The following is a 111,441-nucleotide window of genomic DNA, read 5'->3' as shown; positions in this document are numbered from 1 at the left end:
CCGTGAGCAGTCCAACGGAGGGCTGGGCTTCGGGGGCGCCGAGCGCGTCTTCGTCGGCCTCGACAACTACGTCCGCGCGGTGTCGGACCGCGGCTTCCGGTCCGGCTTCGCCAACCTGGCGATCTACTGCGTGATCTACATTCCGCTGATGCTGGGCGGCGCGCTGGCGCTGGCGCTGCTGCTGGACACGGCGCTGGTGAGGGCCAGGCGCTTCTTCCAGCTGGCGTTGTTCCTCCCGCACGCCGTGCCCGGCCTGATCGCCGCCATCATCTGGCTCTACCTCTACACCCCGGGCCTCAGCCCCATCGTCGACCTGCTCGCCGACGGCGGCCTGGCGTGGAACTTCTTCGACCCCGACACGGTCGTGATCTCGGTGGTCAACATGGCCGCCTGGCAGTGGACGGGCTACAACGTGATCATCTTCTACGCCGCGCTCCAGGCCGTGCCGCGCGAGGTGCTGGAGGCCTCCGCCATCGACGGCGCCGGAAGCGTGACCACCGCGCTGCGCGTCAAGGTCCCGATGATCCGGTCCGCGGTGGTGCTCACCACGCTGTTCACCGTCGTCGGCAGCATCCAGCTGTTCACCGAGCCGCGCGTGGTGCAGCTGAAGGCGCAGGGCATGGACAGCGCCTGGTCGCCGGTCCTCTACATCTACCGCGCCGCGTTCACCGAGCACGACTACGGGCTCGCGGCGGCCGCCTCGCTCCTGCTCGCGGGACTGGCGGGCGGGCTGTCCTACGCCGTCACGAAATTCGGCAACCGTACCCGGAAGGGGGCCTTGGCATGAGCGTCCGCACCGCACCCGCCACGCCGTCCGCGCCCGCCGCGCGCCCGGCAGGGCCGCGACGGCTGCCCGGACGCCCTGGACGGCGGCCCGGACGCGACAGACGGCGGTCCGGAGGGCGGCCGCGCACCCCGCTGCTGAGCCGGGCGGTCGCCAACTCCCTGCTGATCGTCGTGACGTTCTACATGGTCGCCCCGATCACCTGGCTGGTGGTGGCCGGGACCAAGTCGACCGAGGATCTGTTCGGTCGGCCGGGCTTCGAGTTCGGCGAGTTCAACCTGTTCGGCAACATCGCCGCCGTCTGGCAGTGGGACGGCGGCGCCTACCCGCGCTGGTACCTCAACAGCGTCGTGTACTCGCTGTTCGGCTCCCTCGCCGGCACCTTCATCTCGATGCTCGCCGGGTACGCGTTCGACAAGTACGACTTCCGGGGCAAGGAGAAGCTGTTCGGGTTCGTGCTGGCCGGAGTGCTGCTCCCGGCCACCGTGATGGCGCTTCCCATGTACCTGCTGTTCTCCAAGGTCGGGCTGGTCAACACCTACTGGGCGGTGCTGATCCCCGGTCTCGCGCACCCGTTCGGCGTCTACCTCGCCCGCGTGTTCTCCCAGGGGTACGTGCCCGCCGAGGTACTGGAGGCCGCCCGGATGGACGGGGCGGGCGAGCTGCGGATCTTCTTCCGAGTGGCCCTGCCGATGCTCGCCCCCGGCTTTGTGACGATCTTCCTGTTCTCGTTCACCACGAGCTGGAACAACTTCTTCCTGCCGATGGTGATGCTGTCCGACCACGAGCTGTATCCGGTGACGCTCGGCCTGTTCACCTGGAACACCGTCGCCGCCCAGTCCCCCGAGTTCTACCGGCTGGCCATCACCGGCTCGCTGCTGGCGATCGTGCCGCTGATCGTGGCGTTCGTGATGTTGCAGCGGTTCTGGCGGTCCGGGCTGACGGCGGGGGCCGTGAAGTGACCGTGCCCCTCGTCCTGGCGATGAGCCCGGAGGTCCTGCCCACCCTCCTCGACGATGCCGCGCTGGAACGCCTCGCCCGCGTGGCCGGCTTCGACCCGGGGCTGGTCGTCGACGACTTCGCCGATCCCGCGTACGCGGGGGCGCTGGCCCGGGCGGAGGTGTTGTTCACCTGTTGGGGGTGTCCGCCGCTGACCGCCGAGGCGCTGGAGCGGATGCCCGGGCTGCGCGCCGTCGTGCACGCGGCCGGATCGGTCAAGCACCACGTGACCGACGCCTGCTGGGAACGCGGCCTCACCGTCTCGACCGCGGCCTCCGCCAACGCGCAACCGGTGGCGGAGTACACCCTCGCCGCGATCCTGTTCGCCGGGAAGCGGGTGCTGGAGACCGCCGCCCGCTACGGCCGGGAACGGGCCTTGCCCGACCGTGCGCGGATGTTCCCCCGCTGGGGGAACCACGGGCTGGTGGTCGGCGTGGTCGGGGCGTCCCGGATCGGCCGCCGGGTCATCGAGCTGCTGCGCCCGTTCGACATCGAGGTGCTGCTGTACGACCCGCACGTACCGGTGACCGAGGCGGTCGCCATGGGCGTGCGGCCCATGGGACTGGACGAGCTGGTCGGCGCCGCCGACGTGGTCTCCGTGCACGCGCCGGAGCTGCCGGAGACCCGCCACATGTTCGACGGGCCGCGGCTGGCGCGCATGCGGGACGGCGCGACGCTGATCAACACCGCGCGCGGCTCGCTGGTCGACACCGGCGCGCTCACCGCGGAGCTGGCGTCCGGGCGGCTGCACGCCGTGCTGGACGTGACCGAGCCCGAGCTGCCGCCCGCCGACTCTCCGCTGTACACGCTGCCGAACGTGCTGCTCACGCCGCACATCGCGGGCTCACTGGGCAACGAGCTCGCCCGGATGGCGCACGCGGCGATCGAGGAGGTCGAACGCTACGCCCGCGGGCTCCCCTTCCAGTACGGGGTCCGTCCCGAGGCACTGGCACGCTCGGCGTGACGAACCCCCTTGCCCTCAGCACGCTCGGTCTGCCCGGCGCATCCCTCGCCACCGCCGTCACGGCGGCGGTGCGCGGCGGGTGCGCCGGTCTGGAGCTCCGGTCGCATCCCGAGACCGGCGTTCACCCGGGGATGAGCTCGCGGGAGCGGAGCGCGGCCCGTGCCGCGCTCGCCGCCGCCGGGCTGACCGCTCTGACCCTGGCGGGGTACACCCGGATCGCTGAGCCCGGTGACGACGACGCCGTGTCGGCTCTCCTGGCCGCGGAGATCCGGCTCGCCGCCGACCTCGGCGCCCGGTACGTGCGTGTCTTCCCGGGGGGAACGGATGAGGAGGCCGCCGTGCGCCGGCTCCGCGCGGCCGCTCCGCTCGCCGCCGCTGCCAGGGTGGTGGTCGCCGTCGAGACGCACGACTCCCATCCGACCGGCGCGGCGGTCGCCCGGCTGCTCGACGCCGCCGCCGTGCCGGAGACCACCGCGGCCATCTGGGACCTTCTGCACCCATGGCGGTCCGGCGAGACTCCGGCCGAGACGCTGGCGAACCTCGACGGCCGTCTGGCGTACGTCCAGGTCAAGGACGTGATGAGCGCTGAGGACACCACGCCGGTACCGCTCGGCACAGGTTGCGTCCCCCTCACCGATGCCGCCCGAACGCTTCGCCGGGCGGGGTACGCCGGCTGGGTCTCCCTGGAATGGGAGCGCACCTGGCATCCCCAGGTCGCTCCCGTTCAGGACGTGCTACCGGGCGCTGCAGCGTGGGCCCGATCCCTCAGCTGCGGCGGTACGCTCCCGGACCTGGGCTGACCCGGGTGATCACGGGCGTTGCCAGGCCACGAGCGGCGTAGGCCCCGGAGACCGACCCGGCGACGTCGTCCGCCCGGTCCAAGGTGGCCAGGAGCAGGACCGAGCCCCCGAAGCCGCCACCGATCATCCTGCCGCCCAGGGCGCCGGCGTCCAGTGCCGTGTCCACCGTGACGTCGGCGGCGGGCCACGAGACCTCGTACAGATCACGCAGCGAACGGTGCGAGGCCGTGAGCACCCGGCCCAGGCCCGCGGCGTCTCCGGCGCGCAGGAACTCGATCGCCCGGCGCACCCGGTCGTTCTCGGTGACGACGTGGTCGGTGCGGCGGCGCAGGACCGGGTCCGGCAGGGCGGCGGGCACCTCCGTCACCTCGCTGAGCGCGCTCACCCCCAGCAGCCGGGCGGCCTCCTCGCACTCCCCTCGGCGCCGGGCGTACCCGCCGTCGGACAGCACGTGCGGGGATCGCGTGTCGACCAGCAGCAGAACGTGACCGGCCAGATCGAGCGGCACCTGTTCGGTGGCTCCCGAAGCGCAGTCCATGAGAAGCGCGTGGCCCTCCGTGCACAGCAGCGACGCGGCCTGGTCCATGATGCCGCACGGCGTTCCCGCGTACTCGTGCTCGGCCTGCTGGGCGTACCGTGCCAGTTCGGTGCGGGGCACGCGCAGCCCGTACAGCCGCGTCAGCGCCAGCGCGGTCGCGCACTCCAGCGCGGCCGACGACGACAGGCCCGCCCCCCGCGGGAGATCGGAGTCGATCGACAGCGTCGCGCCCGCGATCGGGTATCCGGCGGCACGCAGCACGCCCGCGACCCCGGCCGGATAGGCGGCCCAGCCGGTGATCCTCCCCGGCGACAGCTCGTCCAGCGGCACCGTCACGACGCCGGGCAGCTGCGCCGACCGCAGGACCAGCAGCCGGTCGTCGCGGCGCGCGGCCGACACCGTCACGCCGCTGCCGAGCGCGAACGGCAGGACGAGCCCGCCGTTGTAGTCGGTGTGCTCGCCGATGAGGTTGATCCGGCCGGGCGCGTACCAGACTCCCGTCACGCCGCCTCCCGGAGCCGGGCCGCGATCCGCTCCGGCGCCACGTCGTTGATCCATGCCGCCAGGCCCGACTCCGACCCGGCCAGGTATTTGATCTTGTCGGCGGCGCGGCGGACGGAGCAGAGCTGAAGGTGCAGCCGGATGTCATCGCGGCCGTCACGGACCGGCGCCTGGTGCCAGACGGCGATGTAGGGCAGCGGCGTCCCGTAGAGGGCGTCGCATCTGCGCAGGAGGTCCCGGTAGAGCACGGCGAGCTCGGCACGTTCGGCCGGGTTCAGCGAGGCGAGGTCGGGCACGTGCCGGTGCGGCGTGACGTGCGCTTCCACCGGCCAGCGGGCGGCGGCCGGGACGAAGGTGGTCCAGTGCTCCCCCGCCCGCACGATCCTGGTGCCCGCCCGCCGCTCGGCGGCCAGCACGTCGGCGAACAGCTCGCCGCCCGTCGCGGCGCGGTGCTCCCTGGCCCGCTCGATCATCCGGACGGTGCGCGCCGGCACGTACGGGTAGCCGTAGACCTGCCCGTGGGGATGGTGCAGCGTGACGCCGATCTCCTCGCCCCGGTTCTCGAACACGGCGACCTGCGCGACGTCGTCCCGGCGGGAGAGCGCGGCCGTCCGGTCGGCCCACGCCTCGATGACGGTGCTCATCCGGCCGCCGGGCAGTGTCGCGGCCGAGGCCTGATGATCACTGCTGAAGCACACCACCTCGCACCGGCCCGCGCCGCGCGCGCGGACGAACAGCGGCTCCCCGTCCACCAGCGGCGCCACGTCCGGGGTCGCGGCGGAGAACGAGGGGAACCGGTTCTCGAACACCACCACGTCGTAGTCGGGGTCGGGAATCTCCGAGAGCCGCCCGTCCCGGCTCGGGCACAACGGGCATTCCTCGGCGGGCGGCAGGAACGTGCGCGTGTTGCGGTGGGCGGTGACGGCGATCCAGTCACCGGTGAGCGGATCGCGCCGGATCTCGCATTCGGGCGCCGGGCGCGGCAGCCCGCGGCCGTCGGGAAGCGGCCGGCGGCCGGGGGTTTCGTCGAAGTACACGATCTCGCGGCCGTCCGCCAGCCGCGCCGCGGTCCGCCACACCGGTGGAGTGCTCATGGTCGCCTTGCTCATCGAGGAACGTCCGATCGGTTCAGCCGAGGGCGGGTACGACGTGGGTCGCGTAGCGGCGTTTCATGGTCGCGAGCACCTCGTCCGGGTCGGCGCCCCACACGCCCGCGTTGAAGATCTCCACCTCGATGTCGCCCGCGTAGCCGGCCGCCGTGACGGCGCGGGTCAGCGGTGCGACGTCGATGACGCCGTCGCCCATCATGGCCCGGCCCAGCAGCACGTCGGCCGGCAGCGGCATGAGCTGGTCGCAGACCTGGTAGCTCGCGATCCGGTCGCCCGCGCGGGCGATCTGCCGCTCGACCTCGGGGTCCCACCACACGTGGAAGGTGTCGACGACGACGCCGACGCGTTCGGAGGGATACGGCTCCGCGAGGTCGAGTGCCTGGCCGAGCGTGGAGAGCACGGCCCGGTCGGCGGCGTACATCGGGTGGAGGGGTTCCAGGGCCAGCCGTACGTTCCGTTCCTCCGCATGGGGAACGAGTGCGTCCAGGGCCTGCGCCACCTGGCTCCGGGCCCCTGCCAAGTCGCGGGAGACGCGGGCGCCGAGGGCCTCGCCGGGCACCACACCGGGCAGGCCGCCTACGACGAGCACCAGGCATGCCGCTCCCAGCTCGGCGGCCTCATCGACGGCCGCGCGGTTGTCGTCCAGCCACGTGCTCCCGGTGAAGAACCCGCCACGGCACAACGACGAGACCCGCAGGCCGGCGTCCCGCACGAGCTTGACGGTCGCGGCGAGGCCATGCTCGGCCACCGGCTCGCGCCACAGCCCGATGGCCTCGATGCCGTGGCGCCGGCAGCCCGCGACGGCCTCGGGCACCGACCAGTGCCGGGTCGTCCACTGGTTGAGTGACAGCCGGTTCACCCGTCCACTCCGTACGTCGCGAGCAGGGCCCGCATCCGCGTCTCGGCGAGCCCGGGATCGGCGAGCAGCCCGACCGCGTCGGCCAGCCGGAAGACCTCGGCCAGGTGGACCACCGAACGGGCGCTCTGCGCGCCGTTCACCATGGCGAACGCGTCCTGGTGGCCGTTCAGCCAGGCCAGGAACACGATCCCGGTCTTGTAGCGGTACGTGGGCGCTTCGAAGATCTTGCGTGCCAGCGGGACGGTCGGCCGCAGCGCCTCCTCGTACAGGTCGTCGCGTCCGTCGTCGAGGGCGCGGAGCGCGACGGCCGCGGCGGGCGCGATGGCGTCGAAGATCCCCAGGAGCGCGTCGCTGCCGCCGGCGATGAGGTCGGGGTAGTTGAAGTCGTCGCCGGTGTAGAGCCGGACGCCGCCGGGCAGTGCCGCCCTGAGCCGTACCTCGTGGTCGGCGTCCAGCAGCGACACCTTCACGCCGTCGATGCGGGACGCGTGGTCGCGGACGAGCGCCAGGAACGAGGCGGTGGCCTCGCTCAAGTCCCGGGAGCCCCAGTATCCGGCGAGGGCGGGGTCGAACATCTCCCCCAGCCAGTGCAGGATCACGGGGCGGTCGGTCTGGCTCAGCAGCCGCCCGTACACCTCGTGGTAGTCCTCGGGACCGCGCGCTAGCCTCGCCAGCTGACGGCTGGCCATGATGATCGCGCCCGCGCCCGCGGCGCGCACTACGTGGATCTGCTGCTCGTACGCGGCGATGATCTCGTCGAGCGTCGCGGCGCCTGGCGCGTGGTCGGTGCCCGCGCCGCAGGCGACCAGCTCGGCCGGGTCACCGAAAGCCTTCGCCTCCGCCGCGCTGCGCTGGATCAGGGCGCGCGTGGCGGCCCAGTCCAAGCCCATGTTGCGCTGGGCGGTGTCCATGGCGTCGGCTACACGCAGGCCGTGCGACCACAGGTGCCGCCGGAAGCGCAACGTCGCGTCCCAGTCGACCGACGCGGCGGCTCCTGGCCCGTTGTCGGCGCGCGGGTCGGCCACGACATGGGCCGCAGCGTACGCGACGCGCGACGTCGGCGGGGTCGCGCGGCGTTCCCAGCTCCTCGGCTCGCCCGGCTCGTAGTCTTCAAGACCGCCGTCAGCGGTGGGCAGCACGAGCATCAGGCGTCGCCGAGGTCGATCGGGGACAGCGCGACGCGGCGGCCCTCGGCGGAGGAGCGCAGGCCCGCTTCGGCGAGCTGTACGCCGCGCACCCCGGAGGCGAAGTCATGCGGGAACGGCGCGTCCTCCAGAACGTGCCGGACGAACATCTCCCACTGCACCTTGAAGCCGTTGTCGAACTCGGCGTTGTCGGGCACCTCCTGCCACTGGCCGCGGAACGGCTCGGTGGCGGGGAGGTCGGGGTTCCAGACCGGCTTCGGCGTCATCGAACGGTGCTGTACCCGGCACCGCCGCAGGCCGGCGACGGCGCTGCCCTCGGTGCCGTCGACCTGGAACTCCACCAGCTCGTCGCGGAAGACCCGGGTGGTCCACGACGAGTTGATCTGGGCGACGAGCCCGTCCGCCAGCTCGAAGATCCCGTACGCGGCGTCGTCGGCGGTGGCGTCGTATGGCGTGCCCGCCTCGTCCCAGCGCCGCGGCACATGGGTCACGGCGCGGGCGGTGACGGCGCGCACGGGACCGAAGAGGTTCTCCAGCACGTAGTGCCAGTGCGGGAACATGTCCAGCACGATCCCCCCGCCGTCGGCGGCGCGGTAGTTCCAGCTCGGCCGCTGCGCCTCCTGCCAGTCGCCCTCGAACACCCAGTAGCCGAACTCGCCTCGCACCGACAGGACGCGCCCGAAGAAGCCGCCCTCGACGAGCCGCTGGAGCTTGCGCAACCCGGGCAGGAAGAGCTTGTCCTGGACGACGCCGTTCTTCACCCCGGCCGCCCGCGCCGCCTTGGCCAGCGTGATCGCGTCCTCCAGGCTCTCGGCGATGGGCTTTTCGGCATAGACGTGCTTGCCCGCCTCCATGGCGCGGGTGACGGCGCCGACGCGGGCGGAGGTGACCTGGGCATCGAAGTAGATCTCGTTCGCCGGGTCGGCGAGCGCGGCGTCCAGGTCGGTGGTCCAGTCGGCGAGGTCGTGCTGAACGGCCAGGTCGCGCAGCTTCCCCTCGTTGCGTCCGACCAGCACGGGCCGCAGCAGCACGCGTTCGCCGCCCGACAGCGCGACGCCGCCCCCTGCGTTGATCGCCAGGACCGAGCGGACCAGGTGCTGGCGATGGCCCATGCGGCCGGTCACGCCGTTCATCACTACGCCGACGGTGCGCACGTTGGGCCTCCTGTAAGCGCTTTCCAGGCGCCCAGAACCTAGCCCAGAAAGCGCTTTCCCACAAGCCGGCGCGGGGGCTGCTCCTGGTCGATCAGGACCGTACGTAGCGCCGGAACATGATCCCTGAGGCGAGGGAACGGTGTTCGGCCAGGCGCAGCCGCAGGGTTTCTCCCACGGGCAGGTACGGCTTGCCACCCCCGACGATCACGGGGAACGCGTACACCCAGAACTCGTCGATCAGGTCCAGCACGGAGGCGGCCAGTTCGGGACCGCCGACTTGGAGGCTGCCGTCGATCTCCTGCTTGAGGCGCGTCACCTCGGATACGGCGTCCTTGCGACGGACGAGCGTGACGCCGTCGGGGACGGTCTGGAGAGTGTCGGAGAAGACGTACCGCGGCGTCTCCTTGTAGAGCTGGGCGAACTCCCGTTCGAGGGCCGGGGCGCCTTCCTTGCCGAGGTCCTGCGTCCACGGCTTTTCCATCGCCTCATACAGCCGCCGCCCGAACAGGAACGCCGCGGTCCGGCGAACGTGGTCGTTGGCCGCCTGCTGAAAGTCCTCGGCCGGGTCCCCGAAGTCCAGGCCGCCGTCGGGATCCTCGATGTAGCCGTCGATCGAGGTGTTCATCCAGTAGATGACCTGGCCCATGAAGGTCCTCCTTGGTCGTAGAGATCGTTCGGAGTGGAGACCCGATGGATCGCCGGAACTCATCGCGGGCAGCGGACGCGGGCGTTCAATTGCTGGTGGGCGGGATGTCCCCGGCTGGTCACCACTGACCGTTACCGTCCGCGAAATGATCATACGTTTCACACGGGTGGCGGCGGCGACGCTGCTGCTCGTGTCTCCCCTCTCCGTCCCGTCACCCGCCACTGCCGCCACGACGGCCGAGATCAAGGTGAAGGGCACGGTGTTCCGGGACGCCAACGGCAACGGTGCCCGCGACAAGGGCGAACGCGGTCTGCGCGGCGTCTCGGTGACCGACGGGCATATCTGGGCCACTTCCGGCGGCGACGGTTCGTACGAGATCCGGATCGACGCGGCGCGCCGCGGTACCGATCTGGTCCAGGTGGTCTCGCCGAGCGGCTACACGCCCGCGCTGCGCGACGACTTCGTCCCGCGGTTCTTCCAGCGGGTGCCGGAGGACGGCGGCGGCGCGCCGCGTTCGGGCGTCGACTTCGCGCTGGTGCCCGACCGGCACGCCGCGGACCCGCGCGAGACGTGGCTGATGCCGTCCGACTCCGAGACCGACAACCGCAGCGACGCGGCGGCCGCCGACACCCGGCGCCGGTGGACGGCGCAGGTCCAGGCCATGGCCCGGTCGGGCGCCACGGTCGCGATCGCCACCGGCGACCTGAACGTCACCGACTACGCCGCGGCGCCGCGCCGTCAGGGCGGTTACGACCTGCTGCGCGAGGGGCTGGCGGCCGGGAAACTCGGCATGCCGTTCTACCCGGTGATGGGCAACCACGACGCCGGTCACCCCGGCCACGACGCTCCGGGCTATTCCGCCAACATGGAGACCTGGCGGCGCAACATGGGCCCCGAGTGGTACAGCTTCGACCGCAACGGCCGCCACCACGTCGTCCTGGAGAACAACTACGACACCAGCGGGCTCGCCCCGCAGCTGGCATGGCTGCGCGAGGACCTGCGGCGGCACGCGCGCGGCAAGCAGGTGATGGTGTACGCGCACCGGTCGCTCTTCACGCCGTGGGGTTCGGGGTCGTCCATCCAGCCGATCCTGGACGAGCTGGCCGAGTACGACGTGCGGATGTTCGCGGCGGGCCACAACCAGCAGGCCGAGTTCCGGCGCGGCGCGTTCCGGCGCTCGGTCGAGATCAACAACATGGGCACGACGTACGGGATCGACGGGGCTCGCACCGGCTACAAGCTGCTGGACTTCACCCACATCAGCCCCGGGCGCGACACCGGCTTCGTGCGCGGCGTGCACCGGCAGTTCGGGGTGAACCGCGACACCGCGCTCGTCAGCCCGGGCAACGGCAGCGTGCACGGCACGAGTGTCCCGATCGAGGTCTTCGCCGAGGACACCGGCCGGACTCCCGCGTACGCGACCGTCGTCGTCCGGGACGCGCGGGGCCGGATGGTGCGGCGCGCACGCAACCTGGCGTTCGGGCGTGGACGTGCCGCCTGGACACGTGCGCACGGTGCCCTGAAGGGCCTGGCGCCCGGCACGTACACCGCGGAGTTGTCGGTGGCAGGCACCGACCGTACGACATGGCCCAGCGACAAGACCGCCTTCAGGGTGGTGCCGCGCGGTCACCTCGCCGCACCGAGAGCCGGCCACGACTGGACCCGGCCCGGTGGCCACGAACACGGCGGCTCCGCGCCCGCCGACGACCCCGGCGCGACGCTGGACCTGCGGTGGACGGCCAACACCGGCGAGCAGTTCAACCTCAACGGCTCGGTGGTGGTGGACGGCAAGGTGATCGTGTCATCGCGCGCGTTCGCCGCCCCGTCCAGCCTGATGCTCGCCTACGACCTCGCGACCGGGCGGGAGTTGTGGCGCACCGAGGTGGACGGCGACGCTGACGCGCGCCCGACCGTGCACGCGGGCCGCGTCTACATCACCACCGGCGTGGGACGCGTGTACGCGCTGGACGTACGTCGTGGCCGTGTCGTCTGGCAGGCGATCGACCACGAGGAACGGCGCGGCGCCACCGTCCGCCGCTACGGGCGGGCCGGGGGTCCGGTGAGCGTCTTCGACCTGCCCTCGGAAAAGCGTTCGGTCGCCGTCTACCAGCAATGGGACCGGGTGATGTGCCGGAACGCGGTGAACGGCGAACCGCTGGGCGGCGGGTTCCAGGCGCCGACGGGCTGGGGCCAGTTCCACAGCGCCGCCGTCCGCACACCCGGATCGTCCACGGCGTACCTGCACTCGGGGTCGAGCCAGACCCTCATCGCGATGGACCTGGCGAACTGCGCGCAGCTGTGGACGGCGAAGACCGACGGCGGCCTCTACAGCCACTCCTCGCCCGCACTGACCGGCTCAACCCTGGTCAGCGCGACGATGGCCGGGGTGTACGGGCATGACCTGAACGGCAAGCAGCTGTGGCACGCCAAGCTGGAAGGTGACAAGCCATCGGAGGGCACGCCGTGCGAACCCGGGCCGCCGCCGGTGACCAGCCCGGCGGTGCGCGGCCGCCACGTCTACGTCGCCGGCCGAGACGGCGCCGTCCGCGCGTTCGACCTCCAGGCGGACGACCCGGCGAACGGCTGCACGGCCGACCGCAAGGGCTCACCGGTGACGCACGCCCTGGCCACCGAGACGGCGGTGTACGTGGGCACCTGGGACGGCAGGCTGCTGGTCCTCGACCGCTCGACCGGGCGGATCGTCGCGTCCCACGACCTCGGCGGCGGCCTGTCGTCGGCGTTCTCGGTGAGCGGCGACTGGCTGTTCGCCCTCAGCGGTGACGGCACGGTGCACGCGCTGGCGACGCGGCGGACCAAACGCTGACGATCAGCTGTTGCCTGCGTTGAACGCGCCCCGGGGCGCCGCCGTCCGCAGCGGCACCCCGGGGTCGGTCATCGTTTTCCGAGTGCCTCGTCGGTGTCCCAGTTCCAACCGGTGATCGTCGTGCGCATCAGGCGGGCGGCGGTCGAGAGATGGCTGCCGGTGCCCCAGTAGAGGGTGAGCGTGCGACGGCACTCGGGACTGTCGACGGCGATCCAGGCGATGGGGGCGCCCGCGGCCGAGCGGCGGGCGAGGGCGGGCACGAGACCGATTCCGAGTCCCGCGGTGATCAACTCCGCGATGGCGCTCGGCTCGTCCCCCTCGCAGACGATCTTCGGGGTGAGATCTCGTGCGGCGAAGAGCCGGTCGAGCAGCCGGCGTTGCCAGTGCCCCTTGTGGGCGGCGATGAAGTGCTGGCCGGCGAGCTCGTCGATGGTCACCGAGGTGCGGCTCGCGAGCGGGTGATCCAGTGGCGTGGCCAGCCACACCACCTCGTCCAGCAGTTGGACCGCTTCCAGTCCCTCGGCCTGGATCGGCTGCGAAGCGACGCAGAGGTCGACGTCCTGGGCCAGGAGGTGGCGGGCCATCTCCGCGGCCGGCATCTGGTGAAGTTCGATCTCGATGTCGGGGTGGGCCCGTTTGTACGCCGCGAGCGGCCCGGTGAAGGTGAGGAAGGTCTCCGACGCGAGCCGCACGGTGCCGAAGCCCTCGCTGGCGGCCTCGGCGACGGCCCGCCGGGCCGCTTCGAGCTCGCCGAGGGCGCGTTCGACGTAGCCGCGGAAGAGTCTCCCGGTGTCGTTCAGCCGGAGCCGCCCGGCCCGGTCGAACAGCGGTGTGCCGAGTTCGGTCTCCAGCCGGGCGATGGTGCGGCTCAGCGACGGCTGGGCGATGTGGAGTTCGTCGGCCGCGCGGCTGAGGTGCTCCAGCCGCGCGACCACGAGGAACTGCCGGAGCGTGTTCAGATCCATGGGCCCCTCGTCATGCCTCGAACATCATAGCGTCATAGCGATATTGATCTTAGACGAGATAACTCTGCGGTCATAGTCTCGAAGGACATCGCTAATCGAGACAGAGCAAGGGGGTGCCTCATGGTCGCCGCAGCCGACACGGCCATGCCGGTCCTATCCGATGCCGCGCATCGGACGAGGCCTTCTGGGTGGGCGCTACGAGCGGTCGTCAGCGCGCACTTGGTGGCGATCTTCGGTCAGCCGGTGTTCGCCGGCGTGTTCATGAGCGGCGACTACGACGGGCTGCGCCTGCATGAGGCAGGCGCCAACGTCACCACGTCCCTCGGCTACGTGCAGCTGATCGTGGCGATCGTGGTCTGGGTCCGGCTGCGCCGGGTCTGGCCGTTCGTTGGCACGTCGGCCCTGGTGGCGGCCGAGACGGTGCAGTACTTCGCCGGGATGGAAGGTGCGCTGTGGCTGCACTTTCCGCTGGGTGTGGCGACCATCGCCGCGCTCGTCGTGCAGTTCACCGACGTCTGGCGCCGTCCCCTCGGACGGCGACCCGGGCGAGAGCCGCGGACCGTGGCAGAGCAGAAGACCGACGATGAGTGAGCCCGAGGACGAACGGTCAGGCCGTGCCCGTGGAATGGCCAGGCGTCAGGTCCTGGGCGTCGGCGGAGCACTCGGGCTGGTGGCGTTCACCGGGTTGACGACCGCGCGCGCACTGGCCCGCCGACCGGCGAGTACCGGCGCCGAACTGCGCAGCGAGGTGCCGCTGCCGCCCCCGTTCCAGGTGCCGTTGCCGCTCCCGCCCGTGCTGAAGCCGGTCAGCGCCACGGGAGGCATCGACCGGTACGAGATGACCCAGCGGGCGACGACCGCGGAGATCCTGCCCGGTGTGAAGACACCGCTGTGGACGTACGAGGGCACCTTCCCGGGACCGACGATCGAGGCGCGCCGCGGCCGTCCGGTCACCGTGACACACCGCAACAAGCTGCCCGTGCCGGCCGTCGTGCACCTGCACGGCGGACGGACTCCGGCGGCCTCGGACGGGTACCCGACCGACCTCATCCTGCCTGACGGCTGGCCGGACGCCGCCCGAAGGGCGCAGGGCGGCCACGGGGGTCACGGCGGCCATGCCATGAGCGGCATGCACGACCCGCGGGCGGTGGTGACCAGGTTGACGCGGGACTACACGTTCCCGATGGACCAGCGGTCCGCGCTGCTCTGGTATCACGACCACCGGATGGACTTCACCGCCCCCGCGATCTGGCGCGGCCTCGCCGGTCTGCAGATCGTTCGCGACGATGACGAGGACGCGCTCGGCCTGCCCGCCGGGCGACGCGAACTTCCCCTCATGATCACCGACCGGGCGTTCGCCGCCGACGGAACCCTGACCTATCCGGCGCTCGACCCCGACCTGCGCGAGCAGCCGGGTGTCCAGGAGCCCTATCTCGCGGGAGTCCTCGGTGACGTGATCCTGGTCAACGGCGCCCCGTGGCCCGTCCACGAGGTCGACGCGGCGCGTTACCGGCTGCGCGTCCTGAACGCCTCCAACGCCCGCCACTACGAGCTCGAAGCGGTCACCGGCGACGGACGCCGGCTCGATCTCGTTCAGATCGGGGCCGACCAGGGCCTGCTCGCGGCACCGGTCACCCATCCGCGCCTGCCGATCGCACCGGCCGAACGCTACGACGTCGTCATCGACTTCTCGGACGTCCCGGTCGGCGGCCGCGTCACCCTCGTGAACCGGCTGGGCTCCGGCCGCACCAGGGACGTGATGGCGTTCCGCGTCGCACGCAAGGCCGCCGACGACAGCCGCGTTCCCCGCGTTCTCGCGAACGACCTGCCGGCCTGGCGCCGGTCGGACGCCGCCCGGGTACGCGACATCTCCTTCCGCGCCGGGCGCATGCACGGCGGCCACGGATGGCTGATCGACGGGAAGCCGTTCGACCCCGCGCGCACCGACGTCACCACCCGTCTCGGCGATGTCGAGATCTGGCGGCTGGTCGCCGACGTTCACCATCCCGTCCACCTGCACCTGGTCGGCTTCCGCGTGCTCTCGCGCGGCGGCCGGCCGCCGCTCGCGCACGACGCGGGCCTCAAGGACACCGTCTCCCTGCGACCGGGCGAATCGGTGGAGATCATCACCCGGTTCGACGGCTACCGAGGCCGCTACCTCTTCCACTGCCACAACGCCGAACACGAGGACATGGGAATGATGGCCAACCTCGAAATCATCTGACACCGCGAAAGCCCGTTCACACCCATGGAGGAATGGAACATGAGCATCCGCAGATTCGCAGTGGCAGGAGCGACCGGGCGGCTGGGACGCCACGTCGTCGACGTCCTCACTGAACGGGGGCACCAGGTCGTGCCGATGTCCCGGGCCACCGGTGTGGACATCATCACCGGTGAGGGCCTCGCCGAGTCCCTCACCGGGGTCGATGTCATCATCGACGTCGCCTCGTGGCACGCCTCCGACCAGGAGGCGGCCACGGAGTTCTTCCGTACGGCGACCCGCAACCTGCACGAGGCAGGCCAGAAGGCGGGAGTCGGTCAGATCGTCGTCGTATCCATCATCGGCACCGACAAGGCCACCTCCGGCTTCATCGCCGCCCAGCAGGTGCACGAGGAGGACAACCTGTCGGGCCCGCTGCCCGCCCGCATCCTGCGCGCCGCGCAGTTCCACGAATTCGTCGGTCAGCTCCTGGACTGGCAGGACGGCGATGTCGCCTACATCCCGGATTTGCCCATCCAGCTCGTGGCCTGCCGCACCGTGGCCGAGGAACTGGCCGACCTGGCCACCGACCCCGCCGCGCCCGCCCAGCCCGCTCCCGGAACACCGATCCCCGAGATCGCCGGGCCCCGCGTGGAGACCATGGCCGAGGCGGCCACACTCCTCGGCGCGCGCCGAGGCATCACGGTGGTCGGTGTCGACGGCTCCGGCATTCCCGACGGCGAGCTCGCCGCCAGCGGCGCGTTCCTGCCCAGCGCTCACGCCAAGCTCGCCGGTCCCACCTTCCAGGAGTGGCTCGACGCCCAACCCTGACACGGCGTACGCCGATCAATGGCCGACGGAGCCGTTGACCAAGCGACGGCGGCGAATGAGCCGGTAGACCAGGACGGCCACCTTCTCCCAGGGGACGAGCCAGGCGATCGCGATGAGCGCGAGGCCCAGGTCAGCGCGGGTCAGTGCCGTGATCAGCTCTCGCGTGGTGACGAGATTGAGGCCCGTACCGCCCAGGCGGACCGCGAGGCGAATCGGGGTGAGGTTCCAGATCGTGAGGACTGTCTTCCGCACCTGTCATCGCCTCCTTCAGCTGTGCGTCCGGCTGTCCTGGGTGAGCTTGATCAGAGGCTGCGGGCGACGATGTCGCCGTAGGCGGTGGTCGCGTGGATTTCGAGCTCGGCGACGCCGTCGTTGTTGAGGCCGTTACTGATGCGACCGTGGGAGGTGCGGGCGTCCAGGGAGGCCGAGACTCCGGCGGCGGCGCCGACTGACACCTGACCGGCCTGGGTGCGCAGCACGACCGTCCCGCGTACGGCCTCGGCGATGCGGATGTCACCCTTGCCGGTGCTGACCTCCGCAGGACCGTTGAGGCGGCCCACCTCGACATCGCCCGCATCGGTGCTAAGGCGGACGCCGGCGACCTCGTCCAGCTTGATCGAGCCGTGCGCCCCCTGGAACCTGACGTCGCCGAACCGTCCCACGGCCCGGAACTCGGCGCTGGCCGCCGTGGCCTCGACGTGGGATCCGGCGGGCAACTGGACCGTCACCTCGATGGCCCCCGAGGAGCCGAGGACCCGGTTCTTCGCCGAGGCCTCAATCCGCAGGACACCGTCGACGAATTCGATTTCCGCCTGTTCGGCCACCTTCACATCGCGCCCCTTGGAGGCGTCGGCGGGCAGGACCTCGACCAGGGTGTCGGCCCGGTCGGCGGCGATGAACCGCACGCGCCCCGCAGGAATGTCCAGCACGGCGGCGATCGGGCCGGGGGTGTCGAACTTCTGCATCGCGCTCTCCTTGCATCGTCGTTTCGAACAACGCAAACGCTACGTTGCATTCCAAATACTCGCAACTTAATCGTTGCATCAAAATCACGATATAGCAGCTCACATTCTCAATATCGTTGCATGGTACTGAAGTTTAATGCAACATCGATCGCACTGATCATTGCAATGGACTGAAAGTGAACGCAATAGGACCACCCGCCGACACGTGGCCACGCAACAGCGGCGGTGATCTCTACACATTGCAGGCGCCCCGCCGCTTACCCTCGACCAGCGCATGCGACCAGTCGCACTCCGGTCATGCCGTAGGGATGGCCGCTGCAGGCTTGGCGCTGCGCCATGGCGCGGGATAGAAAGATGGCCATGTCCCAGGACGCGGTCGGCCCTGGCGGGCGCGACGCAAACATCGAGGCCGGCATCGATGAGGTCACCTCCGCCATGGTGACGGCGTCACGACTGCTCATCGCCATCTCGGCGCGTTCACTGGCCGCGGTGGAGGAGACCATCACCCTGCCGCAGATGCGGTCGCTGGTAGTGCTTTCCTCGCAGGGCCCGACGAAACTGGTGACGGTCGCCGGTCTGCTGGGGGTCAATCCCTCGACGGCGATGCGGATGGTCGACCGCCTTGTGGCGGCGGGCCTGGTGGACCGGCGCACCAGTCCGGACAACGGCCGGGAGGTCCAGATCCGGCTCACCGAGGCCGGCCGTGCCGTCGTCGACGATGTGACCGCACGACGCCGCCGCGAACTCGCCGCCGTCGTCAGCCGGATGCCGGCCGACCAGCGACATGCTCTGGTGAAGGCGCTGCACGCGTTCAACGAGGCCGGAGGCGAGCCGCCGGTGACCGACTCGGCCCCGCTCGGCTGGGCCTAGGGCCCCCGACGTCCACAGACGACCCGACAGATCCTTACCCGGCTCGCCCCGCCCGCATCATTGCTCTATGCAAAGATGACGCTGGACAAGGTGGGCGAGAGCTCGTCCTCGTTGAACCGTGCGGTGTGGAGGCTCCGTGGGTGAAGGTGACGCAACCTCATCACTGTCGATCGACATCGACTTCACCCAGCACTGCATCGTCCTCAAGCTCACCGGGAGCCTGACCGCCGAGACCGCGCCGCGCCTGCGCCGTTGGTTCGCCAGGATCGGCCATCTGCAGGGAGAGCCGCTGGTGGCGGTCGACGTCGAGGGGTTGCTGCGATGCGATGCCGAGGTCGTCGAGGTCCTGCTGGACGGTGCACGTCTGGTGGTCCAGACGGGCGGACACATGATCGTCGCGGGCGTACCGGACCACCGAATGCCCGGCACCGGGAAGCACAACGAGCACACCGCCGTCTTGGAAACACAACCCACGGTGGCCGACGCCGTTGAGTTGCTCTCCAAACGCCGCCGCCGCTGACCACCTTGACTGCCCCCTTACGCCGCGAAGAAGTCGGTGAGGGCGCTGGCGATCTGGCCGGGGGCGTTCTCGGTGGGGATGTGGTCGGCTCCGGGGATGCGCATGAGGGTGGTCAGCGGGATCTCCATGGCGAACCTCTCGGCGTACTCCACCTTCTCGCAGTCGTCGTCCTCGCCCCAGATCAGCAGCTTGGGCGTCGTGGACCGCCGCAGCGCGGGAACGACCTCAAGGGTGTAGCGGCTTTCGGCCGCGCCCGCCAAGGCCAGCCAGGAGCGGCAGACCCGCGGATCGGTCCACGGATCCAGATAGTCATGCGGACACCGTGGTCATCCCCAGCCGGCAACCCGCCGGCGCACCGGCGCCGCCGACCGTCACCGAGTCCTTGCGATCCGCCCACCAGCGCGGGGCGAGGATCGTCGCCATCTGCACGGGGGCGTTCGCCCTCGCTCAGGCCGGACTGCTCAACGGCCGCAGCGTCACCACCCACTGGCGCCAAGCCGCCCAGCTCGCCGCTGCCTTCCCCGAGGTGCAGGTAGACCAGGACGTGCTCTACGTGGACCACGGCGACGTGGCGACCAGCGCCGGAACCGGGTGCGGGCATCGACCTGTGCCTGCACCTCGTACGTTCCGACCACGGCGCGGCCTACGCCGCCCAGATCGCCCGGAACATGGTGCTGCCGCCACACCGGGAAGGCAGCCAACTCCAGTACGCCGCACAACTCATCCCGGCCAGGACGGACGAGTCACTGGCGCGGCTGCTGGAGTGGGCCGCCTCCCGGCTCGACGCCCGGCTGACCGTCGCCCGGCTCGCCGAACGCGCCGGACTGTCGAGCCGTACTCTCGCCCGGCGGTTCACCGAGCAGCTCGGCACCAGCCCGGGACAGTGGCTGCTCCGCCAGCGCCTCGGCGGTCAACCTGCGCCGCCGCTTCCGAGCGCACCTCGGCACCACGCCCGGCGCCTACCGGCGAGCCTTCGGCCAAACCCGGTAGGCCCCTGCACACGACACTTCTCAACCCCGGTCAGCCGCGGGCTGGCATAGCCTCGTGGTTTGATCATCCGGGCATGAGGCGATTGGAGCATTTCCCATGGTCAGCGTCAGCATCGAGACGTCAGAGCAGATCGAAGAACGTCTGCGACGCGTGATCGCCGCAGCCGACTTCGTCCGGCATGAGGGAGTCTGGTGCTTCCGGGAGTTCCCGGCCCACCACCCGCCGACGCTCACAGCCGACACGCTGGCCGTGGTAGGTGATCAGGACAGCTGGAGCTGTCTCGTTCCGGCCACCGCCCAAGAGAGCGGCGACGTCGAACGATTCGGTATCTTCTCCTTCCATTTTCCCGACCGGTCGGACAACAGCGGCTTCGTCGGCTGGCTGGCCACCCACCTCAAGTCGCGGCTGGGCACAGGCGTCTTCGTCGTCTGCGGCAGCAACCGCTCCCGTGGCGGCATCTACGACTACTGGGGATGCCCCATCGGCTTGATCGACGACGTGACCGAGGTCATCGAAGACCTCCGCGCCCACTGACCAGACTCAGCGACACCCGTGAAGCCATTGACGTGGAAGAGGGCCGGCGTGAGGCCGGTGAGCCGCTTGAACTCACGCGTCAGATGCGCCTCGTCGCTGAAGCCGCTCACCGCAGCCGTCCGGACAGGCGACCATCCATCGGTGAGCAGCTCTTCGGCGTGGCGGAAGCGGAACACGCAGGAACGGCGTTCCGGCCGCCGGGTCGGGAGTTCGCCTGTTCGGGTGCCGCAACGGAACGCCCGCCGTTCGAACGCGACCCGTCCCGGCCGGGGGATCCACCGGCCGTTCGCGGTGACTAGGCTTCCGTGTTTCGCGCACGGGGAGATGGCGGCGGGCGCGCGGTCGCGCGGGAGAAAACCCGGCGACGTCGTGAACGGCCCCCGCGATAATGGTCGACGTGAAAGAGGTCGAGGTCGTCGTCGCCCATCACGAGTGCGCGACCCTGCGCGTCGGCGAGGTGTTCCTGAAGATCGACGCTGATCAGACGCGTACCGACGTCGAGGTGGAGGCGATGGCCCTGGCGCCGATCCCGACCCCGCAGGTCCTGTGGCGGAAACCGCCCGTGCTCACGCTCGCCGCTCTCTCCGGCAAGGCACTCGGCCGCCTCGGCGAGCCGTCGACCGCGTCGCCGGCGGCCTGGGCCGCAGCGGGCGCCGCCGTACGGAAGCTGCACGACGCACCACTGCCGCCATGGCCCGGTCGCAGTCCCGACCGGGTCGCATCGCACATCGACGGCGAATGCGACTGGCTCATCACCAACGGCGTCCTTCCCGCCGACGTGGTCACGCGCCACCGCGGGATCGCCGAGGCCGCACTCCGGCCATGGACACCGGTGTTCACCCACGGCGACCTCCAGGTCACCCATGTGTTCGCCGACGGTGACGAGATCACCGGAGTGATCGACTGGTCCGAGGCGGCCCAGGGCGATGCCATGTTCGACCTGGCCACCTTGACACTCGGACACCGAGAACACCTCAGCGACGTCATCGCAGGCTACGGCACCGACGTCGACCTCGACGTGATCCGCGCATGGTGGTCGCTGCGCACCCTGCGGCCGATCCGCTGGCTGATCGAGCACGGCTTCGACCCCTCCGCGCCCGGCTGCGAGATCGACATGCTGACATCCCAACTGTGAACCGCACATGCCTGGCAAGCTCACTGAAGAGCGCTTCTGCCGCTGTTCTGGTTGTACGGCAGGGTCGCTGGCGTGGGGTTTCCTCCATGGCGAACCACCGATCGAGCCCCGGGCGCGGGGCGCTCCTTGGCCGAGGATCGGCAGCACTCGCGCTAGGTTCCGCGGTTTCGTTTGCGTGCCTTGCGGTCCTTGTTGAAGTACTCCTCTGCCGTATAGCTCGAAGCAGGCCGGGACGAGCCGAGGACCTTCACAATCAAGGATCCGATGCCGTCCACGGTGCCACCGATGATCACCAGCATGACCTGCACGAGAAAGAGGACAACAGCGGCACCGATGAAGAACAGGATGACGATGCCGACGAGCTGCAGAAGATCCACGCTAGGCACCCCTCACACGTCTTTGCACCGAGCGTAGGCATCGTCAGCCGTCGACTCCACCCCAGCGACCGAAGCAAGGCCGGGCACAGCAAAGACAGCATCATGGTCAACGGCGTCAAGCACTTCGCCACCTACCTGGAGGCGGCGCTGCAACGACTGCCGGCGTCAAGGCCACACTCATGAGTCCCGATCACGACGGCGTCTTCCAAGGCATCCTGCGCACCGAACTGCACCACCGGCTTCTGACATAGAGCCGACGACGGTCGGGATGCCCCGGGCACGTCGCCAATCTGGACCGGGTGCCCGCCGCGCAGGCCCGTGCTGTGATCAACGCGTTTTCGGAATCGGCACGACGCACGGGCGTCGGCATAGACCCAGATGGCCGTACACACCCACGGGTTGCAGTCGTTGTGGGCTTCAGCGGCTTACGGCGGTCTCCCGTTCTACACCTGAGAGCTTCTCGGGATTGCGCACGCCGTACAGGCCGGTGATGAGGCCGTTGTCGATCCGCACCGCCATCGCGCCGTCGATCTTCCCGTTGACGCGGATGAGCAGTCCGGGGCGACCGTTGATCTGCACCAGCTCGACCGATCGTTCGGCATCGTGCGTCCACCAGCGGGCCAGCAGGCGGGCCACCTTGTCGGCTCCCACGAGGGGCTGCGGCAGGGTGTGCTTGATCCCGCCGCCGTCGCCCATGGCGACGACGTCGGGCGCGAGAATGTCGAGCAGGCATTGCAGTTCGCCGGTTTCGACCGCTTGCTGGAAGGCCTTGAGGGCGGCTCGGTTCTCGGCCGGGGTGACGGTGCCGCGCGGTCGGCGGGCGGCGACGTGCGCCCGGGCCCGGTAGGCGGTCTGGCGTACGGCCGCCGGGCTCTTGCCGACCGCCTCGGCGATCTCGTCATAGTCCAGGTCGAACACCTCACGCAGCACGAACACCGCCCGTTCGATCGGCGCGAGCGTCTCCAGTACCAGCAGCATCGCCATGGAGATGCTGTCGGCCAGTTCGACGTCCTCGGCCACGTCCGGCGCGGTCAGCAGCGGCTCGGGCAACCACGACCCGACATAGGACTCCTTGCGCCGGCCGAGCGCGCGCAACCGGTCCAGCGCCAGCCGGGTGATGATGCGCACCAGATAGGCGCGCTCGTCCCGTACGTTCGCCAGATCGACGCCCAGCCATCGCAGCCAGGTCTCCTGCAGGAGGTCCTCGGCGTCGGCGGCCGAACCGAGCATCTCGTAGGCGACGGTGAACAGCAGGTTGCGGTGGGCCATGAACGCCTCGGTGGCCGTCGTTGGTTCGCTGTGGGCGCTCATACCCGCTCCTGCATGTTGGTTCTTGGTCCCCATGCGCACTAGACGCCGGCTCCCACCGTTGCGTAACACGCCCGGTCGATGACCTATGTCACATAGCCACGCTGTTATGGGGCTATGGGCGCCGTCGTCTCGTGTACGTCAGGACGTCGCGCGAACAAACCGGGCGGCACGCGACATCACGAGCCGGGGGAAGGTCTCGCCATGCCCATACCCACGTCGACCGCGACTTGCTTCATCCGTTGGGCGGCGCGTCGCTATGAACTGCACGTTTCCGAGCGTGGCCGTGCCGCTCCAACACCCATGGGCACCCGCGTGAGAATCACAGCCGCGCCGGCGCAGCCTGAATCGTCACTGGGCACCACCGGCGAACGCCGTCCCCGGTAGGTGGCCCGCACCGATCACCGCACGGCCTGCTGCTCGCCACCGCGTTCCTGACACGGCGGTCATCGCCTCGCCCGAACCAACACCGGTGACCTCGTCACCGAAAACCATCATCAAGGAGCGATCCCATGTCATCACCGATCGACCTGCCCTCCCCCGCTCACTCGCACCGGGCCGCGCCGCCGCGGTTCTTCGGCCTGATGAAGGCGACCTCGGTGTTCGTGGCCGTCACGATGCTGGTGCAGGGGATCACCGCCGGGCAACTGCTGTCCAACGAGGACGGACGCGGGCTGCACGAGGTCATGGGCAGCCTCGTCACGATCTCGCTGCTCCTCCAGATCATCGCCGCGGTGCTGGTGTGGCGGGTGGGCCGCGGATCAGCGCGGTACCTGGGCTTCAGTGCGCTGCTGCTCGTGTTGACCAGCCTCCAGTTCGCAGTCGGCACCAACGGCAACGTCGCCGTCCACGTCCCGCTCGGCGTCGCGCTGTTCGGTGGGGGCGCCGTCCTGGTGACGCGGGTGTGGTCGGCGCACGCCTGACGACCCACGCCGTTGCGATCAAGGACGCGTCGCTGAGCCGGCTGCCCGGCCTGGCCAGCGACGCCGACTTGAGGCAGGCCCTAAGACCCTCCGGAAAAGGAACATGACGCTCACCGAAACGAACCACCAAGAAGACGCCCGGCCGCCCTCCAAGCAGGGGGCGTTCGCCCGCCTCGCGGGATTCGCCCACCGCCGCAGATGGCTCGCCCTCATCCTCTGGGTCGCGGTCCTGGGCGGCGTCTGGGGCGTCGCGTCGTTCACCGGCGACGGCTACCGCAACGACTTCTCCCTGCCCGGCACCGAGTCGCAGCGGGCGGCCGACCTGCTGTCGGAGCACGGCGCCGCCCGAGCCGGGGACACCGTCGAGATCGTCCTGCACCGCGACACCGGCCTGCGCGATCCCGCCGTCCAGCAGCGTGTGAAGGCCATGCTCGCCGAGGTGTCAACGCTGCCCGAGGTCGGCCAGGTCCGCAGCCCGTACGACGACCAGGGCGCCATCTCCAAGGACGGCACGATCGGCTTCGCCACCGTGGTGCTCGAAGTCGCCTCCGACGACATGCCGAAAGACGACACCCAGCGCATCCTCGACACCGCCAAGAAGGCCGAGGGCGGTGGCCTCCAGGCCGAACTGGGCGGCGACGCCGCCCGGGTGCTCGGCGAGGGCGGCACCGGCTCCGCCGAGGGCATCGGCCTGCTGGCCGCGCTGGTCATCCTCGTCCTGATGTTCGGCACGGTCATCGCCGCCGGGCTGCCCATCATCATCGCCCTGTTCGCCGTCGGCTCCACGGTCGGCGTGATCATCGCCGCGTCGCACGTCTTCACGATCGCCGAGTGGACGCCGCCGGTGATGATCCTGGTCGGTCTCGGCGTGGGCATCGACTACGCCCTGCTCATCTTCGCCCGCTACCGCGCCGAACTCGTCCGCGGCGCAGCCCCCGAGCAGGCCACCGTGAACGCGCTGGACGCCGCCGGCCGTTCGGTCTTCTTCGCCGGCTGCACCGTGATCATCGCCCTGCTCGGCCTCGTCGCGCTCGGCCTCGGTTCACTCCAGGGCATGGCACTGTCGGTCGCCCTCACCGTCCTGGTCACCATGCTGGCCGCCCTCACCCTCCTGCCCGCGTTGCTGGGCATCTTCGGCCGCCGCTTCGCCCGCCAGTTCACAACCCGGGCCGAACGACGCCAGGCCAAGGGAAAGGCCCCCGAAGGCACCACCTGGCGTCGCCTCGCCGCCGTGGTCCAGCGACGCCCGCTGGCCGCCCTCGTCACCGCCGGGGTCCTCCTGGGCGCCCTGGTCTTCCCGGCCCTGAGCATGCGCCTCGGCTTCTCCGACGCGGGCAGCGACGCCCCCGACACCACCAGCCGCCAGGCCTACGACCTGCTCTCCGAGGGCTTCGGCCCCGGCTTCAACGGCCCGCTCCTGCTCGTGACCGACAACGTCCCAGCCGCCGCCGCGGCCGCTCAATCCCTGAGCAGCACCCCGGGCATCCGAACCGTCGCGCCCCCGATGCCCACGCCTGACGGCAAGGCCGCCACGATCCTCGTCTTTCCCGCCTCCGCCCCGCAGGAGAAGGCGACCTCCGACCTGGTCGGCACCCTCCGCGACGACGTCCTGCCCGAACTCTCCGCACGACACGACGCCCAATACCTGGTCGGCGGCGCCACAGCGGCCGCCGAAGACTACGCCGCCAAGGTCTCCGAACGCCTTCCTCTCTTCATGGCGATCGTCGTCGGCCTCTCGATCCTCCTGCTCATGGCGGTCTTCCGCTCGATCCTCGTCCCCCTCAAGGCCGCCATCCTCAACCTCCTCAGCATCGGCGCCGCCCTCGGCGCCATGACGCTGGTCTTCCAGGACGGCTGGTTCGGCGTCGAGTCAGGCCCGATCGAGGCCTACCTCCCCGTCATGGTCTTCGCCATCGTCTTCGGCCTCTCCATGGACTACGAGATCTTCCTGATCTCCCGTATCCACGAGGAGTGGACCCGTTCCAAGGACCCCTCCCACGCCGTACGCGAAGGCCTGGCCCACACCGGCTCCGTCATCACCGCCGCCGCCGCGATCATGATCGCCATCTTCGGCGCCTTCATGCTCAGCCCCGAACGCCTCCTCCAGCAGACGGGCTTCGGCATGGCGGTAGCGATCTTCGTAGACGCCGTCATCATCCGCTGCCTCATCGTCCCCGCCGCCATGGAACTCATGGGCAGCCGAGCCTGGTGGCTCCCCACCCCCGTAGCCCGCATGCTCCCCAAACTGGAACTAGAACGCTCATAACCACGCAGGGGGCTCAGCCCAAGAGCTGAGCCCCCTGCCCTTCACCGCCGAAGGCGTCGGCCAGGTCGCACGCGCATCACCCGGTCTGAGCGAGTCCGCCCCCAACACCTCGACCGGCAGGTCTGCCAGAAGGAACGCGGCAACGTGGTGTCGGGTGGTCATCCGGGTGACCGCCATGGGCGCCAAGGACACCTGGAAGCAACTCCGCACGAACCTGGCCGGTTTCAAGCCCACCGTCCTGGACGACCGTTACAAGAGCGCCCCGCAGGTCGCCCGGCAGGTCGTCGAGGACAGCAGCGGCAAGGCACAGCGTTCCAAAAACGGTAGCCATTCCTGCCAGCCGGGCTCGGCCTCCTTCGCCAAATGGTTCGCCGAGCGCCTCGGCAAGCAGTTCGGCTTCACCCCCGGCGGAAGTCAGGCGGACTCGGTGGGGAGGCCGGCCTCTACCCAGTCCTGGATGCCCTCGCGGTATTTGCGGACGTTGGTGTAGCCAAGAGCGGTGAGCCGGTCGGCGACCTGGCCGCTGTTGGGGCATGCCGGGTTGGAGCAGTAGGTGACGATCGTGGCGTCGCGGTCAGGGAGCAGGGTGGACGCCTGGTCGTTGACGTCGGCCAGTACCAGCTCAAGGGCGCCGGGCAGGTGCTGCTTGGCGTAGTACTCGCCGCCCAGGGCGTCCAGGACGGTGACGGTGCCCGCTTGGATCGCTGCCTTCAGCTCGTCGCGGGTGATGAGTGCGGTCATGCCACTACCTTCCAGAAATGGACTATAGTCCGGTTGTGGCTCACGACGATAACGGACTGCAGTCCGGTTCCGCAACGCCGTTGGAACTGCTGCGCACCCCGCCGCCCAAGGAACGAGCGGACGCGGCCCGTAACCGCGCTGCCGTCCTGGAGGCCGCAGCCAGACTCTTCGCCGAACACGGCGTCGAAGCGGTATCCATGGACCAGGTCGCGACGGCGGCCGGCGTCGGCAAGGGCACGCTGTTTCGCCGCTTCGGCGACAAGTCCGGGCTGGCCGCCGCACTCCTGGACGCCCGAGAACGCGTGCTGCAGGAGGCGATCCTGCACGGACCGCCACCCCTTGGCCCGGGCGCACCGGCCAGTGAACGCCTCGCGGCGTTCATCAACGCCTACCTCGACTACCTGCAGGAGCACCTGGCCCTGATCCGGATGTCAGAGACCGCGACACCCGGCGCCCGCTACCGGATCGGCGCCTACCGGTTCTGGCACCGCCACACAGCGATCCTGCTGGACACCACACCCGACCCCGAACACACCGCCCACGCCCTGCTCGCCGCCCTGGCCGCCGAACACCTAGCCGCACTCCTGCCCGAACTCGGCGAACAACGGATACGAGCCGGCCTCATCCACCTCGCCCACTCAGCACTGCAACCCCCCAACCCGTAAGACAACAATCCCGCCACCAACCACACCTCTCCCGCCCGGCCTTGACGACACGCCACTGACCGGCCCAGGTCCAACATCTCAGCGTTCGGCCAACACGCCCCACGTTCTGCGACCCTCGACCGGATATGTCGGGCATGCGGCTTTGAGCAGCACCATCGACCGCCGAAGGGGCTCGGCCATGACGCCACGGAAGACGGACATCCTCACGGCGGAGGTCGTCTCGGCGCCACCGACCGAGTCGGTGCCGCGGTCACCGGCTGACTACGACCACACCACGGTCAGCAGCAGGTCGCGGCTCTCGCGGTGGTGGCGCGATCTGATCCACGGCCGAGTCTCTTCGGGGCTGTGAGAGGCCGGGCCGAGAGGTGCAGGGCTGGCTGCGTCCGCCGTCACACCACCCGCCGTCAGACCTTGTCGAGGCGGCCCGCCCAGCGGGTGAGCGCCTTGCGCAGCGTGGCGGTGTCGACCGGGTCCTTGCTTGCCCAGGCGTAGTAACCGTCAGGCCGCACCAGGGCGATGGTCTGCTCGCGGTCGGTCCGGCGGGCGATGACGATGTGGCTTGGCAGGTCGATGTCCGCAGCGGCTTCCGGGGCGGCTTCCGGGGCGATCAGAACGAACCGGCCGCCGCGCAGCAGTTCGTACAGGCGTCCCTCAGCGAGCCTGGCGTCGGGGGCACGGCGCCCGACGATCCGGTGCGCACCGCTCTCGGCGCGGTACCTGATGCCGATACCGGAGACCATGAGCGCTGCCCGGTGGGCCACGGGACGCACATGGCTCACCATCGTGCCGGCCACAGTGCGCAGCAGTCTGACGGACCTGCCGTGCAGAATCGCGGCGCGGACCATCGTGCCGCTCATCCGCAACACCAGTTTGCCTACCGCGTGCCGTTCCACCTGATAGGTGTCCAGCAGCGCCTCGTCGGCGCCGTCGCGCAGCACCGCGACCAGCTTCCAGCCGAGGTTGGCGGCATCCTGCAACCCGGTGTTCATGCCCATGGCACCGGCCGGGGAGTGAACGTGCGCCGCGTCGCCCGCAAGGAAGACCCGGCCCACCCGGTACGCCGGCGCTTGCCGCTCGTCGCTGTGGAACCGGGACTTCCACCGGACGTCGTACATGCCGTAGTCGGTGCCGAAGTTGAGCCGCAGCAGTTCCTTGAGCTCGTCCTCCTCCAGCGGCGCGTCGTCGGGAAGCTGGTGGTGACGGTTCCAGCCGGTGATCCGGTAGTAGTCGTCGCCCATCTCGGTGAGCAGGCAGAAGCCCTCCGGTACCGCGTTCACGCTGAACGGCCGCTCCGGACGCCGCGCGAGCTTGACGTCGGCCAGGATCAGCGACGTGAGGATCGACTTGCCGGGGAACGGCAGGCCGACGGCCTCCCGCACTGAGCTGTGCACCCCGTCGGTACCGACCAGGTACTTGGCGCGGAACGTGACCGAGGGGTCCTCCGTACGCGCCTCCACGCCGTCCGCGTCCTGCTCGATCGCGACCACCGTGGTCTCGTACACGAAGGTGACGCCGGCCTCGCGCGCCCTCCGCTCCAGCACCTTCTCCACCTCATACTGCGGGGTGAACAGCACGAACGGAAATCGGCTGGGCAGCCGCGAGGGGTCGAGCCGGGCCGCCTGGAACAACTGCAGCCGGTTCACCGGGTGCCCACCCGCGACGACCTCGTCCGCGATGCCCCGCGCGTCGAACTGCTCCAGCGCCCGGGCGTGCATGACCAGCGCCCGTGAAAGGTTGCTGACCTTGTGCGCCCGCCGTTCGACCAGCGTGACCGCCAGTCCCGCCTCGGCCAGGTCACCCGCCAGCAGCAACCCGGTCGGACCCGCTCCCACCACCAGTACATCCGCGGCATTCATGACGACAACCTCCTGAACCCTTTGCCAACGACTGTTGGCAAACGCCTGTAGGCAGAACGCTAGATCTCCACCCCAGGCCTGTCAACGCCTGTTGGCCAACGAATGTTGGTGTGCTGCAGGGCACCGGCGGAACGTGCCGAGCCAGCGGCCGTCCATATCCACCAGCGCGTCGCCAGGGCCACGCCGCGTGCGCAGCCCTCAACACGGCTGTAGCCAACGCAGACCCGCTGACCGGCGATCATCCTCCCGGCCACGGAGCCGACGCGCCTGGCCCCGCCCGCCGATCCACGCCAAGCTCTACGTCGCTGTCTTGGGATCTCGCCAAGCAAGGCGGCATCGCCCGCCCGAGACCTTGGCGACCAGCTCACCGACTTCGCCCGTTCGCCTCAAGAGTCGTCGGCGGCGAGCAGCTCGGTCGGGACCCCGGCCGTCGTGAGGCCCTGTCGGACCTGCGCCGCAGCACGTCGATCTCGGAGTGGTAACGAAACCCACCCACACCAGTTCTCCGGCGGCCAGGCGCAGCGGATACGTCGCGGCCGGACGGCAGGTGGCGTGGCGTGGCGTGCCACTACCCTGAGGTGGCACAGCCCACCGTCATGTGACACTCTGCTGCCGGGGCGGAACGGGCTTGGGAACAACGGGCTTGGGAAGAACGGGTCGTCGATGTCGGAACCGTTGAATCTCCCGGATTTCGGCACGCGCCAGAACATCCGGGAGAAAGTGGCCGAGGCGCTGCGGGCGGCGCTGGTCGCCGGCGAGATGCGCCCGGGCGTCATCTACTCGGCGCCCGCGCTGGCCGAACGCTTCGGCATCTCGGCCACGCCCGTCCGCGAGGCCATGCTCGACCTGGCCAAAGAGGGCCTGATCACGGCCGTGCGCTACAAGGGCTTCCGCGTGGCCGAGCTCTCCGAACGGGACCTGGACGAGATCAACGAGCTGCGCGGTCTGATCGAGGTGCCCACCGTCGCGAAGATCGCGGCGACGGTTCCGGCCGAGCGCGTCGTGGCGTTGCGGCCGGTGGCCGATGCCATCGTCAGGGCCGCCGAGGACGGCGACGTCCTGGCCTACATCGAAGCCGACCAGGCGTTCCACCTGGAGCTGCTGGCACTGGCCGGCAACGCGCATCTGCTCGGCGTGGTCCGCGACCTGCGGTACCGGGCACGCCTCTACGGCGTGTCCCGGCTGGCCGAGCAGGGCGTGCTCGCCGACTCGGCCCGTGAGCATCTGGCCCTCCTCGACGCGGTGGCCGCCGGCCGAGCCGACGACGCCGCGTCCCTCATGCGCCACCATCTCGACCACGTCAGGGGCATCTGGGCCGACCGCCCGGAGTGAGACTCCCGGGGCGAGCCGTCCGGTGCGGCTCCGGCTGATGCCGGAGGCCGGGACAGGTCCATGCCCTTTCTCCCCGGCGGTACCGCCGGGGAGAAAGATGCGTCACCGGATTCAATACTCGGTGCTGAGGGTTACGCCCGAGAAGGCGCTGTACCCGTAGAGGGTGATGTAGTTGTAGTTGTTCTGGCTCAGCCCGGAGCCGGTCACGGTCACCGTGTCGGCGTTGCCGCTGGCGTTGGAGTACTGGGTGTAGGTGGTGTTGGTGGCCCAGGTGCTGTCGTGGAAGTAGATGTTGGCGTCGCCGGTGCCGCCCTTGGCCTTGACGGTCAGCCTCGTGGTCCCGGCGGGAATGTAGATGGTGAAGGCCTGCGATCCACCGGTGCCGGCCGCGAGCCCGCCGCGCTGGCAGTTCTTGCCCATGACCCAGGTTGATCCGCTGCAGGTGGGCAGCTCTCCGCCGCTGCTGCCGAGCGTGCCGAGCCAGTTGTAGAACTCGGTGTCGAGGTTGAGCGACTTCACGTAGGTGCGGGCGGCGTTCCAGTTGCCCGTCCGGTAGTACGCCAGAATCCGCGCGGTGTCGTTCCAGCGCCGCTCGATCATGAACCGGGACGCCAGGTAGCCCCACTGGTAGATGCGGGCGGTGTCGCTGTTCTCGTACGTCGTGTCGAACAACGTGCTCAGCGAATAGGTGCGCCTGCCGGCCGCCGCGAGCGCGGCGCTGTAGGGAACGCCGCGGTAGTGGTAGGAGATGTACTCGGCGACGCCTTCGGTCCACCAGACGACCGGGGTCTTCTGGCTTTCCGAGAAGGGACCCCAGGTGTTGTACCGGCCGTCGAGGTAGTGGGTGTACTCGTGGTTGAGGTTCCAGATCTCCGTACCACGCTCGAAGGCGATGAAGCGGGGCAGGTTGCCGACCACCGCGGGGTTGCCTTCGAGGTACATGCCGCCGTTGTTGGTGTCGATGCCGAACATCGCTCCGGCGTAGAGCTTGTAGTCGTAGTCGGAGTTGAAGACCACCACTTCGAGCAAGGTGTTGTAGTCGTTCGCGACCGGACCACTGTCCTTGGCGACGTTGTGGAAGTAGGCGTCCTGGTTGGCCAGGCTTGAGCAGGTCGAACTCAGCTGGGACGAGGTCAGGTCCTGAGCCGCGATCCTGAGGCTCGAACTGCAGGTGTGACGGATCCGCAGCACGGAACTGTTCAGCCGCTCGGGCAGGTTACAGGTGCCGTAGTACGAGCAGTTGTCCTGGTCGTAGTAGTTGGCGCGTTCCGCGGTCCACACCCACAGCGTCGCGGTCGGACCGGTCATGGAGCTGCGGCTCAGCAGATCGCGCACCTGCGGCCGGATGGCGGTGCGCTGCGGCTCGTACTGCAGGAACCGGCTCAGCTCGGAGCCCGCGTTGCCGACCAGGGTGCTGTACTCGGTGTTGAGCTGGCCGAAGTTGCGCACGGCGAAGTTGTAGAGCGTGGCCGGGATACCGGCGCTCTGCGCGGCGGCGCCGAAGCCGCTGACGTAGTGCCCGCGGAACGTGACGGTGAAGGCGGCGTTCACGCCCCACTGCATGTTGTAGCCGTAGCTGGTGCGGTAGTTGTCCAGCAGCCGCTTGACCACGTAGAGATAGCGGATGTTCTCCGCGGCGCTGTCGATCAGCGTGACGGCCTCAAGCAGGATCTTCCCGTGGGCCTCGGTGGTGGCAACCGAGCCGCTGCTGGCGAAGAACGCGTCGATGCCGCTACGGGTAGCCGCCGCCAGGTTGGCGCCGTAGGAGCCGGTCTCGTCGGGGTAGTAGTACTCCACGAAGTAGCCGGCGCGCAGGAAGTAGAGAAGCTGCTCTATGCGCTGGCTGTTGTCGCCGGTGTAGGACCGCGCGGTGCCGGCGAAGGCGTTGGCCACCGTCACCATCTGCGACTCGTTCAGGGCCAGGCGCGCGTTGTCTCCCCGCACGTTGTACAGGTCGCTGATGCAGCTGATATCCGCGTTCCTGACCGCGTTGACCAGCGCGGCACCGGTGTTGCGGGTGAAGACGGAGATGTCGCAGGCGGCTGCCGCCGCTTTCGTCTTGGGTTGCCCGTGGTCGGTCGGCGCGGGCAGTGGCGGGCGGTTCTTGACGGGCGTCTTCTCGTGCAGATGGGGCGGAGACGCGTCCTTGGCGCCCACAGGCGGCGCGGCCGCCGGGTTGGGACGGGGAGACGGTGGTGCGGCCTCCGCCGGACCCGGCACCGCGATCAGTGCCGCGACGAGGGCCATCAGGGCGGGAGGCAAGAGCGATCTTCGCATGTGCCACTCCGGGGGTGGGAGAGGGCGGACCGGCCCCCGAATCTCGGTCAACCCATCGGACGTGTGCCATGTAAAATTGCACATGTAACACTAGGAGGCAAGGCCCAGTTTGCGGCGAAGCGAACCGCACGACGGCCGTCCGGACCGCGGCTCACCACACAGCGGGTGGTTCCGCAGGTAGTGCGGCGAATCAGAGGTCTGAATCCCACCCGGTTCGCTGGACGTGCGTCGGTTCCGCGCTGGGGCGACCACCGATCGCATGGGCTTCGGCTGGGGTGATGAGGCGGGCGGCGTAGCCGCGGGTGTACAAGCACCCCGCCCCGCCGCCGAGCGCCACCTCAGAGGATGACGACCTCCAGGGTGCGGGGGCCGTGCACGCCCTCGACCCGGTTCAGCTCGATGTCGCTGGTGGCCGACGGACCGCTGATCCAGGTGAGCGGCCGCGCCGGGTCGAGCCGTTCGAGGGCCTCGGGGACCGTGCGGACGATCTGGTCGCGGCGGACGACGCACAGGTGGTGATCCGGGACGAGGGTCAGCGCGCGGCGGCCCTGATCGGGCGAGCCGTCCAGGATGATGGTGCCGGTCTCGGCGATCGCCACCGCGCAGCCGGTCACGACCCCGTCGAGCGCGTCCAGTTCGGCGGCCGACAGGGGCGGGTCGTCTCCGACGGTCTCGATGCCGGTGAGCCAGTCCGCGGGAACGCCCGGCGGCACGACGATGCGGCCGTCCCGGCGTGACAGCAGGTCGGCGACCGGGGTCTCGGTGTGCACGATCGCCTTGTAGTCCTCCAGGCGGTCGATCAGCAGGTCGACGATGCCGGGACCGTTGCGAGTGCGCTGGTAGTCGCGGGGAACGGCCACGTCCTCGGGGCGTTCACCGGAAGGCACGTCGGCCAGCGCGGCCCGTATCTTCGCAAGGATCTGCTCGCGGGTGCTCATCGGTTGCGCTCCCACCACTCGCGGAACGACTCGGGCGGCGGCGCGGGCACGTCCCGCGTATCGGTCCAGGCCGCCAGGGGGCCGGGTAGGCGCCGGGGCGTGAGCCTCCGGAAACGGCCCGCCGTGCGCTGGGCGCGGGCGAGCATCGGGGGCGACTCGAAGACGCGCCGGGCCGCCGCCATCACGAGCCTCTCCGCCTTGTGACCTCCGGACGCGGCGACCTTGGCGCGCAGGTCGAGCAGCACCTCGGGGATGTTGATCTCGACGGGGCAGACGTCGTAGCACGCGCCGCACAACGTCGAGGCGTACGGCAGCGACTCGTCCAGTGCGGAGGACATGCCGCGCAGTTGCGGCGTGAGGATCGCTCCGATAGGCCCGGGGTAGACCGACCCGTAGGCGTGGCCCCCGGTCCGCTCGTACACCGGGCACACGTTCAGGCATGCCGAGCAGCGGATGCAGCGCAGCGCTTGGCGTCCGACCTGGTCGGCGAGGACGTCGGTGCGGCCGTTGTCGAGCAGGACGAGATGGAACTCCTGGCCCTCGGCGGCTCCCGTCCACGTCGAGGTGTAGGGGTTCATGCGCTCGCCCGTGGACGAACGGGGCAGGGTCTGCATGAAGACTTCGAGGTCCCGCCAGGTCGGCACGAGCTTCTCGATACCGACGACCGAGATGAGCGTTTCCGGGAGGGTCAGGCACATGCGTCCGTTGCCCTCGGACTCCAGCACGACCAGCGTCCCGGTCTCGGCGACGGCGAAGTTGGCGCCCGAGATGCCGACCTTGGCCGACAGGAACCGTTCCCGCAGATGGAGGCGGGCCGCCTCGGCAAGCTCGGCCGGATCGTCCGCGAGGTCGGCCGGGGCGGGCCGCCCCCACTCCGACATCGCCCGGCGGAAGATCTCGCGGATCTCGGCCCGGTTGCGGTGGATCGCGGGCACGAGGATGTGGGACGGCCGGTCGTCGCCGAGCTGCACGATCAGCTCGGCGAGGTCGGTCTCGTAGGCGGTGATCCCGGCGGCGGCCAGCGCCTCGTTCAGCCCGATCTCCTGCGTCGCCATCGACTTGACCTTGACGACCTCGCTCTCGCCGGTCGCCTTCACCAGCGCGGTGACGATCCGGTTGGCCTCGGCCGCGTCGGCGGCCCAGTGCACGTGCCCGCCCGCGTTGACGACGGCCGTTTCGAGCTGTTCCAGGTAGAGGTCCAGGTGGCGCAGCACCCGGTTCTTGATGGCCGCGCCAGCCGCGCGCAGCTGCGTCCAGTCGGGCTGCTCGTCCACGGCAGCGGCCCTCTTGCCCCGGATCGTGTGGGTGGCCTTGTGGAGGTTGTGCCGGAGCTGCGAGTCACCGACCGCCCGCATGGACGCCGCCGGGAAGGCGGGCATGCCAACGAACGTGCCTTTCATGCCGGTTCCTCCTCGGTCGAGGCGAGGATCTGCGCCAGGTGCATGATCCGGACTCCCGCACGCTGGCGCCGCATCGTCCCGCCGATGTGCATCAGGCAGGAGTTATCGGCCGCGCACAGCACCTCGGCGCCTGTGTCCAGGACGTGGCGTACCTTGTCGGTGCACATGGCGGCGGAGACGGCCGGGTTCTTCACTGAGAACGTTCCGCCGAAGCCACAGCACTCATCAGCATCGCCCAACGGGACCAGGCGCAGGCCGCTGACCGCCGACAGCAGCTTCTCCGGCCGCGACCCCACACGGAGCGACCGCAGCGAATGACAGGTCGGGTGGTAGGTCACGGCGTGCGGGAAGTAGGCCCCCACATCCACAACACCCAGTACGTCGACCAGGAACTCCGACAGCTCGTACACCCCCGACGGCGGCTGGACGCCCAGCACCGGATACCACTCCCGCACCATGGCGGCGCACGAACCGGACGGCACCACCACGGCGTCATATCCCGCGAAGATCTCGCCCACGCGGCGTGCCAGCGGCTCCGCGTCCGCCCGGTAGCCGGTGTTGAAGTGCATCTGCCCGCAGCACGTCTGCGCGGCGGGGAACTCCACCGTGCAGCCGAGCCGCTCCAGCAACCGCACGGTCGCCCGCCCGGTGCCAGGAAACAACGTGTCGTTGATACACGTCACGAACAAGGCAACGCGCACGGCGTCCCTCACCTCCCTGGTCCATAGACGCGGCGAGCCGTCCCACCGAACATCTGGTAACGCTCGGCCTCACTCAGCCCGGCGGCGGCCTGCTCGGCGAGGTCGAGCACTGCGCCTGCCCGGATGTCACCCTGGAGACGACCAGTGCGAACAGGATGATCGCACCGTAGATGGCCTGCTTCCAGTTCCGGCCGTACGAAGCCTGACCCGGCAGATCACAGCCAAGCCACAAGCACGACAGTGAACGAGGCCGCGCACAGCGCGGCCTCGCTCCCGTTCGCAATGTGCCCATGGAACCCGTGGCACGTCTGTCGACGCGCCGCCGCCGTCATTTGGCCGGCGGATGCGACCACCCATGCACCGTGTTCGACGGCTTTGCTGACGCGGTGCGGGGGAGAATTGCTTTCGCTGTGAGCGCCCTTTCCCTTTCGGAACCCGCTCGCTGGCTACGGTGGATCTTGAGACGCCTAGTGTGGAGGGTGCCGCATGGTCGATGACGTCGAGCCGACGGGGATGTTCGAGCGCCTTGTCGAGGTGGCCACGGGCCTGTTCGCCGAGTTGGGCTACGACGCGACCTCGACGGAGATGGTGGCCGAGTCCGCAGGTGTGAGCGTTACGACGGTGCGCGCCGAGATCGGCGGCAAACGCGACATCTACCTTGCGGTCATGAAACAGACCGGCGCGCAGGAGCAGGTGATGCTCGAAGACGCGGTGGCCGAGTTCACGCCCGACGCCGCCGGCGTACATCGCTTTCTTGACCGCTATCTGGACTTCTTCCTGGCCCACCCGTATACAGCCGCCCTGTGGATGCAGCGTCGCCTGTTCGACGCCGCCGATATCGCCGATATGGAGAAGATCTACTCCATACCCCAGTTGCAATTGGTCGCGCAGAAGGTCGGCGGCGCCTTCGGTCCCGGCGTCGACGTGGAGTTCAGCCTGTGGACCGTCGTTTGGTGCGTGCACAGCTTCGTCCAGGGCGGCATCCCCGCACCCGGAGGCGAGAGGCTCGGCCGCCACGACCACCGGACCGTCGCCCGCTTCCGAGCACACCTCCACCACATGGTCGGCCGCATGGTCGGTATCGACGACTGGGATGAATCCTCTGCCCTGGAGTCATGATTCCGGGCGCACGCGGCGGGGCTGATCGCAGCCGCTGCGGACTGGGGTTGAGGCCCGGCTCGACGGACTGGCGGGCCCGGACCAACGTCCGCTGGCCTGTCTCTTCGCCCCACGTATGAGGAGTGCCCCATGTCCGCGTCCCGTCTCCGCGGTCTCACCCGGTCCGGCCTTCTGCTCGCCGCCGCGGCCTGACAGCCACACCGCCGCCTGTCTCGGCCGTCACGGTCAGAGTGGTCCCGGTCCTGGCACGAACTACGCGTTCGACGATCCGTTCACGTCCTCCCGGACAGGGTGGTGGCGGGACGGCCGGTTCAGGATGTTCATCCACTTCGGCGCCTATTCCGGCTGGGAGGGCGCAACCGCGTCAGCAAGCGCCGGGTCAGCGACGCCTCCGCCTGACCGCCGCCACCACGTTCACCGTGAACGGCGCGGAGGTCATGGGAAGTGACCAGCATGTCGCCGTCACCAAGGCCGGTGACGGATAACATCGTCCCTTCCGGCAACCCGACCAACACCGCAGCGACCGTGATCAAGCTGTCGATCACGCCCCCGGCCCGCGACGGCACCGGGCACCGGGACCGGGCTCAAGGCCGAGATCTACGACAACCCCCGCTCTCAGGCGCTCCCAAAGTCACCCGCGTGCACGCCCGCCAGGGCGAAGGCGGTCAGCGCCAGATCGGAGACGGCGCGGCCATCCCCGGTGACCATGTTGATGACACCGGGCGGCCGGTAGTCGGCGCGGTTCCATACGCCGCCCGGTAGTCGTGCACCGGGTCGTTGACCGGTGCGGGCACGTGGGTGATGGCGTCCATGGGAACCTCCGAGGGGCAGTCAGTGGCGCGTGGTGAACGAGCGCAGAAAGAAGGCGAGGTTCGCCGGGCGTTCGGCCAGGCGGCGCATGAAGTAGCCGTACCAATCGGCGCCGTACGGGACGTAGGCGCGGACCCGCTGCCCCTCGGTCACCAAGCGGCGCTGCTCAGCGTCGCGGATGCCGTAAAGCATCTGGAACTCGTAGGTGCCCGGGGACCGCCCGTACGTGCCGGCGAGCCGGACGGCCAGCTCGATCAGCCGGGGGTCGTGTGAGCCGATCATCGGGTAGCCGCCGCCGGCCATGAGGGTCCGCAGGCAGCGCGCGTAGGCCAGGTCAACGTCGCGCTTTTCCTGGTAGGCCACGGAGGCTGGTTCCTTGTAGGCCCCCTTGACCAGGCGCACCCGCGACCCCTCGACGGCCAGTGCCCGCGCGTCGTCCTCGGTGCGCAGCAGGTACGCCTGCAGGACGGCGCCCGTCTGCGGGAAGTCGCGGCGCAGCTCGGCGAGGATCGCCAGGGTGGAATCGACGGTGGTGTGGTCCTCCATGTCGAGCGTGACGGTGGTGCCGATCTCCGCGGCGGCCTCGCAGACCCGGCGGGCGCCCGCCAGCGCGAGGTCATGGCCCCCGGGCAGGCTCTGGCCGAACGCCGAGAGCTTCACCGAGACCTCGGCGCGCCCGTCCAGTCCCTTGCGGCCGAGCGCCTCCAGCAGCGCGAGGTACGCGTCGCGGTTGCGGCGGGCGTGAGCGGCGTCGGTGATGTCCTCGCCCAGGTGGTCGAGGGTGACCTCGATGCCGTCGGCGATGAGCGCGTCGACGGCCTCCAGTGCCTCGGGAAGCGTGTCCCCGGCGACGAAGCGGTCGACGACGAGCCGTGTCACGGGGACCCGGCTGATGAGCCGGCGCGTCCGGTCACTGCGCGAGGCGGCAAGCAACACAGGGCTCAGCACTGGCGACCTCCCAGGTCAAGCAGTGAATGATGATCCCCTCGAAGCTATGAGCCGGGCGGTGCGCCCGCCATCGACAACGGTCACGACCCTGACCGCCATGCCTTGTACACTTGTATGAAGTGAGCGATTACCAGAGCCTGGTGGACGAGGTGTCGGCCCTCCTCCAGGCGCCGGTGACTCTGGAGGACCGGGAGTTCATCCTCATCGCCTTCAGCTCTCATGAAGACGACCTCGACCCGGTGCGCACCCGGTCGATCCTGCGCCGCCGCTCCTCCCCCTCGGTACGTGCCTGGTTCGAGGGCTTCGGGATCGCCCGCGCGACGGGTCCGACGCGTACCCCCGCAGACCCCGCGGCAGGAGTCCGCGCACGGCTGTGCCTGCCCGCCCTGCATGAGGGCGTCGTTTACGGCTATCTCTGGGTGCTGGACGACGGCACCATCGACCCGGCCGATCCCCGCATGACCCAGGTGATGGCCCTGGCGGCCCAGGCCGGGCAGTTGCTGGCCGCCGACACCTGGAAGGCAGAGGCCGCGCCGCGAGCCTTCGCGCAACTGCTGTCGGATTCGGCCGCTGACCACGCCGAGGCCGCCCGGACCCTCACCGCGTTGCGGCATCCGGCATCGGCATCCGCGTCCGTCGCCGTCGTCTGGGTGAGCCCGGCCCCGCACTCCGTACCCGCCCGGCTCCCGGAGGGCGTTCTGACCCACCGGAGCCGAGACGGCCTGGCGCTCCTGGTGCCACTGCCCGACCTCGCCGGCACCGCTGCCGCACAAGCGATCGCCATCGGCCTGCTCGACTCGGTCAACGGCTCCACCGAGACTCTTGCGGGTGTGGGCGGCGCCAGGACGGACCTGCCCGATGCGGTCCACTCGTGGCGAGAGGCCCGGCTGGCCGTACGGTCGGCACGCGCCGAACCCCGCCTGGGACCAGTGGCCTGCTGGAACGAACTAGGCGCCTACCGGCTGATCGCCGCGCCGCCGATGGCGACATCCACGGCACCGCCCGCCGATCCGGCCCTGCTGCCGCTTCTGGAGCCCGCACGCGCCGAACTGCTCCGCACCGCGGAGACCTACCTTGACCAGGCCGGCCATGCCCAGCGCACCGCCGAAGCCCTGGTGATCCACCGGCAGACCCTGTACTACCGGCTGTCCAGGATCAAGGCCCTGACCGGCCTTGACCTGGACTCCGGAGCCGACCGCCTCCTGCTGCACCTGGCCATCAAGACCTACCGCCTGGCCACCGCCCCCGAAAGCCCTTCCGGCATCGCGAAGTCGAGCCCAGAATCCATGGCCGGGCCGATTGGCCCTGGCCGCGCCTCCGGATCGGCTGGCCGTCAACACGGTGCCGGTCTCGGCGGTGATTGATTTCGACGACATGCACGTTGGCATGGCTTGCTGGATCAAGTTCGGTGAAGCGGTCACGGACGGTGATCCAGAGCCGCTTGCCACCGACATTGTCGGCACAGCCTGTCACCATGGCCCGTATGACGACAACCGACGTCTTGGCTCCGTTCCAGTGGCTCAGCGTGTCCGAGAACGAGGGTGGCGGCCCGCTGGGCGTGATCTTCAGCGTGGCCTTCTTCCGCGGGCTCGATCCGGCGGAGGTGGTGCGCCGCTTCAGTCGCGGCGAGGGCTCCGGCCAAGAGTCGGACTTCGGCGGACTCAACGAGAAGGCCTTCGAGTTCGTCAACAAGACGGCAGGCGGGGATGGCGGCGGCTATGTGGGCGTCTTCCAGGCCGGCGAGTGGTGCGTGGCCATTGAGCCCTACGGCTGGATGGTCACGCTCCACGAGGTGGTGACCAAGCTGTCGCGGGGTTGCGAGGTGCTGGCGGTTACCCGGCACGACTACGCCGCCGAGCACAGCTTCGAGTACGCGATCGATGGCAGGATCGTCACCGGCTACCGGCTGCGGCACCCGTACGAGCGTTATGGCTCCGACCCTGACCGGCTCAACGGCTTCATGTTGGAGCTGGGCATGGGGCTGGACGAGCCGGAGAATGAGGCCGCCTGGGACGACAATTACGACACCGCCGTGCCAAGGGGCTTTGCCCTGGCGGCCAAGGTCACCGGAGTACCGTTCACGCCGGACATGCTCGGCCGCCCGATGCTGGTGGGCCCTATCACCGAAAGATGATCACCTTCCGCGACGGCACCGTGAGCCTCTGGGCTACACCGTCGGCGACACGCACAGTGACCCCAGCCCACCCCACCGCCCAAGAACACCGCTCGATCACCGGGCGCTGCCAGCATCAGCGCCGGGCGGCTCCACCGCACTCGGTGGGCGTGGTGATCTTGCGGTGGCGGCACTTGACCTTGACACAGTGACAAGGTCTTCACTGTGGCCAAGGAGGTGGACGATCATGCCAGAACAGGACACGGATACGATGAGAGCTCTCCAGGGGCTGGAGGCAAGCAGCTCTTCGGTGCGGCTGCGGGCAGCGCTGGCGGTCGGCACGGCCCCTGACGCGCGGTTCATCGGCAAGCTCATCGAACGATGCGCGATAGAGCCTGAATTCTTCGTGCGCGACATGCTGACGTGGGCACTCACCCGCCACTCATCGTCAGTGACGGTCCCCGCGCTTATCGATGAACTGCGCTCGGAGCGTGCGCAGGCACGAAGCCAGGCGTTGCACACGCTGTCCAAGATCGGGGACCGGCGGGCGTGGCCGGCGATCACACGGGCGCTGCTGACCGACGCCGACGACGAGGTGGCGCGGAGCGCGTGGCGAGCGGCGGTCGTGCTCGCGCCACAAGGAGAGAAAGCGGAGTTGGCCGCGGTGCTGGTGACACAGCTCGGGCGCGGCGGGCGTGAGACGCGGTTGAGCCTGAGCCGGGCGCTGATCGCGCTCGGTGAGGTGATCATGCCGATCCTGCACGCCGCGATGACGAGCCTCGACCCTCGCGTACGTCAGCACGCGATCGCTACGGAACGGCTGTCGCACAATCCGGATGCCGGATTCGAGTTCGCGATCGAGGAGGCGAAGCGCCTTATGGCCCTTGGCCCGGCCGGCCAGGAGGGGTGACAGGCAATTGTTGATCGGTGATGTGGCACGACGGTCCGGGGTCAGCGCCCGCATGCTCAGGCATTACGAGTCGCTCGGCCTGGTGCGGCCCACGGGTCGTACCGGCGCCGGCTATCGGGAGTACTCCAGCGAGGACATCCGGCGGATCTTCCACATCGAGAGCCTGCGGTCACTCGGGTTGTCGCTGCGTGAAGTCAAGCGCGCGCTCGATGATCCCGGCTTCCGGCCCTCGGAGCTCGTCGACGACCTCATCCGCCAGACGCGGGAACGCATCGCGAGTGAGACGGAGCTGCTCACCCGGCTCCGTCGGATCGGTGCCGCCGAACCCGCCGGCTGGGAGGACGTGCTGCAGATCGTTGCACTCCTGCACGCCTTGGGGTCGGAGAGCGCTGGGAAGCGCCAGCGCGCGGCCTTGTCCTCAGTTGAAGAGGGTCCGGTACCGGTGGAAGCACTGGCCGAGGCGGCGTTGAGCGAGGCGGACCCGAACGTCGCCGGAGCCCTTCGATGGGCTTTGGCGCAGTCGGGCGATGGTGGCTTGCCACTGCTGGCAGAGGGCCTTGGCTCACCAGTCGCCGAGGTGCGGAAACGTGCCGTCCAGTCCATCGCTGAAATCTCGAACGGCGAGGCGACCGCACTGCTGCAAGACGCCCTCACCAGCCGTGACATCGTGGTGCGCAGGTATGCGGCTCTGGCGCTCGGAGCACGGGGAGTGGCCGACGCCGTCCCGACGCTCATCGACATGATCGTCGAGGAGACCAACGACGCCGATGCGGCCGATGCGCTGAGCGCGCTGGCGAGTGATCCCGCGTTGGCTGAACAGATCGCCACCAGCCTCGTTGGCTGCCTCGCTGACGGCACCGTTGAATCGCCTGCACGTCGACGGCTGACACAAGCGCTAGCGGATATCCCGGGACTCACAGCCTCACGTGCCCTCGAAGATCTGTCCCATGACAAAGACCGTGCCGTTGCGCTTACTGCGACATACGTTCTCAAGCTTCGCGACGCACGTTAGCGAGTTGGGTCCAGCTGTCCCCGGAAGGCCAATCGGCCGGTAGCGCTGAAGGCGAGAGCCAACAACACGCGGACCGGTGCCCGCGTGTTGTTGGTGCCGGATACAGCCTCCACCAGCCACCGCACCGGCAGAAGGTCTCGGTCGACGGCGTTCGCCGTTTCGGCGATGGGGTCGGCGCCCGGCGGCTGCCGGCCGAGCGTGAGGCTGGATCCGCCCGGTGGCCTGGGAGTAGTCGACCTCGATCGAGACGGGCTTTCCAGCGGTCAGGCTCCGGGCACTCCATCTTGATCGAACCAGACCGCCGCGCGGTGGCGTCCCGGTATGGCAGAAACCCGAGTGCATCGACCCGTTCGGCAACCTGCACGAACAGACCGCAGCCAGCTATGGAATGCGTTCCCTTACAAGGTCCAGCACCTGGACAAATACCTCGAACGCACGATGATCGTCATGGGAGGGGTCGCCGCCGCGTAGCGGCCTCTCAGACGACGACGCGCCAGAAGGAATCACGGAACCCCCGCCACAGAGGGCATCGGTGTTCCCTTTCGGCGACCTGCATCCCTGACACATCAGTTACCGCTAGGGTCGGGCACGCCCCGAGACCCTACGCCGGGAGCTTCACATGTCCTTTCTGACCCGCGACTCTGCGACACCGTTCTGGCCGGTTCGATGACGCTGGACCAGCTCGCTGCATGGGCGGCCGGGCAAGCCGACGGGCTCGCCGCCCAAAAGGGGCTCCAGGACGATGGGGACCTATTCCTAGCGCTGCAAAACAGCAAGCTCGGCGAGGAGGCCGGCGAGCTGCAAGGTGCCGTACTCGCGTACCTCAATTACCAGCGCGACCACAAACTCGACGGCTTCAGCACCGCTGACGTCGCCTCCGAAGTCGCCGACGTGGTGATCTGCGCGGCGATCCTGGCGGCCCGTACGGGCGTCGATCTCGGCGCCGCTCTCGCGGACAAGATCGAGAAGGTCAGCCGGTACGTGTAGCCCTCCTCGCGGCTCGGACGGGAAGCGTCCGCAGGCCATGGCCCCGACGCTAACCGCCGAGCTCACGTACCGGAAGTCCGTCGTCGTGTCGCCGGTCCAACGTTCACCTGGTCGAGTATGTCGGGCTTGTTGGTGATGCCGTCCCACCGGTCGGCGGTGGTGGGCTTTGTCAGACGTCGGGCAGCTTGCCCAGGAGCCATCGGACGCTGTTGTCGCCGCCGAGCTGCGGGAAATGGGCGATGGCCTTGTCGCACAGGTCGATCAAGTGCTGCTTCTTGCCCGACGCGGGAAGCGATGGGTAGTACTCGAAGGTCGGGGCCATCTGCAGTTTCCGTTTGGCCATCTCGCCCGCCCTGGCGGGAGTGGCCACCATGATCTCGGCGGTGTTGGCCAGCACGCCCTGCATGGCCGACATGAAGAGCCGCTCGTACCCGTAGCGGAGACTGTTCTTGCCGGGAACGACATCGGTCGACGGGGTCTGGTAAAGCACGTCGATCAGGTGCAGCACGTAGCAGTACGCCGCGTTGAACAGGTTGCTGATGCTGGTGGCGGCGGCGTCGTCCCCGAATTGGAATGACTTGGGGTCGGTGGGGACCTTCCAGGTGGGACCGATCGGTTCGATCCCTTCGGCGATGCGCTGGAACTTGTGGAAGTGGGGCAGTTCATCGATGCCCGGCACGGGATAGAGGACATCGACCGGTACCGACGGCTTGGCGGGGTCGGCCCCTTCCCCCTGGTCGACGATCATCTTCAGTGCCTGCTGTGCGGTTGCCAGGTCCTTGACCAGCATGGGTTCCCCGCCGCCGTCGTTGTTCCAGTACGCGGCGACGTATTGGAGTTCAGGCTTGTTGCCCGCCCACAGGCTTTGGGGCTCTGCGGCGTCCAGCCGTTTCAGTCCGGTGTCGATCGACTTGTAGAACCGCCCGATGGTCGCGTACTGCCCCTTGGGAGGCGTGCCCTCGGCCGGTGGCGCGTCAGGGCGCTCGAACTCCATGAAGACGTCCCTGATGAGCCTCCTGTCGCATCTGCTCAGCCGCAGCAGCAGCGCTGGATGGCGGTGCAGCATGTATTCGGGGAAGTCGGGCACGAAGTCCTCATCGTAGAACCGCACCTGGTCGCCGAAGCCCAGGGCCACAAGGATGTTGCGTACCAGGCACAGGTGCAGCATTTCCTCGACGACGATGCTGCGGATCAGGCGGCGCGCGCCGGTGCCCGCCGCCCACCGGGAGTGGCCTTGTCCTGCGATGGAATACAGCGCGTACAGGTACATGGGAATCGTCTGGGTCTCCACGGCCGCGGCCTGGATCAGGTGGTTGCGCAGGTCCTCTTTGGTGGTGATGCCTTCGGCGGCATTGACCGGGAAGGCGTCCAGGATCGTCGCCATGGATCCGCTGGTGGAGGTAGAGGCGTTGCTCACGGGGAGGTCTCCTGACGGGTGCAGGCCGGACGGAGGGTGTGCTGGTCGGTGGGGCAGGACACGCGCACCCACCGTTGTGCGGTCCAGTGGCGCAGGTGGTGGCGGGCCTCGGCGAGGGCGACGCCGGCGGCCTCGGCCGCGTGTGCCAGGGACGCTCCTTGCGTGAGCGCGTCCAGCAGCGCGAACGTGCCGGGCGTGATCGCGGTGGTGAGGACGCGGTAGTCCTGCCGGAACAGCACCAGGTGCGCCGGGTCGGGAACGGGCGGTGCCGGGCGTCGGCCTTTCCCGACGTCGGCGTGGTAGCTGTGCACTGGCGCGCAGACTCTTAGTAGGCGTAGGCACGGTGCCGGTGTCACCGTCGCCTCACCAGTGTCGATCTGGTGCTGGGCAAGCGGCGGCGGGGGCCGGTCTGGTCGGCCTTCCAGACCCGGACCGTCCGCGACTTGCGCGAAGGCATGTTCGTAGCGGACCAGGTCGATCATCACGTCGATCCATGCTTCGCGCAGTGCGGGCGGCATGTCCCGGTCAGGCCGGTGGGCCGACAGGTGGTCGGCCAAGTCCTCGTTCAGCCGTGCCAGGGTGTACGAACGGGGAGGGTGCGACCGCAGATAGTCGGCGGCGAAGTCATCGAAGAGCTCGTCACCGAGCAGGACGCGCAGCGACGGATGGTGGTGCCGCATCGTCTCCAGCAGACGCGCCTGATAGTCGATCCGGTAGATGTCCAGGCACTGCTCGGCGGTCAGCCGCGCCGAGTCCGCCAGCATCCCGTGGGCTTCAGCCGGCGGAGGGATTTCGGCAGGCTCGGCGAAGGCTGCGATGGCGACGGCGTTCTGCAGCCAGTGCTGGACCGCTTCAAGCGAGGGAACGGAGACGGCGAGGGGTGCTCTAGCCACGGCGCACCGGCCCCTTGCGCGCGAACGAGATCGGAGCGACAGCCAGGTCGGTCTCACCCATGCCCAGCTCGCGCTCGCCTGCGCCCATGTCGTGCTCGCCTGGGCGCGGAGTGGACTTGCCTATGTACTGGTTGGCCTTGTGTAGCTCGGCGAGCAGTTGCGGGAAGGGCGGAAGGCGGTCGTCCCATTCCAGCAGCGTCGGGACGGGACCGCTCAGCGCTGTGGCGAGCCGGTAAAGCTGCCACACCGGTTCGGCGACGGGGCGGTCGTGGGTGTCGAGCAGATGGGTGCCGTGGTCGGCGTGGCCCGCCAGGTGGATCTGCGCGATCCGGTCGTGTGGCAGAGCCCGGATGTACTCCTCGGCATCGAAACCGTGGTTGGCCGCGGACACGAAGACGTTGTTGACGTCCAGTAGCAGCCGGCACCCGGACTCCTCGCACAGGCGCGCCAGGAACTCCCACTCGGTCATCGTCGAGTGGGCGAAAGCGGCGTAGGTACTGGGGTTCTCCAGTACCAGCGGGCGTTCCAGGACGTCCTGCACCGTGCGGATCCGGCGGGCCAGATGCCGCAGGGACGGTTCGGTGAACGGGATCGGCAGCAACTGGTGGCTGTTCACGCCGGCGACGCCCGTCCAGCACACATGGTCGGACACCCAGCGGGCCCCGGTGGCGGCGGCCAGGCGCCGCAACCGGCGCAGGTAGCCGATGTCCAGTGGGTCGGTGCTGCCGATCGACAGTGACACCCCGTGCATCACCACCGGATACCGCTCAGCGATCTGGTCGAGGGCATAGCGGGGGTAGCCGCCGGAGTCCATGAAGTTCTCGGAGATGATCTCGAACCAGCCGACCGGCGGCCACGCCGACACCACGTACGGCAGATGCGACGACCGTAGCCCCACCCCAAGGCCCAGGCGCTCCGACACCTGATGCACCGCCCGGTCGCCTGGCATGGCGCGCGACGCGGACGAGTGGACGGCCGTCACGTCTTCTTCTTCGGCTTGCCGGCGCGGCCGGTCTCATAGGAGGGCACCTGGTCGTCGGGGTATCCCTCGCCCGGCGATGGCCCGAAGGGGACGCCCGCCTCGTACATGCGATGCTCGAAGACCTTGCGCGCCCGCTTCCACACGCTCGTTCCGCGGAACGGGCCGGCGGCGTGCACCCGGCTGATATTGATCGGACTGGCGCAGCTGCCGGAGTAGCGGCACTGCTGGGCGGCAGGCATGGCCTGCTCGGCATCATGCCCGGTGTATCCGCAGCCGCCTTGGCCGCGGCACTCGTTCGCGCCGTGGCACTCGTGGAAGACCGTGGCGCACTGGCCCGTGCCGGCCATCCAGCCCGAACCGTCGCGCCCCTGCCCCTTGCAGGAGTTCAACCCCATGCACACATGCAGTTCGTGGGCTTTGGGGTCCTGTCCGGGCGTGGTGGTGTGGGGCCGCGGCTTTCTCTCCTGCCCCTTCTTCTGTTCTCTCTTGCCCTGCTTGCCGCCCTCGACGAACGAATCGGTGTCGTCGACGAACAGCCGTGGGTCGGGTCCCGTGGGAGGGGTGGTCATCATCCAGCCTTTCGTCATGCCATCAGGTCGCGATGAGGCGCCTGTTCGCGGCGCGCCGCCGAGTGGTGGGCGGGTCAGCCCGAGAAAACAGGGGCGCAGAAGAAGCCGATGATCTGGTCGGGCAACTGCGCACGTCCGGACGGGTAGTTGTCACGCTGCTTTTGCTGGCACGCGAGCGCGGGACCGGAGTTCGTACGCGACTGGATCAGGAAGCTGCCACGTACCTCGCCGCTGACCGGGGCGCCGTTGGAGGCGGCACAGTTCAGCCATCCCCAGCCTTTGTGCTTGACACCGGCGACGGTCTGATCGCAGGTGTACGTGGGGACGGGGAAGTCGGAAGGGCCGGCGGCGTGGACGGCGGGTGATGTCGCGGTGACTGCCAGGGCGACGGCGGCGGCAGCGATGACGGCACGAAGCGGGGGCACCTGTGCTCCTCAAGTCGGGGTACCCCCTGAAAATTCCCAACTCTCCGTAGCCGGAAACGACAGTAAGTAACGACCACGAGGAGACCGTCAGCGCCACCACCGGCAAGCTGCCCCTGAACCCACGAAACGGTTGATGATCAAGGCCGTGCCTCATCGGCCGGAAGGTGGAATCGCACGGCCGAGGTCCATGGCGAAGTGGTTGCGGGTGCCGGCCGAGATGACCATGAACGGGACACCGTGCCGCGCCGCCACGCCGGCGACCAGTGCCGGAATCCTGCTGACCGGGGCCGCCCTTGTCGGCGCAGGCGCCCTCGTCAGCCTGGCCGGCGTCGCGCTCACCGGCTCGGCACTGCTGGCAGGCACCCGACGTTGGATGCACCAGATGGACGTGCCGCCACGTGAACTGGCCAAGCAGAAGCTGCTCAAGGCCAGGGCCGCCACAAGCGCGGGAGTCGATGCCTGGCAGAACAGCAGCACCCCCGTCCACCGACTCCAACGCTCATAAGCCGTCTTCGACTGGAGAGCCCGCCGTTCAGCGTCCCGCCCTGTCAGGCTGGGACGCCAACGGTGCCGCACACAAAAGACCGCCTCGTCAACCACGGCCTGGGTCCCCCGGCCGCCCCTCAGGCGTCCGGCCAGCGCGAACGCGGCCGTGGTGGTCGCACCGATGGCGTCACGGCCCTCGTTCAAGCAAGGCCGATCTGCTCCATGTCCGGCAGCGGCCCATCGGGGGTACTGTCGCCGCGCCGGTAGGCAAACGGCGGTTAGAACTCCAAACGGACCCCGCCGTCCTGCAGCCGGTGAAACCAGCCGACGCCGTCACCGCCGTTGTAGCGGTGCGCCACGATCCGCGTGCCCGCCGACACCGCAGCAACCGCCTCCGCCGTGACACCCGGATGGCCGTTGACCTCCAGCGCCAACGTCCACCGTCCGCCAGGCCCTGCCACCGTGGTCACGCCGATGAACTGCCACCCCTCATAGTGCGCGCCTCCCAGCAGCCGAATGAGGTCTCAAATCAGCGGTGATCAAAATCGATGAGAAGTAACTCCGCCTGTGGATCAACCCCGGGCTTGGCGTGCCTCGATGGCCTGGGTTGCGTAGCGTTGGCCATGCGGCGACCTCTGCCGCCGACCGCCCAGGGAAACGTCAGACATCGCGAGTGGCGTGGAGGCCACTCTCACCGGTCGGGCGGTCCTGGAGGGACTGTGTCCGGTATTGCCGTACCCACTCCCCTGCGGCCGGCAGGGCCGAACCTCGTCGCGGACTGTCTTCCGGTCCGTTCCCGCAACGACTCCTTCGTCGCGGCCACGCTTCTTTTCAGCTCGAACGAGGAACTGGACTCACTCCGCGAGAAGTGGCGAGCGACGCACGCGGTTCGTCGCCATCGCGACCTGGTCGTCTGCGCGTCCCTAGGCGCTGACTCCGGCACGAGATGGTGAACCTCAGGAGCCGACCGCCACCCAGCCGGCTGCTCCAGCAGCGCGTCCGCCTGTCGAGAGGAGTCCATGCTCCTGATTCGGACCAGACGTCATCCTCACAGCGAACCGGTGGGTGGCAGTTCACCGTCATTAGGATTCGGGCCCGGTACCGGCCGCAGGGCTCGGCGACGCCTCAAAGAAGGCGCCCGCATCGTCGTCAGGGACAATGATCAGATGACGAAAAGGCGCGGCCCCGCCCCCAAGTGGAGGCGTGAGCAGTTCGAGGGAGTACCCGGCTCACCCGAGGTCTCGATCTGGCATGTCCCGCCCCGGATGCCGCTGCGCATCACCCAGACCGACATCTACCGCGACGGCGGCACCGCGATGATGACCGTCAGGGACTCTGCCGATCAGCAATGGACGTTCTGCTTCGACAGATTCCTCGGACGTCTTTGCACCGGTGCCCACCCCAACGAGGACGACGCGGCGTTCATCCGCCCCGGCAGCCAGCTCGAAGCCGACCTGTTCACCGTCATGGCCAGGACGGTCCAACACCTCACCCACCGCCCGACCCCCTTCTCACCAGCACCGCCCGACCACGCCGCCCTCCACCACCTCCCAGACATCTACGCACGAGCCCTCGTGCACTCCGGACAACCCCACACCAGGCAAACAACCCGGGACTAGCCGCATGCTCCTGGACTGCTACCTCACGCGTTCCTGAACTGGCAGGGATCTCGGCCTCTTGCCGCCAGGCCGACCTGGACGCCTGGCAAGTCGATCATCACGAGCGCGGCCGACTGGCAGTTCGGGGCTTCCTCCTCTGGGCCATGAGCACCGGCTCCATGCCGCGGCTGAGTCTGCCGAAGCTCCCATGAGTCAGCATCGGCGCCTGGCGCTCCTCCGCCGGGCAGCGACCATGATGACGCACCGCTCCAAGTGAGGGTCGCGGCCTTCTTCATGCTCCTCTACGCCAGCCCATCACCCGTATCACCAGGGTGAGCACCGATGACGTCCTCACGCAGGACGGCGAGGTGTTCCTCCGTCTCGGCGACCCGCCCACCCGGGTCCCCGAACCATTCGCCACGCTGCTCATGGAGCAGGCCGCGAACCGCACGAACATGAGCACTGCTACCAACCCCGACGCCCGCCGGCTGTTCCCCGGCTCCGCCAGACTCGCCGCTCTCCGCCAGCCCGTCATGCAAGCACCCGCACCGTCATTGCGCGCTCATTCGGCTACTTCGACAAGACCCTCACCCGGGTGGGCGCCGAGGCCGGCGGGACCTGGAGCCGCTACGCCAACGGCGACCACGCCAAGTGAACGCCGAGAAGGCTCCACCACCGAATACGCGCTGAACGATTACGCGAGCTCACCAGCACGGCACCAAGGCAGGCGACTGTGGGGTGGTGGGGCCGGACAGAGCTTCTGTCCGACACTCGTTCGTGCTCGCCCCGCCGAGGAAGACCTGCCGGCTCTGGCATGCGAGCGGTTCGGCCACCGTGAACGGCTGGCGACACTGACCACCGCGGTCGCCGGCCTGGCTAGGACACGTTCGGGAACGGACGGCCGGGCCGGTCTCGGCGTTGCTCAGGTGAGATCGCTGGCTTTGTTGAGCAGGTAGCGCTGTTCGACCTGGTTTGCGGTCAGGTCGGCTGCCTGACGGTAGAGCGCGGCTGCCCGCGTGGTGTCGCCGGTCATCTGGAGCAGGTGGGCGCGGACCGCGTGTTCCCGTTGCCTGGTGAGCGGGTGCTGGTCCAGGTGGTGGCGTTGGTTGAGATCGTCCAGGAGCGCCAGGCCGCGGGCCGGTCCGTGGGCGTGGGCCACCGCCACCACGCGGCTTAGTTGGACCGGTGCGGTGGGGGTGAGCCGTTCGAGCCACAAGTACAGCATGGCGATCTGAGCCCAGTCGGTCTGGTCGGGTGAGGCGGCCGCGGAGTGCACGGCGGCGATCGCGGCCTGGAGCCGGTAAGGGCCCGGCTGGTCGCGGTTCCAGACGCCGTCGATGAGAGCGGTGCCCTCGTCGATCAGGTCGTGGTCCCACCGGGTGCGGTCCTGCTCGTCCAGGGGGACCAGGTCACCGCCGTCGGTGCGGGCGGTACGCCTGGACTCGGTGAGCAGCATCAGTGCCAGCAGGCCGGTCACCTCGGCGTCGTCGCCGAGCGTGGCGTGGAGCATGCGGGTCAGCCGGATGGCCTCGCGGGTCAGGTCGACACGGGCGAGCCGGTCGCCGGTGGTGGCGGTGTAGCCCTCAATGAAGATCAGGTAGAGCACCCGTGTCACGGCGGTCATACGGCTGTCGCGGTCGGCGTCGGTGGGTGGCGTGAAGCGGGCTCCGGCGCGGGCCAGCCGCTGTTTGGCGCGGCTGATCCGCGCGCCCATGGTGGCCTCGGTCGTGCCGTAGGCGTGTGCGATCTCGGCGGTGGTCAGGCCGCCCACCGCGCGCAGCGTGAGCGCCACCTGGGAGGTGGGGTCCAGCGCGGGATGGCAGCACAGGAGCAGCAGGGTCAGGCTGTCGTCGGTCTCGCGTGCGGGGTGTGCCCGGCGCTCGGGTCCTTGCATGGCCAGCTGGGCCACCCCGGCCTGCTGCTCACGGCGGTGGCGGGCCTGGTCGGAGCGGAGCAGGTCGACCATGCGCCGGTATCCGACGCGGATGAGCCAGCTGCGCGGGTCATCTGGGAGGCCCTCGGCCGGCCAGGTCTGGCTGGCGGTCAGCAGCGCCTCCTGCACCGCGTCCTCGGCGATGTCAAAGCGGCCGAAGCGGCGGACCAGCGCGCCGAGCACCTGCGGCGCCTCGGTGCGCAGCAGGTGCTCGACCTCGGGGGTCACGCCGCGAAGTCCTCACCCATGATCGGACGGATCTCGATCGGTTCGCCCAGCGCCTCGACGATGCGTGCGGCGATCTCGACGGCGCGCTCCTTGCCGACCACGTCGATCACGGCGAAGCTGGCCAGGACCTCCTTGAGCTCGGCGAACGGACCGTCGGTGGCGACCACCTTGTCACCGTCGCGGTGGACGGTGGTGCTGACCGCCGGGTGTCCCAGCCCCTCGCTGGACACGAACTCGCCCGAGGCGATCAGCTCCCGCTCCAGCTTCTGGTAGGTCGCGAAAGCGGCCAGCGCGTCCTCGGAGGGGACGTCGGCGGTGGCGGCGTCCCACGCGGCGGCCGGAGTGTAACCGAGCAGCAGGTATTTCATGGTGAATCCCCTTGTTGATCGTCGCAGGCTACGTTATGGCCGTGTCAGACGCCGCGCCGCAGCGACACCGCCAGGACGGTCGTCCAGGTGAAGGCGACCAGGCGTTCACGGCGATCTGGATGCTCATGTAGTCGGGCGACATCGGCACCAGCAGCACCAGCGCGGCGACCGCGCTCAGCACGGCGGGCGCACCGGACGGTCATCACGATGGCCGCCTGGTGAAGATCCCGGCCGCCACCAGCCCGGCGCCGAAGATGCCCACCAGGATCGGCAGCGCCCGACACCCTCGGTGAGCGTGCGCCTGACACCGACGGCCAGCGCCAGCGCCCCCGGCTCCGCCAGGACAAAGGTCATCCGCCCCAGGTCACCGGTGGACAGCTAGCTGATGGGGTGCCGGGTGATGTCGAAGCCCTCACGGGTGAGCATCTGCGCGATCGCCGAGGCGAGGAAGAACGGCCCGGCCAGCGCTCCGGCCAGCGGCAGGCGTACGGACGTCTGAACGGTCCTGCGGACGGGAACGGCGGTGGTGGCGATCATGACGTTCTCCTGTGTCGGTGGGTTCTCGCTCGCTACCTCGGACCCGGATCGCGGTTCTTGACGTCGGCTGAATGTGATTCAGAACACACTGATTTGGTGTCAAAGCCCGGCAGGGGTCTCCGAGGTACCAGCAAGCACCCCACAGAGGAGGACAACATGATCGAGACCCAGCAGCCCAGTCCCGAAGTGAAGGCCCTGGACCGTCTGGTCGGAACCTGGAACGTCACCGGCGGCGCGGAGGGGAAGGTCCGCTACGAGTGGATGCCCGGCCGGTTCTTCCTGGTCCAGCACGTCGAGCTCACCCAGTTCGGCGAACCGGTCACCGGCATGGAGATCATCGGCAACCTGCGCCCGTTCGGTGAGCCGACCGGGACGGACGTGGTGTCGCGGTACTACGACTCGGCGGGCAACACCTTCGACTACGTCTACGAACTGGAGGGCGACAAACTGACCATCTGGGCCGGAGCCAAGGGCAGCCCGGCCTACTTCGAGGGCACCTTCAACGCCGACGACACCACGCTCACCGGCGAGTGGGTCTACCCCGGCGGCGGCGGGTACGCCTCCACCGCGACCCGCATCTGATCGAAGGAACCGATCTCTCGCCCACCTCAAACGAACACACGGTAGCGGCGAGCCGTCCCGAACGGCTCGCCGCTACCAGCCTGGCCAGCTGGTAGCAACCACGCGGGCCTTCAGAGTGTGCACTACAGTCGTCCAACCCGCCGCTGGGCGGCGGAACGCACCTTCGGCTGGCGATGCTGCACCGCCGGCTCGCGCGCGACCACGAAGCCCTGCCCGCCCGCTCCGAAGCCATGATCCACCTCGCCGCCATCGACTTCATGAGCCGACGCCTCACTGGTCAATCAACCCCACCTGGCGCTGCACCTGACCGGACTCTGCGGACCAAACGCCCTGTAAGGGCATTCCCGGTCGCTGGTGCGGGCGGCGAACGACGGTTCGCCGGTGCGAATCCCGTCGGCGACGCTGATTGAGCAATTTTCCGTATGGCCTCGACAAGCCCCCTCGGCTCATGCTCGCTGTATCGCGACTGGTCGGGGGGTCTGTATGCCTGCTCTCGGAGCGCATGCCGTGGTGTTGGGAGCCGGAATGGCCGGGCTTCTGGCAGCGCGTGCACTCGTGGAGTCCTACGACAAGGTGACCGTGGTCGAACGGGACCTTCCGCTCGCCCACGGTGAGGCCAGGCGCGGAGTCCCCCAGGGCAAGCACGCGCACCTGCTGCTGGCCCGCGGAAAACAGCTGCTTGAGCAGATGTTCCCAGGCATCACCGACGAACTGGTCGCGGGCGGGGCCGTCGCCTTCCCCGTACTGGAACAGTTCCGTTCACAGGTCATCGGCCGCGACGTGCGCCGCGGGCACGTTGGCGAGTTCGTCTCAATGACCCGCCCGTTCCTCGAAAGCCACGTTCGCCAGCGCATGCAGGTACGCGGCGTCACGTTCCTCGACGGCCACGACGCGGTGGGCCTGGCCGCCACCGACGGGCGCGTGACCGGAGCGCGGGTGGACGACGGCCACGGCGAACGGGTGCTGGACGCCGACCTGGTCGTGGACGCACTGGGCCGAGGCGCGCGCAACGCCGCGTGGCTGGCCGAGCTCGGCTATCCCGCCCCGCCCACCGACGAGCTCCACGTCGACATCGGATACTCATCGAGGCTGTTGCGCACGCCCCACGACGCGCTCGGGCCCGACAAGGCCATGCTGATCGGCCCGAAACCCGGCCTGTCACGCGCCATGGCGCTGTTCAAGGTCGAGGGCGACTCCCGATGGCTCCTGACACTGGTCGGGTACGCGGATCACCCGCCGACCGACGACGAGGGTTTCATGGACTTCGCTCGTACGGTGGTCCCCGACGAGACGTTCGCCATGCTGAAGGAGAGCGAACCGCTGAGCGAGATCCGGCGATTCCGGTTCCCGACCAGCCGGCGGCGGCGCTACGACAAGCTCCGCTCGTTCCCCGAAGGTCTTCTGGTGGCGGGCGACGCGATCTGTAGCTTCAACCCGATCTACGGCCAGGGGATGTCCGTCGCCGCCATGCAGGCCGAAGCGCTCCGCCGCACCCTGGCAGGCGGTGACCACGACCTGGCCCGCCGCTACTTCCGCGCGGTGGCACGCCTGGTCGCGCCGGTGTGGCGACTGGCGGTCCAGGCCGACCTGGCGATCCCCGAAATCCAGGCTCCGCGCCCGCTGTCGTTCCGCCTCACCAACGCCTACGTTGAACGACTCCAGCGAGCCACATCACTGGACGAGGCGGCAGCGTCCCGGTTCTTCCGCGTGACCAGCCTCGTCGACCCGCCGAGCAGACTCTTCGGGCCCGCCATGGCCTGGCATGCCCTACGCACCCACAAGTAGTTGCAGACGCTCGCCCTCAACGACCTCATCGCCGAGTAGGCCATGAGCTTTGGCCAGCCGCGGTTCGTCCAGCGCAGCACAGCCCGGTTGGTCTTGGTCGTCGTATGGGGCGCTCGATCATACGCATGGAGCCCTACGCTAACCCTGGCCTGCAGGAATCCCTGGGCGCCTCCCCGGTGGGCATCGGAGCGCGGACATCATCAGAGTCGCTGAGCCAGGCATCAAGCGCCACAAGTTGCCCTACGGCGACGTCGCCGAGGCGTACCGGCTCCGGGTGACCGGCCAGCACCGGGCCGACCGACGCGGCGCGCCAGACAACGGGGTCGATGCGACCATGACACTCGTGCTCGCGCCGCAGCGAAGTGAACACGTTGCTTGCGCGGGCGGCGGCCCGGTCATGGGCGTCGGCGAGGTCACGTTCGCTCGCGGGCGAGGCCAGTGGCTGGTCTATGAGATCAGCAACCAGTCCACCGGTTACTGCCCCGACGTCACCTCCTGGACAGCGGTCGAGGCCGCCCTCGATCGCGCTGGCATCGACCATCCCCACGCCTTCACTCACCCGATCGAGTTCCGCCGCTGTCCGCGGTGCCGACAGCGCAACATCGTCAAAGACGATCACTTCGTCTGCGCTGTTTGCCAAGCACCACTGCCCAGCTCCTGGAACGTGGACGAACCAGACGACGAGGCCACCGGGTTCCTTCACGATGCTCCCAACTCGATGGCGACAAGGAACCGCCAGCCTTGACACGCTATGCCGGTCTTATCCCGCCGCGCCAGCCCGGCTGCCGGAAGCCCTGTACGTGCCGTGACCTGCGGTGATCGGTCCATTTGCGGCTCAGGACACGTTCGGGTGATGGACGCCGGATCGAAGGCCATGACGGTCTGGGGCGGCTGGGTGGAAGAGGTCACCGAGCATTGCCGGCACATACGGCGACGTCACTGAGGCGTACCGGCGCCGGCTGGTGGATGGCCTGCACGATCCGCGCTGACCGCCCCGCCGTAGCTGCGTAGCGGTCAACGGAGGCTTGCGGTCCTTCAGATTCCATGGCGCGGACGACGTCCTGGATCGCAGGCGCTTGATCGCCTTCAGCCGGGTCCGTGTGAATCGGTGATGTGCGTCAAGAGCCAGCTGGTGACGGCCCGAGCGGCGCCGGAGCACAGGCCGGTGATGGCGGCTCGGACGACCGCTATGCGTTGGGAAGGCGGCAGGGGCGGGCAGGCGGCGGCGGGCGCCTGCCGGAGCGGGGCGCTGGTGGTGGGCGCCTGCCGCGGCGGGGCGCTGGTGGGCAGCATGTCTTTGCGGTGCAGCTTGATGTAGTCGTGGTGCGAGGCGGCCAGGCGGCGGCTCGCAGCGCACAACCTGACTCGGTCGGCGGGCGCGCTTCGTAGCGCGTCGCGCAACGCGGCGGCCAGCGATTCAGGGTTGCGGGCTCGGCGATGTAGCCGGTGTCGGTGGTGACGAGCTCGGCGAGCTCTCCGGCAGAGGTGGCGACCACAGGGGCGGCTCCGGCGACGAATGCCTCCAGCGGGATGCGCCCGAACGGTTCGACTTCGACTCGCGATGGTACGACCACTGCGGCGAGCGTTGGATGGGGTGAGAGGACTTCGTAGGCCCGGTTCGAATGGTCAGAGTCCAGCATCCGCTCGCCCGGTGGTGGGCCGATGGGCGGTCGGCACGTCGAAGGTGCCCTGCGGCGCCGCTGATTCCGGATGCAGCGGCGCCGCAGGGCGCCGTGGCAGAGGTGGTCAGCTGGGCTGGCCGGTGGGCATGATGGTGACCTGCTGGAGGTTCACCCGTGGCGGCAGGCTCGCGATGAATCCGACGGTCTCCGCGACATCCTGCGGCGTGAGCCACTCCATCGTCTCTTTGGAGCCCTCCAACCACGCCCGCGCGCCCTCGTCGGTGACGTGGCCTTGCAGCTCGGTGCCGACGATCCCCGGCTCGATCGCCGAGACGCGCACGTTCCTGGCCCCCAGCTCGGCCCGCAGGTGCCGGGACAGGTGGGTGACGTACGCCTTGGTCGCGGAGTAGACGGCGAAGCCCGGGAAGATGTTCCGCGCCGCGATGGAGGAAGTGTTGATCAAATCGGCCACGCCGCGCGCACCCGCGGCCTGGACCAGCTGAGGGACGAACGCGCCGATCACGTTCATCAGACCCGTGATGTTGAGGTCGATCTGGCGCTGCCACTGGTCGGCGGCCAGCTCCTCGATGGGGGCGGGCAGCATGACGCCCGCGTTGTTCAACAGCAGGTCGGCACCGCCCGATTCGGCCGCGACCCGTTCGGCGGCGGCTCGCACCGCCGCGGCGTCGGTGACGTCGACCGCCAGCGCCAAGGCCTGGCCCCCGGCCTGCTCGATCCGGGCGACGAGGTCGCCCAGCCGCTCCGCACGCCGCGCCAGGACGACCACGTGTGCGCCCAATGCGGCCAGTCGCTCAGCCGAGGCCTCGCCGATTCCGCTGGACGCTCCGGCGACGACGGCCACACGGCCGCTGAGAGGGGTTGCTGCGTTCATGGTGCAAGCCTTCCGAGTCATCCGCGGCCCATCGCCGCGCTCCCTCACCAGCACACCGGCCGACGCGCCCTTCCAGAGCGCCCAACCGGCCCCTGACCAGGCAGGTAACCGCGAGGCAGGTACTGGCAGGACCACCCCCAGCGCACCTGCTCGCCCGCCCGACCCGCCACACTGGAGGGCATGGACCGCAGTCGCGAACTCGCCGACTTCCTGCGCTCACGCCGTGCCCGGATCACACCGGACCGGGCCGGGCTGCCCGCCGACGGCCGCCCCCGTCGCGTCTCCGGCCTGCGCCGCGACGAGGTCGCCAGGCTCGCCGGGGTCAGCACCGAGTACTACACCCGGCTGGAACAGGGCCGCGCCGGCCGCCCCTCACCCGAGGTCATCGAGGCGCTCGCACGGGCCCTCCAGCTCGACCCCGCTGAACGCGAACACCTCACCGACCTGCTGGCTCGTCCCACCCGCCGCGCTCCCATCAGCCCCCAGCGGGTCAGGCACGGCCTCCACCTGATGCTCCAGACCCTCGACGACGTGCCCGCCTTCATCCTCGGCCGCCGTACGGACGTCCTGGCCGCCAACCGCCTGGCCCGCGAGGTGCTGACCGACTTCGAGGCCCTTCCCGTACCGCAGCGCAACCTGGCCCGCTACTACCTGCTCGACCCCGAGGCCCGGACCCGCACCGGCGACTGGGAACGCATCGCCGCCGAAACCGTCGCCGTGCTCCGCCTGGAAGCCGGCCGCTATCCCGAGGACCGCCGGCTCGCCGACCTCGTCGGCGAGCTCACCCTGCGCTCGCCGGAGTTCAGTTCCTGGTGGAACGATCACCGCGTGCTGCGCCGCACGCACGGCACCAAGCTCTATCACCACCCCCTCGTCGGGGAACTGCACTTTCACTATGAGTCCCTCCAGCCTCCCGGCGACCCTGACCAGACCTTGTGCGTCTACAACGTCGAGCCGGGCTCCCCGACGGCCGAAGCCCTCCGGCTCCTCAACAGCTGGGCGACGCCCACCACCTCCCCTTGAAGCAGGGCCGCGGGCGGGCCGTGTCACACCAGCTCACACGAACGGAGGTCCGGGGACACCCTGGCCAATCCGTGACCGACGAGACGATCGACTGCGCCGGATCAGTGAAACCTGAGGCGAACGGGACCCGACATGATGCCCGGGTCACTGCGGGGACTGCCACATCCGAGAGGTCAACAGCCGTGGGAGCCGGGCGGCTGCCTGCGCGGGCTCGTCACCGGGTACTGCTCGCAACGGCGGATGCTTTATGCAGCCCAGTAACCAATTGGTGACGTCTGAACCAGTATTGGCGAAATGACAAGAGCGGGCCAACTGAGGTAAATGCCAGTAGTGTTGAACACTAAACCTGATGGCCGACTGCGGACATGACTTGTGGTTGTAGTCCTAGTCAACTCCTCCTAGCGTCGTGGACCTACGGATCTACACCCCCAACTCCAGGGTGAGGCCTTTAGCCATTAGGTCCACATGGGACGCGGGTCATAAGGCCGCGTCGCGTCATGCCAGGCCGCAGATCGCGGCAGGTGCACAGGAGGCAAAATGCTTACAGCCCGAGCAATTCACCGCCGTTCCTGGCGGATCATCGCCGTCTCGGCAATGGTATTGACACCACTCCTCGCGGCCGCTCCAGTCAAGGCGGCCGCGCCCCACCCAGTCGAGCCACTCGGCGGGTACCTGCTCATGATCTCACCTGAGGAGGCCGGCGGCGCGACCCGGGCGACGACACTGCTGTGCAGTCCCGACGGCGGTGGACACCCCAGTGCCGGTGCGGCATGTGCACAGCTCAGGAAGGCCGGCGACCGGATCAGCTCCATCCCTCGAAAGCCCGGCCCGTGCACGCTGGAGTACGCTCCTGTGCGGGCGAGCGCCCACGGCAGCTGGGCCGGCGCGCCGCGCCACTTCTCCAGGAGCTATCCCAACCACTGCGTGGCTCTACGTGAAACAGGCGGCATCGTCTTCGACTTCTGACCCGCTCCACGCCACGCAAAAAGGGAAGCCAGCCATGCTCAACCGAATCGCCGTCAGCACAATGACGGTAATGGCGGTATCATCGTCGCCCGCCCCCGCGCAATCCAGCCGACCGATCCCGGAGCAGGCCGACGTCATGGTGGCCTACGAGCGAACCGGTGGATTCGCCGGTGTGCGCGAGAGGATCACGGTGCACGACGATGGCAAAACTGTGGTCACCAGCGGCAAGACCACCGATTTCATCCTCACCACCGATGAATACCGCAGACTCCGCAACGCGCTCCGCAGCGTCACGACCACCTGGTCGTCGGCGTTCGGCTGCGACATTCCCGACCATTTTACCTACGCCCTCGCCCACCGCGATTGGCAGGCGGTCCGGTGCCACCGACTCCCTGACGACTGGCAACTCGCGGTCGCACAACTCGACGAACTGATCAGCCGTTCCAACTGGTAACCGACGAACGGCGCCGCCCCGACCGTGATCAACGGCCGGGGCGGCCCAGCCCCGGCATCAGGTGTCTCCATCAACCGACCTGACGCCCACTCGACTCTCTGACCTAGGCGGCACAGATAGGCCCCGGGCGGACATGCAGGCCGGCCGTGCTCAACCGAGATCGACATCCCCTTGCCCGCGGCCCTCTCCCCCTGCACCCGTGGTGACAGGCGACGGTGGGTGCGCAGGGGTATCAGCGGCCCTGCGTAGGCCGAACGTCGTCGGTGGCGGGCAGGTGCGCGGTGATCTCGTTGACGATCGCGGCATAGCGCCGAAAGAGGCGGGGTGCGGGGGACGCGGTGGGGCGCCGCAGCAGCTCGGCCCAGCAGCGGGCCACCAGCTCGCGGGCCTGCGCTCCGGGCCAGGGGCGGGGCAGTAGTTCGGGGGGCAGCAGCGGGTCGGGTTCGGTGGCGGTCGTGAACGCCGCCGCCAGCTCGATGGCGATGGCCAGCAGTTCCGGCTGCGCGAGCGGCTCGGGCGAGCTCAGCCGTTCCCACCGGTCGGCTGCCAGGGCGGCGAGCCTGTCGTGGCCTCGGGCGAGCTCGTCCAGCGGCCACAACCGGGCCGCCAGGTCGCGAGGCGCGGTGACACCGCCGACGCGCAGGTCGGCGCTCGTCAGGAAGGTGATGTGGTCGGTCACCTGGAGGCGGACGGCCTCCGCCTCGACGAGGTCCTCCCACGGGTTGGCGGTCACGTAGAGTCCGCCTTGCAACGGCGCGCCGCCCAGGTGGACGATCGCGTCGCGCAGGGCGTCGCGGGCCGGGCGCAGCGTCTCGGGAACGGCGAAGGCGACCAGGTGCCATACGCCGTCCCAGGGAGCCTGGTTCTGGTCTTGGGCGTACATCAGCCGCACGAACTCCACGTCGGGTTCGAGGGCCCGGCGCATGTCGTCGGTGGCGCGCAGCAGCGCCCGCCGTCCCCGTCCCTCCTGGATGAACCGTTCGTCGGCGACCAGCCGCCGCACGCACAGCCGTACCTGCTGGTCGGTCATGCCGAGCATCCCGGCGACGGTGTACAGCTCACCGGCGTCAATGGTCGCGTCCTCGCGGACCAGGCTCTCCACCAGTGAACGCGTGGAGACGCCCGCGCCCGGTTCCGGTTCCTGCGTCACCCTCTTCACCGTCATGCGTACGAGTGTAGTACGGTCGAAATAAAAACGATCGTATGGAGAGTGAACGAATTGAGGATCGGGATGCGCAAGGGCTCCCCCACCGCCGTCCGCCCACGGTGGTATCGGCGCCGCTGGGCGCGCTGGACGGCGGGCGCGCTGGCGACGGTGCTCGTGCTGGTCGCGGTCGCGGGAGCCTGGGTCATCCGGCAGAACACCTACGACCTGCGGGAAGAACGCGTGACCATCACCGGCGGCGCCTGGCCGCTCAAGGGCGTGCTGGCCTGGCCGAAGAAGGGCAAGGGGCCGTTCGGGCTGGTGGTCTTCGTCCACGGGGACGGGCCTGTCGACGCCACCCACGAGACGTTCTACCGGCCGATGTGGGAAGCGTTCGCCAAGGCCGGGTACGCCTCGCTGTCATGGAACAAGCCCGGCGTAGGCGGCGCCGAGGGCAACTGGCTCGACCAGAGCATGGACGACCGTGCCGCCGAGACCATCGCGGCGATCCGATGGGCCGAACGGCGCCCCGGCATCGACGCGCGCAGGATCGGGTTGTGGGGCGCGAGCCAGGCCAGCTGGGTCATGCCCAAGGTGGCGGTGCGCCTGCCGGAGCTGCGGTTCGTCATCGCCGTCTCCCCGGCCATCAACTGGCTGCGGCAAGGCCGGTACAACCTGATGGCCGAACTGGAGGACGCCGGAGCCTCACCAGAGAAGGTCCGTGCCGAGGTGGGACGCAGCGACACCACGCTGCGGCTGCTGCGCTCCGATGCGTCTTTCGAGCAGTACAAGGCCGCCGTCGGCGATGCCCGGGACATGACCGCCGACCGATGGCGGTTCGTCACCAAGAACTACACCTCCGACGCCGAACGCGACCTGGCCGCCATGCGCGTTCCCGTGCTGCTCGTCCTGGGCGGACACGACCGCAATGTCGACGTCGCCGACACCGAGGCCGGCTATCGCAAGGCGCTGCGCGCGCCTGGGCGACTGCAGACCCGCCGCTATCCCAACGCCACCCACAGCCTGGTCCGCAAGGAGCTGGAGGAGTCGCAACTCAAGCTGACTTTGGTCGCCATCGCCGCCCCGCGTTCACTGTCCGCCAAGGGCTTCCTGGACGATCAGCGCCGCTATCTGAGCGCCATCCGCTGACGTCCGCCAGGAGACCTTCCCAAGCCTGGAGCGAGCCACATGAACAAAGACACCGCGACCCACGCGGTCGCTACGGCGCCGCACGATGAGCGCGCAGGCGGGCCGCCGCCAACCACGCGAGGGAAAACGACGACGTTGCGGCGGCGGCCAGAGTGAGACCGAACCAGAACGCCGTCCAGGTGTCAGGGATCGGCACCAGGACGACCGGCGCGGCGAGATAGAGGGCCAGCAGGACGCGTGTCCGCCGTTCGATCGCGGCCTGGCGGCGCAGCCCGTGGACGGCCGCGCCCGGCCGCGCGATGCCCGCACGGGCCGGCCGCAGACCGGAGGCGATGACCCTCCGCCAGGTGCGGATCGCGGCGGCGAGCATCGCGATCAGCAACATCAGCCCGAGCACCTGGACCCACTCGGGCACGCGGGCACGGCCGGGCATGGTGACCGGCAACGTGAGCACAGCGAACAGCAGGGTGCCGACCCCCTCGACGACCAGCAGCCGGAACACCGGGGAGCCATCCGGAACGACGAGCACGCGGACCCTCCTGAACGCTCAACCCACCACGCCAAAACTATCGTTCACTACACGATCGTATTATCAACGAAAGAAGGCCCGAGATGAGAGTGCTGGCGCTGGGCGGGGCCGGAGCGATGGGCGCGGTCGCGGTACGCGAGGCGGCTCGGCAGCCGCGCGTTTCGCGGATCGTGGTCGCCGACCGTGACCTGGTCACGGCCGAGGCCGTCGTGCGCCGGTCACCTGGGAAGACCATGCCGTTGCGGGTGGACGTGACCGACGACGACGCTCTGCGCGCCGCGCTCGCCGACGCCGACGTCGTACTCAACACCGTCGGCCCCTACTACCGGTTCGGCATGCGGGTGCTGTCGGCGGCGATCGAGACCGGCACCCACTACCTGGACATCTGCGACGACTGGGAGCCGACCCTGCAGATGCTGCAAGCGGACCGGGCCGCCCGTTCGGCCGGGGTGTGCGCCGTGGTCGGCGCCGGAGCCAGCCCGGGGGTCAGCAACCTGCTCGCCGCCCGCGCCGTCCGCGAACTGGACGCCGTGCACGACCTCTACACCGCCTGGCCCGTCGACGTCCCGGCCGCCGGAGACCAGGACGACGACCAGCTCCTAGGGCCCGACGGCCGTCCCAGCGCCGCCGCCGTCCATTGGATGGAACAGATCAGCGGCACGGTCGCGGTGGTCGAGAACGGACACCTGGTGCACCGGCCACCGCTGCGGCCGATCACCCTCGTCCTGCCCGAAGGCCGGACCGGAACCGCCTACACCGTCGGCCACCCCGAGCCCGTCACCCTGCACCGCAGCTTCCGTCCCACCGGCCAAGCCGCCAACCTGATGGTCGTCACCACCGGCACCCTGGCCTACCTGAACGTGCTGCGCCGCGACCTGGACGCCGGACGCCTGACCAACGAGACCGCGGCCGCCGACCTGGCCGCCCCCTCCCTGGCCCGCGCCCTGCGTGCCTGGGCAGGCTCGCTCACCCGCAAGGGCCCGGGATCGCTTCCGCCGTTCTTCGCCGCCGCCGGCGGCACCCACCAAGGCCGCCCGCGTACCGTCCTGGCCCATCTGTCCAACGCGCCAGAAGACACCGATGACGCGCCCGACGCCACCACCCCACCCTTGATCGCAGACATGGCCGAGGCCACCGGAGTGCCCCTGGCCCTGGCGCTGGCTCAGATCCTCGACGGCACAGCCCTCAAGCCCGGCGTCCGCCCGCCCGAGACCGCCCTCGACCCCGACCGCTTCTTCGCCGACCTGAACCGCCACCACCCAGGCAACGACCTCAACGTCACCGTCGAACACACAAGCACTCCCCTGCGCCCAGCACGACCCTGACATCCGCTCCCGCCGGCCGCCCTGGCAGAGAGGGACTGTACGGCCTTCGATGTAACTCCTGATCAAGGAGTGACACCTGATGCCCACAACCGAAATGAAGGCGGAACAGGTAGGCCCCTGGCATCGCCTCACACCGCGAGCTGCGGCATGTGAGTACGTCGCTCGCTGTCTGGAATCTCCGGGGGCGGGCCACCTTCCGTGCAACGCCGGCTGATCGCATTACCGGGAGCCTGCCAACGGCGCAGACGACCTGGCCCAAGCCTTCGATCGTCTCGTTGCCGTCATGGACGACGAAGTCCGGCTCCACTGGCAAGGTCGTGTGCCCGCCAAGCGCGTCGACCAGGTTGTTGATGCTCGAAGTGCTGGCCGGTGGTCGGCTTGTCCGAGACTCCCCGCGCCATCGCTCAAGGCGGTCGGCGGAAAACCATTGGCCCGCTTGATCAGATGGAGCCTAGATTCGTGGGAAGACACTTCGCGGGAGGCCGCAGTGAAACTTCTCAGCAGCGTGCGGACGGATGACGCCGACCTGGCCCGCCTGGCCGCCGAACTCGACATCCCAACGATCGACGGACTGCAGCACCAGGGTGACGTGTCCGTCGTCCCCGCCTCGATGGCGTCCGAGGACCACCGGCCGCCGGTGACCCCGGTCCCGGCCGCGGGTATCGCCGTGGTCCGCGGTGAGGCGGGCGGCCACACCCACCTGCTGCTCGCCTCCGGTGACGTCCGGTACGACGTCCGCGAAGGCGCGGCGGACGACCTGACCCTGGGGTCGCTGGAGGTCGCGGACGGCGCGATCGCGTGGCTCGACCACCCCGAGCACGGCAACACCGGGATCGCGCCCGGCCGGTACGTGCTGCGCCGCAAGCGCGAGATGGCGCCGCGCGTCCTCACGCCCGACACCGTCCGCAAGCTTGAGCGGGCCCGTAAGCAGGCCCGCAAGCAGGCGGCCCTCGACCAGGCCGCGCGCGAACGAGCGGAGCTTGAGCGCGCCGCCCGCGAGCAGGGCTGGACGAACGTCCGCTTCGTCGCGGACTAGCCGTACCGACCATGGACGTGGAGCAGCAGGCGCTGCTGGAGTCCGTGCGGGAGGAGTGGATCGGCCACGGGCTGGCCGTCGGTCCGGCCTGCCGGGAGGCCGCCGAGGCGGGCGTCCAGGACGTCTACCTCGGCGCCGGCCGACGGCCGCCGGAGCAGATCATCTGGCTGGGTTCGCCGATGGCGGGCAGCATCGGCGCCGACATCCGCGCGGGACGGCTCCAGGTCGTGACCAGGCGGGCCTGGCGAACCCTGCCGGAACAGGCCGCCGCCGCCCTCGCCGACCGGGTCACCGACGACCCCCCGGAAACCGACCTGATCATGCTGGACCCGCTGCCGCACGGCCGGGAGCGGGACCCGCGCTGGCGCGCGCCGCTGGACCGGCTCGGCCGCGAGGTCGCCACCGCGGTCGACATCGGTCTCGGCAAGGCCGTCGGACAAGCCGTCGACCAGGCGGCCGCGACCTGGCAGGAGGCGCGGCAGTTCCCCGAACAGTGGGCACTGCCCCGGCTGGGCGCGTTCCCGCAACGGACGCTGCCGCACCTCGCCCAGCTCGGCTTCCTCGAGCTCCTCGGCGCCGGTGAACCGGACCGCCACGGCCGGGGCCTGCTCCAGGTGGCGCGTTCGGCGGGCGAGTGGTGGCCGATGCGCGACAGCGTGATCCTCACCGAACGTCCCACGCAACTGCACCGCGACGCCGGGGGGCGGCTCCACCATCCGACCGGCCCGGCCGTCCAGTACCCCGACGGCTGGCGCCTTTGGGCGTGGCACGGCGTCGCCATGCCACGCGAACTCATCGAGGAGGACGTCCCGATCTCCCGAGCGGTGTCGCTGCGCAACTCCGAGCAGCGCCGCTGCGCCGTCGAGCGATTGGCAGGCCGAGCCGGCTGGCACCGGATCGTCACCGAGGCCCGCTGGCCGCAGGTCGGCCGGGAGGTCCCCGACCCGGGCAACCCCGGCCAGGTCCTCAGCCTCTGGTGCGTCGAACGCCTGTACGACGACCACCTTCACCTGCTCCTGATGACCAACGGCACCGTCGAACGGGACGGCACCCGCCGCGAGTTCGGCGAACTGGTCCCCGGCTGGATCCGCGACCCCGTCCACGCCGCGGCCTGGCAGATCGGCCTCACCTCCACCCAGTACCGCCAGTCCGCCCGCCGCACCTGACCCCCAGCGGACGGGCTGGTGTCGATCTCGCAGCGCACTGTCATGGCAGCCGTGGCGCGTGTCGTCGATCAAGGCGCAGAGACCGAGAGAGAATGCCATGCATGACTCGGACGACGAAGCCACCTGGTGATATCGCGCTGCCGTTGATCGGTTTCGGTACCTGGCAGCTGCGGCGCGAAACGGCGTACGACTCCGTACGCGCGGCGCTGGAAGTCGGCTACCGGCATGTCGACACCGCAACGTTGTACCAGAACGAGTCAGAGGTCGGCAGAGCCGTGAGGGACAGCGGCGTGGGCCGAGAGCAGGTCTACATCACCACCAAACTACGCCCACAGGACGCGCGGCACGCCCGCCGCGCCCTGGAGTCCAGTCTCCGCCTGCTCGACACCGACTATGTAGATCTTTGGCTGATCCACTGGCCGACCGGCCGGGACGAACTCGTCTCCACCTGGCAGGAACTATTGTCCGCCAAGGACGCAGGACTGGCCCGCACTGTCGGCGTCAGCAACTACAGCCCGGCCCTGATCGACCTGCTGACCGAGGCCACCGGACAGCAGCCGGCGGTCAACCAGATCCCGTGGAGCCCGGGACAGCACGACCCTGCCTTGCTGGACGAGCACCGTCGTCGAGGAGTGGTCGTCGAGGGCTACAGCGGCCTGAAGAACACCGACCTGCGCCACCCCGTCCTCACCGAGATCGCTGAACGGCACGCAGTCACGCCCGCCCAAGTCGTCCTGCGCTGGCATCTGGAACACGACATCGTCATCCTCCCCAGGTCATCACGCCGGGAACGCATCGCCGCCAACTTCGACCTGGAACACTTCTCCCTCACCACCGAAGACGTCACCGCGATCGACGCACTCGCCCGAACCAGCTGACCGAAGACGGCAAGCGAGCCGCGTTTGAATGGTGTCGCCACCGAGAGACGACACCAACCCAGCATCGGCTTTACCAGTGCGGTCGGCGGCACGAGCGGACGTTCATGTCGGCGCGATCACGTGCCCTCCCTTTCCCCAGGCACGTCTCACTTGGCGATGCCATGCCCGACAGCCCCACAGCGGGCGCCAAGACGTCGCAAAGATGTCTCCGGCTGAAGATATACGTGAATATTCCGGCCTTGGATGATGTGCTTCCGGCCGATATCTGGAGGCGCCCATGGCCCACAACTGCAGCTGCGCAGGAGCCAAGTCGCCTGGTTGTACAGCCACTCCTTTGGCCAATCCGAGTAATTGCGGTGCTGATGTGCCCCGACGCGTCTTGTCACCCGGCGGTCAGAGAACATTGCTGGGAGCCGATCGTCGCTCTCGGCAGAGCGGAGGTCCGCCACGTCGTCCGCGACAGGCTCGCTCAAGTCTTCCCGGAAGACCCGTGGTTCACCCCGAACCGAAATGCTCTGGGGCATACCTAGTCGAGTCACACCACATGGACGACGGCGCGCCAGTGCACGGTGACTGGACAGGGGTTTCGTGGACTGCCGGCTGGATGCCCGGCCGCATACGCTCGCGGTGTGGACAGGCGCCTTCTCGGGCTTGCGAAAGAGGCGTCCCGCTCGAACGCGACCGCTCCGCAGACGGTCAGACCGAGCAACTCCCTGCTGAGTCTGTGACACCCAAGACCGACACCACCACCTGTCGCTCTCGTGATCAACGCGCTCCTGCGCCTGTGGCCGGGGGCATAGCGTGCGTCAGGCCTTGGCGCGCTGCTGCTTGAGGCGGAGTTCCTCTTTGCGGACTTCGGCTTGGATGGCCTGCTCGCGTTCGAGCCAGTCGGGGTTTTCGGCCTTCAGGTTCTCGATCTCGGCTGTGGTGAGGGGGCCCGTGATGCCGGCGCGAGCCAGACCTGAGGCGGAGACGCGGAGCTTGGCGGCGACGACCTGGCGGGGGTGGGGGCCCTCGCGGCGCAGGTCCGCGAGCCACGAGGGCGGGTCGGCTTGGAGCGCGTTCAATTCGTCTCGGGAGACAGGGCCTTCCTGAAACTCGGCGGGCGCTGCTGACAGCAGGATTCCCAGCTTCTTGGCCGCGGTCGCGGCCTTCATGGTCTGCGGCGTCTTCGCCTTGGACGTGCTCATGACCTCAAGGGTAGCCAGCGGGAGGAAGTTGCCTGGACGTGACTAGGCTGAAGAAGTGACCGATGGTGAGTTCCGGCTGGCCTACGCGCCAGGGGTGACGCCCGGGAAATGGGCTGGAGTGTGGGCCGAGCGGGTGCGGGAGGTGCCGCTCCGGCTGGTGCAGATGGCCGCCGCCGAGATTGTCCCCTTGCTGCGGGACGGTGGTGTGGACGCGGCGTTCGTACGCCTGCCCGTCGACCGCGAGGCCCTTCACGTGATCCCGCTGTACCTGGAGACGACCGTGGTGGTGGTGCCGAAGGATCACGCGGTGGCCGCGGTCGAGGAGGTGGAGGTCGCCGATCTCGCCGACGAGGACGTGTTCGAGCCGCTCGACGACGTCTTGGCCTGGGACCACCGCCCCGGGCAGCCTGCCTTCACCCGACCGGAGAGCACCGCTGAGGCGATCGAGTTGGTGGCGTCGGGCGCCGGCGTCCTGCTGCTCCCGCAGTCTTTGGCCCGCCTCCACCACCGCAAAGACCTCACCTACCGCACCGTGACCGACGCCCCTCAGTCCCAGATCGGCCTGGCCTGGCTCGACACCGAGACGACCGACCTGATGGAGGAACTGATCGGCATCGTCCGCGGCCGCACCCCCAACAGCTCCCGTGGCCGCAATCCCCAACAGCAGCCCACCGGTAAGAAGCCACCGCCTAAGCGCTCCACCCCCAAACGTCGCCGCCAAACGCGCCGCCGGACGTGACGAGGGTCATGCCTACCGACATCGCGTTCCGGCCGCCGCCCTAGAACTCCCCACTGACGCCGAAGCCGCGGTCTGGGGCCCTGCCACAGGCACTTCCCCGCCATGCCGCCGCCGGTGATCCGGCCCAGCCTGTCGGCGGTACGGCATCTCAACCCCGACACCGCTAACGTGATCGCCGCCGAACGCCACCAGCATGGCGCCTACACCGGCACCGAAGACGCGGTGCACCAGTTGGCGACCCCGCGCCACCCCGCCGACCACCACCCTGGAAGTCCGGCTGCCACACGACGACCGGACGACAACCCAGCTGCCGACCAAGGCCGCAGAGCGGGACATCGAGCTACACGGGACCTCCCGCAGCGGGACGCGGCTCCACGCCAACCGTCTCTGGCAAGTACACCCTGGCGCCATTCTCACCGAATGCGGCATGAGAGTGCGTTCAGTACCCGTCATCAGGCGTCAGCGGTCGTCGGTAATGGTTTCCAACCACAACGAGCCGGCCGCGCTGTCGCCGAGCGTGGGGTCAAGCACAGTCATGCGGGCGAGGAAGTCCGTGCAAGATCGTTCAAGTTCGGCGGCGTGCTGTTCGTGTTCCTTGAGAGGTGCGGGGAAACCCGGACCGGGGTGTGCGCGGATCAGTTCGACCGCCGCCCGCCAACGCCAAGCCACCTCCACAAAGGCAGCTACCGAACTGTTGAAGTAGCAGACAGCCGGGTGGTAGAGATTCGGGTAATAGGGACGGAGTTGCTCGTGGACGTCGGCTGTGCTTACCGGTCGTTCGCGTATCCCCATGACCTGCCCGGTGCCGGCGACCGCTCCAATTCGGATCGCGGTGCCCGGGTCGAAGTCGGCGCCATAGATACCGAGCAGATACAGCCTTTGCTTCTCGGAAAGAAGTCGGCGTTCCAGTTCACCGGCGATGTTGGGTGCCAGCGTGGGCTGAGGCCCGGCTTGTGGTGTCGGGCGCAGCAAAGGCCCTTCCGGTAGGCCCCAAGTCCGCAGAGCCAAGCGATCTGACTCGGGCAAGAGCCAGTGGTCCGTGACCGAGCCGGCCCGGACTTGGACCAGCGGCTGGATCAGGGAGGAGAGCGGCGCTTCGCTGACGGCCAGCATCTGGTCGTGCAAGCTTCCCACTAACACCTCCAACGAGTGGGAGGATCGTAGCGGTCGCCTGGGCATGCCGTCCGATGGGACTCAATCGAGCGCCCCGGCCAGCGGCAAGAGAGGTGTCAGGGCTGAAGCAGCACCCGGGACAGGTCATTCAGTGGAGGACCGCAGGTAGGCCATGAGGGCCTTGCCGCGCGGGGAGAGACGGTAACCGGTCTCCAGGCTTTCGGTGAGGCCGAGGGCTTTGAGGCGGCGGACGTCGGCCTTGAAAGGGAACTTGTCGCGGTCCAGTCGTTCGGCCAGGTCCAGGGCGCGCAGGCCGGGGTGTTCCTCGATGAGGCGCAGGACCTCGCGGGTCCAGGGGCCGCGGCGGCTGCGGATGTCGACGGCGTCCAGGGCGGCTTTGAGGTCGGCCAATTCCTGGTCGGTCAGGTCGGCGTTCCCGGCCAACTCCGATTGAGGATCGGGTCCGCCCAGATGGAGCATGACGCGGTGGTAGCCGCCCTCCTTGGTGCTCTTGGACAGCGCGGTGAGCAGCGCCGCACGGCTTGCGAAGCCCGAACGCAGGGCGTCCTCCTCGGTGATCTCCTCGGGGGTGACGGCCGTGACCGAGTCGATCACGACGATCCCCGCCCAGGTGCGCTGGGTGCTCCCCGTGCGGACCCGGGGCTCGGCCCACACCCGGAACACCCGGTCGATCCGCCCGCCCGCGATCCCCTCAAGGACCTCCCTCCTGAACAGCATCGTTCCCTCCCTGGTGACACGCCTTTCCTTCTGCGACTTCATGCAGGGCACCAATAAATCATGCTGAGCAAGTCGCAGGAGCCCGCGCGGAGCCGGAACAGCCACCCCGGCGGCTACCTCGACCGGCCATCGACCAGATTCGACGCCGAACTCCGCGACCGGGCCCGGCACGCTGAAGGACCAACGCCGGTGCCTCGCCGCAGCCGACTGGCCAAGGAACCGCCGGTCACCGCTGGCGGACGAGTCCGATCGTGGGCCAACCTGGCGCGGTCTGCGGCAGGAGCCTGCGTTCTTGCGTCAAGAGCCGGGAAGGAGGACCCATTCGCAATCTTCAGGGCACCCATGCCCGCCGTCAGGGCCCCGGCGTCAACGTCATGAAACCCGGGCTCGTCAAGGACTTCAGCGAACCCGGTTGGTTCCAATCCGCCCGCGACAGCCCGCCAGAAACCCTCAGAAGGCATGAACCACACTTGCCCGCCACCGTACCCGGCTCTTGCAGCCATGATCGAATGCGTCGTCCGCAGCCGAATCCCAACTGTGGGAGTGGGACCACGAGCGTAGGAGGAGTTCCCTCGCCTGGGTCATGTCCAAGGCAAAGACTCCGGCACCGGGCTGTGAAGTCCCGGCGACCAGCGCGAGCGCCAGGTCCAGGCACGCGCTCAGCCCGGCGCCCGTCCACACGTCGCCGTCGCCGACGGTGTCACCACGGTGTCCGGTACTCGGCGGCGGTGGACCAGTGCGTCGTTGCCAGCCCCTGAGCGGCCGGTTCGTGGCAGAGTGGCGGGATGCCTGGCGCGCGGTACGGGATGGATGCGCCCTATGGGTTCGGCTTTGTGGGCCTGGTCGTGCTGGGGTTCTGGGTGACCGGGCTGGTGATGGCGGTCACCGCGGATCTGGCCGCCGCGCTGCCCGCGCTGGTCTCCGGCACCCTGCTGGCGGGATGCCTTGCCCTGAGCCTGCACGCCACGCTGCGCGGCAAGTTCCTGGTCTGGCGGGACGTGCTGGACGAGCTGGACCTGCGTGGCGACGAACGGCTGCTCGACCTCGGCTGCGGACGCGGCGCCGTCCTGTTGGCCGCCGCCCGGCACCTCCCGCAGGGCCGGGCGGTCGGCGTGGACCTGTGGCGCGGACGGGATCAGTCCGGCAACACCCCGGCGGCGACCCTGCGCAACGCCCACGCCGAAGGCGTCGCCGACCGCGTCCACGTGCACGGGGGTGACTTGCGCAGACTCCCGTACGCGGAGGCAAGCTTCGACCTGGTGGTGTCCAGCCTGACGGTGCACACCATCTTCGGCGCGGACGCCCGCGCCCAAGCGATCGCCGAGGCGTACCGGGTGCTGCGGCCGGGCGGCCGCCTGCTGATCGCCGACCTGGCGCGGACGCCCCGCGAGTACGCTGCGGTGCTGGCCCTGCTGAACGCCCAGGACATCCGCGTGCGCGGCCTCGGCTGGCGCGCATGGTGGGGCAGTCCGTGGGTCCCGACCCGCCTGCTCACCGCCCGCAAACCAGCCACACCCTGAACACACCTACCGGCACGATCCAGGCCCATGGTCACCTGGCGTCCGACGAGCACCTTCGATGGCGGGTACCGGCCGCCGTTGGTCGCCGACACCATCAGGGGCACCCATTTCACCGCTGGGATCTACGATCGGCGGCGCAGGCCTCCCACCTACGCACCCGGCCGTAACCACGACGGCCTCCTTCACCCAAGCCGCACGCGAACTGTTCGGCAACACCAGCACCTAAATGAAGACCTCCGACGCCTGGCCCATGCAGCACGCCCTCGGGGCATCACTGCTGTGGATCACCGTCATGCTGATCATGTTCATCCCCCTGTCCACCCGCCTCTACAAGAAGGCGTTCAGCTCCTGATCCGGGCCAACGACAAGAACGACCCACCGACGCGCACCGATCTCCGCCCGTCCGCGTTCGACCACCCAAGAGGATCTGCGGCCCCGTTCACACAGCAGCCGCCCAGCACCGGCAGCCGTCCCCGACGCTCGCTACGGCCGGACTCGCTGGCGATGATCTTCTCCGTATGAGCTCCAGGGCCGTCAGACCGGATGGTCTGACGGCGAGGAGCCCTACCCCCGGAACAGCAGTGTGGATTCGCTTTGCGGGAGACCTGATGGGTCTCGTTCGGTATCACGGGGGCGCGCCCAGGCACTGAATCTCAAGCACGCCACGAAACTGTCATCGTTGAGAGTGAGGCATCGCACTTTCGCGGTCTGTGACCCGGGAACGCCGGAGAACGTGAGGATCTCCGCCGTTTCGGGGCCGTCCGCAAGAGTGATGTCGAGCCTTTCATAAACGGTCTTGAGCTTCATGCCCATGACACCAAAGAATTGAATCTCGATGATGTCGGCGCCGTCGACGCTCCGTAGCGAAAGCTCCGAGTGGCTGACGTTATATCGCCACGGCCGGAATCTGCGTTCGAAAGAGATGGGCAGGCCCGCGCCTTCATTCGACGAACGGGTTGTCAACGGGTCTCCCTTCTCGATAGAAGGTCACCAACGGCCATGAGCTCGGATTATCTTGAATCAAGCTTAGCTCCCAGCCAGTTGCGTGTCCATCGAGGATGGGGTCCGTGCCCCGGCCGGCCCGGGCCGCGGCCACAGGGTCGTCGATCCCGTCGAGATTGACGTGGATCTGCGTCTTTCCGTCCTTGACGTAGCTCTGGAATTCTTGCACCCAGTTTTGACCTTGGGACGGCCAGTCGTGGTACGACTTCGCGCCGACTCGGTCAGCGAATTCGAGGAGCGCCATGGGGTTTCCGTCGACTTCGCTCAGGCCGATCGCAATTTTCGCAGGTTCTGCCTTTGTGGGCGCCTCTTGGGTGGGAGCCTTTTCCGGGGTGTTGGGCCGGGGCCCGGTATTGGCCCCTCCCCCGCCGCCTGGACCTTTTCCGCCACCGCCCGGGCCGCCCGGGCCGGAGCCGCGTGGACCGCCTCCGCCGGCTCCACCCTTGTCCAGTGGGGACGGGTACCAGGGCTTGGAGCCGGTCAGGTCGAGGTTGTTGATGGGGTCGGCGTTGACGTAGTCGTAGTTGTTGGCGGAGCCGCCGGAAACGGGGTCGGTCTGCAGGAAGCGGCCGAGGACGGGCAGGTAGGTGCGGGCCCCCATTTCCAGGGCCTGATGGCTGGCCAGGTGTTCGATGGGGACGGTGTGCTGGCCGAGCCAGCCGAAGTCCATGCCGCCCTCGGCGGTGGCGGGGATGGGGATGTCGCCGATCGCGCCGGTGTCGGGGTCGATGTTCTGGCCGAACGGGTCGTACAGATGGAGTTTGCCGGTGCGGGCGCCGGTGCCGTCGGCGGTGAGCAGGATGTGGCCCTGGACGTTGGGGTAGGCCCAGTTGGCGGGGGTGTTGGCGGAGTAGTTCTTGGTGAGGACGACCCCGCCCGGCAGTTTCAGCACGCGTTGCCGCAGATTCCCGCCGGCGTCCAGGACGAAGTCGGGTCCGCCGGCGTCAGAGGTGAAGCCGTAGCGGGTCGCCTGCGCGGGCTTGCCGGTCTCCTCGACCGTGCGTGCGGTGATGCGGTCGGTGACGTCGCGGGTGTAGCGGACCGTCCGGGCGGCGGCGTTGGCGGTGGCGGCGGTGGTGGTGACCACGTGCCGGCGGGTGGAGTCGTAGCCGAGGGTGTCGGTGCCGACCTTGGTCGCGTTGCCGTAGACGTCGTAGTCCAGCGAAAGGGTGGTGGCGCCACTGGTGGACAGGAGCCGGTCAGCGTTGTCGTAGCAGTAGGCGGTGGTGACGGGCGGGCCGCCGTTGAAGCTGTCGGTAGAGCTGGTGCGGTTGGTGTTGGCTCCGGCCTTCTTGTTGGGTCCGCAGCCGCCGTCGCCGGTGTAGCCGTAGGTGAGCTTGTGGTGCGGCACGGTGGCCGCGACAAGGCGGCCGGCACCGTCGTAGGTGTAGGAGTGGTCGTAGGTCTTGCCGGGGGCGGCGGAGTCGGTGATGGATTCGGCGGTGACGCGCTGGTCGCGGGCGCGGGTCACGGTGTCGGTGACCGTCGACTCCTTGGTCTTCCATTTCAGGGCGGTGACGGCCGCGGCGTCGTTGTAGGTGACCGCGAGGTCCGATCCGTTGCCGTAGCCGACGGTCTTCAGCAATCCCGCCTCGTAGCCGGGGGTGGCGACGGCGGTGCCGTCCAGGCTGAGGCCGATCAGGCGTGCGGCGTTGGTCCAGCGGTAGGTCAGCGTCGAGGAGACTCCCTTGACCGTGGTGGTCTCGGTGGTCTTGCGTCCGGCGGCGTCGTACCTGCTGGTCGTGATCACGCCGGTGGCGTCGGTGTAGGAGACGACCCGGCCGAGCAAGTCGACCACGGCGGTGGTCGAGCCGTTGGCGTCGCTGATCCGGGTGACGAGGGAGTTGCCGCCCACGGCGTAGTCGTGGGTGACGGTCCGGGCGGGCTGATCGCCCATCGCCGGGAACGTCTTCTTGGCGACGCGGCCGCGGGCGTCATAACTGACACACGACCACGGTTCGGAGTTGATCCGGACGGCGACGACCCGGCCCGACGCGTCGTCCACCGTTTCGGCCGTGTTGGCCGACCCGTCGGCGTTCCCGGCCGCGGTGAGGGTCTTGGCCATGCCGCCCTGGTTCACCGCCGGCGAGTTCTCCTCGCAGGGGTTGGAGCGAGTCTCGTTCCCTCCGTAGTAGGCGGAGGTGCCGCGTTTGGCGGGATCGCCGATGTCGCCGCCGGGCAGGGCTTCGGCCAGCCGCCGCAGATATCCGTTGCCGGGTCGCTCGAAGACGTTGCGCCTGACCAGGTCGAGCCCGCCCGGGTCGCTGGTCTTCGACACCACCAGCCCGAACACCGGATCGATCCCGGTCGAGGCGTCGGAGTAGGCGGTCGTGGTCTTCGTCGACGGGGCCCGTTCGGAGCCGGCTTCAGTGACCCTGCTGGTCTCGTAGCCGTAGCGCGGCGCCAGATGCTCACCGGGGACGGTCACCGAGCCGTCGTCCCCGGGCGGAGTCCAGGTGAAGTCCAGAGCGCCGGTGCTGCCGCTGCGGTTGTAGTAATCGACACGGATCCGGTGCCGGCTGCCCGCCTTGGGGTTGGTGTAGGTCCCCGAAACCGTGGTGGAGGCCTTGTCGGTCCAGCTGTCCACGATGAGCACGTCGTCGATCCACAGCCGCACCCCGTCCACGGCCGTGAATCCGAGCCCGTACTTGCCGGCCTCAGGGAACCGGATCTCGCCGGTGAACCGGCCCGACCAGCCCCCGGTGCCCGTCACCGGCGGTGTGCCGCCCCAGTTCCCCGTCAGCGAACCGTCGCCGGTACCGACGCCGGTCTGCCACACCGCGGGCACACCCGACAGATGCGGGTTGTCGTAAAACGCCGCCTGCAACCCGACGATGCCCTCGTCATAGCGGGTACGGCTGTGCGGAACCGTACTTTGGCACTGCGAGGTCGGGGTCTGGCCGTCGAAGCACGACGCCGCCGCGGGCCCGTGGACATCGGTCAGCCGGTCGGCGTGGTCGTAGACATAGGTGACACGCTTGCCCCGCGGGTCGACCTCCGCGACCGGCTGGTCCTTGGAATTCCACGCCACCGACGAGCTCACCCCGTCGGCGTCGGTCGACGTCAGCTCCCGACCGGCGTCGTCGTACGTCACCACACGGGAACGCATCCGATCGTCCAGCCCCGACACCCCGACGGTCGTCTGCTTGCGGTCGAGGTAGTACTGGTAGAGGTGCCCGGGTCGCGGCCCTGCCTCGAGGTAGCCGCTGGGATACGGCGCCAGGACCTTGACCGCCCGTAGCCGCGAGTCCCCGATGTCGCTCTCGTAGACGCTCTCGTACTCGACCATGGTCCGTTCGGCGAGCATCCGCCCGTTCGGCGTCTGCCGGGCCAGCCAGTCGTAGGCCAGACCGTCACGGACCTCGGTCAGCGGCCCGAGCGTCTCCTTGATCTTCTGCCGCTGCTCTTCGTCGGTCTCCCGGTCGTACAGTGGCTTGGCCGTGTCCCGGTTCAGGTAGTTGTAGTCGGCGATGGCCGCGCCCGGGTTCTCGATCCGGGCGAGGGTGTCCATCACGTACCACAGCCGGGTCTCGGTGCCGTCCCAGTAGCGGATCCGGCACAACTGCTGCGCGGGCGCACGGTCTGCGCCAGGCGGGCGGGCGACCCCGCCGTAGCAGTTGTCGCTGCCGTCGGTGTTGTAGTGCAGGGTGTGCGCCCGGCCCGACACCGGGTCCTTGATCTGCGTCAGACGCGGGATGGAACCGCTGTAGAAGTACTGCAACGCCGCCGGCTTCTTGCTGTCCTGCACCGACGTCACCTGCGCGAGCGTCCCGTCGGGGTTGAAGATCGACGCCACGTCCTTGTCGGTGACGGTGATCCGGCCACCGGCGTCGAAGGCCAGCACACCGTCCTCGTCGGACGGGGGCGCATAACCCCCGTCCGACGTCTTGGTCCAGGTGTGCTTGCCGCCGGCGTTGTCGGTGAGCACCACCGACCCGTCCAGCATCTCGGCCTTGGTGTAGCCGCTCCCGGCCACTCCCAGCGTCCATCCCGCCGGAAGCGGCAACGGGTCCTCGGCGTACAGCCAGTCCGTCGTCACGATCCGGGGGGCGACGTTGTGGCTGCGCTGGCCCGCGGCGCCCGTCGTGCTCTTGGTCCACAGCACCATCCGCGGCCGTTCGGCACTGTGGTGGTAGAGCTCGACCTTGATCGCCGCACGCTGCCCGGCGATCAGTGGAACGTCCCGCTCGTGCCTCGGGCCCGCCGTCAGGAACTCCGTGCTCACGTTCGGCGTGGCATCGGGGTTGTCGTAGACGAGCCTGCCGTTCACCCAGATCTTCGCACCGTCGGCGTGCGCGCCCGCGAACTGGAAATCCCCGGACCTGGGGGCCTTGAAGTGGCCCTCCCACCGGATGACGTAGTGGTTCTTGTCCAGGGCGGGCGGAAGCGGGTTGTCCTTCCACGGGAGGTTCTCGTCGACGTTGCTCCACACGTTGCCCCAGTCCAGATTGACCTGGGCCTCGCTGCGCACCAGCACCGGAGCGGCTGCGGGCGTTCCGTTGTGCTGCGGGTCGTTGAAGTAGGACGCGCGCACGCCGTGCGCTTCACCCTGCCGGGAGTTGTAGCTGAACGTCACTCCGGCCGGCCCACCCAGAGCCTCGAAAGCCGGGCCGGACGACTTGGTGTGGACGTTGCCGTTGTACAGGTTCACCGTTACCGGGCCGAGCTTGTCGGTTGGCGCCGGCCCCGGATCGCCCACGCGCTGATCGACCGTGAAATGCGCGACCCAGGCCGGTGGGGTCACCGGCTGCCCGGCTCCCGTCGTCGTGCCGGCCGTCCAGGTGTACTTGCCGCCGTCGCGCAGCACGTGCTTGGGCACCTTCCACTGCGGCGTGGACAGGCATCCCGAGTCGACGACGCTGCCAGAACGGCCGTCGAACCCGGTCGACACCTTGAAGCAGTACAGCGTGCCGCTCCCGACATCGCGAACCTTCAACGTCGGCGTCTCGGTCGCCACGACACTGTCGTCGACCGGGCTGACCAGGCTTGTCTGCGGTGCCTCCGCCGCACGGGCCGCCTTCGACCCGGCCGCGCCGGTCCGCGCCAGCGGCGTGAAGTCCGCCACCGGCGATGTGGCCGGCGGCTTGAGCTGGCGCGGCTTGACCGCCGCCGACGTCATCAGGGGCAGATCTCGGCGCGGAATCTTCGAGCCCGGCTCCGCCCGCGCCGGTTGCCGCGACACCATCGGCTGCACCAGCGACGCCGACAACACCATGGTCGTCACGACCGCCGTCGCACGCATGCGCCACCGAGTGCCCGAACGCCGCCGCCTTCTGCCGGAGACCCAGAACGGCCGATTCACCTGCGGCAACGACATCCCAGGCTCCCCCATGATCCAAGCGGCCTCAGCACCACGATCGTCCTGAGAACATAAGTGTCTATTTGAGTGCGGATCAAGAGGCGAAACCATCTGTTCACATAGCGGGCCTGGGAGACCGGCCGAGCACGGCCCATAGAAGGCCCAGTCGGCACATGTCCGATCACCGCGTAGCCGACCACCACCGCGGCCACCCGCGGCGCCTGTTTCCTGCCTGCTCCAGCAGCCCGGCTGCGACGAACGGCTGCGCAGAGCGGCCGGGCTGATCCAGGAGGTCGCCCGGCTGCCGGCGGTCGACACCGCGCTGTACAGCGACGACATGTAGGTGGCGAACTCCCACGCCGGTGGGGCGTGGCCGCTCCGGCACGTTGGAGAACCATCCGGTCGGCGGGATCGCCGTGAGCGCGTTCGCTCCCGTACCGTCCACGGCCAGGAGCTCATCCATGAGCCAAGAATGAGCCTTGCGGCGTTCGCGGTCTCGACCGCCGGCCGACGACCCGGTCCAGCCCATCATCGTGCACGGCGGGGCCGTCGAGTGGTTCGAGGATGGAGACGAGCAGCTGACACTGATGGTGAGACCGGTCCGACGCTGGTGGAGTGCCCAGGTTGCGACTTGGTCGCTGTGTCTGAGTCATTCGCTCGTTCAACACGCTTATCAGGGTTGCGTGGGGCTCTCGGCCGATCTAGCTTGGCCATATGGACAAGGCAAGTGGCCAAGGCGAACGGCCAAGCAGTGCCGAGCAGGGCGCCGCGACCCGCACCGCGATCATGGATGCCACGGCCGCGCTGATCGCCGAGCTCGGCTGGGGGCAGGTCACCACCCGCGCCATCGCGACGCGCGCGGGTGTGCCGCACGGCGCGGTCAGCTATCACTTCAAGGGCAAGGAGGAGCTGCTGCGTGAGGCGGCCGTCTCGGCGACCCTCCAAGCGTTGGCACAGCCGATCGCGCTGACGCGGCAGGCGGGCAGCGTGCGGGAGTTGGTCGACGGGACCCTGGCCTGGTTCTCCTCGGGAGCCTTGGACGACCCGTCGGTGGCGTTGCTGCTGGAAACCGCGCGGCAGGCCTCCAGGGATCCCGCACTGCGCGAGCCCATCGCCGCCGAGCTGCGCTCCTACCGCGCCGTCCTGACCGGCCTGGTCCGCGCCGACCAGGAACGGGGCGAGATCGACTCGCGGGTGTCGGCCTCCGGGACCGCGACGCTGGTCGCCGCGCTGTTCGACGGGGTACTGCTGCACCTGCTCGTCGACCCCGACCTCGACGTCCAGAACGCGGCCGGCGTCGTGCACGCACTGCTGGGAGGCGTGGGGTGAGACCACGTCGATGGGGCGCTGTGATGGCCGAGCGCCGTCGACTCGTGATCAGCACCTGGGTGATCGTCATCATCGCGTGCGGCGTGGCGTTCCCGTTCCTGCTCAAGGAGCTCAAGGCCGCCGACTACGGGGTGCGCGGGACGGAGTCGAGCCGGGCGTCGACGCTGGTCCAGCGGCATTTCTCCGGCCAGGGCAACGAGCAGGACGTCATCGTCTTCGACGTCCCGGACGGCCAGATCACCGATCCGGCCCGCCGCGCCGCGATCGACCGGGTCGTACGGACGGCCCGCAGGCAGCAGGGCGTCGCCGCGGTCGTGGGCCCGTTCGACGCCCAGGCGCGTCGCCAGCTCTCCCCCGACGGGCGCGCCGCCCTGGCCCTCGTCGGACTGAAGGGGAACGCCCACCAGCTACCCGGCCGGGCGGCCGATGTGCAAACCGCGATCCGCGACGCCGCCGGTGATGGGGTGAATGCCTATCTGACCGGGTACTCCCCCATCACCAATGATCAGACCGAGGTCGGGACCGCCGATGCCGAGCGGGCCGAGTCCGTCGGGTTGCCCATCGCGCTGCTGGTGCTGGTGCTGGCACTCGGGGCCCTGGTCGCGGCGTTCCTTCCGCTGCTGCTGGCGGTGGCCGGCCTGGCGCTCACCTTCGGCGTGATTTACCTGCTCACGTTCGGGTTCACCTTCGACGTGTTCCTGTTGAGCATCGTCACGATGATCGGCACTGGCATCGGCATCGACTACGCGCTGTTCATCGTCAGCCGGTTCCAGGAGGAACTGGCGCGCCGCGGGGTGACCCGCGACAACAGGCCGCGCGATGCGATCGCCGAGGCGACCGGGGTGGCCGTCGCGACCTCGGGACGGACGATCCTGTTCTCTGGTGTGATCGTCGCGATCTCGGTGTGCTCGCTGTTCATCATCGACGCCCCGGTCTTCCGGGAGATCTCCATCGGCGTCCTGATCTCGGTCATCTGCACGCTCACGGCCGCGCTGACCCTGCTGCCGGCCGTACTGGCCGCCCTGGGCCCCCGGGTGAACGCCGGAGCGCTCCCGGCCCGGGTGCGCCCCGCCGGAACCCGCCCGGACACCCAGGTCTCTTCCGGCGTCTGGGCGCGCTGGGCACATCTGGTCATGCGCCATCCGATTCCGGCCGGCCTGCTCGCCGCGGCGATCCTGGTCCTGGCCGCCTTGCCGGTGGCGGACCTGAAGTACGGCATCGATCTGGGCGTCAGCTCCCTGAAGGACAAGCCCACCGGCAAGGCGCAGCAGATCCTGGACCGCTCGTTCAGCCCCGGCACGGTGTCACCGATCCAGATCGTGGTGACCGGCCCCGGCGGCGCCTCACTTGACGCCGCGGGCGCACAACAGGCCACGCGGCTGGCCGGCCAAGTCGCCAAGGACGACCGCGTCGCCGCCGTCGAGCCCGTCCCCGGTGACGGACGAGTCCTGCTCAACGCCGTGCCCAAGGTGCCTATCGACTCGCAGGCGGCAACCGGCCTGGTCCGCCACATCCGCCACGATCTCGCCCCCACCACGAACCAGCAGGTGCTCGTCGGCGGGGCCACCGCCACGTTCGTCGACCTGTCCGCGAAGACGACCCGCAAGCTCCCGTACGTCATGGCACTGGTCCTGGGGCTGTCCCTGCTGTTCCTGCTGATGGTCTTCCGCAGCATCACGCTGCCGATCAAAGCAATCGTGATGAACCTGCTCGTCACAGGAGCCGCCGTCGGCCTCACCGTGGCGGTGTTCCAATGGGGTCATGGCTCCGGCCTCCTGGACTTCACCAGCGCCGGCTTCCTGCAGGTCTACGTCCCCATCACCGTTTTCGTCCTCTTGTTCGGCCTGTCCATGGACTACGAGGTCTTCCTGATCCGCCGCATGAAGGAGGCCTGGGAGGACGGCCACGACAACGCCTCGGCCGTCGCCGCCGGCGTCGAGCACACCGCCCGCCCCATCGCCGCCGCAGCGGCCATCATGGTCGCGGTGTTCGGCGGATTCCTCACCGCCGGGGGCCTGGAGCTCAAGCAGTTCGGCCTGTCGCTGTCCGCAGCCATCGCCCTCGACGCCACCCTCGTACGCCTCGTACTGGTTCCCGCCCTCATGAAGCTCTTTGGCGACTGGAACTGGTGGCTTCCCGCCGGTCTCAACCGACGCCTCCCGGCCATCCGGGGTGAGCCCGCAACCCACCGCCAAATGACATCCAACCCGAGCCCTCGCGGCCGAGGCCGGATCCCTTGACCCCGTCCGGACACCGGCTGAAGAACGACCAGGAGGAGCTCTCGGAGCCCAGGTCCGTGGCGGGCTGGAAGCCGGCCGCGAGGGATTCAGACCAAGATTGTCGATCTTCACGCCTTCAAGATCAGTATGGGTCATCCTGTGCTCCCCACTCACGAGAGGAGTGACATGCACACCGCCATGTCGTCCCCGGCCCTCGCGATCCTCGGCATCTCGATGGTCGCCGCGACGGTCACCGTCGGCACGTCCACCATGGCCTCGGCGCAGGCCAATGCCGTACCCGATTGCCGCCACCTCGACATGCAGAACTTCCACGGCGACCCGTTGTCCTGGAATGCCGACCACCTCTGCCGAGACCCCGACGGCGATCCTCTGTCCGTCACTTGGGTGAGCACGCCGGACCTCGGCACCGTCTCGCACAGCAGGACGAAGGTCGGCTACGACTCCGAACAGGTCGTGCAGGGCAGCCGGGTCGTCATCAACGTCAAGGTCAGCGATGGGCAGGCTGAAGACGAGGCCACCCTCGAGGTCGATCATTTCGACCCCCGGCTCGGGATCCCCGCCGACGACTCCTACACCGTCAAGCAGGGCGAGTCGATCACGTTCGATGTGCGCGACAACGACAAGAACGCCGCCGGCGCCAACGTGTACCAGACGCAACAGTCCCTTGGGAAGGTCGTCGTGCTCCCCGACGAGAGGCTCAGCTACACCGCGCGCCAGGGCTCGGTCGGCGAGGACAGCTTCCCGTACTGCCTCTTCCGCTCCGAACTTCCCCGGCATTGGTGCAGCCCGGAGGCGACCGTGAGGATCAACGTCACCGAGTGACCACGTGAGCGAGGCCCGTCCCGTACGAGGCGGGCCGCGCTCAGGTCGCAGCCGTCCTCGCGGACTGACCGGGCCAAGCTGGCTCAGCCAACGAGCCGAGCGCCCCAGCCCCTGGCGGCCCCTTGCGGTCCGTGCATTTGGCAGAACGCGTACGTAGCCATACCGGGCTCGCTGAACTCGGCGTGGCCGGTCGGCACTCGCGCACGCCGACCCCGCCCGCCCAGAACCGGCCGTTCGTCGGCGGCTGGGCAGGCTCACCCAGCTTGCGCACCCCGGCGCTGCCGACCCACCCACCCCGCTCATCGTGCACACGCATCTCCATCCCGGCAGCAAGACCAGAATCGATCTGGGCAACGAGTACACCGACGGCGGCGGAGCCTACGGAACGGTCCCGGACCGCTCGTTCACCGAGGGATCCATCTCCGTGCAGCCGGCACCGCCGCCGCAGGCGAAGTCGGTCACCCTTGAGCTGACCTTCTCCAGCGCCGGACGAGAAAGCACCCAGAAGCTCTCGTTCTCACTCCCCCGCTAGGACTCGTCCACCATGGGGCCTCTGGACCGGACCATTCATCCGGGCCGGAGCCTCCACTCGAGAGCCCGCCACCCGGAGCAAAGCGACGGGTCAGCGGGTACGAGCGTTGGGGCGCTTGCCGTGGTTTGGCCTTCTTCCTTTCTGGAGCGCTTTGCCCGGCGGATCAGAGTGAGCGGCTGAAGGCGTGCACGGATCCGGCGAGCGGGCACGACTGAGCCTTTCGGCGACATGTGGCAGGCGGCGCGGGTCAGCGTGATCGGCGTAGTTCCTGGTGGCCGACGGCCGCTCCGGCGACGATCAAGGCGATGCTGAACAGGACGGTGACGACTGCCGCGGTGCCCGCGACCGAGTGGTCCCGGGCACCGAACGCGACCATGCCGCCGAGTCCCATCGCCAGGCAGGAGGCGATGATCCATGGCTGGGCCGATTGGTACACGAGCTTCCAGGTCTCGTCGTCGGCCAGCGCCCGCCGGGTGCGGATTCCGGCGAAGCGGTTGCGCCGGAGCATGCCGTGTGCGGCGCCATGTCCGACGGCTCCGACCGTCAGCGCGGCCACGAGGAGGAGGAGGAGGAGGAGGAGACCGTACAGCAGATTCATGTTCCGGCCGTTTCCAGTCGCTGGACGGTGGAGCTTTCGGGAAGCGGGCTGAGGCGGAAGCGCAGCCGGCACACCACGCTCTCGGTGTCGCGGCGCAGGGCGTGGGCGAGGACGGCGCCGCGCTGGTTCTGCAGGACGCGCTGCCAGATGTGTTCGGGCTCGACCTCGGGGATCAGGACGAACACGTGCCGTTCGCGGACTCGGTTGACGTAGTCGACGACGGGCTCGACGAGACGCTGCCGCTCCTCGTTGATCAAGACGAGCTCGACCTCGGGGGCCCACCGTTCCCAGGCGGCGAGGAAGCGCGCGTTGCCCTCGGTCTCATCCGGATGCGTCACACGGACGGCGATGACGCGGTCGCCGAGGCTGAGGGCGGTGGCAAGGGCTTGCCGGGTCAGGTTGCTGACATCGCCGACGGGGACCACCACGAGTGAACGGCGCGGACGGGGAGGCGAGGGCGTGCGGCCCAGCTCCAGCCGCCGGCCGATTCCGGCGTACGAGCGGTGAACCCACTCCATCACCAGCACCATCGCGGGCAGCGCGACGAGGATGAGCCAGCCGCCCTCGGTGAACCTGGTCGCCGTGACCACCACCGCCGCCACGGCGGTGAGCAGCGCACGCCCGGCTGATAACCGAGCATGGAGAAGTAGTCCACACCGGTCAGGCACATCACCTGCCACCAACGGTGCTGCTTGTGCGACACCTCCTCCTCCGGTGCCGGACGCTGATGGGCCGCCCTGCGGCCCGCGGGACGATGCAGCCCCTGCAGCAGCCACCGCCGCGCCGCCGACCCCGCCTGCGGCTCCGAGCCCCCATCGGACGAAGCATCCACCTCAAGGTCCCCTGTCGCTGGCCGGCGCCTGTTGCACGTCCTGTCCAGGACACTGTGCCAAAGACCCAGACCAGATGATCTGTTACCCCCGCACAACGTGGCACCGGAAATCCGAGCACGTTCAGGGTGTCAAGCGGAGGCGTACGGCGGGGTCGGCAGTGGCGGCCGCGGAGGTGTGTTCGCCGAGACGGACAGAGATGCCGAGGCTCGGTCGGGTGGACGCGGCGGAATCTGACCTGGAGCTCGGCAGCCGGGCGCCGACGGATGGAGCGGTCGCTGCGGCGGCGGTCGCGGCAGGTCAGGCGCCGGGCCGAAGAGGCCATCCGTTGGATCGTGGTGCACCGATTCGGGGCCCCGGACACGGTAGATCCAGCCGATCAAGACCATGGTTCAAGTTATTGAAGGTCAAGATTGAAAAAATCAAGCTGATCGCGTTGACCGTATAGAAAAGTCAAGATACAACTGGATGTGTGAGCTTGACGCCGAGCACAAGGGGCCGAGGGTGGACTGGCAGGAGCTGACGGATCTGACGCGTGGACAGCCGTTCGTGGTCGAGCGGGTTCGCCTCGACGGCAGCGGTGTTGTGATCGAAGGGGAGTTCGAGCCGCCGCAGCTCGCTCAGCTCAGCATCGACGATCAGGTGTTCGTGGCCGCGTTCGTACGCTCGCACGGCTCGATCAAGGAGATGGAGCGGATCTTCGGGGTGAGCTACCCGACGGTCAAGTCCCGGCTGAACCGGATCGCCGAGCACCTCGACTTCGTCGACACCGACCCGGCGCCCAGCGGCGCTGACGTCATCGACCGCCTGCGGCGCGGAGAGATCAGTACCCAGGAGGCGCTGGCCGAGCTGGAGCGGTCCCGATGATCCCGCAACTGGTGACGGCGCATTATCGCCGTCGCGATGGCCGCTGGCGGCGGCTGTACATCCCAGTCGTGCCAGTGGTGCTGGCGCTGTCACCGCTGCTGCTGCTGGCCGTACTGGGCGGACTGGTCGCATGCCTCGCCACCCGGATCAGCCCAGGCGGCGCGCTGCGCGGTGCCGGACAACTGCTGTGGGCGCTGCCCGGCACCCGGATCGAGATCGAGCAGGGCCCAACGGCCGTGCTGGTCAGCGTCAGATAGGTCAAGGAGAAGAACAGTGAACGAGCAGCGCCGCCAGATCCTGGAGATGCTGGCCGAGGGCAAGATCACCGCGCAGGAGGCAGGGCGGCTGATCGACGCCCTCGAACGACAACAGCCCGACTCGCCCCCGGCGGCCGAGTCGCGCCCGAAAACCCGGCCCAAGTACCTGCGCGTGATGGTGAGCTGGGCGGACGAGTCGGGCGGTGAAGGGCCGGGCCGGGTCAACATCCGGGTCCCGCTCCAGCTACTGCGCGCCGGGGTCCGGCTCGCCAGTCTCATCCCTCCGCAAGCGCTGACCAAGGTCAACGCGGAGCTGGCCAAGTCAGGGGTGCCGATCGACCTCACCGAGCTCAAGCCGCAGCACCTCGAAGATCTCATCGAGCACCTCGACGACCTCACCGTCGACGTCGACGACCCCGACAGCAAGGTGCAGATCTTCTGCGAGTGACACCGCCGTGGCGCCCGACGCACTCCCGCACCACGGCGCCATACGGCCATCCGCCGGGCTCCGCAGAATCCACAGCCGAATTGACGGGGTCTGCGGCCACGCCAAGACCGGCCGGTTGCTCGATCTGGACCTCAACGTCCCACGGCAGCATCCGCCTCGGTGAGGCGGCCCCCCGTTCGGTCGCACCCCCGGCCATCGCCCGTCAACAGCGCCATGACCTGCCCGGCAGAGCACCAGGTCCCGCCGTCAGCGCCGCGGCGCTGTCAGGCCAGCTGATCTTGCTGGCACATCCCCACTGAACAAGCGGAACGCCGCACGCGCTACAGAGCGGCGTGGTCGGCAACCCCTCACCCGCATGGCACAAGGCCTCCGACACCGCCGGCACGTTCGTCGATGCGTACGCGCACACCAACCGGGCCGACATCGACATCCACCGGTCCTGAACCCGAACACGCGAAAGGAACATCCCCCATGAGCGATGCGATCACAGCCGAAGGACTGGTCAAGAGATACGGCGAGGTGACCGCCCTGGACGAGCTGACCTTCTCGGTCCCCCACGGCACGGTGCTGGCTCTGCTCGGCCCGAACGGCGCCGGAAAGACCACCACGGTGCGGGTGCTGACCACGCTGCTGCGACCCGACGAGGGCCGCGCCACGGTCGCCGGCTGCGACGTGGTCGCCGAGGCCGGGCGCCTGCGCTCCTACATCGGGCTATCGGGCCAGTACGCCGCCGTCGACGAGCACCTCACCGGCGCCGAGAACCTGGAGATGGTCGGACGCCTCTACCACCTGGGCGCCAAGCGAGCCAAGGCCCGTGCCCGTGAACTGCTGGGGCGCTTCGACCTCGCCCAGGCCGCCGACCGTCCGGTCAAGGGCTACTCCGGCGGCATGCGGCGCCGCATCGACCTGGCCGGCGCACTGGTCGCCGACCCGCCGGTGCTGTTCCTGGACGAGCCCACCACGGGCCTGGACCCCCGCGCCCGCAATCTGCTGTGGGACACCATCTCCGAACTGGTCGCCGGCGGCACGACGCTGCTGCTCACCACCCAGTACATGGACGAGGCCGACCGGCTGGCCGACCAGATCATGGTCGTGGACCACGGCCGCGCCATCGCCCGCGGCACCGCCGACGAGCTCAAAGACCAGGTCGGCGGCAACCGCATCGAACTGACCCTTACCGACCCCACCCAACTCCAGCCCGCGCGGGAGACCTTGGCGTGGCTCGCCACCGGCGCCATGCAGACCGACCCCGAGACACTGCGGATCACCGTCCCGGTCACCAACGGCCCCGAAGCCCTCCACCAAGCACTCGGCCGCCTGATGGAGGGAGGCGTCACCGTCCGCGACGCCGGACTACGCCGTCCCACCCTCGACGACGTCTACCTCACCCTGACCGGCCACCAGACGCCCGGCACCCAGAGCACCGGCAGGACCATCCAGGAGGCCACCCGATGAACGCGCTCATCCTGCCCCTCGCCGACGGCTGGACCATCGCCAAACGCAACACCCTGAAAATCAAGCGGTCACCGGACCTGCTCAGCAGCGTCGTGATGCTGCCCATCGTGCTCGTGCTGATGTTCGCCTACGTGTTCGGCAGCGTCATCGAGGTCCCGGGGATGTCCTACAAGGAGTTCCTGCTGCCGGGAATCTTCGTCCAAGCCGTCATCACCGGCGCACAGATCACCGGCTACAGCCTGACCCTGGACCTGGAAAAGGGCATCTACGACCGGTTCCGCTCACTGCCCATGGCACCCTCGGCGGTACTGATCGGGCAGACCGCCAGCGACCTGCTGATGAACCTGGCCGGCCTGGTCGTCATGGGCACGATGGGCGTGCTGGTCGGATGGCGAGTGCACACCTCCCCGCTGGAGGTGGTCGCGGGCTTCGCGCTCTTGCTGCTGTTCGCCTACGCCTTCTCCTGGGTGACCGCCACCGTCGCGTTGGCGCTGCGCACCCCGGCCAGCTTCAACAACGTCGCGACCATGCTCTCGTTCCCGCTGGTGTTCGTGTCCAACGCCTTCATCGACGCCTCCCGCCTGCCCACCCCGCTGCGCGTATTCGCCGACTGGAACCCCATCTCCACCTTCACCCAAGCCGCACGCGAACTGTTCGGCAACACCAGCAGCCAGATGAAGACCTCCGACGCCTGGCCCATGCAGCACGCCCTCGGGGCATCACTGCTATGGATCACCGTCATGCTGATCGTGTTCATCCCCCTGTCCACCCGCCTCTACAAGAAGGCGTTCAACTCCTGATCCGGGCCAACGACAAGAACGACCCGCGTTCGCCCCTCCGCGTCGTCGACGACCCAAGACACCCACGATCCGCGACCCGTTCACTTACCACCGCAAAATCGCCTAGATACCCTGGTCCCTAGACCGATCAGTCAGCGATTTAGGTGGCGTACCGCCGCCACCTCGCCGCCCAGGAGGCCGCATGCCGGCAGATCCGCCCAGATCACCCGCGCTGCGCGCGTCCGACGCGGACCGCGACCGCGTCATCGAACTGCTGCGCGCCGCCGTCGCCGACGGCCGGCTCGATCCGGTCGAATTCGACGAGCGGCTGGACGCGGCGCTGAACGCCCGCACCATCGACGCGCTGACCCCGCTCGCCGCCGATCTGGTCGCGCTGCCGGGCAGCGCCGGCGCACTCACGCCGCCGCCGGCCAGGACACCGGCCGAGCCGCCCGCCGAACGGCTCACCATCAAGGAGAAACACGGCACGGTGCGCCGCGACGGCCGGTGGACGCTGCCGCACCGGCTGGCGCTGCGCACCGCATGGTGCGAGGTGCTGCTGGACCTGACCAGCGCGGTGCGCAGCACACCCGAGCTGGTCATCGAACTGCGGATACGCGGCGGCAACGTGGAACTGGTCCTCGCACCGGGCATGGTGGTGGACACCAACGAGCTGTCGGTGCGGCACTCCAGCCTGGAGATCAACAGGGACGCAGGCGACAACACGCCAGAGACGCTGTACGTCCGCTTGGTCGGCCGCATCCGGCACGGCCGGCTCGCCGCTCGCTGGCAGCCGCCACACCCGTAACGCGGCACGACCCCGTCACCGCGACATCCAGGCCCTGACATCGCCCCGCGTAGTGGGGGTGCCCGCTCGACCGGCCCTAACGCCAGCGTCGCCTCCGATGCTTCGGAACGACAAGGTCGCCGACTCGTGCTCGTGGGGATCCAACGGCCACTGGAAGTGCTGCTGACGGGTTGGCGCGGTACGTGCCTCGCCCGACGGGCAGGCGCCCTTCCTTCTCGTCGACCATGCGGGCATCAACGCATAGACGATGCCACTCGTGCGATCTTCTCGCAGATCCAGACCGTCTACGCGGCAGCCTTCCCCCGACTACAGCCTCGATGACCACCGAGACCGGACGGCGAACGTTCGCCGTCATTGACTTGGCCGTACACCCCGCACATCGTGGCCGCGGACTCGGCCGGCGTCTGATGGACGAACTACCGCACGGTCGCGCCGAGGAGTGCGCGACTTTGGCCCACCGGTTCAAGCGAGCTGGACATCCAGCGCATGTACGAGCGGTGGGGCTGGCACGAACTGGGACGCATCCCCGGATCCCCAGGCGAGACCGAAGCAGCCTTCGACCTCTACGTGATCGCCCTGAGGTGAGAACCCGCGAGCAACGTTCCGAGCTCGGTCACCATTGGCTCGCCCCCGTCTTGCTCGGGAACGGACTCGACCACCTGTTCAGCCACGCTGATGACCATCTTGGTCCGCTGGTCGGCCGGGCAATCGTCGTGGACGGTTGCCGCATGCTGGAGGCCGCCACGGGTGTCGCGGGCCCGGATACGCCCCAGCGCTTGCAACAAGTCCGCTTGCACATGCAGCCGCCGCGGCGGCGAGGTCGCCGGGAGGACCTCGCGGAGCCGCGTTACCGCTTGCCCCAGCGGCTCCCCATCGCCGCGGTAGGCGTGCACCCACGCTCGGGTGTACTGCAACCGGTCCTCGCCCCAGCGCTCCAACTCGGCCGAGTTCCGCGTTCGCGTCTACCAGGCCGTCGAGCACACCGCGCCCGCAGATGGACGCTATCGGGCGGCGCTCGACTGCCCAGCGAGGTACTCGACCGCCGCTACGGGCCTTCCCCGTCTCAGCCCGTAGGCCTGCGCTAGCCTCGCCACCTGTCGCTGACGATGGACAGCCGCCCCGGCGACGCCTTGCGGGTCATCGAACACCTGCGGCAAGCCACCATCCGGAGGCGCAGACCCGATCGGTGAGGCGCTCGCCGACCTCGCCGACACAGGCGGCCGACTGCCGACCCGCGCCCAGATCCGCTGGATCGCCGCCGACATCCTCGCCCGCTGTACACGGCCCGCCCTAGCCGAGACCGCCGGCGAACGCACGGTGGATGCGCCGCCGGCCTTGCGTCACCAACGACAAGCCGACGCCGCTCAGCGAACGCCTGTACGCCCTGGATGCCAGCCTGTTCGGACTCCGCCGGATCCTGCGCGAAACCTGCCCGGGCGAGGCGACCGCGGCCGACGCGCTGTGCGGGCTGTGGCCGATCGTCCCCAGCGTCGGCCGCGGGGCGTTGGGCTTCAGCCGCGGCGTGGGCGCCGAAGTCTTCTCTCACGCGCTCACCCTTCCTGGCGGCGCCGAACGCGCGGGCAACGCAATCACTCGGGCGCAGGAGGACGCCATCGCCGTCCTCCTGACAGCCCTCGCCCAGCGCAACGGGCGATGAGTCTGCCTTCGCGATTTCGTAGACACCGCTATGGCGGCCCCGATCTGCCGCCGTCCGCTCCTCCGCGCCGGGGCACGTGTGCCGCCGCGACCGCAACCACACCCCGGACCTTCTCGATCTGCTCAGTGTGACCGCGATGCCCGAAGGGCGGGTGGAGGTGCCGCCGTGGACCGCGTCAACGTCGTGATCCTGCTACTGGGCTCCTCGATCGCCATGCATTGCGCAACAGGCTGAGTACTACTGACACTGCGGACCGGCCGGGGCATGGCCGAGGCGGTCCTCGACGGCGTCCGCGTCACGTCGGTCAGGAACGTCTCCACCTGCTGGTAATGGGGCGCCTTCAGCATCAGCCACGTCCCGGCCCGGTCAGCTCGGCCCCGGAAGAGTCAACGGAGGCGACCCGCTCGCGCAACTGGCGTCGTTGCGATGTATCCACCACGCGTCCGCGCGGAAAGTCGAGACGGTGATCTTTGCGTGCTTCCCGCCGGCCGGAGACGACCCGGAGATACTTTGGAGACATCCTGCTGCTTGGCTTCGTCTCGTCCCCCCGACGCGAAGGAGCCGTTCCGTGTCACGAACCGTCCAGAAGTTGGCCGTGGCCTCCCTTGCCATGGCCGCTTCAGCCGCAGTCATGCCCGCCGCATCGGCCGACAGCCCGGCGAGGTCTGCCCCGGTCAGCGCGTCCGTCTCGTCCGACCAGGCAAGTATTCAGGCCGGCGCCCAGAAGTGGAGCAAGTGGTTCCGGCTCAACAAGGTTCCGCGACTGAAAAAGGCGAAGTGCCGGACCTATGCCAGCGTGAATTCGGGCTCGAAGATCAAGTTCCGCGCCTACGTCGAGTGCACCCGGTCGACCACGATCACGGTGTACGTCACCGGCACCCGGTCCGGCAAGATCCAGGGCGGCAAGTCAAAGGTGTGCGGCCGGAACTGGTGCGATGTCGTTCTCTACAAGCCCAACCGCAAGGGAAAGCAGAAGTGGTGCGCTGTGGCCGCGATGCCGGCGGTCGGCGGGCAGTTCCACCCGACCACCGACAGATACACCCCGCCCAAGGCGTGCATCACGTACTGAACCGTCCTACCTGACCTCGCCCATCACAGGCAGATCGGTAACACGATGTGATCGTCACCAGCAAGGCCCCTGACGGAACGGATCATGCCCAACGTCAGGGGCCTCGCGCCTGTGTCAGGAACTGGCGGTGACCTGCGGCAGATCCCCTGGGAGGCCCGGCAGCATCGAAGGTGCGAAAACGCACTTATCTAGAGCTCATCGTTTGGATGAGGCGTGGACCTGCACTGTCTCGTCGGAGACGGTGTCGTCGTCGAGTCGGCCGCCACGGCATCGACGCGGCCGTCCGCTACCTGACCGGCCACGCCGGACACCTCCGCTACGACCAAGCCCTGGCCGCGGGCTGGCCGATCCCCACCGGCCTCATCGAAGGCGCGGTTGGCCACATCGTCGGCGACCGGCTGGAGATCACCGGAGCGAGATGGGGATTGGCCGGCGCCGAGGCCGTCCTTACACTTCAAGCCGTGATCGCCAACGGTGACCTTCCCGCCTACTGGGATCATCACCTCACCCAGGAACGGCGCCGTGGCCGCCAACGAGTCCGTTAGCTGGGGAACATTCCGGTGGCGTTGACAAAGGAGCCGGTCAGGGCGCCGGCCTTGTCGGAAGCGAGGAACGTGGCCAGCTCCGCGATGTCGGCCAGTCGCGGTGAGCGGCGAAGCATCCGCATTTCATCCAGCTGGGCGAGGAGTCCCTGGAACGCCGCGTCATCGGCCAGGTTCAGGTTGTGGTCGGCCGTCCAGAGCTTTTCCGGCGACAAGGTGTCGGGAACTCCGGCCACCCACATGCCCAGCGCACGGACACCGTGCGGCCCGACCTCGGCGGCGAGATTGCGGATGAAGGTGTCGATCGCCGCGTCGGCCGGCCCCGTGTTGCCCATCATCGGGCTGCCGTGGGCGGAACCGCTGTTCAGCGCCAGTATGACGCCGGAGCCTCTTTCGATCATGTGCCGTGCCGCCGCCCGCGCGGTGATGAAGTTCGTCGTCACCCCCGTGGTGATGGCACGGGTGAAGTCGGCGGTGGTCATCTCGGCCAGCGGGATCCCCTGCACGTCCCCGCGCGTGATGAGGTTCAGCGACACATCGATGCCGCCCGCCGCGGCGACCACGCTCGTGGCGTGCTCGTCCACGGCCTGCTCGTCGAGGGCGTCGACCACCGCCACTTCAGCGGTGCCACCGGCATCGGTGATCTCCCCGGCCACCGCCTCAAGCTTGTCGCGGGTCCGCCCGGCCAGGAAGACTTTCGCCCCGTTGCGGGCGAAGGCCTTGGCGATACCGCCGCCGAGCGAGCCACCCCCTCCATAGATGATGGCGTTCTTGTTCTCGAGCATGCGCATGACTCCCGTTGTGGTTACACAGATACCGACCCTCCAAACCCGAGAAACTCATCGCACAACCGCCTCAACCCTGCCAAGAACCTGACGCAAGACAGCCCAGACCAGCGGCCAGGAGCAGAGAATCCGAACCCCACTTGCCGCCTCAACCAACGGCCAGGCCCCCCACTGACGGTGCGCGACACCGTACTCCCTCACGATCTCGTCCAGGGTCCTCGGAGAAACGTCAGAGCGGAGACCGTAGGGAAGCTCGATGACGCCCCGTTCACGTGGGGAGAGCTCTGCAAGCACTTCTTGAAGCCGGTCATCCTCCCGAATGGCCAGCCGTGACGTCGGGTCGTTGAAGAAACGACGACGGCTCACTGTGTCCCTCCCTGTCCGGACTGCTTCTGCTGGTCGGCGGGCGCCGTCCCCGGCCAGCCGGATCGGGGGCGCGGCTGAGCTGGGGAGCCTGGTCAACGATCGTGCCGTGCCCCGCAGCAGCGGTGCCCCCGTCCGCTCGCAGCTACCCGGCCGAGCGTGGGTACCAGACGGGGTCCATCTGGATTCCGCAGGGCACGCCCATGGCATAGAAGTGATCGTGGAGTCTGTGATCGCCGGTGCCTGCTTCTACCTGGGACTCTCGGCGACAGCGTGCCGTTCGTCGCCATCGTCGATTAGCGTTGATGACGTAGCTCGTTTCCCCATGGAGGCGGGTCCACGTTCGGCCGTCAACCCGGGTTGGCCGAAAGCCAGCGGCCCGGACCCGGTGATCACTCTCAGTGATGTCTGCGCCGCAGCCGGCCGAGCGGGCGATGCCGAGTTCTCCCCCGTGAGTTCAGCGCAACTGAAGGTTCTTCGGCGGGAACTCACGCAGGCGACCGCGTCGCCAGCCCGGTCACCAGCGCTGGAGCGGGGCAAGTGGCTGATCAAGAAGGTTCGTCAGAGTCGTCTTTGGTCCTCAGGAGCAGGGCCAGGCCCGCGACGGACGCCGCGCCGACGAGGACCGCCAGGCCGATGCGGGCCACGTTGGTCACGCCCATGGCCAGGCCGGTGACGCCCATGAATACCCCGACGAGCCCGAACAGGGAGTCTTTGGTCAGCTGGCGGCGCCGGGTGGCCGGTGCGCCGGCCGGCCGGGAGGCGGACGGCCTGAGGTCTCTGGTGGCGGTGTCGCTGGGCGGCGGGGTGTTTCGCGGCCGCTCGGTCTGCCGCATGCGTGACAGGTTGTAGATCAGTGTGGCCAACCCGATACCGAGGACTCCGACGAGCGCGTAGCCGATGGTCCCGCCCAGGACGACCTCGTACCAGCGCCCGTAGGCACGCTCGTACATCCAGCGTCCGGAGTAGAAGAAGCCGAGCAGCGCAGCCAGCCGACCAGCCAGCACCAAACCGCCGCGGGCCACTGGCAGCAGGCGCCGCTCGGCCAACAGCGTCATCGAACGGAGCACCACCACAACGATGAAGGGGACCAGGCCCTGAAAGGCCTCGATGTCCACGCCCTCCATGTTGAGGACGTGTTCTGGATCGATGGCGGCGGTGACCGCGAACACCGCGACGAGCAGCACGTCGACAACGACCAGCAGCGGCCAGACAACCCTCGTCCAGGTGGGGCGGACACTAGCCACAACGCCGACACTCCTCGCTGCCTGGTCCGGCATTGAAACCGCGAGTAGCCGCAACCGTCCTCTCTGGGGAGTCGAGGTTCAAGGGTGGAGTGTCCGGTCTAGGTCGCATCCCCTGCCGGGTAGGAGCGCACCGACGCTCACCCAAACGAACTCAAGAGCCATCCCTCGCTCGGTTGTAGTCGACCTGACCAGAGATCAAGCCCAGATGGCGACGGGTGGCAGCGGCCTGGCCACTTGCGCCGATTGGCCGCGTTCCGCTGCTCGCCGTCTGGCCAGCAGCGGATGGTGGAGGAGAGCCGGAACATTTTCACGACGGCCGCCGACCCGGGGTACCGGCCGGGGCCCGGTGAGGCGCCTGTGCTCGCCTAACCGCGCAGCCGAGATCCGCGTTCGGCTCCCCGAACAACCCAGCCCCTCACGCCAAGGCGATACGACAAATACCGAGGCAGGGAGAACGACGCTTAGCTAGCACACCCGATCCAGCAGCGGTCACCTACCGTAGCCTGCCGGCGCCGGGGCCGGGGCCCTCTCCGCTGTGGCCCCTGCGATCGGTGATCTCACTCGGCTTGGGTGGGACGGGGCCATCCAGGCCTTCACCGTCGTTGAGAGTGATCCGGGAGGTCGGCGGCTGCAGCCGCCCGCACTCCGTCTCAGGGCCGCCGAGACCGCCGGGGTCCATGCGGATTGCCGCGATGGTGGTCTCGATGTCTGCGATGGACGCGGTGGCCGGCCGCTCCGGTCAGGAAGATTGTCGTCCGGTTTCAGCCGCGACAGAGGTGATCGCTTCCCGCTCCTTGCCGAGGATGCCCATGAACAACTTGGAATCAAGGTCGTAGTTGCTGAGAACAACGCCGACCCAGTCGTGCCCCAGATAGACGTTCCAGTTGGAGTTGCCGCCGCCCACGCCGCCGCCGTGCCCGATCACGCGGAAGTCACCCAGGATGGTGGAGTTCAGGCCGTAGGCCTGGAACGCTTCGCGCCGGGCCGGACCGGGTGACGGCGTCCCCGGCGGAGGTGCGGCAGGGTACTTGGGGCCGACGTACAGCTCGGTGTACGGGCGGGTCAGGAGTTTGTCGTTCTGCATGGCTTGGGCGAGCCGGACGAGGTCGGGCGCGCTGGAGAAGGCGCCGACGCTGGGCAAGCCGACGAACGGTCTGGTGGGGCTGGTGCCGGGTCCTCCGATGACCGCGCTCGCCTTCAGATTGCGCAAGGCGTCCACTCGCGAGCCGTCAGCCTGGAGCATGTACGGGTGGGCGATGGCGGTGTCGCCCCGCCACTCCGTTCTGGTGTAGTACCGCGAGCCGGTCATGCCAGCAACGCCGAAGATGTGCTTGTGCACGTAGTCCCAGAACGATGTGCCCGAGATGTTGGCCACGATCTCGCCGAGCGCTTCGAGGCCGGCCCCACCGTACCGGTGCTGTGTGCCGGGGGTGAACTCCAGCTTGCCCTGCCGTATCGCCTTGCCGACGATGTCCAGGAGCTCCTCCTTGCTGTAGGTGATCCGATCAGGATCCCAAGCCATGGTCATTCCGGAGGTGTGGGTGAGCAGCTGGTGCAGGGTGACCTTGTCCGCCACTGACGCCGGAGAACTGATCTTTCTTCGCCAGTTCGCTGATGTACTCCTTGTATCTTCGCAACGGCTCGATCTTCCCGCGCGGCGAGCGTCTTGGCGGCGCGTGCGCACTGGCCGAGGGAGCGACGAGCCCGGAGGCGGTGAGCGGTGCGGCGGCAAGCGTGCCCAGCACGGACCTCCTGGATGCCTTCGACATGTGATCTCCCTTCGAGGCTGAGCCCCGAGGGTTTCAGCCGGGGGGTTACTTCCTTGTTTCCTGAGCCCCGTCCTTGTGCCCGCCTGTGTCGACGGATCATCGTGCCGGTCGTTGACGGTGGGGCCCGGAGCGCCTCGGCCATAGGCGCGGTGGCCGCACCCGTTCCCGGGTCTGGTGCTCGCGCAGCGCCCGCAGCTTTCAGATTGGCGGTGTTCTAGCAAGATCTGATCCGCTTCTACCGCAGCAGTAACTCCTCCTGATGAGATCACCACGACGAGCGAGGCCCATCGCCAGCGCGATCCGTCCCTCGTCGGCCTGCGGCAACGCCAGATCCCACCAGCGTCTTGACCGGACCGTCAGTGCGCAGCACCGCCTCGGCCAGTTCGAACAGCTCATCGGCCCGCGCTGTCTAGGTTGACACGGTGAGGAGGGGAACCGGGCGCCGGTGCCGGCCGCGCGAGCCAAGGGCTGCCCCGTGCGCGCGTGTGAGCGGCTCCGCGGTGGTCGCGCGGCAGGGCGAGAATGCCCGGCCGCTCCCGAGCCTCCGCCTCGGCTCAGCGGCAGCGCGGCAGCGGCCGCAGCGCGGCAGCCGGCAGAACGGCGGTCTCCTCGGGCCGGGCCGTGCGTTTGAGACTCTGAAGGCAGGCGGTCACCGAGTCTGGCGGAGAACTCGGGCGCGCACATCATTGGTCTACGAGCCGGACGCCATGTTCAGCTGTTTGGAAGTCCCTGAACCCTCACACCACCTGAGGCGGTCAGCCGCCGGTGATGATCCCTGCCACCAGCCCTGCGGCGAGAGCCGCCAGGACGATCATGACGGCGACACGTTGCAGGCGGCGCTTGCGTGCCGCCCTGCTTTCGGCAAGGTCGGCCCGCACCCGGCCTTCGGCCCCGGCCATCCGCCCGGCCGTCAGGTCGGCGAACACCGCGTTCACCGATGCGGTGTCGGCGTCGGCCCAGCGGTTGCGACGATCCCCTGACGCAGGCATGGGTGGTCCTTCCGGGGGTGAGCTGTGAACGGCGGGACGCTACACGATCAAGCGCGCGTCGATCAAGGCCTTCCTGCACCAGCGTTCCCAACACGGGGTCAGGCACCCAGACGTTTGGACGTCCGGCGAAGCTGGCGACCTGCCCGGCGACGAACACCATCCGGCTGCCGGTCGTGCCGATGACCTGCGTGTGGCTCTGGTGTACGGGCAGATCGTCGGGATTGACGAGCTCCAGAGACAATCGCGTCCCCTCCGGTAGACCTAGCGCTCGACAGCCAGCTTCACGCCGAGGCCGATGAAGATGCCGCCGGTCGTGACGTCGATGCGGCGGCGGGCGGTCTGCCTGCGGCGCAGCCAGGTGCCGATCCGGCCGGCGAGGACGCCGACCGTGCCGTCCACCACGAACTCCAGCGCGATCAAGATGGCACCGAGGATCGCGAACTGCATCCAGACGTTGCCCAGCGCCGGGTCGATGAACTGCGGCAGGAATGCGATCGTGAAGGTGACCATCTTGGGGTTGAGGAGGTTGGTCGTCAGGCCGCTGATGAACGCCTTGCGGTTCGACATTCCGCTGCCGACGAGGGGGTCGTCGCCGGGCACTCCCTTACGGCTGCGGAGCATCTGCACGCCGAGGTAGATGAGGTAGGCGGCGCCCACGACGCGTACCACCGTGAAGGCGACCGGCACGGCCGCGAAGAGCGCGGCGAGCCCGGCGGCGGCCACCGCGATGTGGACGGCCTCGCTCGTCGCGACCCCGGCGGTGGCCAGGAGCCCGGCGCGGGCCCCGCCCCGCATGCCGCACCCCAGCACGAACAGCATGTCGGGGCCGGGGGTGATCATGGCGATGATCGTGGTCACGGTGAACACCGCAAGGAGGTGCTGGTCGATCGGCATGTGGTGATCGTTCCACGTCCCCCCGGCTCGGCGTAAGTGCACGCGTCACGGAACGGGCATTACCCAAAGGCGCCACCCTCCGCACGGACCTCCCGCTAAAGGGTCAGTCCTCTCCGGGGTCGCCCTCAAGGTCAGGATCGTTGTACTCCTCCGCGTTGCAGAACGCCACCGCGGCCACCGCGCGGCTCACGGCTTGCGGAACTGCTCCACCAGTGCCACATACCCGCTGGCGCGGTGACCGGCGGTCGCCGCTCGCTCGGCCAGTGCCTTGACAAGCCTCGGCAGCTCGACGTTGACGCCGAGCGACTCGCACTCCTCCACTACGTGCGTCATCGCGGCCAGGTGGGTGTCGATAGTGCCGTCGTCGGCCGGGTAGATGCCGTCGTCGGCCTGCCTCGCGTAGCCCGGCAGCCAGCCGGCCACCGTGCCGATCGCCGTCTGTGCGATGGGCAGGTACGCCGAGGCGGACACACCGGCCGTGCCGAGGATCGCGGCTGCGTTGAGGAAACCGTTGAGCATGCCCCACATGAGGACGAGCGTGGCCATCTCGTGCGTGGCCGACAGTCCGGGGTCATCGCCGAGGTGGAGGCCCGTGCCGAGACTGCCCAGCGTGGACTCGTGGGCGTCGTACAGTGGTTGCGGCCCGCTGTAGGCGAGCACGGCCTCGGCCGTGCCGACGGCCTCCGGGACGGCCATGATCCCACCGTCGAGGTAGCCGCCGCCGCGGCGCGCGACCTCCTCGGCGAGCGCTCTGGCGCGCGAGGGCGTGCCCGAGGTCAGGTTCACCACGACCCGGCCGTCGAGCGGTCCGTCGAGGACGTCGGCCACGGCGCCGTAGTCCGACACGCAGACCACCACGAGCGGGGCGGCCGCGATCGCGGCCGCCGGAGACCCGGCGAGCGTCGCGCCCCGAGCCACGAGGTCGTCGGCCTTGGCCGTCGTGCGGTTCCACACGGTCGTCGGGTGTCCCGCGCGCAGGAACGCCCCGGCGAGGGCGCCGCCCATCAGCCCGAGACCCAGAACCGTGACGGGTGTGCCTGTGTGCATCATGTTCCCCTTCTCTCATCGGTGGCACAATCGTCAACGTTCAGACCGGTATGAAGGTCAAGGGGGAATTCGCGTGCTGATCGGGGAGCTGAGTCGGCGGACCGGAGTGAACCCGCACCAGCTGCGGTACTACGAGGCGCAGGGCCTGCTGGTGCCCGACCGCGGCGACAACGGCTACCGCGAGTACGGCGACGACGCCGTGCTGACCGTGGCCCAGATCAGGAGACTGCTCGACGCCGGGCTGTCGACCCAGGAGATCGGGTACCTCCAGCCGTGCGTCACCGGCGCGGCGCCCGACCTGAAGCCCTGCCCGGAGACCCTGGACCTGCTACGGGCGCGCATCGCCGGACTGGACGAGCAGATCGGCACGCTCGTCCAGTCTCGCCGGACACTGCGGGAGTACCTGACGGCCACAGAACGGCGGATGGCCGGCTGATCGCCCTGGTACCTGCGCACGGCTTCGCCGGTACACCAGCGGGGTCGGTGGTTCTGCCAGGCGAGACTGAGCGCTCGGGGGGTCGCGAACGGGAATGGACCGGATGGTGCACGGCGTCTCGCCGCATCTCACGCGGATGCTGCTCGATGCGGGTCGACGGTCGGGCGTGGACCGGTCGCAGCTCGGCGGCATCCCCGGCCTGACCGTGGTGGGCGAGGAGCACGTCCGGATCCCCACGGCGACCCTCCTGCGCGTGTGGGAGACGATCTCCGGGGCGATGACGGAGGCGGGTGGCGGGGCGCCACTTCGCGACCATCGCCGACCCCGTCGACACGCTCGGCGTCACCCGCGACGGCGATGGCATCACGTCACCTGGCACGGACCGTACCAGGAGCATCCGTCGTTCCCCCTGATCGCGGAGTTCGTGCCGGCCCTGCTGCTCGGCGTGGCGAGCTCGGGCGCTGGGCGCCGGTTCGTACCGGTGCGGGTGCGGCTGCCGCACCGCGCGCCGCCCGGCACGACGTGCTGGCCGAGGTGTACGGCACCCGGCGGATCGAATTCGAGGCGGGTCCGCCGGCGGTGACGTTCTCGGCGGCCGATGCCGACGCGCCGTTCCCGAGGGCGGACCCGGCCCTGGCGGCGATCCTGGACGAGCATGCGCGGATCACGGTCGCCACCGCCCGTCCGGTCCTGGACTGGCTCGGCCGGTTCCACCTCGCGCTGGAGGCCGCGGTCGAAGCGGGACCGCCCGAACTGGGCGACGTGGCGCGGCGGCTGGCGATGGGGCCGCGGACGCTGCAGCGCCGCCTGAGCGACGAGGGCACGAGCTGGCGGGACGAGCTGGAACGGTTCCGGCGGCAGCGGGTGGAGCATCTGTTGCGGGAGACGTCGATGACCCTGGAGGCGATCTCCGCGCGTTCCGGATACTCCGATCCGCGCGCGCTGCGCCGGGCCGTCCACCGATGGTACGGCCGCGGTCCGGCCGCACTCTGGACGTCGTCACGGGCCGGCCGGGCTGGCCGGGCCGGCTGAATCTGGCGCGTTCGGTCCTGTCGGTGACGTCTGTGGTCCTCCCGGCCGTCCTTGCCTCGCTTCTACCGTCCCAGGCATGGACGAACGACATGACAAGCCTGCGGCCGGTGCGCGGCAGTGGCTGGGGCTCGCGGTGCTGCTGCTGCCGACCATGCTGCTCACCGCCGACCTCGGGGTGCTGTGGCTGGCGACGCCGGACCTGACCGCCGACCTGCGCCCGAGCGGAACCGAACTGCTCTGGATCACCGACGTGTACGGGTTCTTGACCGCCGGGTTCCTGGTGGTCATGGGCACCCTGGGGGACCGGGTCGGACGCCGCCGGCTGCTGCTGGCAGGAGCCGCGCTCTACCTGCTGGTGGAGTTCCTGATGCTGACGGCCGCGGCGGTGCGCAGCCCGGCGCTGCTCATCGGTTCCCGCGCCCTGCTCGGCGTCGCCGGAGCGGCGATCCTGCCCTCCACGCTGTCGTTGATCAGCGCCATGTTCACCGACCCGGGGCAGCGGACCCGGGCGATCTCGCTGTGGTCCACCGCGCTGGCGCTCGGCGTCGGGCTGGGACCGGTCTTCGGCGGGCTGCTGCTGTCGCAGCTGTGGTGGGGGTGGGTGTTCCTGCTGGGGGCGCCGGTCATGGTCGTGGTGCTCGCCGCGGGGCGGTCGCTGCTGCCCGAGTTCCGGGACGTCTCGGCCGGGCGGCTGGACATGCCGAGCGTGCTGCTGTTCCTGCTGGGCATCCTGCCGGTCGTCTACGCGATCAAGCGGATCGCCGAACACGGCTGGCACGCGCCCGTCGCCGCCGCCGGCGTCGCCGGAGTCGTGTTCGGGTGGCTGTTCGTCCGGCGGCAGCGGCGGCTCGCGGCCCCGCTGCTGGATCTGCGGCTGTTCGCCGACCGCACCTTCTCCGCCGCGCTGGCGATCCTGTTCCTGGGCATGATGGCGCTCAACAGCGTCGAATACCTGGTGCCGCCCTTCCTGCAGCTGGTCGGTGGACTGTCGCCGATGGCGGGCGGACTCTGGCTGCTGCCCTCGGCCGCCGCGTTCCTGCTCGGCTCCCAGCTCACCCCGCCACTGGTCCGGCGCGCCGGGCCCGCCCGCGTCCTGGTGGCCGGGACGCTGGTCTCCCTGGTCGGCTACGTCCTGGCGGCGCAGGCGACGGCCCGGTCGCCGCCGCCGCGGCGATCACGGTCATCATGTTCGGCGTCGGCCCGATCAGCGTGCTCGGCACGGACCTGGCCGTCGGCGCCGCGCCCGCCGAGAAGGCGGGTTCGGCCGCGGCGGCGGGGCAGACGGCGTACGACCTGGGCCTGGCGATGGGCATCGCGATCACCGGCAGCGTCGCCACGGCCGTCTACCGGGACCAGGTCGCCTCCCGCATCCCCGCCGGGACACCGGCCCGGGCCGAGAACGCCGCGCACGACACCCTCGGCGGCGCGATCTCGGCGGCCGAGAACCTTCCCGCGCCGCTCGCCGGCCGGCTGACCGACGCGGCCCAGGACGCGTTCGTCTCCGGCTTCCACGTCGCCGCGACGGTCGCCGCCCCGCTTGCGGCGGTCGTCATCGTCATCGCCCTGACGGCGCTGCGGCGGCCGAGCACGCTCGCCGTAGCCGATCCCCGTCCCGAAGCCCCGGACCGCGCCGATACGGCTCCAGCCGTTCGATGACCTGGACCGTCCCTCTCACCGCCCTTCGTTCCTGCAGGCCGTCACCGACCAGTTCGACCAGCTCTACGCCGACTCCGCCGGTAGCGGACGGGTCATGGCCCTGGCCCTCCACCCGTTCGTCACCGGACAGGCGTTCCGTGCCAAGTACCTGGACCAGGCCCTCGACTACATCGCCGGTCACCCCGGTGTCTGGCTGACCACCAGCGACGAGATCGCCCGGCACTACGCCGCTTCGCCGGCATGACCGTGCGGACGAAGGAAACGCTCGCGCTGCTTGCCGCCATCCTGTCCTCCTCGCTGATCGGCCTGGACGGGATGCTGACGCCCCCCGCCCTTCCCGCGATCACTCAGGACCTGGACGCCGGGCCGGCGATGCAGTAGTGGGTGCCCGCCGCGTTCCTCCTTCCGCTGGCCGGGCTGCTCCTGGTGGGCGGGGCTCTGGGCGATGTGTACGACCGATGGCGGGTCTTCGGGATGGGCACCGCCGGATTCTGCACCGCGGCCCTGGTGTGCGCCCTGGCACCGAACCCCGGACTCCTGATCGCCGGCCGCCTCGCGCAGGGGGCCGGGGCGGCGTTGATGATCGCCGCCGCCGCGTCGATCTTGTCGTTCTTACGATGGAACCGGAACAAACCCGATCAACGCGGGCGTACTAGGTGAACCTCCAGAAGTGGACCGTTCGGTCCCGGCTCGCTGTGGCGAGGAGGTCACCCTTCGCCGTGAAGGCGGCGGAGGCGTCGCACCCCTCGATGGTGCGGAGCAGGCGCCGCGTCGCGAGATCCCAGAGCTTCGTCGTTCCGTCGTCACTCGTGCTGAGCAAGGTACGGCCGTCACGATTGAACTGGACCTCGCTGACGACATCGTGATGACCCGTGAGCACTGCGAGAGGCATTTCGTCCTTCATCCGCCACAGGCGGATGGTCTTGTCCTTGGAGGCCGAGGCCATCAGGCTTCCATCGCGGTTGAAGGAGACGGTGATGATGCCGCCGGTATGGCCTTTGAGGATGCGGATCCTTCGACGGGTTCTCACGTCCCACAGGAAGATGGCTTCGCTGATGTTCCCGGCGGCCAGCGTCTTGCCGTTCGGGGTGAACGCGACTGACCACAACCAGCCGTTGCTCTCATAGTCGCCCAGCCGGCCGATCTTGGCGCGCCGGGCGACGTCCCACAGTCCTAACGTGCAGTCGCTGCTCACTGAGGCCAGCGTCGCGCCGTCCGGGCTGAAGTCCAGGCCGGGGACCGTGTTCCCGTGGCGTCCCAGGATTCCGAGCGGCGCGCCCGTCCTGACGTCCCACAACCGGACCGAGCGATCTTCGCTTCCAGTGGCGAGCAGCCTGCCGTTGGGGCTGAAGGCCATGGAACGGACTTCCTTCTCATGCCCCCTGATCGTTGTGAGGAGCCGCCGCTGGGAGACGTTCCAGAGGTTGACGATCGCGTCATTGTGGGTCGTGGCGAGGATGGCCCCGTTCGGTGAGAAGCAGAGTGCGTAGATGGCACTGGGCAAGCGCAGGCGGATTCCGGTGTCACGAAGGACGCGCGCCGAGGCATGCGGCGCGGGCGTTGTGGATACGCGCGACGGCGGTGGGGTGATGGCCGGAGGCCGTCCTTGAGTTGCGGATTCCGGCTTCGACGGCCAGGCGAGGAATCCGAGGCCTCCTGCGCTCGCCGCCGCGGTCATGGTGATCAGGACGTCGCGTCGGCTGCGGTTCCGTAGACGAGGGGCGTGTTCCGCGGGCGAGCCTGCATGGACGCTCGTCGGAGGGCGAGGCAGGGCGGAGCGGCTCCCGCGATGGGCCTGGTTGCGAACGAATTTGGTGAGGCCCACCCTGTTCAGTTCGCGGACCTGTGGCAGGGGTCGGCCCTTCTCCTTCAAAGCGGCTCGGACGTGTGCGTAGATGGTGTTGAGGTCGAGAAATTCGCCCTGGCCGGGGAGTCCGTCGTACACCACTCTCAGCAGTTCACCGGTGAAGGCCGAGTAGTCCTCCTCGGCAGGCGCCAGAGCGCCCCGGTTCTCGCCTGCGGCGGCCAGGATGTAGGACCCCTCCACGAGGGCTTCATCGAGTACAGAACTTGCCGGGCCATTCGCTGACATCTGCCCGACGGCGCGACCGCTGTAGCAACAGTCCAAGATCACTATGCGCCGAACGGCCCGGCAATTGAGCAGGGCGTCTCGAACAAGGCCATAGCGAACGGCGGTGTAGGCACTGCGTCCTGAGTCGGTGGAGTCGGATTGGACCAGGGCGAGGTGAAGCTCCCCGCGGCGTTCTTCGATGAGGCCGTGACCCGCGTAATAGATCAGGATGGTGTCGGTGGCGGCCGCGGCCGCTTCCAGGATCGGGTCCATCAATTCCGGCGTGGAATCGGGATCGTGCACCTTCACCACGTTCTGCGGAGCGAGTCCGCAGATCTGTTCGTTGCGAAGCGCGGCGGCCAAGGCCTCGACGTTGTTCCGTACCGACGGAAGCGGGTCCAGCCGCCGGTACGTGCTCGTCCCTATCAGTACGGCGCGTGAACGCAGCCGGTCCGGGAGCGCGTTCACGGGCGATCCCCATCGAGAAGTCGCATTACTCGTTCGATCTGCTCGGGGTCGCCGTCGGTCGCCTCCACCTTGACGCCGTCACGTTCAATCGTGATCGTCGCCTTCCTTGGGCGGGTCGCCCGCCACGAGGCGATGGCCACCACGAGCGACGACACCTGGAATCCGGTGTCGACGAGAAGTTTGATCATTTCTGGCGCGGAGCCCATGTGGTCTGGAGGGCTCGGCTGCCGTCCCCACGTCATGCGTGCATTTCGACGTATGTAACGTTCATCGCTCAGCCACTGCTGGAGCGATCGCATCTCCCTCTCGGGAGCGTCCCAGTCAATTCGTATTTCGATCAGCATCTCAGCCTCCCCGTGGGCCGGATGAAGCGGCTTTTAAGGCACGCTTAGCCGTGGATTAAGGACGCCGTCGGCGCAGCCCGAGGCGTTGGAGCAGAAGGTAGCGAGTATTTGGAACGCCAGTGTGGACTATGCAGTTTTTTGTCTACGTTCGTCCGGAGGATGAGGCCATCGCCAGGATGTGCCGGGACTTTTGCCTCCTGCCGATGGCCGAGAAGAGGCGGAGTATCGGCCGTGAGCAGAGGGAGGACGGCGAAGCGACACCGCGTTCCCCTGGTACGGAACCCACGCCCGCAGGAGATGCGCTTCTCGTGGCGGAAGGCGTGTGCAGACCTACACCGTCGGCAGCGCCGGGGTGACCGCATTGGACGACCCCGCGTTGACGGTGCGCGCCGTGAACTGGTCGCGGTGATGGGGCCGTCGGGGTCGGGCAAGACCACGCTGCTCAGCTGCTTGTCGGGCTTGGATGAGATCGATTCCGGTCGCGTTCTGGCCGGTGGGCGAGACTCCGGGCTGGCCGAGCAGGGGCGGCGCTGTTTCATTTCGAGGTGACGTGCTCGTAGGCGTCCGCCATGCTCGGTAACTGGCGTCTGAGCCCGGGCCCGCGGCAACAGCGGGGGATGAAGTCATCGGGAACCCGCAGCAGTTCATAACGAACGTGCTCCGTGCGTGTCCTGGAAGGCACCCGTCCAGCTCCCACAACGGCAACACGCCTCCCGGAGCTTTCCGGCATTATCGCCAGCAGTTCATCCGGACACCACATCGACCGGTCAGAGACCCGGCTGACCATCGCCTGGTGACCTGATGGGTCCGGCGTCGGCGTGACTTCATTCCGGCGGCCCAACGCCGAAGCAGGCCAAGGACGTGACGGCATCGACCGCACCTGGTCGCCTTTCCACGGACCGCCGTCACGCGCTCGCGGGGAACCGGCAACGGTCTCAAGCGGTCTCGTAGCCGCCTTCCGGCGTGAGCATGGAAACTGCCTAGCGGCAAACTCGAAGCAGACGAAACGATCACCCATGCGGCCGTCCGCGAAGCGCTAGAGGAGATCGGCGTCCACCTCGCCGAGGACGACCTTGAGTTCGTCCACCTCATCCACTACCGCAACCACCTCGGCCACGCCCGCCTCGGCGTCTTCTTCACCGCGCGGAACTGGAAGGGCGAGCCCCGCAACGCCGAGCCATGCAAATGCTCCGCAGTCCGATGGTTCCCGCTGGACGACCTGCCCGCCAGCACCTACCCCTACACCGTCCAAGGACTCGCGGCCTACCGGCGCGGCATACCGTTCAATGCCGTCGCTGGACCTGACCAGCACCGCCGACACCCACAGCTGTCGGCGTACTCGTATGTCTGCAGAAGTGAGTACGGCTTAACGTGCAGAGGTCTTAAGAGACGCTGCGGGCTTGCATGTGATTTTGACCATGGTTCGGCAGGTGGCGACGGTTCCCATGGGGTGGCCCTGCCGTCGGTACCCAGCTGCACACGCCGGCCGCTCGGGAGCGGGTGTGCCTGGTAAGGCAGCGCGCTGCCCATGACGATGGCCGGCAGCGTGACGGCGCGGAATCCCCGGGCGAGCGACGAGCGCGAGGTGAACCCGGGTCTGAGCGCCCTAGTGTCGTTGTGCGCCGGTCTGCGTCCGGCCGTGGCACAGGACGGTATCGGCGAGGTTCAGGATGCGGTGGAAGTCGTCCATGCCGGTGGGCTCTGTGGTGATGGACAAGGTGAACGCAGGTCCGAGGCGACCGCGGCCGTCGACCAGCATTCCCGACAGCGTCGAGTAGCCGTGCATCTGCCCGGCATGACCGACGAGCCGTCCGCAGGACAGGTGGTTGGCCTCCAGGCCGAGCCCGTACTCGTCCACGGCGCCACCCGCCGGGACCATCTGTTTCATCTCGGCCAGCTGGGCAGGACGTAGCAGGCGTCCACGCAGCAGCGCGTTCCAAAACCGGTTGACCTCGGCGGGCGCCGCGACCATGTCTCCGGCCGAGTCGAGGTATCCGGTGTCCTGCTCGGTCACGTCGATGAAGCCCGGACCGCAAAGGTATCCGCGCGGATGCGGCCCTGGGACGCGGTAGGCGAAAGGGTCGGGGGAGGTGGTGCGCGACAGGCCGAGCGGCCCGGTGATGCGGCGCCGCACCTCCTCACGCCAGCTCCTGGCCCCGGTCACTTCCTCGATGAGCTTGCCGAGCAGGAGATAGCCGGTGTTGGTGTACGCCCAGGCCGCCGTGGTGGGCTTCTGGTCAAGCGCGAACCGGATCAGCTGGTCGCGGTCGTAGTGCCGGAATCGCTGTTTCGCCCACTCCGCGCCGTCGGGCAACAGGCGCCCCGGGTCGGGCAGGTGCCCGGTGTGCTGCAGAAGCTGGCGGACGGTCACCTTCCGGCCGTCACCGCCGCTGCCGCGCACGACTCCGGGCAGGTACCGTTCCACGGGCGCGTCCAGCACGACGTCACCCTCTCCCACCAGCTGGAGAACGACGGTCGCGACGAACGCCTTGGTGGTCGAGCCGATCCGCACCCGTCCGTTCACCGGCACCGCACGTCCCGTCCTCAGGTCACCGGCCCCGCTGCGCACGGTGACGGCGGAGCGTTCGGTCACCGTCATCAGCGCACCGGGCACACCGGTGTCGCGCACGGCCGCGTCCAGCTCTCGCTGCATCCGCCCGGTCGCCGCCGATACCGACGCCGCCGATACTGGTGCGGATGTTGACGCCGGTGCGGACGCCAGGCCCGCACCGCACGCCATTGTCACTATCACCACGGCCGATCGCCGAAACATCCTGACCTCCCATTCGCCAGAGGTCCCAGCTTTCCGGTGCCGATCACCCAGCGCAGTGTCGCGGAGTCCCCGATCGCTGGTGGAGCCTCCTACACCTCGGCTAGCTGGAAATGGCCGAGACCCAGGCCGTCGTCGACGATGTGGTCTTCGCCGTTGATGTAGGACGCCTCGCGACACGCGAGGAACGCGACGGCGGCCGCGACATCCTCGGAGCCGCCGAACCGGCCGCTGGTGACCTCCGCGCCAGCCGGTAGGACGGCTAGAGCCCGGACATTCACCCCCGGCGGTCACTAAGTTCGCCTGCGGTGGGCGCGCCGGGCTTTCTCGGGCGCCCGATCGAACGTCGAACGCTTCGGTGGATCGCGCTGGTGTTGACGAACCGGACGGCCTCTTCGACCTCCGGATCCCTGGCAGGGCCGCCGAGGTCCGTCAGGGGCGGGCGCGGGCCGCGGAGAGATATCCGGTGCGTTTGAAGCGCATGTGGTGAAAGTAGAGGACGTCGTCCAGCTGCCGGACCCTGCGGCCGGTCGCGGGGTCGAAGGAGGAGACCACGACCTGGCCGAGATGCAGCAGGCCCGCCGCGAGCACCGGCGCTGGACGATCGGCATCGAGGCGAGGGCCGAAGGAACCGGCCGACGCCAGAGGCCCCGGCAGGTGACGGCGTCCAGGGCGCCAGATTGGGCCGGGCCGATCGCCACGCAATTGACCCTGGTCTCCCGCGAATTTGGGTGTTGCGGGGTACACGCGAGCGGGTTGTGCCTGGTCAGCGGTCCATGGCTTTGGGGGCGGCCGGCGTCGGCGTGCCCGGTCGTTACCGGCAGCACCCGCCGTGTGCACACATCGGCTGAGATCTGTGCTTACTTCCTGACCAGCGGTGATGCATCGACCATGAGATCGCCATCGTTTTCTGAAGACCAGGGACGATTCATGCCCGGTGGGTCACTGAGAACACGACGACCCCTTCTCTGGACCGGGAGGACCAGGTTGTTGCCAGCGCGCTGGTGTTCACCGCGGTCGCTGTGGAGTCGGCGGGCTCAAGGCTCAGCACCGTCCTGACGTGGTCGGTGCAGGTTATGGGTCTTGCCCGTTACCGGGCTGGGTAACGGGCAAGACCTGGGTTGGGTGTTTACCTGGCTTGTTGTCGAGTCAGTTCCTTGGCGGGGGTGGTCAGCAGGTCGGCGCCTGGACGGTGTTGGCGATCATGGTGACGGCGGTCTGTGCCAGGGCACGACCGGGTGCGAGTTTCGCACCACTTTGGCCCACGATGGCCTTCTTGCCGAGGATGACGCCCTTGCTCTGGGCGCCTCCTGCCAGGGTGACCTGGTTGGCTGACTGCCAGATCACGTTGCATGCGCGTGCTCCTCCGGTCAGGACGATGTTGGCGGAGCCGGTGAAGTTGAGGGTGTCGGCGACTTGGAAGATGAAGACGTCGTTGACGCCGCCGTTGAGGGTGATGGTTCCCGACACGGTCACGGCGGTGGTCCACTTGTACAGTCCGCGGGTGAGGGTCTGGGGTCCGGTGACCGCACCGGCCAAGTAGTTGAGGGAGTCGGCGGGCGCCCGGCCGGCCGCGTCGTTGTAGGCGGTGACCTCGTTGTTCACGCCGGTCAGGAGATTGGCGGGAGTGGGAGGGGCATAGTCGGCGGCGTAGACCCTGCCGACGACCGTGGGAGAGATGGAGAAGGTCCCCGAGGGGTCGAGGATCAGACCGAAGCCGGTGACCGAGCTGG

General features: G+C 69.0%; 115 protein-coding genes and 3 pseudogenes (1 of these 118 only partly in view). 65 read left to right on the top strand and 53 right to left on the bottom strand.

Features of this window, described 5'->3' with window-relative positions; genetic code table 11:
• The 4 genes in view from ABD333_RS40670 to ABD333_RS40655 are tightly spaced (each overlapping or abutting the next) and all read left to right on the top strand, a layout consistent with a single transcriptional unit that may run on beyond the window.
• A protein-coding gene (locus ABD333_RS40670) for a carbohydrate ABC transporter permease (protein WP_344547967.1) crosses the window boundary here: on the top strand, window positions 1-787 show its 3' portion. It extends 128 nt beyond the left edge of the window; the window shows 787 of its 915 coding nt (coding positions 129-915); its start codon lies beyond the left edge, outside the window; the stop codon is at window positions 785-787.
• Window positions 784-1,746: a carbohydrate ABC transporter permease gene (locus ABD333_RS40665; RefSeq protein WP_344547966.1), complete on the top strand. Its 963-nt coding sequence runs from the start codon at window positions 784-786 to the stop codon at window positions 1,744-1,746. Before ABD333_RS40670 ends, ABD333_RS40665 begins: the two co-directional genes overlap by 4 nt.
• Window positions 1,743-2,747, top strand: a complete 1,005-nt coding sequence (locus ABD333_RS40660) for a hydroxyacid dehydrogenase (RefSeq protein ID WP_344547965.1) — start codon at window positions 1,743-1,745, stop codon at window positions 2,745-2,747. The genes ABD333_RS40665 and ABD333_RS40660 overlap by 4 nt, the downstream gene beginning before the upstream one ends.
• Window positions 2,744-3,547, top strand: coding sequence for a sugar phosphate isomerase/epimerase family protein (locus ABD333_RS40655; protein WP_344547964.1), 804 nt, complete (start codon window positions 2,744-2,746; stop codon window positions 3,545-3,547). The genes ABD333_RS40660 and ABD333_RS40655 overlap by 4 nt, the downstream gene beginning before the upstream one ends.
• On the opposite strand, the gene galK is transcribed toward ABD333_RS40655, so the two are convergent.
• The 6 genes from galK to ABD333_RS40625 form a co-directional block, all read right to left on the bottom strand.
• The gene (gene galK / locus ABD333_RS40650; RefSeq protein ID WP_344547963.1) at window positions 3,513-4,589 is read right to left on the bottom strand and encodes a galactokinase; all 1,077 of its coding nucleotides are present in this window, start codon (window positions 4,587-4,589) and stop codon (window positions 3,513-3,515) included. The two genes, ABD333_RS40655 and galK, sit on opposite strands and share 35 nt — an antisense overlap.
• The gene (gene galT / locus ABD333_RS40645; RefSeq protein ID WP_344548037.1) at window positions 4,586-5,665 is read right to left on the bottom strand and encodes a galactose-1-phosphate uridylyltransferase; all 1,080 of its coding nucleotides are present in this window, start codon (window positions 5,663-5,665) and stop codon (window positions 4,586-4,588) included. The genes galK and galT overlap by 4 nt, the downstream gene beginning before the upstream one ends.
• 49 nt (window positions 5,666-5,714) lie before the next feature.
• The gene (locus ABD333_RS40640; protein ID WP_344547962.1) at window positions 5,715-6,554 is read right to left on the bottom strand and encodes a sugar phosphate isomerase/epimerase family protein; all 840 of its coding nucleotides are present in this window, start codon (window positions 6,552-6,554) and stop codon (window positions 5,715-5,717) included.
• Entirely contained in the window at window positions 6,551-7,699 is a 1,149-nt protein-coding gene (locus ABD333_RS40635; protein WP_344547961.1) for a dihydrodipicolinate synthase family protein, read from the bottom strand. Before ABD333_RS40635 ends, ABD333_RS40640 begins: the two co-directional genes overlap by 4 nt.
• A complete protein-coding gene (locus ABD333_RS40630) occupies window positions 7,699-8,832 on the bottom strand; it encodes a Gfo/Idh/MocA family protein (RefSeq protein ID WP_344548036.1) in 1,134 nt (377 codons plus the stop codon). Before ABD333_RS40630 ends, ABD333_RS40635 begins: the two co-directional genes overlap by 1 nt.
• A 112-nt stretch (window positions 8,833-8,944) precedes the next feature.
• Window positions 8,945-9,499: a dihydrofolate reductase family protein gene (locus ABD333_RS40625; protein ID WP_344547960.1), complete on the bottom strand. Its 555-nt coding sequence runs from the start codon at window positions 9,497-9,499 to the stop codon at window positions 8,945-8,947.
• 145 nt (window positions 9,500-9,644) lie between these two features.
• Here ABD333_RS40625 and ABD333_RS40620 point away from each other — a divergent pair, with 145 nt between their 5' ends.
• Window positions 9,645-12,323: an outer membrane protein assembly factor BamB family protein gene (locus tag ABD333_RS40620; RefSeq protein ID WP_344547959.1), complete on the top strand. Its 2,679-nt coding sequence runs from the start codon at window positions 9,645-9,647 to the stop codon at window positions 12,321-12,323.
• 68 nt (window positions 12,324-12,391) lie between these two features.
• Here the strand turns inward: ABD333_RS40620 and ABD333_RS40615 are convergent, their stop codons facing one another.
• Window positions 12,392-13,288: a LysR family transcriptional regulator gene (locus ABD333_RS40615; protein ID WP_344547958.1), complete on the bottom strand. Its 897-nt coding sequence runs from the start codon at window positions 13,286-13,288 to the stop codon at window positions 12,392-12,394.
• Between the two features lie 222 nt (window positions 13,289-13,510).
• On the opposite strand from ABD333_RS40615, the gene ABD333_RS40610 reads away from it, so the two are divergent.
• From ABD333_RS40610 to ABD333_RS40600, 3 genes are read left to right on the top strand one after another with little or no spacing between them, the layout of a single operon-like run.
• Window positions 13,511-13,879 (top strand): hypothetical protein, encoded by a 369-nt coding sequence (locus ABD333_RS40610; protein ID WP_344547957.1) that lies wholly within the window; start codon window positions 13,511-13,513, stop codon window positions 13,877-13,879.
• Window positions 13,872-15,512 (top strand): multicopper oxidase family protein, encoded by a 1,641-nt coding sequence (locus tag ABD333_RS40605; RefSeq protein WP_344547956.1) that lies wholly within the window; start codon window positions 13,872-13,874, stop codon window positions 15,510-15,512. Before ABD333_RS40610 ends, ABD333_RS40605 begins: the two co-directional genes overlap by 8 nt.
• A gap of 39 nt (window positions 15,513-15,551) precedes the next feature.
• Window positions 15,552-16,319, top strand: coding sequence for an SDR family oxidoreductase (locus ABD333_RS40600; RefSeq protein ID WP_344547955.1), 768 nt, complete (start codon window positions 15,552-15,554; stop codon window positions 16,317-16,319).
• A gap of 15 nt (window positions 16,320-16,334) precedes the next feature.
• Here the strand turns inward: ABD333_RS40600 and ABD333_RS40595 are convergent, their stop codons facing one another.
• The gene (locus tag ABD333_RS40595) at window positions 16,335-16,571 is read right to left on the bottom strand and encodes a hypothetical protein (RefSeq protein WP_344547954.1); all 237 of its coding nucleotides are present in this window, start codon (window positions 16,569-16,571) and stop codon (window positions 16,335-16,337) included.
• Window positions 16,572-16,621: 50 nt separating this feature from the next.
• On the bottom strand, window positions 16,622-17,284 hold the full coding sequence (locus ABD333_RS40590) for a DUF4097 family beta strand repeat-containing protein (RefSeq protein WP_344547953.1): 663 nt from the start codon (window positions 17,282-17,284) through the stop codon (window positions 16,622-16,624).
• Between the two features lie 360 nt (window positions 17,285-17,644).
• Between ABD333_RS40590 and ABD333_RS40585 the strand changes: the two genes are divergently transcribed.
• Together ABD333_RS40585 and ABD333_RS40580 are read left to right on the top strand one after the other, a co-directional pair.
• Complete coding sequence (locus ABD333_RS40585) at window positions 17,645-18,154, top strand: MarR family winged helix-turn-helix transcriptional regulator (RefSeq protein WP_344547952.1); 510 nt, start codon at window positions 17,645-17,647, stop codon at window positions 18,152-18,154.
• Between the two features lie 136 nt (window positions 18,155-18,290).
• Entirely contained in the window at window positions 18,291-18,674 is a 384-nt protein-coding gene (locus ABD333_RS40580; RefSeq protein ID WP_344547951.1) for an STAS domain-containing protein, read from the top strand.
• Between the two features lie 17 nt (window positions 18,675-18,691).
• Here the strand turns inward: ABD333_RS40580 and ABD333_RS40575 are convergent, their stop codons facing one another.
• A complete protein-coding gene (locus ABD333_RS40575; protein WP_344547950.1) occupies window positions 18,692-18,934 on the bottom strand; it encodes an alpha/beta fold hydrolase in 243 nt (80 codons plus the stop codon).
• A 62-nt stretch (window positions 18,935-18,996) separates the two neighbouring features.
• On the opposite strand from ABD333_RS40575, the pseudogene ABD333_RS40570 reads away from it, so the two are divergent.
• The 4 genes and pseudogenes from ABD333_RS40570 to ABD333_RS40555 form a co-directional block, all read left to right on the top strand.
• Window positions 18,997-19,206: pseudogene (locus ABD333_RS40570) on the top strand (DJ-1/PfpI family protein); the annotation flags it as partial.
• 136 nt (window positions 19,207-19,342) lie between these two features.
• Window positions 19,343-19,714 (top strand): AraC family transcriptional regulator, encoded by a 372-nt coding sequence (locus ABD333_RS40565; RefSeq protein WP_344548042.1) that lies wholly within the window; start codon window positions 19,343-19,345, stop codon window positions 19,712-19,714.
• Window positions 19,715-19,760: 46 nt separating this feature from the next.
• Window positions 19,761-20,198 carry a DUF6196 family protein gene (locus tag ABD333_RS40560; RefSeq protein WP_344547949.1) on the top strand — a complete coding sequence of 146 codons (438 nt, stop codon included), beginning with the start codon at window positions 19,761-19,763 and terminating at the stop codon, window positions 20,196-20,198.
• A gap of 397 nt (window positions 20,199-20,595) precedes the next feature.
• Window positions 20,596-21,333: a phosphotransferase family protein gene (locus ABD333_RS40555; protein WP_344547948.1), complete on the top strand. Its 738-nt coding sequence runs from the start codon at window positions 20,596-20,598 to the stop codon at window positions 21,331-21,333.
• 152 nt (window positions 21,334-21,485) lie between these two features.
• Here the strand turns inward: ABD333_RS40555 and ABD333_RS40550 are convergent, their stop codons facing one another.
• Both ABD333_RS40550 and ABD333_RS40545 read right to left on the bottom strand, forming a co-directional pair.
• On the bottom strand, window positions 21,486-21,710 hold the full coding sequence (locus ABD333_RS40550) for a hypothetical protein (protein ID WP_344547947.1): 225 nt from the start codon (window positions 21,708-21,710) through the stop codon (window positions 21,486-21,488).
• A gap of 417 nt (window positions 21,711-22,127) precedes the next feature.
• Window positions 22,128-23,021: an RNA polymerase sigma-70 factor gene (locus tag ABD333_RS40545; protein ID WP_344547946.1), complete on the bottom strand. Its 894-nt coding sequence runs from the start codon at window positions 23,019-23,021 to the stop codon at window positions 22,128-22,130.
• Window positions 23,022-23,530: 509 nt separating this feature from the next.
• Here ABD333_RS40545 and ABD333_RS40540 point away from each other — a divergent pair.
• Window positions 23,531-23,941: a hypothetical protein gene (locus ABD333_RS40540; RefSeq protein ID WP_344547945.1), complete on the top strand. Its 411-nt coding sequence runs from the start codon at window positions 23,531-23,533 to the stop codon at window positions 23,939-23,941.
• 103 nt (window positions 23,942-24,044) lie between these two features.
• On the top strand, window positions 24,045-26,207 hold the full coding sequence (locus ABD333_RS40535) for an MMPL family transporter (RefSeq protein WP_344547944.1): 2,163 nt from the start codon (window positions 24,045-24,047) through the stop codon (window positions 26,205-26,207).
• Window positions 26,208-26,621: 414 nt separating this feature from the next.
• Here the strand turns inward: ABD333_RS40535 and ABD333_RS40530 are convergent, their stop codons facing one another.
• Complete coding sequence (locus tag ABD333_RS40530; RefSeq protein ID WP_344547943.1) at window positions 26,622-26,948, bottom strand: rhodanese-like domain-containing protein; 327 nt, start codon at window positions 26,946-26,948, stop codon at window positions 26,622-26,624.
• Window positions 26,949-26,983: 35 nt separating this feature from the next.
• Between ABD333_RS40530 and ABD333_RS40525 the strand changes: the two genes are divergently transcribed.
• The gene (locus tag ABD333_RS40525) at window positions 26,984-27,613 is read left to right on the top strand and encodes a TetR/AcrR family transcriptional regulator (protein ID WP_344547942.1); all 630 of its coding nucleotides are present in this window, start codon (window positions 26,984-26,986) and stop codon (window positions 27,611-27,613) included.
• Between the two features lie 178 nt (window positions 27,614-27,791).
• Window positions 27,792-27,962 (top strand): hypothetical protein, encoded by a 171-nt coding sequence (locus ABD333_RS40520; RefSeq protein WP_344547941.1) that lies wholly within the window; start codon window positions 27,792-27,794, stop codon window positions 27,960-27,962.
• Between the two features lie 55 nt (window positions 27,963-28,017).
• On the opposite strand, the gene ABD333_RS40515 is transcribed toward ABD333_RS40520, so the two are convergent.
• Window positions 28,018-29,469: an FAD-dependent monooxygenase gene (locus ABD333_RS40515; protein WP_344547940.1), complete on the bottom strand. Its 1,452-nt coding sequence runs from the start codon at window positions 29,467-29,469 to the stop codon at window positions 28,018-28,020.
• A 663-nt stretch (window positions 29,470-30,132) separates the two neighbouring features.
• Here ABD333_RS40515 and ABD333_RS40510 point away from each other — a divergent pair.
• On the top strand, window positions 30,133-30,801 hold the full coding sequence (locus ABD333_RS40510) for a GntR family transcriptional regulator (RefSeq protein ID WP_344547939.1): 669 nt from the start codon (window positions 30,133-30,135) through the stop codon (window positions 30,799-30,801).
• A gap of 111 nt (window positions 30,802-30,912) precedes the next feature.
• On the opposite strand, the gene ABD333_RS40505 is transcribed toward ABD333_RS40510, so the two are convergent.
• The 4 genes from ABD333_RS40505 to ABD333_RS40490 all read right to left on the bottom strand — a co-directional run bounded on the left by ABD333_RS40505 (window position 30,913) and on the right by ABD333_RS40490 (window position 36,117).
• On the bottom strand, window positions 30,913-33,078 hold the full coding sequence (locus tag ABD333_RS40505) for a M9 family metallopeptidase (RefSeq protein ID WP_344547938.1): 2,166 nt from the start codon (window positions 33,076-33,078) through the stop codon (window positions 30,913-30,915).
• Between the two features lie 338 nt (window positions 33,079-33,416).
• Entirely contained in the window at window positions 33,417-34,016 is a 600-nt protein-coding gene (locus ABD333_RS40500) for a LutC/YkgG family protein (RefSeq protein ID WP_344547937.1), read from the bottom strand.
• Complete coding sequence (locus ABD333_RS40495) at window positions 34,013-35,416, bottom strand: lactate utilization protein B (protein WP_344547936.1); 1,404 nt, start codon at window positions 35,414-35,416, stop codon at window positions 34,013-34,015. The genes ABD333_RS40500 and ABD333_RS40495 overlap by 4 nt, the downstream gene beginning before the upstream one ends.
• Window positions 35,413-36,117, bottom strand: coding sequence for a (Fe-S)-binding protein (locus tag ABD333_RS40490; protein ID WP_344547935.1), 705 nt, complete (start codon window positions 36,115-36,117; stop codon window positions 35,413-35,415). Before ABD333_RS40490 ends, ABD333_RS40495 begins: the two co-directional genes overlap by 4 nt.
• Window positions 36,118-36,603: 486 nt before the next feature.
• Here ABD333_RS40490 and ABD333_RS40485 point away from each other — a divergent pair, with 486 nt between their 5' ends.
• On the top strand, window positions 36,604-37,236 hold the full coding sequence (locus ABD333_RS40485) for a TetR/AcrR family transcriptional regulator (RefSeq protein WP_344547934.1): 633 nt from the start codon (window positions 36,604-36,606) through the stop codon (window positions 37,234-37,236).
• A gap of 831 nt (window positions 37,237-38,067) precedes the next feature.
• Here the strand turns inward: ABD333_RS40485 and ABD333_RS40480 are convergent.
• The gene (locus ABD333_RS40480) at window positions 38,068-38,994 is read right to left on the bottom strand and encodes a proline dehydrogenase family protein (RefSeq protein WP_344547933.1); all 927 of its coding nucleotides are present in this window, start codon (window positions 38,992-38,994) and stop codon (window positions 38,068-38,070) included.
• A 119-nt stretch (window positions 38,995-39,113) separates the two neighbouring features.
• On the opposite strand from ABD333_RS40480, the gene ABD333_RS40475 reads away from it, so the two are divergent.
• The 5 genes from ABD333_RS40475 (at window position 39,114) to ABD333_RS40455 (ending at window position 44,016) form a co-directional block, all read left to right on the top strand.
• Window positions 39,114-40,358: a PucR family transcriptional regulator gene (locus ABD333_RS40475; RefSeq protein ID WP_344547932.1), complete on the top strand. Its 1,245-nt coding sequence runs from the start codon at window positions 39,114-39,116 to the stop codon at window positions 40,356-40,358.
• A gap of 119 nt (window positions 40,359-40,477) precedes the next feature.
• On the top strand, window positions 40,478-41,128 hold the full coding sequence (locus ABD333_RS40470) for a DUF6461 domain-containing protein (protein ID WP_344547931.1): 651 nt from the start codon (window positions 40,478-40,480) through the stop codon (window positions 41,126-41,128).
• A gap of 226 nt (window positions 41,129-41,354) precedes the next feature.
• Window positions 41,355-42,017 carry a HEAT repeat domain-containing protein gene (locus ABD333_RS40465; protein WP_344547930.1) on the top strand — a complete coding sequence of 221 codons (663 nt, stop codon included), beginning with the start codon at window positions 41,355-41,357 and terminating at the stop codon, window positions 42,015-42,017.
• Window positions 42,018-42,039: 22 nt separating this feature from the next.
• Window positions 42,040-43,029 (top strand): MerR family transcriptional regulator, encoded by a 990-nt coding sequence (locus ABD333_RS40460; protein WP_425546962.1) that lies wholly within the window; start codon window positions 42,040-42,042, stop codon window positions 43,027-43,029.
• Window positions 43,030-43,695: 666 nt separating this feature from the next.
• Complete coding sequence (locus ABD333_RS40455; protein ID WP_344547928.1) at window positions 43,696-44,016, top strand: hypothetical protein; 321 nt, start codon at window positions 43,696-43,698, stop codon at window positions 44,014-44,016.
• 169 nt (window positions 44,017-44,185) lie between these two features.
• On the opposite strand, the gene ABD333_RS40450 is transcribed toward ABD333_RS40455, so the two are convergent.
• The 5 genes from ABD333_RS40450 to ABD333_RS40430 all read right to left on the bottom strand — a co-directional run bounded on the left by ABD333_RS40450 (window position 44,186) and on the right by ABD333_RS40430 (window position 48,302).
• Window positions 44,186-45,433 (bottom strand): ferritin-like domain-containing protein, encoded by a 1,248-nt coding sequence (locus ABD333_RS40450; RefSeq protein WP_344547927.1) that lies wholly within the window; start codon window positions 45,431-45,433, stop codon window positions 44,186-44,188.
• Window positions 45,430-46,326: an HvfC/BufC family peptide modification chaperone gene (locus tag ABD333_RS40445; RefSeq protein WP_344547926.1), complete on the bottom strand. Its 897-nt coding sequence runs from the start codon at window positions 46,324-46,326 to the stop codon at window positions 45,430-45,432. Before ABD333_RS40445 ends, ABD333_RS40450 begins: the two co-directional genes overlap by 4 nt.
• Window positions 46,319-47,308 carry an MNIO family bufferin maturase gene (gene bufB, locus ABD333_RS40440; protein ID WP_344547925.1) on the bottom strand — a complete coding sequence of 330 codons (990 nt, stop codon included), beginning with the start codon at window positions 47,306-47,308 and terminating at the stop codon, window positions 46,319-46,321. The genes ABD333_RS40445 and bufB overlap by 8 nt, the downstream gene beginning before the upstream one ends.
• The gene (locus ABD333_RS40435) at window positions 47,305-47,880 is read right to left on the bottom strand and encodes a hypothetical protein (protein ID WP_344547924.1); all 576 of its coding nucleotides are present in this window, start codon (window positions 47,878-47,880) and stop codon (window positions 47,305-47,307) included. The genes bufB and ABD333_RS40435 overlap by 4 nt, the downstream gene beginning before the upstream one ends.
• A gap of 71 nt (window positions 47,881-47,951) precedes the next feature.
• Window positions 47,952-48,302, bottom strand: coding sequence for a hypothetical protein (locus tag ABD333_RS40430; protein WP_344547923.1), 351 nt, complete (start codon window positions 48,300-48,302; stop codon window positions 47,952-47,954).
• Window positions 48,303-48,435: 133 nt separating this feature from the next.
• Here ABD333_RS40430 and ABD333_RS40425 point away from each other — a divergent pair, with 133 nt between their 5' ends.
• Complete coding sequence (locus tag ABD333_RS40425; RefSeq protein WP_344547922.1) at window positions 48,436-48,807, top strand: hypothetical protein; 372 nt, start codon at window positions 48,436-48,438, stop codon at window positions 48,805-48,807.
• 259 nt (window positions 48,808-49,066) lie between these two features.
• On the opposite strand, the gene ABD333_RS40420 is transcribed toward ABD333_RS40425, so the two are convergent.
• Window positions 49,067-49,297, bottom strand: a complete 231-nt coding sequence (locus tag ABD333_RS40420) for a DUF6461 domain-containing protein (RefSeq protein WP_344548035.1) — start codon at window positions 49,295-49,297, stop codon at window positions 49,067-49,069.
• Window positions 49,298-49,954: 657 nt separating this feature from the next.
• On the opposite strand from ABD333_RS40420, the gene ABD333_RS40415 reads away from it, so the two are divergent.
• Window positions 49,955-50,407 carry a hypothetical protein gene (locus tag ABD333_RS40415; RefSeq protein WP_344547921.1) on the top strand — a complete coding sequence of 151 codons (453 nt, stop codon included), beginning with the start codon at window positions 49,955-49,957 and terminating at the stop codon, window positions 50,405-50,407.
• Window positions 50,408-51,308: 901 nt separating this feature from the next.
• Here ABD333_RS40415 and ABD333_RS40410 read toward each other — a convergent pair.
• From ABD333_RS40410 to ABD333_RS40400, 3 genes are all read right to left on the bottom strand, one after another.
• Window positions 51,309-52,547, bottom strand: a complete 1,239-nt coding sequence (locus tag ABD333_RS40410) for an RNA polymerase sigma factor (RefSeq protein ID WP_344547920.1) — start codon at window positions 52,545-52,547, stop codon at window positions 51,309-51,311.
• Window positions 52,544-52,915, bottom strand: coding sequence for a YciI family protein (locus ABD333_RS40405; RefSeq protein ID WP_344547919.1), 372 nt, complete (start codon window positions 52,913-52,915; stop codon window positions 52,544-52,546). Before ABD333_RS40405 ends, ABD333_RS40410 begins: the two co-directional genes overlap by 4 nt.
• A gap of 378 nt (window positions 52,916-53,293) precedes the next feature.
• On the bottom strand, window positions 53,294-53,452 hold the full coding sequence (locus ABD333_RS40400; RefSeq protein WP_344547918.1) for a hypothetical protein: 159 nt from the start codon (window positions 53,450-53,452) through the stop codon (window positions 53,294-53,296).
• 156 nt (window positions 53,453-53,608) lie between these two features.
• Here ABD333_RS40400 and ABD333_RS40395 point away from each other — a divergent pair, with 156 nt between their 5' ends.
• From ABD333_RS40395 to ABD333_RS40380, 4 genes and pseudogenes are all read left to right on the top strand, one after another.
• Window positions 53,609-54,034: a hypothetical protein gene (locus ABD333_RS40395; protein ID WP_344547917.1), complete on the top strand. Its 426-nt coding sequence runs from the start codon at window positions 53,609-53,611 to the stop codon at window positions 54,032-54,034.
• A 138-nt stretch (window positions 54,035-54,172) separates the two neighbouring features.
• Window positions 54,173-54,324 (top strand): annotated as a pseudogene (locus ABD333_RS40390) (IS5/IS1182 family transposase); the annotation flags it as partial.
• Window positions 54,325-54,517: 193 nt separating this feature from the next.
• Window positions 54,518-55,819 (top strand): FAD-dependent oxidoreductase, encoded by a 1,302-nt coding sequence (locus ABD333_RS40385; protein ID WP_344547916.1) that lies wholly within the window; start codon window positions 54,518-54,520, stop codon window positions 55,817-55,819.
• Between the two features lie 235 nt (window positions 55,820-56,054).
• Complete coding sequence (locus tag ABD333_RS40380) at window positions 56,055-56,564, top strand: hypothetical protein (protein ID WP_344547915.1); 510 nt, start codon at window positions 56,055-56,057, stop codon at window positions 56,562-56,564.
• 341 nt (window positions 56,565-56,905) lie between these two features.
• On the opposite strand, the gene ABD333_RS40375 is transcribed toward ABD333_RS40380, so the two are convergent.
• A complete protein-coding gene (locus ABD333_RS40375) occupies window positions 56,906-57,178 on the bottom strand; it encodes a hypothetical protein (protein ID WP_344547914.1) in 273 nt (90 codons plus the stop codon).
• A gap of 387 nt (window positions 57,179-57,565) precedes the next feature.
• Window positions 57,566-58,333, bottom strand: a complete 768-nt coding sequence (locus ABD333_RS40370; RefSeq protein WP_344547913.1) for an SDR family oxidoreductase — start codon at window positions 58,331-58,333, stop codon at window positions 57,566-57,568.
• 180 nt (window positions 58,334-58,513) lie between these two features.
• Between ABD333_RS40370 and ABD333_RS40365 the strand changes: the two genes are divergently transcribed.
• The 3 genes from ABD333_RS40365 (at window position 58,514) to ABD333_RS40355 (ending at window position 60,776) form a co-directional block, all read left to right on the top strand.
• Window positions 58,514-59,356, top strand: a complete 843-nt coding sequence (locus ABD333_RS40365; RefSeq protein WP_344547912.1) for a helix-turn-helix transcriptional regulator — start codon at window positions 58,514-58,516, stop codon at window positions 59,354-59,356.
• Window positions 59,357-60,034: 678 nt separating this feature from the next.
• Window positions 60,035-60,322 carry an SSI family serine proteinase inhibitor gene (locus ABD333_RS40360; RefSeq protein ID WP_344547911.1) on the top strand — a complete coding sequence of 96 codons (288 nt, stop codon included), beginning with the start codon at window positions 60,035-60,037 and terminating at the stop codon, window positions 60,320-60,322.
• Between the two features lie 34 nt (window positions 60,323-60,356).
• The gene (locus ABD333_RS40355; protein ID WP_344547910.1) at window positions 60,357-60,776 is read left to right on the top strand and encodes a hypothetical protein; all 420 of its coding nucleotides are present in this window, start codon (window positions 60,357-60,359) and stop codon (window positions 60,774-60,776) included.
• Window positions 60,777-61,008: 232 nt separating this feature from the next.
• Here ABD333_RS40355 and ABD333_RS40350 read toward each other — a convergent pair whose 3' ends face one another.
• Entirely contained in the window at window positions 61,009-61,941 is a 933-nt protein-coding gene (locus ABD333_RS40350; RefSeq protein ID WP_344547909.1) for a PaaX family transcriptional regulator C-terminal domain-containing protein, read from the bottom strand.
• A gap of 45 nt (window positions 61,942-61,986) precedes the next feature.
• Between ABD333_RS40350 and ABD333_RS40345 the strand changes: the two genes are divergently transcribed.
• Window positions 61,987-63,069: an alpha/beta hydrolase family protein gene (locus ABD333_RS40345; RefSeq protein WP_344547908.1), complete on the top strand. Its 1,083-nt coding sequence runs from the start codon at window positions 61,987-61,989 to the stop codon at window positions 63,067-63,069.
• Between the two features lie 70 nt (window positions 63,070-63,139).
• Here the strand turns inward: ABD333_RS40345 and ABD333_RS40340 are convergent, their stop codons facing one another.
• Window positions 63,140-63,598 (bottom strand): hypothetical protein, encoded by a 459-nt coding sequence (locus ABD333_RS40340; protein ID WP_344547907.1) that lies wholly within the window; start codon window positions 63,596-63,598, stop codon window positions 63,140-63,142.
• 83 nt (window positions 63,599-63,681) lie between these two features.
• Between ABD333_RS40340 and ABD333_RS40335 the strand changes: the two genes are divergently transcribed.
• From ABD333_RS40335 to ABD333_RS40320, 4 genes are all read left to right on the top strand, one after another.
• A complete protein-coding gene (locus ABD333_RS40335) occupies window positions 63,682-64,923 on the top strand; it encodes a saccharopine dehydrogenase family protein (RefSeq protein WP_344547906.1) in 1,242 nt (413 codons plus the stop codon).
• Window positions 64,924-65,410: 487 nt separating this feature from the next.
• On the top strand, window positions 65,411-65,959 hold the full coding sequence (locus ABD333_RS40330; RefSeq protein ID WP_344547905.1) for a hypothetical protein: 549 nt from the start codon (window positions 65,411-65,413) through the stop codon (window positions 65,957-65,959).
• 11 nt (window positions 65,960-65,970) lie between these two features.
• Window positions 65,971-67,125: a DUF6745 domain-containing protein gene (locus ABD333_RS40325; protein ID WP_344547904.1), complete on the top strand. Its 1,155-nt coding sequence runs from the start codon at window positions 65,971-65,973 to the stop codon at window positions 67,123-67,125.
• A 101-nt stretch (window positions 67,126-67,226) separates the two neighbouring features.
• The gene (locus ABD333_RS40320; protein ID WP_344547903.1) at window positions 67,227-68,003 is read left to right on the top strand and encodes an aldo/keto reductase; all 777 of its coding nucleotides are present in this window, start codon (window positions 67,227-67,229) and stop codon (window positions 68,001-68,003) included.
• Between the two features lie 806 nt (window positions 68,004-68,809).
• Here the strand turns inward: ABD333_RS40320 and ABD333_RS40315 are convergent.
• Window positions 68,810-69,193 (bottom strand): DUF5997 family protein, encoded by a 384-nt coding sequence (locus ABD333_RS40315; RefSeq protein WP_344547902.1) that lies wholly within the window; start codon window positions 69,191-69,193, stop codon window positions 68,810-68,812.
• Window positions 69,194-69,248: 55 nt separating this feature from the next.
• On the opposite strand from ABD333_RS40315, the gene ABD333_RS40310 reads away from it, so the two are divergent.
• Entirely contained in the window at window positions 69,249-69,932 is a 684-nt protein-coding gene (locus ABD333_RS40310; RefSeq protein WP_344547901.1) for a LysR substrate-binding domain-containing protein, read from the top strand.
• A gap of 459 nt (window positions 69,933-70,391) precedes the next feature.
• On the opposite strand, the gene ABD333_RS40305 is transcribed toward ABD333_RS40310, so the two are convergent.
• Window positions 70,392-71,057 carry an SUKH-4 family immunity protein gene (locus ABD333_RS40305; protein ID WP_344547900.1) on the bottom strand — a complete coding sequence of 222 codons (666 nt, stop codon included), beginning with the start codon at window positions 71,055-71,057 and terminating at the stop codon, window positions 70,392-70,394.
• Between the two features lie 132 nt (window positions 71,058-71,189).
• On the bottom strand, window positions 71,190-71,783 hold the full coding sequence (locus tag ABD333_RS40300; protein ID WP_344547899.1) for an ASCH domain-containing protein: 594 nt from the start codon (window positions 71,781-71,783) through the stop codon (window positions 71,190-71,192).
• 785 nt (window positions 71,784-72,568) lie between these two features.
• On the opposite strand from ABD333_RS40300, the gene ABD333_RS40295 reads away from it, so the two are divergent.
• On the top strand, window positions 72,569-73,303 hold the full coding sequence (locus ABD333_RS40295; RefSeq protein WP_344547898.1) for a class I SAM-dependent methyltransferase: 735 nt from the start codon (window positions 72,569-72,571) through the stop codon (window positions 73,301-73,303).
• 226 nt (window positions 73,304-73,529) lie between these two features.
• The gene (locus ABD333_RS40290; RefSeq protein WP_344547897.1) at window positions 73,530-73,655 is read left to right on the top strand and encodes a hypothetical protein; all 126 of its coding nucleotides are present in this window, start codon (window positions 73,530-73,532) and stop codon (window positions 73,653-73,655) included.
• 212 nt (window positions 73,656-73,867) lie between these two features.
• Here the strand turns inward: ABD333_RS40290 and ABD333_RS40285 are convergent, their stop codons facing one another.
• From ABD333_RS40285 to ABD333_RS40275, 3 genes are all read right to left on the bottom strand, one after another.
• Window positions 73,868-74,266, bottom strand: coding sequence for a hypothetical protein (locus ABD333_RS40285; RefSeq protein WP_344547896.1), 399 nt, complete (start codon window positions 74,264-74,266; stop codon window positions 73,868-73,870).
• Window positions 74,244-79,547, bottom strand: coding sequence for a PA14 domain-containing protein (locus ABD333_RS40280; protein ID WP_344547895.1), 5,304 nt, complete (start codon window positions 79,545-79,547; stop codon window positions 74,244-74,246). The genes ABD333_RS40285 and ABD333_RS40280 overlap by 23 nt, the downstream gene beginning before the upstream one ends.
• Before the next feature lie 238 nt (window positions 79,548-79,785).
• The gene (locus ABD333_RS40275) at window positions 79,786-80,067 is read right to left on the bottom strand and encodes a hypothetical protein (protein ID WP_344547894.1); all 282 of its coding nucleotides are present in this window, start codon (window positions 80,065-80,067) and stop codon (window positions 79,786-79,788) included.
• A gap of 251 nt (window positions 80,068-80,318) precedes the next feature.
• Between ABD333_RS40275 and ABD333_RS40270 the strand changes: the two genes are divergently transcribed.
• The 4 genes from ABD333_RS40270 to ABD333_RS40255 all read left to right on the top strand — a co-directional run bounded on the left by ABD333_RS40270 (window position 80,319) and on the right by ABD333_RS40255 (window position 84,527).
• A complete protein-coding gene (locus ABD333_RS40270; protein ID WP_344547893.1) occupies window positions 80,319-80,933 on the top strand; it encodes a TetR/AcrR family transcriptional regulator in 615 nt (204 codons plus the stop codon).
• Window positions 80,934-80,956: 23 nt separating this feature from the next.
• Window positions 80,957-83,173, top strand: coding sequence for an MMPL family transporter (locus ABD333_RS40265; protein WP_344547892.1), 2,217 nt, complete (start codon window positions 80,957-80,959; stop codon window positions 83,171-83,173).
• A gap of 165 nt (window positions 83,174-83,338) precedes the next feature.
• Window positions 83,339-83,995 carry an Ig-like domain-containing protein gene (locus tag ABD333_RS40260; RefSeq protein WP_344547891.1) on the top strand — a complete coding sequence of 219 codons (657 nt, stop codon included), beginning with the start codon at window positions 83,339-83,341 and terminating at the stop codon, window positions 83,993-83,995.
• Between the two features lie 304 nt (window positions 83,996-84,299).
• The gene (locus ABD333_RS40255) at window positions 84,300-84,527 is read left to right on the top strand and encodes a hypothetical protein (RefSeq protein WP_344547890.1); all 228 of its coding nucleotides are present in this window, start codon (window positions 84,300-84,302) and stop codon (window positions 84,525-84,527) included.
• A gap of 247 nt (window positions 84,528-84,774) precedes the next feature.
• Here ABD333_RS40255 and ABD333_RS40250 read toward each other — a convergent pair whose 3' ends face one another.
• Together ABD333_RS40250 and ABD333_RS40245 are read right to left on the bottom strand one after the other, a co-directional pair.
• Window positions 84,775-85,125 (bottom strand): SdpI family protein, encoded by a 351-nt coding sequence (locus tag ABD333_RS40250; RefSeq protein ID WP_344547889.1) that lies wholly within the window; start codon window positions 85,123-85,125, stop codon window positions 84,775-84,777.
• Window positions 85,122-85,727 (bottom strand): hypothetical protein, encoded by a 606-nt coding sequence (locus tag ABD333_RS40245; protein ID WP_344547888.1) that lies wholly within the window; start codon window positions 85,725-85,727, stop codon window positions 85,122-85,124. Before ABD333_RS40245 ends, ABD333_RS40250 begins: the two co-directional genes overlap by 4 nt.
• A 696-nt stretch (window positions 85,728-86,423) precedes the next feature.
• On the opposite strand from ABD333_RS40245, the gene ABD333_RS40240 reads away from it, so the two are divergent.
• The 7 genes and pseudogenes from ABD333_RS40240 to ABD333_RS47720 all read left to right on the top strand — a co-directional run.
• Complete coding sequence (locus ABD333_RS40240; RefSeq protein WP_344547887.1) at window positions 86,424-86,822, top strand: DUF2089 domain-containing protein; 399 nt, start codon at window positions 86,424-86,426, stop codon at window positions 86,820-86,822.
• Window positions 86,819-87,079 carry a hypothetical protein gene (locus ABD333_RS40235; RefSeq protein WP_344547886.1) on the top strand — a complete coding sequence of 87 codons (261 nt, stop codon included), beginning with the start codon at window positions 86,819-86,821 and terminating at the stop codon, window positions 87,077-87,079. Before ABD333_RS40240 ends, ABD333_RS40235 begins: the two co-directional genes overlap by 4 nt.
• A 16-nt stretch (window positions 87,080-87,095) precedes the next feature.
• Window positions 87,096-87,527: an SHOCT-like domain-containing protein gene (locus tag ABD333_RS40230; RefSeq protein ID WP_344547885.1), complete on the top strand. Its 432-nt coding sequence runs from the start codon at window positions 87,096-87,098 to the stop codon at window positions 87,525-87,527.
• 471 nt (window positions 87,528-87,998) lie between these two features.
• Window positions 87,999-88,982 carry an ATP-binding cassette domain-containing protein gene (locus ABD333_RS40225; RefSeq protein WP_344547884.1) on the top strand — a complete coding sequence of 328 codons (984 nt, stop codon included), beginning with the start codon at window positions 87,999-88,001 and terminating at the stop codon, window positions 88,980-88,982.
• Window positions 88,979-89,782 carry an ABC transporter permease gene (locus ABD333_RS40220; RefSeq protein ID WP_344547883.1) on the top strand — a complete coding sequence of 268 codons (804 nt, stop codon included), beginning with the start codon at window positions 88,979-88,981 and terminating at the stop codon, window positions 89,780-89,782. Before ABD333_RS40225 ends, ABD333_RS40220 begins: the two co-directional genes overlap by 4 nt.
• Before the next feature lie 181 nt (window positions 89,783-89,963).
• The gene (locus ABD333_RS40215) at window positions 89,964-90,569 is read left to right on the top strand and encodes a DUF1707 SHOCT-like domain-containing protein (protein ID WP_344547882.1); all 606 of its coding nucleotides are present in this window, start codon (window positions 89,964-89,966) and stop codon (window positions 90,567-90,569) included.
• A gap of 224 nt (window positions 90,570-90,793) precedes the next feature.
• Window positions 90,794-91,000 (top strand): annotated as a pseudogene (locus tag ABD333_RS47720) (GNAT family N-acetyltransferase); the annotation flags it as partial.
• Window positions 91,001-91,132: 132 nt separating this feature from the next.
• Here the strand turns inward: ABD333_RS47720 and ABD333_RS40210 are convergent.
• The gene (locus ABD333_RS40210; RefSeq protein WP_344547881.1) at window positions 91,133-91,462 is read right to left on the bottom strand and encodes a hypothetical protein; all 330 of its coding nucleotides are present in this window, start codon (window positions 91,460-91,462) and stop codon (window positions 91,133-91,135) included.
• 428 nt (window positions 91,463-91,890) lie between these two features.
• Between ABD333_RS40210 and ABD333_RS40205 the strand changes: the two genes are divergently transcribed.
• The 3 genes from ABD333_RS40205 to ABD333_RS40195 all read left to right on the top strand — a co-directional run bounded on the left by ABD333_RS40205 (window position 91,891) and on the right by ABD333_RS40195 (window position 93,840).
• Complete coding sequence (locus tag ABD333_RS40205; RefSeq protein ID WP_344547880.1) at window positions 91,891-92,226, top strand: hypothetical protein; 336 nt, start codon at window positions 91,891-91,893, stop codon at window positions 92,224-92,226.
• Window positions 92,227-92,815: 589 nt separating this feature from the next.
• Window positions 92,816-93,295, top strand: a complete 480-nt coding sequence (locus tag ABD333_RS40200) for a hypothetical protein (RefSeq protein WP_344547879.1) — start codon at window positions 92,816-92,818, stop codon at window positions 93,293-93,295.
• Window positions 93,296-93,501: 206 nt separating this feature from the next.
• On the top strand, window positions 93,502-93,840 hold the full coding sequence (locus ABD333_RS40195; protein ID WP_410557384.1) for a hypothetical protein: 339 nt from the start codon (window positions 93,502-93,504) through the stop codon (window positions 93,838-93,840).
• On the opposite strand, the gene ABD333_RS40190 is transcribed toward ABD333_RS40195, so the two are convergent.
• From ABD333_RS40190 to ABD333_RS40180, 3 genes are all read right to left on the bottom strand, one after another.
• Window positions 93,837-94,628 (bottom strand): SDR family NAD(P)-dependent oxidoreductase, encoded by a 792-nt coding sequence (locus ABD333_RS40190; protein WP_344547878.1) that lies wholly within the window; start codon window positions 94,626-94,628, stop codon window positions 93,837-93,839. The two genes, ABD333_RS40195 and ABD333_RS40190, sit on opposite strands and share 4 nt — an antisense overlap.
• A 905-nt stretch (window positions 94,629-95,533) precedes the next feature.
• Entirely contained in the window at window positions 95,534-96,232 is a 699-nt protein-coding gene (locus ABD333_RS40185; protein WP_344547877.1) for a hypothetical protein, read from the bottom strand.
• A gap of 739 nt (window positions 96,233-96,971) precedes the next feature.
• Window positions 96,972-97,808 carry a serine hydrolase domain-containing protein gene (locus ABD333_RS40180; protein ID WP_344547876.1) on the bottom strand — a complete coding sequence of 279 codons (837 nt, stop codon included), beginning with the start codon at window positions 97,806-97,808 and terminating at the stop codon, window positions 96,972-96,974.
• A gap of 38 nt (window positions 97,809-97,846) precedes the next feature.
• Here ABD333_RS40180 and ABD333_RS40175 point away from each other — a divergent pair, with 38 nt between their 5' ends.
• Window positions 97,847-98,005, top strand: a complete 159-nt coding sequence (locus ABD333_RS40175; protein ID WP_344547875.1) for a hypothetical protein — start codon at window positions 97,847-97,849, stop codon at window positions 98,003-98,005.
• A gap of 751 nt (window positions 98,006-98,756) precedes the next feature.
• On the opposite strand, the gene ABD333_RS40170 is transcribed toward ABD333_RS40175, so the two are convergent.
• The 3 genes from ABD333_RS40170 to ABD333_RS40160 form a co-directional block, all read right to left on the bottom strand.
• On the bottom strand, window positions 98,757-98,990 hold the full coding sequence (locus ABD333_RS40170; protein WP_344547874.1) for a hypothetical protein: 234 nt from the start codon (window positions 98,988-98,990) through the stop codon (window positions 98,757-98,759).
• 261 nt (window positions 98,991-99,251) lie between these two features.
• Window positions 99,252-99,884: a LysE family translocator gene (locus ABD333_RS40165; RefSeq protein WP_344547873.1), complete on the bottom strand. Its 633-nt coding sequence runs from the start codon at window positions 99,882-99,884 to the stop codon at window positions 99,252-99,254.
• Window positions 99,885-100,070: 186 nt separating this feature from the next.
• Entirely contained in the window at window positions 100,071-100,934 is an 864-nt protein-coding gene (locus ABD333_RS40160) for an NAD(P)-dependent oxidoreductase (RefSeq protein ID WP_344547872.1), read from the bottom strand.
• A 70-nt stretch (window positions 100,935-101,004) separates the two neighbouring features.
• On the opposite strand from ABD333_RS40160, the gene ABD333_RS40155 reads away from it, so the two are divergent.
• The 6 genes from ABD333_RS40155 (at window position 101,005) to ABD333_RS40130 (ending at window position 104,715) form a co-directional block, all read left to right on the top strand.
• Window positions 101,005-101,367 carry a MerR family transcriptional regulator gene (locus ABD333_RS40155; protein ID WP_344547871.1) on the top strand — a complete coding sequence of 121 codons (363 nt, stop codon included), beginning with the start codon at window positions 101,005-101,007 and terminating at the stop codon, window positions 101,365-101,367.
• Between the two features lie 522 nt (window positions 101,368-101,889).
• The gene (locus tag ABD333_RS40150) at window positions 101,890-102,399 is read left to right on the top strand and encodes a helix-turn-helix domain-containing protein (protein ID WP_344547870.1); all 510 of its coding nucleotides are present in this window, start codon (window positions 101,890-101,892) and stop codon (window positions 102,397-102,399) included.
• Between the two features lie 76 nt (window positions 102,400-102,475).
• Window positions 102,476-103,873: an MFS transporter gene (locus ABD333_RS40145; protein WP_344547869.1), complete on the top strand. Its 1,398-nt coding sequence runs from the start codon at window positions 102,476-102,478 to the stop codon at window positions 103,871-103,873.
• A gap of 276 nt (window positions 103,874-104,149) precedes the next feature.
• Window positions 104,150-104,299: a hypothetical protein gene (locus tag ABD333_RS40140; protein ID WP_344547868.1), complete on the top strand. Its 150-nt coding sequence runs from the start codon at window positions 104,150-104,152 to the stop codon at window positions 104,297-104,299.
• Window positions 104,296-104,436 carry a hypothetical protein gene (locus ABD333_RS40135; RefSeq protein ID WP_344547867.1) on the top strand — a complete coding sequence of 47 codons (141 nt, stop codon included), beginning with the start codon at window positions 104,296-104,298 and terminating at the stop codon, window positions 104,434-104,436. Before ABD333_RS40140 ends, ABD333_RS40135 begins: the two co-directional genes overlap by 4 nt.
• A 3-nt stretch (window positions 104,437-104,439) precedes the next feature.
• Window positions 104,440-104,715, top strand: coding sequence for a hypothetical protein (locus ABD333_RS40130; protein WP_344547866.1), 276 nt, complete (start codon window positions 104,440-104,442; stop codon window positions 104,713-104,715).
• On the opposite strand, the gene ABD333_RS40125 is transcribed toward ABD333_RS40130, so the two are convergent.
• The gene (locus tag ABD333_RS40125; RefSeq protein WP_344547865.1) at window positions 104,708-106,594 is read right to left on the bottom strand and encodes a caspase, EACC1-associated type; all 1,887 of its coding nucleotides are present in this window, start codon (window positions 106,592-106,594) and stop codon (window positions 104,708-104,710) included. The genes ABD333_RS40130 and ABD333_RS40125 overlap by 8 nt on opposite strands.
• Complete coding sequence (locus ABD333_RS40120) at window positions 106,591-106,938, bottom strand: effector-associated constant component EACC1 (RefSeq protein WP_344547864.1); 348 nt, start codon at window positions 106,936-106,938, stop codon at window positions 106,591-106,593. Before ABD333_RS40120 ends, ABD333_RS40125 begins: the two co-directional genes overlap by 4 nt.
• Window positions 106,939-107,097: 159 nt before the next feature.
• On the opposite strand from ABD333_RS40120, the gene ABD333_RS47715 reads away from it, so the two are divergent.
• Complete coding sequence (locus ABD333_RS47715) at window positions 107,098-107,487, top strand: ATP-binding cassette domain-containing protein (protein ID WP_425546961.1); 390 nt, start codon at window positions 107,098-107,100, stop codon at window positions 107,485-107,487.
• A 427-nt stretch (window positions 107,488-107,914) separates the two neighbouring features.
• Entirely contained in the window at window positions 107,915-108,451 is a 537-nt protein-coding gene (locus ABD333_RS40115) for an NUDIX domain-containing protein (protein WP_344548034.1), read from the top strand.
• A gap of 93 nt (window positions 108,452-108,544) precedes the next feature.
• On the opposite strand, the gene ABD333_RS40110 is transcribed toward ABD333_RS40115, so the two are convergent.
• From ABD333_RS40110 to ABD333_RS40095, 4 genes are all read right to left on the bottom strand, one after another.
• Window positions 108,545-109,591 carry a serine hydrolase domain-containing protein gene (locus ABD333_RS40110; protein WP_344547863.1) on the bottom strand — a complete coding sequence of 349 codons (1,047 nt, stop codon included), beginning with the start codon at window positions 109,589-109,591 and terminating at the stop codon, window positions 108,545-108,547.
• Window positions 109,592-109,800: 209 nt separating this feature from the next.
• Window positions 109,801-109,989 (bottom strand): SDR family oxidoreductase, encoded by a 189-nt coding sequence (locus ABD333_RS40105; RefSeq protein ID WP_344547862.1) that lies wholly within the window; start codon window positions 109,987-109,989, stop codon window positions 109,801-109,803.
• A gap of 151 nt (window positions 109,990-110,140) precedes the next feature.
• Complete coding sequence (locus tag ABD333_RS40100) at window positions 110,141-110,299, bottom strand: hypothetical protein (protein WP_344547861.1); 159 nt, start codon at window positions 110,297-110,299, stop codon at window positions 110,141-110,143.
• 579 nt (window positions 110,300-110,878) lie between these two features.
• On the bottom strand, window positions 110,879-111,441 hold a 563-nt coding region (locus ABD333_RS40095), incomplete at its 5' end, for an ice-binding family protein (protein WP_344547860.1).

Origin of the sequence: Actinomadura fulvescens (assembly GCF_039533225.1) — a bacterium.
GTDB classification, from domain to species: domain Bacteria; phylum Actinomycetota; class Actinomycetes; order Streptosporangiales; family Streptosporangiaceae; genus Spirillospora; species Spirillospora fulvescens.
This window is presented reverse-complemented; position numbering and strand designations above follow the sequence as displayed.

Excerpts from the sequence above, each read along its gene's own strand:
- ABD333_RS40170 (WP_344547874.1), bottom strand. The coding sequence starts at position 98,990 with ATGCCTGCGTCAGGGGATCGTCGCAACCGCTGGGCCGACGCCGACACC.
- ABD333_RS40275 (WP_344547894.1), bottom strand. The coding sequence starts at position 80,067 with ATGGATGAGCTCCTGGCCGTGGACGGTACGGGAGCGAACGCGCTCACG.
- ABD333_RS40415 (WP_344547921.1), top strand. The coding sequence starts at position 49,955 with ATGACGAAAAGGCGCGGCCCCGCCCCCAAGTGGAGGCGTGAGCAGTTC.
- ABD333_RS40240 (WP_344547887.1), top strand. The coding sequence starts at position 86,424 with ATGTGTGAGCTTGACGCCGAGCACAAGGGGCCGAGGGTGGACTGGCAG.
- ABD333_RS40505 (WP_344547938.1), bottom strand. The coding sequence starts at position 33,078 with ATGCGAAGATCGCTCTTGCCTCCCGCCCTGATGGCCCTCGTCGCGGCA.
- ABD333_RS40190 (WP_344547878.1), bottom strand. The coding sequence starts at position 94,628 with ATGCGCATGCTCGAGAACAAGAACGCCATCATCTATGGAGGGGGTGGC.
- ABD333_RS40280 (WP_344547895.1), bottom strand. The coding sequence starts at position 79,547 with ATGCGTGCGACGGCGGTCGTGACGACCATGGTGTTGTCGGCGTCGCTG.
- ABD333_RS40295 (WP_344547898.1), top strand. The coding sequence starts at position 72,569 with ATGCCTGGCGCGCGGTACGGGATGGATGCGCCCTATGGGTTCGGCTTT.
- ABD333_RS40145 (WP_344547869.1), top strand. The coding sequence starts at position 102,476 with ATGGACGAACGACATGACAAGCCTGCGGCCGGTGCGCGGCAGTGGCTG.
- ABD333_RS40290 (WP_344547897.1), top strand. The coding sequence starts at position 73,530 with ATGAAGACCTCCGACGCCTGGCCCATGCAGCACGCCCTCGGGGCATCA.
- ABD333_RS40470 (WP_344547931.1), top strand. The coding sequence starts at position 40,478 with ATGACGACAACCGACGTCTTGGCTCCGTTCCAGTGGCTCAGCGTGTCC.
- ABD333_RS40160 (WP_344547872.1), bottom strand. The coding sequence starts at position 100,934 with ATGATGCACACAGGCACACCCGTCACGGTTCTGGGTCTCGGGCTGATG.
- ABD333_RS40515 (WP_344547940.1), bottom strand. The coding sequence starts at position 29,469 with ATGAATGCCGCGGATGTACTGGTGGTGGGAGCGGGTCCGACCGGGTTG.
- ABD333_RS40500 (WP_344547937.1), bottom strand. The coding sequence starts at position 34,016 with ATGAGCACCCGCGAGCAGATCCTTGCGAAGATACGGGCCGCGCTGGCC.
- ABD333_RS40535 (WP_344547944.1), top strand. The coding sequence starts at position 24,045 with ATGACGCTCACCGAAACGAACCACCAAGAAGACGCCCGGCCGCCCTCC.
- ABD333_RS40615 (WP_344547958.1), bottom strand. The coding sequence starts at position 13,288 with ATGGATCTGAACACGCTCCGGCAGTTCCTCGTGGTCGCGCGGCTGGAG.
- ABD333_RS40205 (WP_344547880.1), top strand. The coding sequence starts at position 91,891 with ATGCGCCGCCGGCCTTGCGTCACCAACGACAAGCCGACGCCGCTCAGC.
- ABD333_RS40605 (WP_344547956.1), top strand. The coding sequence starts at position 13,872 with ATGAGTGAGCCCGAGGACGAACGGTCAGGCCGTGCCCGTGGAATGGCC.
- ABD333_RS40400 (WP_344547918.1), bottom strand. The coding sequence starts at position 53,452 with ATGATCGCCACCACCGCCGTTCCCGTCCGCAGGACCGTTCAGACGTCC.
- ABD333_RS40465 (WP_344547930.1), top strand. The coding sequence starts at position 41,355 with ATGCCAGAACAGGACACGGATACGATGAGAGCTCTCCAGGGGCTGGAG.
- ABD333_RS40135 (WP_344547867.1), top strand. The coding sequence starts at position 104,296 with ATGACCGTGCGGACGAAGGAAACGCTCGCGCTGCTTGCCGCCATCCTG.
- ABD333_RS40270 (WP_344547893.1), top strand. The coding sequence starts at position 80,319 with ATGGACAAGGCAAGTGGCCAAGGCGAACGGCCAAGCAGTGCCGAGCAG.
- ABD333_RS40625 (WP_344547960.1), bottom strand. The coding sequence starts at position 9,499 with ATGGGCCAGGTCATCTACTGGATGAACACCTCGATCGACGGCTACATC.
- ABD333_RS40220 (WP_344547883.1), top strand. The coding sequence starts at position 88,979 with ATGAACGCGCTCATCCTGCCCCTCGCCGACGGCTGGACCATCGCCAAA.
- ABD333_RS40620 (WP_344547959.1), top strand. The coding sequence starts at position 9,645 with ATGATCATACGTTTCACACGGGTGGCGGCGGCGACGCTGCTGCTCGTG.
- ABD333_RS40325 (WP_344547904.1), top strand. The coding sequence starts at position 65,971 with ATGGACGTGGAGCAGCAGGCGCTGCTGGAGTCCGTGCGGGAGGAGTGG.
- ABD333_RS40385 (WP_344547916.1), top strand. The coding sequence starts at position 54,518 with ATGCCTGCTCTCGGAGCGCATGCCGTGGTGTTGGGAGCCGGAATGGCC.
- ABD333_RS40370 (WP_344547913.1), bottom strand. The coding sequence starts at position 58,333 with ATGAACGCAGCAACCCCTCTCAGCGGCCGTGTGGCCGTCGTCGCCGGA.
- ABD333_RS40120 (WP_344547864.1), bottom strand. The coding sequence starts at position 106,938 with ATGCTGATCGAAATACGAATTGACTGGGACGCTCCCGAGAGGGAGATG.
- ABD333_RS40350 (WP_344547909.1), bottom strand. The coding sequence starts at position 61,941 with ATGACGGTGAAGAGGGTGACGCAGGAACCGGAACCGGGCGCGGGCGTC.
- ABD333_RS40665 (WP_344547966.1), top strand. The coding sequence starts at position 784 with ATGAGCGTCCGCACCGCACCCGCCACGCCGTCCGCGCCCGCCGCGCGC.
- ABD333_RS40110 (WP_344547863.1), bottom strand. The coding sequence starts at position 109,591 with ATGCAGCGAGAGCTGGACGCGGCCGTGCGCGACACCGGTGTGCCCGGT.
- ABD333_RS40395 (WP_344547917.1), top strand. The coding sequence starts at position 53,609 with ATGATCGAGACCCAGCAGCCCAGTCCCGAAGTGAAGGCCCTGGACCGT.
- ABD333_RS40520 (WP_344547941.1), top strand. The coding sequence starts at position 27,792 with ATGACGCCACGGAAGACGGACATCCTCACGGCGGAGGTCGTCTCGGCG.
- ABD333_RS40495 (WP_344547936.1), bottom strand. The coding sequence starts at position 35,416 with ATGAAAGGCACGTTCGTTGGCATGCCCGCCTTCCCGGCGGCGTCCATG.
- ABD333_RS40265 (WP_344547892.1), top strand. The coding sequence starts at position 80,957 with ATGGCCGAGCGCCGTCGACTCGTGATCAGCACCTGGGTGATCGTCATC.
- ABD333_RS40565 (WP_344548042.1), top strand. The coding sequence starts at position 19,343 with ATGGTGCTGCCGCCACACCGGGAAGGCAGCCAACTCCAGTACGCCGCA.
- ABD333_RS40630 (WP_344548036.1), bottom strand. The coding sequence starts at position 8,832 with ATGAACGGCGTGACCGGCCGCATGGGCCATCGCCAGCACCTGGTCCGC.
- ABD333_RS40635 (WP_344547961.1), bottom strand. The coding sequence starts at position 7,699 with ATGCTCGTGCTGCCCACCGCTGACGGCGGTCTTGAAGACTACGAGCCG.
- ABD333_RS40425 (WP_344547922.1), top strand. The coding sequence starts at position 48,436 with ATGATCAAGGCCGTGCCTCATCGGCCGGAAGGTGGAATCGCACGGCCG.
- ABD333_RS40320 (WP_344547903.1), top strand. The coding sequence starts at position 67,227 with ATGACTCGGACGACGAAGCCACCTGGTGATATCGCGCTGCCGTTGATC.
- ABD333_RS40510 (WP_344547939.1), top strand. The coding sequence starts at position 30,133 with ATGTCGGAACCGTTGAATCTCCCGGATTTCGGCACGCGCCAGAACATC.
- ABD333_RS40315 (WP_344547902.1), bottom strand. The coding sequence starts at position 69,193 with ATGAGCACGTCCAAGGCGAAGACGCCGCAGACCATGAAGGCCGCGACC.
- ABD333_RS40590 (WP_344547953.1), bottom strand. The coding sequence starts at position 17,284 with ATGCAGAAGTTCGACACCCCCGGCCCGATCGCCGCCGTGCTGGACATT.
- ABD333_RS40560 (WP_344547949.1), top strand. The coding sequence starts at position 19,761 with ATGGTCAGCGTCAGCATCGAGACGTCAGAGCAGATCGAAGAACGTCTG.
- ABD333_RS40195 (WP_410557384.1), top strand. The coding sequence starts at position 93,502 with ATGAGGCGTGGACCTGCACTGTCTCGTCGGAGACGGTGTCGTCGTCGA.
- ABD333_RS40215 (WP_344547882.1), top strand. The coding sequence starts at position 89,964 with ATGCCGGCAGATCCGCCCAGATCACCCGCGCTGCGCGCGTCCGACGCG.
- ABD333_RS40485 (WP_344547934.1), top strand. The coding sequence starts at position 36,604 with ATGGTCGATGACGTCGAGCCGACGGGGATGTTCGAGCGCCTTGTCGAG.
- ABD333_RS40300 (WP_344547899.1), bottom strand. The coding sequence starts at position 71,783 with ATGCTGTTCAGGAGGGAGGTCCTTGAGGGGATCGCGGGCGGGCGGATC.
- ABD333_RS40600 (WP_344547955.1), top strand. The coding sequence starts at position 15,552 with ATGAGCATCCGCAGATTCGCAGTGGCAGGAGCGACCGGGCGGCTGGGA.
- ABD333_RS40355 (WP_344547910.1), top strand. The coding sequence starts at position 60,357 with ATGCTCAACCGAATCGCCGTCAGCACAATGACGGTAATGGCGGTATCA.
- ABD333_RS40175 (WP_344547875.1), top strand. The coding sequence starts at position 97,847 with ATGTACTCCTTGTATCTTCGCAACGGCTCGATCTTCCCGCGCGGCGAG.
- ABD333_RS40435 (WP_344547924.1), bottom strand. The coding sequence starts at position 47,880 with ATGATGACCACCCCTCCCACGGGACCCGACCCACGGCTGTTCGTCGAC.
- ABD333_RS40250 (WP_344547889.1), bottom strand. The coding sequence starts at position 85,125 with ATGAATCTGCTGTACGGTCTCCTCCTCCTCCTCCTCCTCCTCGTGGCC.
- ABD333_RS40365 (WP_344547912.1), top strand. The coding sequence starts at position 58,514 with ATGGACCGCAGTCGCGAACTCGCCGACTTCCTGCGCTCACGCCGTGCC.
- ABD333_RS40585 (WP_344547952.1), top strand. The coding sequence starts at position 17,645 with ATGTCCCAGGACGCGGTCGGCCCTGGCGGGCGCGACGCAAACATCGAG.
- ABD333_RS47715 (WP_425546961.1), top strand. The coding sequence starts at position 107,098 with ATGAGGCCATCGCCAGGATGTGCCGGGACTTTTGCCTCCTGCCGATGG.
- ABD333_RS40455 (WP_344547928.1), top strand. The coding sequence starts at position 43,696 with ATGACGCTGGACCAGCTCGCTGCATGGGCGGCCGGGCAAGCCGACGGG.
- ABD333_RS40140 (WP_344547868.1), top strand. The coding sequence starts at position 104,150 with ATGGCCCTGGCCCTCCACCCGTTCGTCACCGGACAGGCGTTCCGTGCC.
- ABD333_RS40260 (WP_344547891.1), top strand. The coding sequence starts at position 83,339 with ATGCACACCGCCATGTCGTCCCCGGCCCTCGCGATCCTCGGCATCTCG.
- ABD333_RS40165 (WP_344547873.1), bottom strand. The coding sequence starts at position 99,884 with ATGCCGATCGACCAGCACCTCCTTGCGGTGTTCACCGTGACCACGATC.
- ABD333_RS40405 (WP_344547919.1), bottom strand. The coding sequence starts at position 52,915 with ATGAAATACCTGCTGCTCGGTTACACTCCGGCCGCCGCGTGGGACGCC.
- ABD333_RS40530 (WP_344547943.1), bottom strand. The coding sequence starts at position 26,948 with ATGACCGCACTCATCACCCGCGACGAGCTGAAGGCAGCGATCCAAGCG.
- ABD333_RS40545 (WP_344547946.1), bottom strand. The coding sequence starts at position 23,021 with ATGAGCGCCCACAGCGAACCAACGACGGCCACCGAGGCGTTCATGGCC.
- ABD333_RS40335 (WP_344547906.1), top strand. The coding sequence starts at position 63,682 with ATGAGAGTGCTGGCGCTGGGCGGGGCCGGAGCGATGGGCGCGGTCGCG.
- ABD333_RS40360 (WP_344547911.1), top strand. The coding sequence starts at position 60,035 with ATGATCTCACCTGAGGAGGCCGGCGGCGCGACCCGGGCGACGACACTG.
- ABD333_RS40540 (WP_344547945.1), top strand. The coding sequence starts at position 23,531 with ATGTCATCACCGATCGACCTGCCCTCCCCCGCTCACTCGCACCGGGCC.
- ABD333_RS40235 (WP_344547886.1), top strand. The coding sequence starts at position 86,819 with ATGATCCCGCAACTGGTGACGGCGCATTATCGCCGTCGCGATGGCCGC.
- ABD333_RS40225 (WP_344547884.1), top strand. The coding sequence starts at position 87,999 with ATGAGCGATGCGATCACAGCCGAAGGACTGGTCAAGAGATACGGCGAG.